General features: G+C 65.6%; 104 protein-coding genes and 4 tRNA genes (2 of these 108 cut by a window edge). 74 read left to right on the top strand and 34 right to left on the bottom strand.

Translation table 11 applies throughout. The features are described 5' to 3' along the window. Together LQ144_RS02255 and LQ144_RS02250 are read right to left on the bottom strand one after the other, a co-directional pair. Positions 1-326 carry the 5' portion of an FAD:protein FMN transferase gene (locus tag LQ144_RS02255; protein WP_230116922.1) on the bottom strand. The gene continues 547 nt to the left of window position 1, outside the view, so the window shows 326 of its 873 coding nt (coding positions 1-326); its start codon is at positions 324-326; its stop codon lies beyond the left edge, outside the window. A gap of 51 nt (positions 327-377) precedes the next feature. Further along, positions 378-851 (bottom strand): FMN-binding protein, encoded by a 474-nt coding sequence (locus LQ144_RS02250; RefSeq protein ID WP_230116921.1) that lies wholly within the window; start codon positions 849-851, stop codon positions 378-380. A gap of 160 nt (positions 852-1,011) precedes the next feature. On the opposite strand from LQ144_RS02250, the gene argS reads away from it, so the two are divergent. From argS to LQ144_RS02200, 10 genes are all read left to right on the top strand, one after another. Then, a complete protein-coding gene (gene argS, locus LQ144_RS02245) occupies positions 1,012-2,661 on the top strand; it encodes an arginine--tRNA ligase (RefSeq protein WP_230116920.1) in 1,650 nt (549 codons plus the stop codon). Positions 2,662-2,666: 5 nt separating this feature from the next. Beyond that, a complete protein-coding gene (lysA, locus tag LQ144_RS02240) occupies positions 2,667-4,142 on the top strand; it encodes a diaminopimelate decarboxylase (protein WP_230116919.1) in 1,476 nt (491 codons plus the stop codon). Beyond that, positions 4,143-5,459, top strand: coding sequence for a homoserine dehydrogenase (locus LQ144_RS02235; protein ID WP_230116918.1), 1,317 nt, complete (start codon positions 4,143-4,145; stop codon positions 5,457-5,459). Then, a complete protein-coding gene (gene thrC, locus LQ144_RS02230) occupies positions 5,460-6,566 on the top strand; it encodes a threonine synthase (RefSeq protein ID WP_230116917.1) in 1,107 nt (368 codons plus the stop codon). A gap of 11 nt (positions 6,567-6,577) precedes the next feature. Further along, on the top strand, positions 6,578-7,543 hold the full coding sequence (gene thrB / locus LQ144_RS02225; protein ID WP_230116916.1) for a homoserine kinase: 966 nt from the start codon (positions 6,578-6,580) through the stop codon (positions 7,541-7,543). Between the two features lie 406 nt (positions 7,544-7,949). Beyond that, a complete protein-coding gene (gene rho / locus LQ144_RS02220; RefSeq protein ID WP_230116915.1) occupies positions 7,950-10,169 on the top strand; it encodes a transcription termination factor Rho in 2,220 nt (739 codons plus the stop codon). 193 nt (positions 10,170-10,362) lie between these two features. Next, the gene (prfA, locus tag LQ144_RS02215) at positions 10,363-11,436 is read left to right on the top strand and encodes a peptide chain release factor 1 (RefSeq protein WP_230116914.1); all 1,074 of its coding nucleotides are present in this window, start codon (positions 10,363-10,365) and stop codon (positions 11,434-11,436) included. 18 nt (positions 11,437-11,454) lie between these two features. Next, positions 11,455-12,354, top strand: coding sequence for a peptide chain release factor N(5)-glutamine methyltransferase (prmC, locus tag LQ144_RS02210; protein WP_230116913.1), 900 nt, complete (start codon positions 11,455-11,457; stop codon positions 12,352-12,354). A 34-nt stretch (positions 12,355-12,388) separates the two neighbouring features. After that, a complete protein-coding gene (locus LQ144_RS02205; RefSeq protein ID WP_230116912.1) occupies positions 12,389-13,234 on the top strand; it encodes an L-threonylcarbamoyladenylate synthase in 846 nt (281 codons plus the stop codon). Continuing rightward, entirely contained in the window at positions 13,231-14,001 is a 771-nt protein-coding gene (locus LQ144_RS02200) for a WecB/TagA/CpsF family glycosyltransferase (protein ID WP_230116911.1), read from the top strand. Before LQ144_RS02205 ends, LQ144_RS02200 begins: the two co-directional genes overlap by 4 nt. A 13-nt stretch (positions 14,002-14,014) precedes the next feature. Here the strand turns inward: LQ144_RS02200 and LQ144_RS02195 are convergent, their stop codons facing one another. Next, positions 14,015-14,911 carry a glycosyltransferase gene (locus tag LQ144_RS02195; RefSeq protein WP_230116910.1) on the bottom strand — a complete coding sequence of 299 codons (897 nt, stop codon included), beginning with the start codon at positions 14,909-14,911 and terminating at the stop codon, positions 14,015-14,017. 329 nt (positions 14,912-15,240) lie between these two features. Here LQ144_RS02195 and LQ144_RS02190 point away from each other — a divergent pair, with 329 nt between their 5' ends. From LQ144_RS02190 to LQ144_RS02135, 12 genes are all read left to right on the top strand, one after another. Beyond that, positions 15,241-16,353 carry an MraY family glycosyltransferase gene (locus LQ144_RS02190; RefSeq protein WP_230116909.1) on the top strand — a complete coding sequence of 371 codons (1,113 nt, stop codon included), beginning with the start codon at positions 15,241-15,243 and terminating at the stop codon, positions 16,351-16,353. Between the two features lie 96 nt (positions 16,354-16,449). Continuing rightward, entirely contained in the window at positions 16,450-16,935 is a 486-nt protein-coding gene (locus LQ144_RS02185; RefSeq protein WP_230116908.1) for a hypothetical protein, read from the top strand. After that, positions 16,928-17,266, top strand: a complete 339-nt coding sequence (locus tag LQ144_RS02180) for an AtpZ/AtpI family protein (protein WP_230116907.1) — start codon at positions 16,928-16,930, stop codon at positions 17,264-17,266. Before LQ144_RS02185 ends, LQ144_RS02180 begins: the two co-directional genes overlap by 8 nt. A gap of 81 nt (positions 17,267-17,347) precedes the next feature. Beyond that, entirely contained in the window at positions 17,348-18,148 is an 801-nt protein-coding gene (atpB, locus tag LQ144_RS02175; protein ID WP_230116906.1) for a F0F1 ATP synthase subunit A, read from the top strand. Positions 18,149-18,227: 79 nt separating this feature from the next. Continuing rightward, positions 18,228-18,446 carry an ATP synthase F0 subunit C gene (atpE, locus tag LQ144_RS02170; protein WP_003804776.1) on the top strand — a complete coding sequence of 73 codons (219 nt, stop codon included), beginning with the start codon at positions 18,228-18,230 and terminating at the stop codon, positions 18,444-18,446. 53 nt (positions 18,447-18,499) lie between these two features. After that, a complete protein-coding gene (locus LQ144_RS02165; RefSeq protein WP_230116905.1) occupies positions 18,500-19,051 on the top strand; it encodes a F0F1 ATP synthase subunit B in 552 nt (183 codons plus the stop codon). Then, entirely contained in the window at positions 19,051-19,878 is an 828-nt protein-coding gene (locus tag LQ144_RS02160) for a F0F1 ATP synthase subunit delta (protein WP_230116904.1), read from the top strand. The genes LQ144_RS02165 and LQ144_RS02160 overlap by 1 nt, the downstream gene beginning before the upstream one ends. 83 nt (positions 19,879-19,961) lie before the next feature. After that, the gene (gene atpA / locus LQ144_RS02155) at positions 19,962-21,599 is read left to right on the top strand and encodes a F0F1 ATP synthase subunit alpha (RefSeq protein ID WP_230117051.1); all 1,638 of its coding nucleotides are present in this window, start codon (positions 19,962-19,964) and stop codon (positions 21,597-21,599) included. A gap of 76 nt (positions 21,600-21,675) precedes the next feature. Further along, complete coding sequence (locus LQ144_RS02150) at positions 21,676-22,569, top strand: F0F1 ATP synthase subunit gamma (RefSeq protein WP_230116903.1); 894 nt, start codon at positions 21,676-21,678, stop codon at positions 22,567-22,569. Positions 22,570-22,650: 81 nt separating this feature from the next. Then, entirely contained in the window at positions 22,651-24,105 is a 1,455-nt protein-coding gene (atpD, locus tag LQ144_RS02145; RefSeq protein WP_209743680.1) for a F0F1 ATP synthase subunit beta, read from the top strand. 1 nt (position 24,106) lies between these two features. Then, positions 24,107-24,391, top strand: coding sequence for a F0F1 ATP synthase subunit epsilon (locus tag LQ144_RS02140; RefSeq protein WP_205653639.1), 285 nt, complete (start codon positions 24,107-24,109; stop codon positions 24,389-24,391). A gap of 10 nt (positions 24,392-24,401) precedes the next feature. Continuing rightward, the gene (locus LQ144_RS02135) at positions 24,402-24,833 is read left to right on the top strand and encodes a DUF2550 domain-containing protein (RefSeq protein WP_230117050.1); all 432 of its coding nucleotides are present in this window, start codon (positions 24,402-24,404) and stop codon (positions 24,831-24,833) included. 119 nt (positions 24,834-24,952) lie between these two features. Here LQ144_RS02135 and LQ144_RS02130 read toward each other — a convergent pair whose 3' ends face one another. Together LQ144_RS02130 and nucS are read right to left on the bottom strand one after the other, a co-directional pair. Continuing rightward, the gene (locus LQ144_RS02130) at positions 24,953-25,156 is read right to left on the bottom strand and encodes a cold-shock protein (RefSeq protein ID WP_011692441.1); all 204 of its coding nucleotides are present in this window, start codon (positions 25,154-25,156) and stop codon (positions 24,953-24,955) included. A 288-nt stretch (positions 25,157-25,444) separates the two neighbouring features. Next, the gene (gene nucS / locus LQ144_RS02125; RefSeq protein ID WP_230116902.1) at positions 25,445-26,140 is read right to left on the bottom strand and encodes an endonuclease NucS; all 696 of its coding nucleotides are present in this window, start codon (positions 26,138-26,140) and stop codon (positions 25,445-25,447) included. 94 nt (positions 26,141-26,234) lie between these two features. Between nucS and LQ144_RS02120 the strand changes: the two genes are divergently transcribed. Together LQ144_RS02120 and LQ144_RS02115 are read left to right on the top strand one after the other, a co-directional pair. Further along, positions 26,235-26,591, top strand: coding sequence for an ATP/GTP-binding protein (locus LQ144_RS02120; protein ID WP_230116901.1), 357 nt, complete (start codon positions 26,235-26,237; stop codon positions 26,589-26,591). Between the two features lie 90 nt (positions 26,592-26,681). Continuing rightward, positions 26,682-27,482: an alpha/beta hydrolase gene (locus tag LQ144_RS02115; protein ID WP_230116900.1), complete on the top strand. Its 801-nt coding sequence runs from the start codon at positions 26,682-26,684 to the stop codon at positions 27,480-27,482. A 37-nt stretch (positions 27,483-27,519) separates the two neighbouring features. Here LQ144_RS02115 and LQ144_RS02110 read toward each other — a convergent pair whose 3' ends face one another. After that, positions 27,520-28,836: an AI-2E family transporter gene (locus tag LQ144_RS02110; protein ID WP_230116899.1), complete on the bottom strand. Its 1,317-nt coding sequence runs from the start codon at positions 28,834-28,836 to the stop codon at positions 27,520-27,522. A gap of 190 nt (positions 28,837-29,026) precedes the next feature. Here LQ144_RS02110 and LQ144_RS02105 point away from each other — a divergent pair, with 190 nt between their 5' ends. From LQ144_RS02105 to LQ144_RS02070, 8 genes are all read left to right on the top strand, one after another. Then, positions 29,027-30,766, top strand: a complete 1,740-nt coding sequence (locus LQ144_RS02105; RefSeq protein ID WP_230116898.1) for a hypothetical protein — start codon at positions 29,027-29,029, stop codon at positions 30,764-30,766. 59 nt (positions 30,767-30,825) lie between these two features. Next, positions 30,826-31,842 (top strand): tetratricopeptide repeat protein, encoded by a 1,017-nt coding sequence (locus LQ144_RS02100; protein WP_230116897.1) that lies wholly within the window; start codon positions 30,826-30,828, stop codon positions 31,840-31,842. 2 nt (positions 31,843-31,844) lie between these two features. After that, positions 31,845-32,945 carry an NADH:flavin oxidoreductase/NADH oxidase gene (locus tag LQ144_RS02095; RefSeq protein ID WP_230117049.1) on the top strand — a complete coding sequence of 367 codons (1,101 nt, stop codon included), beginning with the start codon at positions 31,845-31,847 and terminating at the stop codon, positions 32,943-32,945. A gap of 161 nt (positions 32,946-33,106) precedes the next feature. Next, positions 33,107-33,871: an ABC transporter ATP-binding protein gene (locus LQ144_RS02090; RefSeq protein ID WP_230116896.1), complete on the top strand. Its 765-nt coding sequence runs from the start codon at positions 33,107-33,109 to the stop codon at positions 33,869-33,871. Then, positions 33,853-35,424: a transporter gene (locus LQ144_RS02085; protein ID WP_230116895.1), complete on the top strand. Its 1,572-nt coding sequence runs from the start codon at positions 33,853-33,855 to the stop codon at positions 35,422-35,424. Before LQ144_RS02090 ends, LQ144_RS02085 begins: the two co-directional genes overlap by 19 nt. Before the next feature lie 116 nt (positions 35,425-35,540). Further along, positions 35,541-36,323, top strand: a complete 783-nt coding sequence (nagB, locus tag LQ144_RS02080; protein WP_230116894.1) for a glucosamine-6-phosphate deaminase — start codon at positions 35,541-35,543, stop codon at positions 36,321-36,323. 77 nt (positions 36,324-36,400) lie between these two features. Continuing rightward, on the top strand, positions 36,401-36,742 hold the full coding sequence (locus LQ144_RS02075; protein ID WP_230116893.1) for a DUF3039 domain-containing protein: 342 nt from the start codon (positions 36,401-36,403) through the stop codon (positions 36,740-36,742). Next, positions 36,742-38,520: a DEAD/DEAH box helicase gene (locus tag LQ144_RS02070; protein WP_230116892.1), complete on the top strand. Its 1,779-nt coding sequence runs from the start codon at positions 36,742-36,744 to the stop codon at positions 38,518-38,520. The genes LQ144_RS02075 and LQ144_RS02070 overlap by 1 nt, the downstream gene beginning before the upstream one ends. A gap of 57 nt (positions 38,521-38,577) precedes the next feature. Here LQ144_RS02070 and LQ144_RS02065 read toward each other — a convergent pair whose 3' ends face one another. After that, complete coding sequence (locus LQ144_RS02065) at positions 38,578-39,213, bottom strand: isochorismatase family protein (RefSeq protein ID WP_230116891.1); 636 nt, start codon at positions 39,211-39,213, stop codon at positions 38,578-38,580. Further along, complete coding sequence (locus tag LQ144_RS02060; protein WP_230116890.1) at positions 39,213-40,541, bottom strand: nicotinate phosphoribosyltransferase; 1,329 nt, start codon at positions 40,539-40,541, stop codon at positions 39,213-39,215. The genes LQ144_RS02065 and LQ144_RS02060 overlap by 1 nt, the downstream gene beginning before the upstream one ends. A gap of 37 nt (positions 40,542-40,578) precedes the next feature. On the opposite strand from LQ144_RS02060, the gene clpS reads away from it, so the two are divergent. The 6 genes from clpS (at position 40,579) to rdgB (ending at position 45,024) form a co-directional block, all read left to right on the top strand. Next, entirely contained in the window at positions 40,579-40,959 is a 381-nt protein-coding gene (gene clpS / locus LQ144_RS02055) for an ATP-dependent Clp protease adapter ClpS (RefSeq protein ID WP_230116889.1), read from the top strand. Further along, positions 40,952-41,518, top strand: coding sequence for a DUF2017 domain-containing protein (locus tag LQ144_RS02050; RefSeq protein WP_230116888.1), 567 nt, complete (start codon positions 40,952-40,954; stop codon positions 41,516-41,518). Before clpS ends, LQ144_RS02050 begins: the two co-directional genes overlap by 8 nt. 91 nt (positions 41,519-41,609) lie before the next feature. Continuing rightward, the gene (murI, locus tag LQ144_RS02045; protein WP_230117048.1) at positions 41,610-42,674 is read left to right on the top strand and encodes a glutamate racemase; all 1,065 of its coding nucleotides are present in this window, start codon (positions 41,610-41,612) and stop codon (positions 42,672-42,674) included. Then, positions 42,671-43,468 (top strand): MBL fold metallo-hydrolase, encoded by a 798-nt coding sequence (locus tag LQ144_RS02040; protein ID WP_230116887.1) that lies wholly within the window; start codon positions 42,671-42,673, stop codon positions 43,466-43,468. Before murI ends, LQ144_RS02040 begins: the two co-directional genes overlap by 4 nt. 84 nt (positions 43,469-43,552) lie before the next feature. Beyond that, positions 43,553-44,311 (top strand): ribonuclease PH, encoded by a 759-nt coding sequence (rph, locus tag LQ144_RS02035; RefSeq protein WP_290369696.1) that lies wholly within the window; start codon positions 43,553-43,555, stop codon positions 44,309-44,311. A 74-nt stretch (positions 44,312-44,385) separates the two neighbouring features. Beyond that, a complete protein-coding gene (gene rdgB / locus LQ144_RS02030; RefSeq protein ID WP_230117046.1) occupies positions 44,386-45,024 on the top strand; it encodes an RdgB/HAM1 family non-canonical purine NTP pyrophosphatase in 639 nt (212 codons plus the stop codon). A 94-nt stretch (positions 45,025-45,118) separates the two neighbouring features. Here the strand turns inward: rdgB and LQ144_RS02025 are convergent, their stop codons facing one another. Then, a complete protein-coding gene (locus LQ144_RS02025) occupies positions 45,119-45,886 on the bottom strand; it encodes a VTT domain-containing protein (RefSeq protein WP_230117045.1) in 768 nt (255 codons plus the stop codon). A 68-nt stretch (positions 45,887-45,954) separates the two neighbouring features. Between LQ144_RS02025 and LQ144_RS02020 the strand changes: the two genes are divergently transcribed. Beyond that, positions 45,955-46,998, top strand: a complete 1,044-nt coding sequence (locus tag LQ144_RS02020; RefSeq protein ID WP_230116886.1) for an exonuclease domain-containing protein — start codon at positions 45,955-45,957, stop codon at positions 46,996-46,998. Between the two features lie 9 nt (positions 46,999-47,007). After that, the gene (locus LQ144_RS02015; protein ID WP_230116885.1) at positions 47,008-47,544 is read left to right on the top strand and encodes a DUF4395 domain-containing protein; all 537 of its coding nucleotides are present in this window, start codon (positions 47,008-47,010) and stop codon (positions 47,542-47,544) included. Here LQ144_RS02015 and LQ144_RS02010 read toward each other — a convergent pair. Then, on the bottom strand, positions 47,531-48,700 hold the full coding sequence (locus LQ144_RS02010) for an ADP-ribosylglycohydrolase family protein (RefSeq protein ID WP_230116884.1): 1,170 nt from the start codon (positions 48,698-48,700) through the stop codon (positions 47,531-47,533). The two genes, LQ144_RS02015 and LQ144_RS02010, sit on opposite strands and share 14 nt — an antisense overlap. A gap of 222 nt (positions 48,701-48,922) precedes the next feature. Here LQ144_RS02010 and LQ144_RS02005 point away from each other — a divergent pair, with 222 nt between their 5' ends. The 4 genes from LQ144_RS02005 to LQ144_RS01990 all read left to right on the top strand — a co-directional run bounded on the left by LQ144_RS02005 (position 48,923) and on the right by LQ144_RS01990 (position 55,747). Continuing rightward, the gene (locus LQ144_RS02005; protein ID WP_230116883.1) at positions 48,923-49,846 is read left to right on the top strand and encodes an aquaporin; all 924 of its coding nucleotides are present in this window, start codon (positions 48,923-48,925) and stop codon (positions 49,844-49,846) included. 79 nt (positions 49,847-49,925) lie between these two features. Then, positions 49,926-51,122, top strand: a complete 1,197-nt coding sequence (locus LQ144_RS02000) for an exonuclease SbcCD subunit D (RefSeq protein ID WP_230116882.1) — start codon at positions 49,926-49,928, stop codon at positions 51,120-51,122. Beyond that, entirely contained in the window at positions 51,119-54,148 is a 3,030-nt protein-coding gene (locus tag LQ144_RS01995; RefSeq protein WP_230116881.1) for an AAA family ATPase, read from the top strand. Before LQ144_RS02000 ends, LQ144_RS01995 begins: the two co-directional genes overlap by 4 nt. A gap of 204 nt (positions 54,149-54,352) precedes the next feature. Further along, positions 54,353-55,747 (top strand): MFS transporter, encoded by a 1,395-nt coding sequence (locus LQ144_RS01990; protein WP_230116880.1) that lies wholly within the window; start codon positions 54,353-54,355, stop codon positions 55,745-55,747. A gap of 32 nt (positions 55,748-55,779) precedes the next feature. On the opposite strand, the gene LQ144_RS01985 is transcribed toward LQ144_RS01990, so the two are convergent. Beyond that, the gene (locus tag LQ144_RS01985) at positions 55,780-56,514 is read right to left on the bottom strand and encodes an IclR family transcriptional regulator (RefSeq protein WP_230116879.1); all 735 of its coding nucleotides are present in this window, start codon (positions 56,512-56,514) and stop codon (positions 55,780-55,782) included. A 174-nt stretch (positions 56,515-56,688) separates the two neighbouring features. Between LQ144_RS01985 and LQ144_RS01980 the strand changes: the two genes are divergently transcribed. The 3 genes from LQ144_RS01980 to LQ144_RS01970 all read left to right on the top strand — a co-directional run bounded on the left by LQ144_RS01980 (position 56,689) and on the right by LQ144_RS01970 (position 60,253). Beyond that, positions 56,689-57,219, top strand: a complete 531-nt coding sequence (locus LQ144_RS01980; protein WP_230116878.1) for a flavin reductase family protein — start codon at positions 56,689-56,691, stop codon at positions 57,217-57,219. 53 nt (positions 57,220-57,272) lie between these two features. After that, complete coding sequence (hpaB, locus tag LQ144_RS01975) at positions 57,273-58,727, top strand: 4-hydroxyphenylacetate 3-monooxygenase, oxygenase component (protein ID WP_230116877.1); 1,455 nt, start codon at positions 57,273-57,275, stop codon at positions 58,725-58,727. 194 nt (positions 58,728-58,921) lie between these two features. After that, positions 58,922-60,253, top strand: a complete 1,332-nt coding sequence (locus tag LQ144_RS01970) for an MFS transporter (protein ID WP_230116876.1) — start codon at positions 58,922-58,924, stop codon at positions 60,251-60,253. A gap of 79 nt (positions 60,254-60,332) precedes the next feature. On the opposite strand, the gene LQ144_RS01965 is transcribed toward LQ144_RS01970, so the two are convergent. From LQ144_RS01965 to LQ144_RS01940, 6 genes are all read right to left on the bottom strand, one after another. After that, positions 60,333-61,079 carry a phosphoribosyltransferase family protein gene (locus LQ144_RS01965; RefSeq protein ID WP_230116875.1) on the bottom strand — a complete coding sequence of 249 codons (747 nt, stop codon included), beginning with the start codon at positions 61,077-61,079 and terminating at the stop codon, positions 60,333-60,335. A gap of 141 nt (positions 61,080-61,220) precedes the next feature. Next, on the bottom strand, positions 61,221-62,048 hold the full coding sequence (locus LQ144_RS01960) for an alpha/beta fold hydrolase (RefSeq protein WP_230117044.1): 828 nt from the start codon (positions 62,046-62,048) through the stop codon (positions 61,221-61,223). Positions 62,049-62,052: 4 nt separating this feature from the next. Then, complete coding sequence (locus tag LQ144_RS01955) at positions 62,053-62,382, bottom strand: biotin/lipoyl-containing protein (protein ID WP_011692407.1); 330 nt, start codon at positions 62,380-62,382, stop codon at positions 62,053-62,055. Next, positions 62,375-63,346, bottom strand: coding sequence for an alpha-ketoacid dehydrogenase subunit beta (locus LQ144_RS01950; protein ID WP_230117043.1), 972 nt, complete (start codon positions 63,344-63,346; stop codon positions 62,375-62,377). The genes LQ144_RS01955 and LQ144_RS01950 overlap by 8 nt, the downstream gene beginning before the upstream one ends. 70 nt (positions 63,347-63,416) lie before the next feature. Further along, positions 63,417-64,454 (bottom strand): thiamine pyrophosphate-dependent enzyme, encoded by a 1,038-nt coding sequence (locus LQ144_RS01945; protein ID WP_230116874.1) that lies wholly within the window; start codon positions 64,452-64,454, stop codon positions 63,417-63,419. Positions 64,455-64,645: 191 nt separating this feature from the next. Continuing rightward, a complete protein-coding gene (locus LQ144_RS01940) occupies positions 64,646-66,064 on the bottom strand; it encodes an amino acid permease (protein WP_230116873.1) in 1,419 nt (472 codons plus the stop codon). A gap of 175 nt (positions 66,065-66,239) precedes the next feature. Between LQ144_RS01940 and LQ144_RS01935 the strand changes: the two genes are divergently transcribed. The 6 genes from LQ144_RS01935 to LQ144_RS01910 all read left to right on the top strand — a co-directional run bounded on the left by LQ144_RS01935 (position 66,240) and on the right by LQ144_RS01910 (position 72,617). Next, complete coding sequence (locus tag LQ144_RS01935; RefSeq protein WP_230116872.1) at positions 66,240-66,725, top strand: Lrp/AsnC family transcriptional regulator; 486 nt, start codon at positions 66,240-66,242, stop codon at positions 66,723-66,725. A 143-nt stretch (positions 66,726-66,868) separates the two neighbouring features. Further along, positions 66,869-67,579, top strand: coding sequence for an NUDIX domain-containing protein (locus LQ144_RS01930; protein ID WP_230117042.1), 711 nt, complete (start codon positions 66,869-66,871; stop codon positions 67,577-67,579). Continuing rightward, positions 67,576-68,886, top strand: a complete 1,311-nt coding sequence (gene nadA, locus LQ144_RS01925) for a quinolinate synthase NadA (RefSeq protein ID WP_230116871.1) — start codon at positions 67,576-67,578, stop codon at positions 68,884-68,886. Before LQ144_RS01930 ends, nadA begins: the two co-directional genes overlap by 4 nt. A gap of 18 nt (positions 68,887-68,904) precedes the next feature. Beyond that, the gene (gene nadB, locus LQ144_RS01920) at positions 68,905-70,581 is read left to right on the top strand and encodes an L-aspartate oxidase (RefSeq protein WP_230116870.1); all 1,677 of its coding nucleotides are present in this window, start codon (positions 68,905-68,907) and stop codon (positions 70,579-70,581) included. Next, positions 70,574-71,446: a carboxylating nicotinate-nucleotide diphosphorylase gene (gene nadC / locus LQ144_RS01915; RefSeq protein ID WP_230116869.1), complete on the top strand. Its 873-nt coding sequence runs from the start codon at positions 70,574-70,576 to the stop codon at positions 71,444-71,446. Before nadB ends, nadC begins: the two co-directional genes overlap by 8 nt. A 7-nt stretch (positions 71,447-71,453) precedes the next feature. Further along, complete coding sequence (locus LQ144_RS01910; RefSeq protein WP_230116868.1) at positions 71,454-72,617, top strand: cysteine desulfurase family protein; 1,164 nt, start codon at positions 71,454-71,456, stop codon at positions 72,615-72,617. A 23-nt stretch (positions 72,618-72,640) separates the two neighbouring features. Here LQ144_RS01910 and LQ144_RS01905 read toward each other — a convergent pair whose 3' ends face one another. From LQ144_RS01905 to LQ144_RS01895, 3 genes are read right to left on the bottom strand one after another with little or no spacing between them, the layout of a single operon-like run. Beyond that, positions 72,641-73,150, bottom strand: a complete 510-nt coding sequence (locus LQ144_RS01905; RefSeq protein ID WP_230116867.1) for a GtrA family protein — start codon at positions 73,148-73,150, stop codon at positions 72,641-72,643. A 36-nt stretch (positions 73,151-73,186) separates the two neighbouring features. After that, entirely contained in the window at positions 73,187-74,044 is an 858-nt protein-coding gene (locus LQ144_RS01900) for a fumarylacetoacetate hydrolase family protein (RefSeq protein ID WP_230116866.1), read from the bottom strand. A gap of 18 nt (positions 74,045-74,062) precedes the next feature. Continuing rightward, a complete protein-coding gene (locus LQ144_RS01895; protein WP_230116865.1) occupies positions 74,063-74,725 on the bottom strand; it encodes a DUF1684 domain-containing protein in 663 nt (220 codons plus the stop codon). A 107-nt stretch (positions 74,726-74,832) separates the two neighbouring features. On the opposite strand from LQ144_RS01895, the gene LQ144_RS01890 reads away from it, so the two are divergent. Together LQ144_RS01890 and LQ144_RS01885 are read left to right on the top strand one after the other, a co-directional pair. Further along, positions 74,833-75,624 carry a hypothetical protein gene (locus tag LQ144_RS01890; RefSeq protein ID WP_230116864.1) on the top strand — a complete coding sequence of 264 codons (792 nt, stop codon included), beginning with the start codon at positions 74,833-74,835 and terminating at the stop codon, positions 75,622-75,624. A 74-nt stretch (positions 75,625-75,698) separates the two neighbouring features. After that, entirely contained in the window at positions 75,699-76,505 is an 807-nt protein-coding gene (locus LQ144_RS01885) for a transglutaminase family protein (protein WP_230116863.1), read from the top strand. A gap of 63 nt (positions 76,506-76,568) precedes the next feature. Here LQ144_RS01885 and LQ144_RS01880 read toward each other — a convergent pair whose 3' ends face one another. From LQ144_RS01880 to bcp, 8 genes are all read right to left on the bottom strand, one after another. After that, positions 76,569-77,033, bottom strand: coding sequence for a MarR family transcriptional regulator (locus LQ144_RS01880; protein ID WP_230116862.1), 465 nt, complete (start codon positions 77,031-77,033; stop codon positions 76,569-76,571). Next, entirely contained in the window at positions 77,033-78,181 is a 1,149-nt protein-coding gene (locus tag LQ144_RS01875; RefSeq protein WP_230116861.1) for an LLM class flavin-dependent oxidoreductase, read from the bottom strand. Before LQ144_RS01875 ends, LQ144_RS01880 begins: the two co-directional genes overlap by 1 nt. Positions 78,182-78,367: 186 nt before the next feature. Next, complete coding sequence (locus tag LQ144_RS01870) at positions 78,368-81,589, bottom strand: efflux RND transporter permease subunit (RefSeq protein ID WP_230116860.1); 3,222 nt, start codon at positions 81,587-81,589, stop codon at positions 78,368-78,370. A 69-nt stretch (positions 81,590-81,658) separates the two neighbouring features. Continuing rightward, positions 81,659-83,164: a malate:quinone oxidoreductase gene (locus LQ144_RS01865; RefSeq protein ID WP_230116859.1), complete on the bottom strand. Its 1,506-nt coding sequence runs from the start codon at positions 83,162-83,164 to the stop codon at positions 81,659-81,661. A 79-nt stretch (positions 83,165-83,243) separates the two neighbouring features. Next, positions 83,244-84,905 (bottom strand): ABC transporter substrate-binding protein, encoded by a 1,662-nt coding sequence (locus LQ144_RS01860; RefSeq protein ID WP_230116858.1) that lies wholly within the window; start codon positions 84,903-84,905, stop codon positions 83,244-83,246. Between the two features lie 199 nt (positions 84,906-85,104). Beyond that, entirely contained in the window at positions 85,105-85,779 is a 675-nt protein-coding gene (locus LQ144_RS01855) for a fasciclin domain-containing protein (RefSeq protein ID WP_230116857.1), read from the bottom strand. 279 nt (positions 85,780-86,058) lie between these two features. After that, positions 86,059-86,140: transfer RNA gene (locus tag LQ144_RS01850), tRNA-Leu, on the bottom strand. A gap of 117 nt (positions 86,141-86,257) precedes the next feature. Next, a complete protein-coding gene (gene bcp, locus LQ144_RS01845) occupies positions 86,258-86,737 on the bottom strand; it encodes a thioredoxin-dependent thiol peroxidase (protein ID WP_230116856.1) in 480 nt (159 codons plus the stop codon). A gap of 96 nt (positions 86,738-86,833) precedes the next feature. Here bcp and LQ144_RS01840 point away from each other — a divergent pair, with 96 nt between their 5' ends. Then, positions 86,834-87,316, top strand: a complete 483-nt coding sequence (locus LQ144_RS01840) for a MarR family transcriptional regulator (protein ID WP_230117041.1) — start codon at positions 86,834-86,836, stop codon at positions 87,314-87,316. 13 nt (positions 87,317-87,329) lie between these two features. On the opposite strand, the gene LQ144_RS01835 is transcribed toward LQ144_RS01840, so the two are convergent. From LQ144_RS01835 to LQ144_RS01815, 5 genes are all read right to left on the bottom strand, one after another. Next, positions 87,330-87,488, bottom strand: a complete 159-nt coding sequence (locus LQ144_RS01835; protein ID WP_230116855.1) for a hypothetical protein — start codon at positions 87,486-87,488, stop codon at positions 87,330-87,332. Positions 87,489-87,710: 222 nt separating this feature from the next. Next, positions 87,711-88,049 (bottom strand): hypothetical protein, encoded by a 339-nt coding sequence (locus LQ144_RS01830; protein ID WP_230116854.1) that lies wholly within the window; start codon positions 88,047-88,049, stop codon positions 87,711-87,713. Between the two features lie 186 nt (positions 88,050-88,235). Then, positions 88,236-88,308, bottom strand: a tRNA-Lys gene (locus tag LQ144_RS01825). A gap of 116 nt (positions 88,309-88,424) precedes the next feature. Further along, positions 88,425-89,624, bottom strand: coding sequence for a PQQ-dependent sugar dehydrogenase (locus LQ144_RS01820; protein ID WP_230116853.1), 1,200 nt, complete (start codon positions 89,622-89,624; stop codon positions 88,425-88,427). A 77-nt stretch (positions 89,625-89,701) separates the two neighbouring features. After that, the gene (locus LQ144_RS01815; protein ID WP_230116852.1) at positions 89,702-90,733 is read right to left on the bottom strand and encodes a hypothetical protein; all 1,032 of its coding nucleotides are present in this window, start codon (positions 90,731-90,733) and stop codon (positions 89,702-89,704) included. 154 nt (positions 90,734-90,887) lie between these two features. Between LQ144_RS01815 and LQ144_RS01810 the strand changes: the two genes are divergently transcribed. From LQ144_RS01810 to LQ144_RS01740, 15 genes are all read left to right on the top strand, one after another. Then, positions 90,888-91,808: a LysR family transcriptional regulator gene (locus LQ144_RS01810; RefSeq protein ID WP_230116851.1), complete on the top strand. Its 921-nt coding sequence runs from the start codon at positions 90,888-90,890 to the stop codon at positions 91,806-91,808. A 147-nt stretch (positions 91,809-91,955) separates the two neighbouring features. Then, positions 91,956-93,677, top strand: a complete 1,722-nt coding sequence (ilvD, locus tag LQ144_RS01805) for a dihydroxy-acid dehydratase (protein WP_230116850.1) — start codon at positions 91,956-91,958, stop codon at positions 93,675-93,677. 406 nt (positions 93,678-94,083) lie between these two features. Beyond that, on the top strand, positions 94,084-95,991 hold the full coding sequence (locus tag LQ144_RS01800) for an acetolactate synthase large subunit (protein ID WP_230116849.1): 1,908 nt from the start codon (positions 94,084-94,086) through the stop codon (positions 95,989-95,991). Positions 95,992-95,993: 2 nt separating this feature from the next. Then, the gene (gene ilvN, locus LQ144_RS01795; protein ID WP_230116848.1) at positions 95,994-96,506 is read left to right on the top strand and encodes an acetolactate synthase small subunit; all 513 of its coding nucleotides are present in this window, start codon (positions 95,994-95,996) and stop codon (positions 96,504-96,506) included. 86 nt (positions 96,507-96,592) lie between these two features. Beyond that, positions 96,593-97,618, top strand: a complete 1,026-nt coding sequence (gene ilvC, locus LQ144_RS01790) for a ketol-acid reductoisomerase (RefSeq protein ID WP_230116847.1) — start codon at positions 96,593-96,595, stop codon at positions 97,616-97,618. Between the two features lie 132 nt (positions 97,619-97,750). Beyond that, positions 97,751-99,340, top strand: coding sequence for a phosphoglycerate dehydrogenase (gene serA, locus LQ144_RS01785; RefSeq protein ID WP_230116846.1), 1,590 nt, complete (start codon positions 97,751-97,753; stop codon positions 99,338-99,340). Positions 99,341-99,542: 202 nt separating this feature from the next. Continuing rightward, positions 99,543-102,338: an ABC transporter permease gene (locus tag LQ144_RS01780; protein ID WP_230116845.1), complete on the top strand. Its 2,796-nt coding sequence runs from the start codon at positions 99,543-99,545 to the stop codon at positions 102,336-102,338. Then, positions 102,335-103,090, top strand: a complete 756-nt coding sequence (locus tag LQ144_RS01775) for an ATP-binding cassette domain-containing protein (RefSeq protein WP_230116844.1) — start codon at positions 102,335-102,337, stop codon at positions 103,088-103,090. The genes LQ144_RS01780 and LQ144_RS01775 overlap by 4 nt, the downstream gene beginning before the upstream one ends. Before the next feature lie 35 nt (positions 103,091-103,125). Further along, positions 103,126-104,685, top strand: coding sequence for a methionine--tRNA ligase (gene metG, locus LQ144_RS01770; protein WP_230116843.1), 1,560 nt, complete (start codon positions 103,126-103,128; stop codon positions 104,683-104,685). 133 nt (positions 104,686-104,818) lie between these two features. Next, entirely contained in the window at positions 104,819-105,871 is a 1,053-nt protein-coding gene (locus LQ144_RS01765) for a 3-isopropylmalate dehydrogenase (protein ID WP_230116842.1), read from the top strand. A 101-nt stretch (positions 105,872-105,972) separates the two neighbouring features. Next, positions 105,973-107,085, top strand: coding sequence for a branched-chain amino acid aminotransferase (locus LQ144_RS01760; RefSeq protein ID WP_230116841.1), 1,113 nt, complete (start codon positions 105,973-105,975; stop codon positions 107,083-107,085). Positions 107,086-107,185: 100 nt separating this feature from the next. After that, positions 107,186-107,983, top strand: a complete 798-nt coding sequence (locus LQ144_RS01755) for an MBL fold metallo-hydrolase (RefSeq protein ID WP_230116840.1) — start codon at positions 107,186-107,188, stop codon at positions 107,981-107,983. A 48-nt stretch (positions 107,984-108,031) separates the two neighbouring features. Further along, on the top strand, positions 108,032-108,808 hold the full coding sequence (locus tag LQ144_RS01750; protein WP_230116839.1) for a fumarylacetoacetate hydrolase family protein: 777 nt from the start codon (positions 108,032-108,034) through the stop codon (positions 108,806-108,808). 131 nt (positions 108,809-108,939) lie between these two features. Further along, positions 108,940-110,475, top strand: a complete 1,536-nt coding sequence (gltX, locus tag LQ144_RS01745) for a glutamate--tRNA ligase (protein WP_230116838.1) — start codon at positions 108,940-108,942, stop codon at positions 110,473-110,475. Positions 110,476-110,510: 35 nt separating this feature from the next. Then, on the top strand, positions 110,511-111,236 hold the full coding sequence (locus LQ144_RS01740) for an HAD family hydrolase (RefSeq protein ID WP_230116837.1): 726 nt from the start codon (positions 110,511-110,513) through the stop codon (positions 111,234-111,236). On the opposite strand, the gene LQ144_RS01735 is transcribed toward LQ144_RS01740, so the two are convergent. After that, the gene (locus LQ144_RS01735; protein WP_230116836.1) at positions 111,233-112,726 is read right to left on the bottom strand and encodes a hypothetical protein; all 1,494 of its coding nucleotides are present in this window, start codon (positions 112,724-112,726) and stop codon (positions 111,233-111,235) included. The genes LQ144_RS01740 and LQ144_RS01735 overlap by 4 nt on opposite strands. Before the next feature lie 346 nt (positions 112,727-113,072). Here LQ144_RS01735 and LQ144_RS01730 point away from each other — a divergent pair. The 3 genes from LQ144_RS01730 to LQ144_RS01720 form a co-directional block, all read left to right on the top strand. Further along, a tRNA-Gln gene (locus LQ144_RS01730) sits at positions 113,073-113,144 on the top strand. A 128-nt stretch (positions 113,145-113,272) separates the two neighbouring features. Continuing rightward, positions 113,273-113,348, top strand: a tRNA-Glu gene (locus LQ144_RS01725). Between the two features lie 96 nt (positions 113,349-113,444). Further along, positions 113,445-115,068: the 5' portion of a dynamin family protein gene (locus tag LQ144_RS01720; protein WP_230116835.1), read on the top strand. The gene runs 212 nt beyond the window's last position; the window shows 1,624 of its 1,836 coding nt (coding positions 1-1,624); the start codon lies at positions 113,445-113,447; its stop codon lies off the right edge, out of view.

The following is a 115,068-nucleotide window of genomic DNA, read 5'->3' as shown; positions in this document are numbered from 1 at the left end:
GGCCGGAGGGAATAGCCGGGGCCGTAGCCCAACTGTTCCAAGCTGCCCCCGATGAGCGGCGTCATGGCACCGTTGCTCAGTGCATAGAGGATCCGGTACAGCGACGCCAGGCCCGTGGCTTCAGCCGGAAATGCGTAGCTTCCCGGCCCGGCGGACATTCGGGCTACCTGGGAATCGTCGCGGAACCGGGACCACGTGGAGTCGTAGCGCTCCACCTCGGCGAGCAGGCGGCTGCGAAACCCGGGGCCCAGTGGTGCGGGCGTGGAAATCTCCCAGCTGGTGCCTATTCCTTCAAAGCGGAAATTCTGCCAGCCCGGGTGCGGCATGGGCTCTCCTCAACGTGCGGTCCATGTCCTGCGTCCAAGCCGCGCAGCCGCCTACAGGGCCTGGGCCTTGATCTCTTCGACTGCCTGGTTGAAGCCACCGCTGGTCAGTGACGAACCCGCCACCTTGGACACTTTGATCTCGTCGAGGCTCTTGCCCACCACCTGCTCCGCGATTCCGCTGGCGAACTGACCCTGGAACTTGCGGGTGTTCGGATTGGAGGGGTGCTCGGTGATCTCGACAGCGGACACCGTGCCGTTGGCCAGCGTCAGCTGGACGCCCACGGTCTCCGTGCCGTTCGGTGACCTGTAGCTTCCGTCGGCGCTGTAGGTGCCGTCTTTGTAGCCTCCGCCGGACTCCGCCAATGCGCTGGACGACGATCCGGGCGCTGCGCTCGCCGACGTCGTGGCGGGCTGCGTTTCCTGGGCGGCGGGCTGCTGGGCGGAAGGCGCGCAGCCAGCCACCGTTCCGGCCAGGGAAAGGCCAGCCATGCCGGCGAAGACGCTTTTTCGGACGGAAGGCTTCACGGTGTCTCGTTTCGTTTGTACGGGCACTTGCCGGGTGAACGACGCTCAAATCAGGGTACGGGTTCAATCTGTGAATCTGCTAGGCGGTTGCTGTGCGTGACAGCGCCATCAGCGACGCCGGAATTCCGCCGCAGGGCGGGCCCCCCGGTAGGCTAGGGTTGTGACTCCCGAAGAACTCTCCCTCGCCATATCCGCCTGCCTGAAAGATGCCGTTGCCGCCGGTGAGGTCGCACTTTCCGAAGCGGCCGTCCCCGACGCCGTCCTCGTGGAACGGCCGAAGAACCGGGAGCACGGCGACTGGGCAACGAATATTGCCCTGCAGTTGGCCAAGCAGGCCGGTACCAGGCCGCGGGACTTCGCCACCATCCTCAGCGCCCGCCTGGAAGCGATCCACGGCGTGTCCGCAGTGGAGATTGCCGGCCCTGGCTTCCTGAACATCACCGTCGACGCGGCCGCCGCCGGTGCGCTGGCCAAGGCCATCGTCGAAGCCGGACCTGAGTACGGGACCAACTCGGCGCTCGCAGGCCACACCGTCAACATGGAGTTCGTCTCGGCAAACCCCACCGGGCCACTGCATATCGGCCACACCCGCTGGGCGGCCCTGGGAGACTCCATCGCCCGCGTGCTGCGTGCCTCCGGGGCGGATGTCACCGCCGAGTACTACATCAACGACGCCGGCTCGCAGATGAACGTGTTCGCCAACTCCGTGCTGGCACGCCTCCACGGCAGGGATGTGCCAGAGGGCGGCTATCCGGGCGAGTACATCCGCGACCTCGGCCATGAGGTCCTGACCCGGCACCCCGACATCCGCGAGCTGACCGATGTGGCCGCCCTTCCGGTGATCCGGGCGGCGGCGTACCGGGCACAGCTTAAGGACATCAAAGACACTCTGGCCGAGTTCGGCGTTTCCTTCGATGTTTTCTTCTCCGAACAGGAACTCCACGACGCCGGGGCCATTGAAAGTGCCGTTGCCCGCCTTCGCGAGCAGGGCCACGTGTTCGACGACGGCGGCGCCGTCTGGCTGCGCACCACGGACTTTGGCGACGACAAGGACCGCGTGATGATCCGCGCCAACGGCGAGCCGACGTACTTTGCCGCCGACGCAGCGTACTACCTGTCCAAGAAGGACCGGGGCTACACCGAAAAGATCTACCTGCTGGGTGCCGACCACCACGGCTACATCCACCGGCTCAAGGCCATCGCGGCCGCTGCCGGGGATGACCCCGAAGTTAACATCGAGGTGCTGATCGGCCAGCTCGTCTCGGTAAACGGCGCCAAGCTTTCCAAGCGCGCCGGTAACATCATCGAGCTCAAGGACCTGATCTCCTGGCTCGGTAAGGACGCCGTGCGCTACTCCCTGGCCCGCTTCCCGGCAGACTCCCCGCTGACTCTGGACCCGGAGCTGCTCAAGAAGCACAGCAACGAGAACCCGGTCTTCTACGTGCAGTACGCCCACGCCCGCTCCCGCGGCACCGCACGCAACGCCGTGGCCGCCGGCGTGGACCGCAGCGCTTTCGATGCCTCGCTGCTGGACCACGCCACGGAAAATGAGCTGCTGTCCTACCTCGGCAGCTACCCGTCCATCGTGGCCAAGGCCGCTGAGCTGCGCGAACCCCACCGGGTGGCCCGCCACCTTGAGGTCATCGCCGGGGCCTACCACCGGTGGTACGACGCCTGCCGCGTAGCCCCGCTGGGGGACGAAGCCGTCACCGATCTCAACCGCACGCGCCTGTGGCTCAACGACGCCACGAGCCAGGTGCTGGCCAACGGACTTGACCTGCTTGGCGTTTCCGCGCCGGAACGGATGTGAACTGAATGACCGCCCATGCATTGAACCAGTCCTCGCCGCTCGCCCCGGACTGGCTCGCGGTGCCGTCGGACCTCAACGCCCTGCACCCGTCCATGTGGGCTGCCGGAGTGGAACGGAACGCCGACGGCGAAATCGCCGTCGGCGGCATTCCCGTCAGCAGGCTGAAGGAGCAGTTCGGCACGCCGCTTTTCGTCATGAGCGAGTCCGATTTCCGGGCGAGAGCCCGCGCCTTCAAGGAAGCCTTTGAGGAGGCCTTCGCCGACATCTGCGGGGGAGTGGATGTCTACTACGCGGGCAAGGCCTTCCTCTGCACTGCGGTGGCCAGCTGGGTGGCTGAAGAGGGCCTGCGGCTGGACACCTGTTCCGGCGGCGAGCTCGCTGTAGCCGCCCGCGCCGGCATCGACGGTGCCAACCTTGGCCTGCACGGGAACAACAAGTCCGACGCCGAGATCAACCGCGCGCTGGACATGAAACTGGGCCGGATCGTGGTGGACAGCCTGGACGAGCTGGAGCGCGTGGCAAAAATCGCTTCGGAGCGGGGTGAGGCGGCCAAGGTTATGCTGCGGCTGACGCCGGGCGTCCACGCCCACACCCACGAGTTCATCGCCACTGCCCATGAAGACCAGAAGTTCGGACTCTCCATGGCCGGAGACTCGACAGACCAGGCCGGTCTCTCGGCGGCCGAGGAAGCTGTGGCCGCTGCCACGAGCTATCCCAGCATCGAACTGCTCGGTGTGCATTGCCACATCGGATCGCAGATCTTCGAACCCGACGGCTTTGCCCTTGCTGCGGAGAAACTCCTGGGCTTCCTCGCCGAGATGCAGCAGAAGTACTCGATCCGGCTGCCCGAGCTCGATCTTGGCGGTGGCTACGGCATCGCCTACACGCCGGTGGACACGCCCCGCCCGGCAGCCGAAATCGCGCAGGCGATGGCCGCCGTCGTCCGTTCAAGGTGCGCTGAACTGGGCATTTCCGCCCCGCGTATCTCGATCGAGCCCGGACGGGCCATCGTAGGCAGCAGCACGTTCACGCTGTATGAGGTGGGCACCCGGAAAACAGTCCGCGTGGATGCTCCGGCCTCCAATGACGCCGAATCTGCCGGGAAGGACGTTACGCACCCCCGGCGCTATGTGTCGGTGGACGGCGGCATGAGCGATAACGCCCGTCCGGTGCTCTACGACGCGGATTATTCAGCGATTCTGGCCTCACGGACCTCCGCAGCGGCTGCGCAGCTGTCCCGAGTGGTGGGCAAACATTGCGAGAGCGGCGACATAGTTGTTAGAGATGTATATCTGCCCGAGGACGTGGCAGCCGGTGATCTGCTCGCTGTACCGGGTACCGGCGCCTACTGCTGGGCCCTGTCAAGCAACTACAACTATCTGGCCCGGCCGGGCGTTGTCGCTGTGCGCGATGGATCTGTCCGGCTGATTGTCCGCGGGGAAACCGAAGAAGATCTGCTCAACCGCGACATGGGAGTCTGAATGACCGAATTGCGAACCCTGAAAGTGGCCCTGCTGGGCTGTGGCAACGTAGGGGCCCAGGTCGCGCGGATTCTTATTGACGACGCCGGCGCCCTGGCCCCGCGGACGGGTGCACACCTGGAGCTGGCCGGCATTGCCGTGCGCAACCTCGACGCCGAACGCGATGTGGAACTGCCGCGTGAGCTGTTCACCACGGATGCCGAAACCCTGGTCAAGGACGCCGACCTCGTGATCGAGCTGATGGGCGGCCTCGAGCCCGCCCGCTCGCTGATCCTCACGGCCATCCAAAATGGCGCGAGCGTGGTCACGGGCAACAAGGCCCTGCTGGCCGCGGACGGCCCCACTCTTTACGAAGAAGCGGACAAAGCCGGCGTCGAGCTGTCCTACGAAGCGGCGGTTGCGGGAGCCATCCCCATCCTGCGTCCCATCCGCGACAGCCTGTCCGGTGACCGCATCACCCGGGTCCTGGGAATCGTCAACGGCACCACCAACTTCATCCTCGACCAGATGGACTCCACAGGCGCACAGTTCGCCGACGCCCTGGCAGAGGCACAGCGGCTCGGTTACGCCGAGGCGGACCCGACGGCCGACGTCGAAGGCCTGGATGCTGCGGCCAAGGCTGCGATCCTGGCGTCCCTGTCCTTCCACACGCGCTTTGACCTGGCGAACGTCCACTGCGAGGGAATCACGCGCGTCAGCGCCGCTGACATCGCCGCGGCCAAAGAGGCCGGATTCGTCATCAAGCTGCTGGCCATCGCCGAGAAGCTGACCGACACTGACGGCAACGACGGCGTGTCCGTTCGGGTCCACCCGACCCTTCTTCCGCGGGAGCACCCGCTGGCTGCTGTCCGCGGAGCCTTCAACGCCGTCTTCATTGAGGCCGAGAATGCCGGGGAACTGATGTTCTACGGCCAGGGCGCCGGCGGAACCCCGACGGCGTCTGCCGTGCTGGGTGACCTCGTCTCGGCAGCGCGCCGCATCGTCCTGGGGGGCCCTGGACGCATCGAGTCCACCACCGGGCACGTCCCGGCACTGCCCATTGACGCCGTGTACACCAGCTACTACATCGGCCTGGACGTTGCGGACCAGCCCGGCGTGCTGGCGAAGATTGCCCAGCTGTTCGCCGAGCACGGCGTTTCCATCGAAATCATGCGCCAGACCATTCACCGCGATGCCGACTCGAACGTCGAATCCGCGGAACTGCGGATCGTGACGCACCGCGCAACCGAAGCTGCACTGGCAGCGACCGTCCAGGCCGTCAAGGGCCTGGACGTCATCAATTCCGTTACATCCGTACTGCGGGTAGAAGGAGTCTAAGTGGCTCACCAATGGCGCGGTGTCATCCGCGAATATGCTGATCGTTTGCCCGTCACCGAATCCACCAAGGTCATCACCCTCGGTGAGGGCGGCACGCCGCTGGTCCACGCCCAGAAGCTGTCAGAACTGACCGGCTCGGAGGTGTACCTCAAGGTGGAAGGCATGAACCCCACCGGTTCCTTCAAGGACCGCGGCATGACGATGGCCATGACTGCCGCCGTGGCGTCAGGTGCCAAAGCCGTGGTCTGCGCCTCGACCGGAAACACCTCCGCCTCCGCCGCAGCGTACGCCACGGCCGCCGGCCTGAAATGCGCCGTGCTGGTTCCCGAAGGCAAGATCTCCATGGGCAAGCTGAGCCAGGCAATCGCCCACGGCGCCACCCTGCTGCAGGTCGACGGCAACTTCGACAACTGCCTGGACATTGCCCGCAAGCTGGGTGAGTCCTACCCCGTTTTCCTGGTGAACTCCGTCAACCCGGCCCGCATCCAGGGCCAGAAGACGGGTGCCTTCGAAATCGTTGACGCCCTCGGCGATGCCCCGGACATCCACGTGCTGCCCGTCGGCAACGCCGGCAACATCACCGCGTACTGGAAGGGCTACAAGGAGTACTCCGCGCCGTTCGAGTCAGAGACAGCCGGCACTCTTCCCGCCGTTTCCACCAGGACCCCGCAGATGTGGGGCTTCCAGGCTGCCGGTGCCGCGCCCTTCGTGGCCGGGCACCCCATCACCGAGCCGGACACCATCGCCACGGCCATCCGGATCGGGAACCCGGCGTCGTGGGACGGCGCCATCGCGGCCCGCGACGAGTCCGGCGGTTTCATCGACTCGGTGACCGACGAAGAGATCCTCGCGGCGCACCGCTGGCTGTCCGCCCGCGAAGGAGTCTTCGTGGAGCCCGGCTCGGCCGCCGGCGTAGCGGGCCTGATCAAGAAGCACGCTGCCGGCGAGGTTCCCTCCGGCAAGACCATTGTGATCACGGTCACCGGCCACGGCCTGAAAGACCCCCAGTGGGCCCTGCGGACCGAAGACGGCAGCGACGTGCAGCCCGTCAAGGTTTCCAACGACGTCGTGACGGTCGCCGCCGAACTGGGACTGGAAGACAACTAGCCTTGGAAACCATGCTGCCGCAAACGGCCCAGCTGCCGGCCATCCAGGCCGGGCAGCAGGTCACGGTCCGGGTGCCCGCCACGAGCGCCAACCTCGGGCCCGGCTATGACAGCCTCGGACTGGCACTGACTCTGCACGACACCTTGACCGTTGAAAGCCTGGATACCGGGGAACTGGTCTTCGAGCTCAGCGGTGAAGGCGCAGACTCCCTGCCGCGGGATGCCAGCCATTTGGTGGTCAGGGCCATGGAGGCCGCGTTCGGCCGCCGTGGCTACCGGCACACCGGCCTCAGGATCGTCGCCGAAAACGTGAACCCCCACGGCCGCGGCCTGGGTTCTTCAGCCTCTGCCGTGGTGGCCGCAGTCACGGCTGCGAACGCCTTGCTTCCGGCGGGGGAGCAGCAGGACCGCGACTGGATCCTGCAGCTGACCAGCGAGATCGAAGGGCATCCGGACAACGTCGCCCCGGCCATATTCGGCGGACTGGCACTGTCCTGGCAGGACAGTGACCAGTACAGCAGTACGTGCGCCACCGTGGATGCGGCTGTCATCCCGATTGTGGCTGTGCCGGACTTCGAGCTGTCCACTGAGGCCGCGCGGGCGCTGCTGCCGGCATCGGTGGGGCACCATGCCGCTGCCATGAACTCCGGCCGGGCCGCCCTCCTGATCCATGCGCTGACCCACAAGCCGGAGTTCCTGCTTGCGGGCACCGAGGACTACCTCCACCAGAGCTACCGTGCCGAGGCCATGCGGCCCAGCGCTGCTCTGATCAAAGCGCTGCGCGCCGCGGGGCATGCCGCCGTGGTGTCCGGCGCCGGGCCCACCGTTCTGGTGCTGGCAAACGGCGAAGCGGAGGCGGCAACAGTCCTGGACTTTATCGGGGCTTTCACCTCGGCAAACACTCCGGACATCAACTGGCGTGTGATGAAGCTGGCAGTGGACGTCGAAGGTGCTAAAGTGGGAGTGCACCGGCGGTAAACCCGCATTCAGTCACCGCAGTTTTTGCAGTCAGACAGCGACTCTGTAGTCGAGAGGCCCTGCAGCCAATAGACCGTGCAGACTAAAGACCCCGATTTTGGCCCAGTTGCCTTTCGTGGTCCGGACCTGCTCAGATCTGCTGCTGCTCTGATCTCGTAATGCGCAGTATTTTCCGGTGCCGTCTCCTTGGCCTGACCCAGGACTTTACAGAATCATTTCTGTACCTGAACTGTCAGTCCGTCGCCCCGCCTAATTTCGGAGCGTTGAAGGCGATCAGTATCCGGCCCTGCTGGCCGAAATCCATCCGGCAAGGCCGAAATCGCGGCTGCAGATCTGAACTGCAGCCCAGATCAAATCATCGCGTCCAGCTCCCAGTCTGGACGCCGTCGAGGGGGAAGGATCCTTCGTGACCGAAACCACTGAGCTGTCGCCAGCTGTGGACACAACATCTTCTGCTTCCGGATCGTTGACGGAAGCACCCGCCAAGAGCAGTGGCCTCGCCGGCCTCAAGCTCGCCCAGCTGCAGGCGCTTGCCAGCCAGCTTGGAATTTCAGGCGGTTCCCGCATGCGCAAGGGAGACCTGGTCTCGGCCATTTCCGCGCATCGTGCGGGTTCTTCAGCCAGCAAGGCTCCGGCCCGGGCTGCGGAGAAGGCCACCGACAACAGCGCGGCTGTTGCAGGCGCTTCGGCTCCCGCTGCCCCGGCAGAAGCGGCCGAAGCCCCGGCACAGGAAGGAACCCGTGCCCGCGGCCGTGGCCGCAGCCGCCGCGCCGTGAGCGACGGAGTGGTATCCACCCCTGCAGCAGAGCCAGCCGCCGAGCCCGCGGCCGCCGTCGAGGTCCCTGCCGCCCAGGCAGTTGCCGAAACGTCCGAGCCGGCCGCCGGTGAAGGCGTCGGCGAACGCCGCCAGCCGCGTACCCGCAACCGCCGCCGCGGCGAGGCAGCCGCGGGGACGCCGCAAGCCGACACCGCCGAGGCACCGTCCGAGGCCGCTGCGCCTGAAGCCCGTGGTGCTGAGGCCCGCGTCGCCGAAACCCGTGCTGCTGAAACGCGTGGCGGTGAAACCCGCGTCGCCGAAACCCGTGCTGCTGAAACCCGTGGCGGTGAAGCGCGCGGTGCCGAGGCCCGTGAGCAGGGAAGCGAGACCGCCGATGGTGGGCAGCGCACTGACCGCCGGGAAGGCCGCACCCGCGGTGGCCGCGACTCAGCGGAAACTGCTGGCGCCCGCGATACCCGCCGCGACGACAACCGCCGTGACGACAGCCGCGATGGTGATGACGCCGATGGTGGCAGCCGGCGCAACCGCCGTAACCGCCGCGACCGCAATGACCGCACCGAACGGTCAGACAGCCGCGACAGCAGGGACAGCAACTCCCGTAACGACCGCTTCCGCGACCGCAACGACCGCCGTCGAGGACGCGCCCAGGGTCCGGACGTCGACGACGTCGAGGTCACCGACGACGATGTCCTGCTGCCGGTAGCCGGCATCCTGGATGTCCTCGAGAACTACGCCTTCATCCGCACCTCCGGTTACCTGCCGGGCCCGAACGATGTCTACGTATCCCTCGCACAGGTCAAGAAGTACAACCTGCGCAAGGGCGACGCCGTCGTCGGTGCCATCCGTGCACCCCGCGATGGTGAGGACCGCAGCCAGCAGTCCGCCCGCCAGAAGTTCAACGCCCTGGTCCGCGTCACGTCGGTCAACGGCAAGACTTCCGAGGAACTCAAGGACCGCGTCGAGTTCGCCAAGCTGGTTCCGCTGTACCCCTCCGAGCGACTGCGCCTCGAGACGGACCCCAAGAAGATCGGGCCCCGCGTCATCGACCTGGTTGCCCCGATCGGCAAGGGCCAGCGCGGCCTGATCGTCTCGCCGCCGAAGGCCGGCAAGACGCTCATCCTGCAGTCCATCGCCAACGCCATCACCACCAACAATCCTGAGGTCCACCTCATGATGGTGCTCGTTGACGAACGTCCCGAAGAAGTCACGGACATGCAGCGCACCGTCAAGGGTGAGGTCATCGCCTCCACCTTCGACCGCCCCGCGGATGACCACACGACTGTTGCCGAGCTTTCCATCGAACGCGCCAAGCGCCTCGTGGAAATGGGCATGGACGTTGTGGTGCTCCTCGACTCCATGACCCGTCTGGGCCGCGCCTACAACCTGGCAGCACCGGCTTCGGGCCGTATCCTGTCCGGTGGTGTCGACTCCGCAGCGCTGTACCCGCCGAAGCGTTTCTTCGGTGCAGCCCGCAACATCGAAAACGGCGGCTCGCTGACCATCCTGGCTACCGCGCTCGTCGAGACCGGCTCCAAGATGGACGAGGTCATCTTCGAAGAGTTCAAGGGCACCGGCAACATGGAACTGCGCCTGTCCCGCCAACTGGCGGACAAGCGCATCTTCCCGGCCGTGGACGTCAACGCGTCCGGTACCCGCCGCGAAGAGAACCTGCTTTCTCCCGAGGAAGTCAAGATCATGTGGAAGCTGCGCCGCGTCCTTTCCGGACTCGAAACGCAGCAGAGCCTTGAGCTGCTGACCAACAAGATCCGGGAGACCCAGAGCAACGTCGAGTTCCTCATGCAGGTTCAGAAGACGACCCTTGGTGCAAAGTCGGATAACGACAAGTAGCTGCGCGTAACCGCCCGAAAATTGGCGGCCCTTCCCGGGCCGCCAATTTCCCGGGCGGTTGTTGCGTTAACCGGTTCCTCCGCTTCAAAAGCAACGCGGGGTCACATCGAGCCCAATAAGGCCGTTGAAACGGGCGGTAAGTGACCCCGCCTTGCAGTTACTAGACTTGTGAGAGTCGAAAGAGGTTTTGAAAATGTTTGAGTCCGTACAGGGCCTGCTTGATGAGCATGATGCTATCCAGGCGCAGCTGGGGGATCCTGCTGTCTATGCTGACCAGCGGCTGGCTCGCAAGTTGGGGCGGCGGTCTGCGCAGCTGAACGGCATTGTGGAGGCGTACCACAAGTGGCATGCGATTCAGGATGATCTCGCTGCTGCGAAGGAAATGGCTTCGGAGGATCCCGAGTTTGCTGCTGAGGTTCCCGAACTGGAGGCCGGACTGGAGAAGGCGGCCGCGAATCTTCGCCGGCTGCTCATTCCCCGCGACCCGGACGATGCCCGCAACGTGATCCTTGAGGTCAAGGGCGGTGAAGGCGGCGACGAAGCCGCACTCTTCGCCGGTGACCTCCTGCGTATGTACACCCGCTACGCGGAATCGCGCGGCTGGAAGACTGAACTCATTTCTGCCACGGAATCCGACCTCGGCGGCTACAAGGACGTCCAGATGGCCGTCAAGGGCAGCTCGAACGATCCCGCCGAAGGCGTTTATGCGCGGCTGAAGTTCGAGGGCGGCGTGCACCGTGTGCAGCGCGTCCCCGTGACTGAGTCGCAGGGCCGTATCCACACTTCGGCCGCGGGTGTGCTGGTGCTTCCCGAGGTGGACGAGCCGGAAGAGCTCGAAATCAACCAGAATGACCTCAAGATCGACGTCTACCGGTCCTCCGGTCCCGGCGGCCAGTCCGTCAACACCACCGACTCCGCGGTCCGCATCACGCACCTTCCCACCGGAATCGTGGTGGCCATGCAGAACGAGAAGTCGCAGCTGCAGAACCGCGAAGCCGGCATGCGCGTACTCCGCGCCCGTATCCTCGCGCACCAGCAGGAGCAGATCGACGCCGAGAACTCGGCCCAGCGGAAGTCGCAGATCCGCACCATGGACCGTTCCGAGCGGATCCGGACCTACAACTACCCGGAAAACCGGATCGCGGACCACCGCACCGGCTACAAGGCGTACAACCTGGACCAGGTCATGAACGGCGACCTCGAACCGGTCATCCAGTCGGCCATCGAGATGGACGAGCAGGCACGCCTGGACGCCATCGGCGACTAGCCGGAACCACTGAACCACATGACGTCCGAGCACCAGACGGCCAAAACGGTCCAATCCCTTGCCGATGCCGTCCGCGAGGCCACGGCGCTGCTTGCCGATGCGGGAGTGCCCAGCCCGCGGGTCGACGCCGAACTGCTGGCGGACCATCTGCTCGGCGTCGGCCTGGGCCGGCTGCGGGCCATGATGCTGGGCGATGCCCCGGCGCCGGCGGGCTATGCGGAATTGGTTGCCGAACGGGCCCGCCGCATTCCGCTGCAGCACATCACCGGTGTGGCGCATTTCCGCTACCTTCAACTCGCGGTGGGCCCCGGCGTCTTCATTCCCCGCCCGGAAACAGAGTCCGTGGTCCAGTTGGTGATCGACCGGCTCCGGGCGCTGGAACGGGCAGGCGTGTTCCGCCCTAAAGTGGTGGATCTGGGCACCGGCTCCGGGGCCATCGCGGGGTCCGTGGCGCATGAGGTGCCGGAGGCCGAGGTCCATGCGGTCGAGTACAGCGAATTCGCGCATGCCTGGGCGCAGAAGAACCTCCAGCCCCTTGGTGTCCGCCTCGTTCGGGGCGACCTGCGGGACGCGCTGCCGGAACTCAACGGAACGTTCGACGTCGTGGTGTCCAATCCGCCGTACATCCCCGCAGAGGCAATCCCCAACGAACCCGAGGTGGCGCTGCACGACCCGCCCGAAGCCCTTTACGGCGGAGGAGCGGACGGCATGGAACTTCCGACGGCGGCAGCAGCTTCCGCTGCCCGGCTGCTGGTCCCCGGGGGCTTCTTCGTGATGGAACACGCCGAGGTGCAGGCCGCCTGGATCGTGGCGATGCTGAACAGAGCGGGCAGGTGGACGGACGTCACCACGCATCTGGACCTCAACGGCAAGGAGCGGGCAACCAGCGCCCTTCTTGCCGCGCCGCGTGCACAGTAAACAGCCCCACTCCGAGTAATGAAAGAATAGGGCAGTGACCACTACGTATAACTGCATGGCCGATGATGAGCGCACCGCAGGACTGGCACACGCACGGCGTGCCATCCTCGAGAAGAAATGCGTGGTCCTCCCTACGGACACGGTCTACGGGATCGCCGCGGATGCTTTTTCGCCGCAGGCTGTCACCATGCTGCTGGTTTCGAAGGGCCGCGGCCGGAGCATGCCTCCTCCTGTGCTCATTCCGCGGCTGAATGCCCTGGACGGTTTGGCCACGGACGTTTTTCCGGAGGCACGGCAGCTTGCCGAGGCGTTCTGGCCTGGGGGACTGACCCTGATCCTGCACGCCCAGCCCTCGCTCGACTGGGACCTGGGGGACACAAAAGGAACTGTCGCCCTCCGGATCCCGGCCGATGAAGTGGCACAGGAACTGCTGACCTTGACCGGTCCGCTGGCCGTCTCGTCCGCCAACAGGACGGGGCAGGCGCCGGCACAGACCGCTTTCGAAGCCCGTTCCCAGCTCGCTGAATCGGTGGAGGTCTACCTGGAAGGCGGCTTCCGCCCCGTCGAGGGAACTGACGCCATGCCGTCCACCATCGTGGACGCCACGTCGCTGCCGCTGCGCGTGGTCCGCGAGGGAGCGGTGAGCCTGGAGCGGCTGCGGGAGGTGGTTCCCGTCTTGCTGGACATTGACGGCAACGCCGGGGAGCCGGAGGAATCTGCTGAACCTGCGGCCACCACGGAGCCGGAGAAGCTTCCGGAGCCGGAGGCTGCTGGCGTCCCTGACGCGGCTGCGGATGAGCTTTCGGAATCCGGAGAACAAGAGCCCGGCGAAAAGACACCCAGCGGGCCAGCGGGCGAAAAAGCGCCCGACGCCGAATGACCCTGCAACGGCAGACCATTCCAGTTCTCGGGGTGGACGCCACACCGCTGGACGTCGCCGGACTTACCGGAGTGCTCAACAGGTTCGTGGCGGACGGGACCACGCGGACCGTCGTCGGGCATAACCTTCACAGCGTGACGCTGTTCCATGCCGAACCCGAATTCCGGAAGTTTTATGAGAACAGCGACGTCGTTCTCATCGACGGCGCTCCCGTCCTGTGGCTGTGGGGGAGAGGCAGGAAACCCTCCGGACCCGTCATGGACTACCGGCTCGGGTCAACTGACTGGATTCCGGCCCTTGGACAGGTCAGCGGGCTGGAACGCATCGCAGTCATCGGGGCGGGCCCCGTTGCCAACGCCCGCGCGGTGGCGAAGCTGCAAAGCATCGTCCCCGGAGCAAGCGTCTCCGGCATGCCCGGCGAAGGCTGGAACGACGACGTTGAGGAAACTGCCTCAGCCTGGCTGGCGGAACAGCGCCCGCAGCTCGTGCTTATTGGCCTGGGCATGCCACTCCAGGAAAGGGTGCTGCGGCGCCGCCTCGGCTCGCTGCCGCCCGCGGTCTACTGCGCCGTGGGCGGTGCCATCGAGCAGATCGCAGGAATCCAGAAGCTGGCGCCGCGCTGGCTCGGCCGGCTTGGCCTGGAGTGGGCGTGGCGTCTTCTGCTGCACCCCCGGCGTGTCGCCTACCGCGTTTTCGGCGAGCCGTGGGTGCTGCTGGGGCTGTTGGTCCGGCGCCGCCTGCAACGCCGGCCGGCCCAGGACGGCTAAACCGTCAGCACGGCTAGAACTTCTGGTCCTTGAGCGGGGCGAACCCTTTGCCCCGCAGGCCCGTCGAAAACGCCCGGAACCAGTCGGCCAGTCCACGGAAGTCACCGCGGCGCAGGAAATAGCCCAGGTATCCGCCAACGTCGGCAGTCAGGGACTTGATGCGGAAGTAGCGACGGATCAGATAGCCGCGGTTGCGGTAGTAGTAGTAGCGCTTGAACGCCGAGTCCGGAACAATCACGTGCCACCGGGCGCCGAAAACGTGCTTGGTTTCGGAGAACGCGTGGGGGTGGGTGATGGCCGCCGTCGTCACGGTGCCGAAACGGATGCCGGCCTTGCGCAGCCGAATGGTGAAGTCCACCTCGTCGCCCCGGATGAAGAGGCGCATGTCCGGCAGACCCACCTTGAAGAAAACATCCGAGCGGATCAGGGCGCCATTGAAGAAGTGCCCGTCCTGTGGCAGGAACCCCACTTTCTCCAACGCGGCGCGGTCGTGGGTAACTTTGCCGTCCAGCCGGAAGAAGAAGGACAGCCGGTCAGGGTGGCCGGGCGCCACCACGAGCGGGACCACCGCGTCAAGCTCCCGGGACTCGGCCTCGCGGATCAGCGTGGCGAGGCATTCGGCGTCCGCCGGCTCGGCGTCATCGTCCATCATCCAGACCCAGTCCGCACCGCTGGCCACGGCCTTGAGGACGGCCAGGGAGAACCCGCCGGCCCCGCCAAGATTGGCTTCCGAACGGACATAGTCCACGTTGCCGTGCTGCTCAGCCACATCCCGGGCCGGCACAGTACCGCTGTCAACCAGGCAAATGGAGGCTACGGCAGCCGTCTGGCTGTTGATGGCCTTCAACAAGACGGCCAGCTCGCGGGGACGGTCAAACGTCACGGCGGCAACTGCGACCGACACTGACATTGCGGGTTCCTTTCAGCACTGCCGTCGGCAAGTTCCCCGCCGGCGATAGGCCGTGTGACGCGAAGCCATGTACCCGTTGGCGTTAGTATCTTGACTAGAGTCCACTGTAATACAGCCCTGTCAGGCACTATGCACTGCCTGTCTGTGCGCATGGCGCGACGGAGAAGTTTCATTTATTGCACGTCAGATCCACAGCTAACGAACCCCCATGGTCCCCCGAACCGAACCCCCGATCTGCGCCGGCATGATGCGCGGGCCGGTGACTGCCCGGGCGCCGGTTGGTCACCCCGACGCTTTTCGCACTGCGTTCGCGGGGAGGGGGCCACGCCATGATCATGTACCTGCTCATGATGCTGACTGCGGCGATGGTTTCTTACGGAGCCACCTGGGGTGCCCGCCTCATCGGCAACCGGCTTGAACTGTTCACGCCCATCCGCAGCCGGGACATGCATTCCAGCCCGGTGTCGCGGCTCGGCGGACTGGGGATCTTCGCGGGAGTGCTCGTCGCACTCGTAGTCGCCAGCCAGTCGTTCTTCGTCAAGGACATCTTTCGCCACAACGGGGCGCCGTGGGGTGTCCTCGCCGGTGCTGCCGTCATCGTGCTTGTCGGCATGGCCGACGACCTCCTCGACCTGCGCTGGTGGATCAAGCTGATCGGGCAGAGCATAGCCGCCCTGGTGGTGGCCATCTGGGGTGTCCGGATGACCATCATTCCGTTTATCCCGGAACCCATACGCTTCGACTCGGACATCATCAACGTGCTCCTCACAGCGGGTCTCATCGTTACCACGATGAACGCCTTCAACTTCATTGACGGCCTGGACGGCCTGGCCGCCGGCGTGGCGATCATCGGCGGGGCTGCCTTCTTCCTCACCGCCTACTGGGTCCACCGCAACGCTCCGCTGACGGACTTCTCCGACCTCGCCACTCTGCTGACGGCGATCCTTGTGGGCAGTTGCGCAGGCTTCCTGCCACACAACTGGTTCCCGTCGAAGATCTTCATGGGTGACTCGGGAGCCATGCTGATTGGCCTGCTCATGGCCTCGGCAGGTGTCGTCTCCACTGGCCAGATCACGTCCGGGCTTTATGACCGTGTGAACGGTATTCCCACAATCATCCCGATCCTGCTGCCTTTCGCAGTGCTTTTCCTTCCCCTGCTGGATCTTTGCCTTGCCGTGGTGCGGCGCACGGCCGTGGGGCGCTCGCCCTGGTCCGCCGACCGCGGACACCTGCACCACAAATTGATGGATATCGGATACTCGCACCGCACCGCGGTGATGCTGATGTACATGTGGACCGCCGTTCTGTCCTTCGGCGGCCTTGCCTTCGCCGTGTACCCCTGGCAGATTGTCCTTGCCGTGGACCTGGTAGCGACCTTGGCCATGGGGCTCATCACGGCATGGCCGTATTTGAGCCGCCGTGGCACCAATGCCCAGGGGTAGACCGCTGCTTTTCCGAATATTTCTATCTCGTGTAGAATTCAGGGGCAGGTCTTCCCTGCACAGAATCCACCCCTTGGGCCTGACGATTGGGATCGAATGACCTCCGACGCCGAGTCCGGACCTCCGTCCGGCAACGGAACCGTTGGTGTATCCGGCCCCACACGGTCCCTCTGGCTCGGCCTGCTGGCACTCAGCTCGGCCGCTGCCGGAGCATCGCTGATCCTGACGGGCACTGTGGCCCTCATTTTCAACGGCTGGGTCGGCGTATTTTCGAGTTCCTTCGGCGGTCTGCTGGTGATGGCATTTTTTGCCATCAGCCTGCTGATCGGGCACTTTGTGGGCCGGAATAACCCCTCAGGTGCCATAGGCCTGTTCGTAGCGACGTATTTCGTCAAAGTCATTGGCTTTGCGGTGGTTCTTTTCGCTCTCGGCGCGCCCGAATGGCTTCACGGACGCTGGTTCCTCATCGGGGCAGTCGTCGCCGTGGTCGTGTGGCAAGCCGCCGAAATCTATGGTTTCAGCAGGGCCCGGCTGCAGATCTATAACGACCCCCAGCCCGATAGGGGCACTCCTGATGTCTAGGCGAAACCACACCGACAAAAATGCGTCCGGTGACCCTCGCAAAAGGACCGGAGCTCCTGGCGTGTCAGCCGAAAATGGTGACGGTGGTTACAACGCTGGAATCGCCGTATTTAGCTACATTGTTGGCGGAATCATCGTCTGGAGTTTGATAGGGTGGGGTCTGGATTATCTGTGGGGAACCCGCTGGATTGTGCTCGTAGGCGCTCTGCTTGGAGCTGCGGGAGGGTTCTATCTGTCCCATATGCATGGCCTCACCAGTTCGAGAAATCCAGCTGGTGGGAGCGGTGCAGCCAGCGGCCCGTCTGAGGATGGGAACAGTAATGCCAAATAATTTCACGAGGGGGAGGGCGAACATGAATCACGCCGGAACCCGACCAACGCCCAACGATGGACACTGCAGAGAGGAAACGCGTTGATCGCGCTTGCGCTCCCGGCCCAAAATTCAGGAGAGTTCACTCCTCCCGGAATTGAAGAAATGCACCTGCCGGCAATCCTGCCGTGGGGTGCGGCAGACGGATTCTCCAAGCAGATGCTGCTGGTAATCCTGTCCGTCGTCATTATCGCTACATTCTTTCTGCTAGCTGCGCGGAAGCAGCAGCTGGTTCCTGGCAAGCTGCAGTTCGCGGGTGAGATGGCCTATGGCTTCGTCCGCAACAGCATCGCCAAGGACATCATCGGCGGCAAAGACTTCATGAAGTACGTCCCGCTGCTGTTCAGCCTCTTCTTCTTCATCCTGGTGAACAACATCTACGGCGCGATCCCCGTGATCCAGCTCCCGAGCTTCTCCCATGTTGGCGGCGCGTACGTGCTGGCCGTCATCGTGTACATCACCTGGATCGCCATCGGTGTCAAGAAGAACGGCCTGAGGTACTTCAAGCTCGCCACCGTGCCGTCCGGAGTGCCGGTGTACATCCTTCCGATCGTTATCCCGATCGAGATCATCTCCAACTTCCTGGTCCGTCCGGTTACGCACAGCCTCCGTCTGTTTGCCACCATGCTGGCCGGCCACCTGATCGTCATGATCGCCGGTTCAGGAATCGAATACCTCGTCATGCAGGAGAACGTTCTGCTCAAGGGCACCTCTGTTCTCGTCCTTGCCGGCGCGATCGCCATGTACATGCTCGAAGCGCTCATCATGGCGCTGCAGGCCTATGTCTTCACCTTGCTGACGGCGATCTACATTGAAGGCGCACTCCACGCCGACAGCCACTAGGCACCCATAAACTTCCCCTCACGGGGATGAAGCAACCCAAACAACCTGCCACAGAGATGGCATCTTGAAAGGAAGAAAAATGGAAGGCTCCATCAACGGCTCCCTCAACCTCATCGGCTACGGCCTCTCCGCCATCGGCGGTGGTATCGGTGTGGGTCTCGTGTTCGCTGCTTACATCAACGGTGTGGCACGTCAGCCGGAAGCACAGCGCGTTCTGCAGCCGATCGCATTCCTCGGCCTTGCGCTGACTGAAGCCCTCGCCATCCTGGGCCTGGTCTTCGCTTTCGTTCTCAAGTAAACCTTCAGAACCAAGCGAACATTCAGAACCGAGTAGATAAGGACGGGTGAAAAATGAATCAGCTGATCATCTCAGCCGCCACCGCCGAGGCGGCTAACCCGCTCGTTCCCAATGTCTGGGAAATGGGCGTCGTCCTCGCCGGCTTTGCTGTCCTCTTTTTCATCGTGGTCAAGTTTGTTGTCCCGATGTTCGAGAAGACGTTCGCAGAGCGTGCCGAGGCCATCGAGGGCGGCATCGCCAAGGCTGAAAAGGCCCAGGCCGAGGCTTCCGCAGCACTCGAAGAGTACAAGCAGCAGCTCACCGACGCACGTGCAGAGGCCAACCGCATTCGCGAGGAAGCCCGTGCCGAAGGCGCCCTGATCCTTGCGGAGCTGAAGGAGAAGGCTGCGGCTGAGTCGGCGCGTATCACTGCGCAGGCACACGTACAGATCGAATCCGAGCGTCAGGCGGCCGTTGTGTCGTTGCGCTCAGAGGTGGGCACCCTTGCCACCACGCTGGCTGGCCGCATCGTTGGCGAGTCCCTTAGCGACGACGAGCGCGCGGCACGTGTCGTTGACCGCTTCCTGGCTGATCTGGAGAACCAGAACGCAGGTGTAGCAAAGTAATGGCAGGTGTATCGAGCGAATCGCTGACCAAGGCGCTGACCGAACTGGAAGCCAAGCTTCCGTTTGCATCGCTGCAGTTGGCAAAGGAACTCTTCGGAATCCTGGGAACGGTGGACAGCTCGGCTGGCTTGCGCCGCGCCCTGACTGACCCGTCCCGCAGCGGTGAGGAAAAGCCGGCGCTGATCAGGCAACTGTTCAGGGGCAAAGTCTCCGCTGAAGCTGTGGAGATCGCGGCCGGACTGGCCAGCTCACGCTGGGCATCGGCGCGAGACATCGGCGATGCACTCGAGACGCTTGCCGCAACGGTGGTCATCGCCGTTGCAGAAAACAAGTCGGCCGTTTCTGCCTCCGGCATCACCGGGCTGGAAGAACTTGAGAATGACCTTTTCTCATTCAACCAGGCCGTGGCTTCCAGCCACGAGGTGCAACGTGCTCTGTCTGAACCGCAGGCCAGCGCCGCAGCAAAGATCGCACTGGCCCAGAGAGTGGTTCCTGGCGCAAGCGAGGAAGCAAAGGTCCTCATCGGCCAGGCAGTGTCGCAGCCCCGCGGCATCAAGGCAACCAGGCTCGTCGGCCGTTTCGCCGAGCTTGCAGCCAAGCGCCAGCAGCGCTGGATTGCAACGGTCAGCGTCTCGCGTCCCCTTTCGGAGACGCAGACCAGCCGCCTGCATGCTGGGCTGAACTCCCTTTACGGGCGCGAGCTCCAGATCAACACGAAGGTTGATCCTTCGCTGATCGGCGGGATCCGCGTACAGGTGGGCGATGAAGTGCTCGACGCTTCTGTTCTCACCCGCCTGGGCGAGCTGCACCGCCAACTGGCCGGCTAGCCGGACAAGCACAACTTAACTGATAGAAACCCCGGTCATCGTGAGCAACGATGATCACGAAAACAGGAGAGCAGGGACTGCAGATGGCCGAATTGACCATCAACGCCGACGACGTCCGTAATGCGTTGAACGAGTTCGCGGCGTCCTACGAACCCGGAAACGCAGAGCGCGTAGAGGTCGGCCGTGTAACAACCGCAGGTGACGGCATCGCCCGTGTTGAGGGCCTTCCCTCGGTCATGGCGAACGAGCTGCTTCGCTTCGAAGACGGCACCCTGGGCCTCGCCCAGAACCTCGACGTCCGCGAGATCGGCGTCATTATCCTCGGTGACTTCACCGGGATCGAAGAAGGCCAGGAAGTCCACCGCACCGGACAGGTTCTGTCCGTGCCGGTTGGCGACGCCTTCCTTGGCCGCGTTGTCGACCCGCTGGGCGTTCCCATCGACGACCTCGGCGAGATCAAGGCCGAGACTACCCGTGCCCTGGAACTCCAGGCACCCGGCGTGACCCAGCGCAAGTCTGTGCACGAGCCGATGCAGACCGGCCTGAAGGCCATCGACGCCATGATCCCGATCGGCCGTGGCCAGCGCCAGCTGATCATCGGTGACCGCCAGACCGGCAAGTCCGCCATTGCCATCGACACCATCATTAACCAGAAGGCCAACTGGGCTTCCGGTGACGTGAAGAAGCAGGTTCGCTGCGTATACGTGGCAATCGGCCAGAAGGCTTCCACCATCGCGGCCATCCGCCAGACGCTCGAGGACAACGGCGCGCTGGAATACACCACGATCGTTGCCTCCCCGGCGTCCGACCCGGCCGGCTTCAAGTACCTGGCTCCCTACGCCGGTTCGGCCATCGGCCAGCACTGGATGTACGGCGGCAAGCACGTCCTCATCGTGTTCGATGATCTCTCCAAGCAGGCTGAGGCCTACCGTGCAGTATCGCTGCTGCTCCGTCGCCCGCCGGGACGCGAAGCCTACCCGGGCGACGTTTTCTACTTGCACTCCCGCCTCCTGGAGCGTTGTGCCAAGCTCTCCGACGAGCTCGGCGCCGGCTCGATGACCGGCCTGCCGCTCATCGAAACCAAAGCGAACGACGTCTCGGCGTACATCCCGACCAACGTGATCTCCATTACCGATGGCCAGATCTTCCTGCAGTCGGACCTCTTCAACGCCAACCAGCGTCCTGCTGTTGACGTTGGTGTCTCGGTGTCACGCGTTGGCGGTGCCGCACAGGTCAAGTCCATGAAGAAGGTCTCCGGTACTTTGAAGCTGGACCTGGCCCAGTACCGCGACATGCAGGCGTTCGCGATGTTTGCGTCCGACCTCGACGCCGCATCCCGCCAGCAGCTGACCCGCGGTGCGCGCCTGATGGAACTGCTCAAGCAGGGCCAGTACTCGCCGTTCCCGGTTGAGGACCAGGTCGTGTCCATCTGGGCGGGAACCCAGGGCCACCTGGACGACGTTCCGGTTGAGGACATCAGCCGCTTCGAGTCCGAGTTCCTGGAGCACCTGAAGCACAAGTCCTCCATCCTCACCACGCTGGCTCAGACCAACGTTCTGGATGATGACACCGCCGCGGCGCTGAAGAACGCGATCGTCGACTTCAAGAAGGGCTTCTTCGGCGAAGGCGACAACCATCTGGTAGGCGCTGGCCACGAGGAGCATGAAGCCATCTCCGAGGGCCAGGTCGACCAGGAAAAAATCGTCAGGCAGAAGCGCTAGTTTCGCTGGCAGGGACTGCCGGAACCCTTCAAGGTTCCGGCAGTCCCGGCCATCGGGATCTTAGGAAAGGATAAGTATGGGAGCCCAGATTCGGGTCTACCGCCAGAAGATTGCCTCGACGACGTCGATGCGCAAGATCTTCAAGGCGATGGAACTGATCGCTACCTCGCGCATCGGCAAGGCCCGCGCACGCGTAGCAGCTTCACTGCCTTACGCGAACGCGATCACCCGCGCCGTTTCTGCCGTTGCAAGCCAGAGCGAAATCGATCACCCTCTGACCACCGAGCCGGAGAACATCCGCCGGGCCGCAGTCCTGGTCATCACTTCGGACCGTGGACTGGCAGGTTCGTATTCGGCGAGCGTACTCAAGCAGGCCGAAGGCCTGAACGAGCTGCTCCGCGCCGACGGCAAGGAAGTCACGACCTACCTGGTCGGCCGCAAGGCACAGGCGTACTTCGACTTCCGGGGCCGCCCCTATGGACGGGTCTGGACCGGTGGCACTGATGCTCCAGAGTTTGAGACCGCCCGGGAAATCGGTACGGCGCTGCTGGAGGATTTCGCGACCGACTTCGAAGAGGGCGGCGTGGACGAGATCCACGTTGTCTACACCCGGTTCAAGTCCATGGTCACCCAGGAGCCGACGGTCATTCGTCTTCTTCCGCTCGAAGTCGTCGAAGAGCATCCTGTCTCCGAATCGGAGCTGCTGCCCTTGTATGAGTTCGAGCCGGAGTCGGAGCAGGTCCTCAATGCTCTGCTGCCGAGGTACATCGAATCACGGATTTTTGCGGCCATGTTGCAGGCAGCAGCTTCCGAGCTCGCAGCCCGTCAGCGGGCGATGAAGTCTGCCGGTGACAACGCCACGGACCTCATCAAGAAGTACACGCGTCTGCGCAACACCGCCCGCCAGGCCGAAATTACGCAGGAGCTTTCCGAAATTGTGGCTGGCGCCGACGCCTTGAATGCGTCTTAGCCAGCACGGTTCCGGATCCAGCTGTACCTGCACCAAAGATAAACTTAACCCCCACGCCATCTACTGAGTGAAGTGAGAGAGATGACTGCCACCGCTACCGAACACGTAGCCGCAACGTCCGGTGCCACCGGTCGTATTGCCCGTGTTATTGGCCCGGTTGTCGACGTCGAATTCCCGGCTGACGCAATCCCCTCGATTTACAACGCACTCACCACGGAGATTACTCTCAACGGTGAGACCAAGACCATCACGTTCGAGGTCGCCCTGCACCTGGGCGACAACCTCATTCGCGCCATCTCCCTGCAGGCTACCGACGGACTCGTCCGCGGCACCAACGTAGTGGACACCGGCTCGCCCATCACCGTGCCCGTCGGCGACGGCGTGAAGGGCCACATCTTCAACGTCCTCGGCAAGCCGCTGGATGTTGACGAGTCCGAGATCCAGGCTTCGGACCACTGGGCCATCCACCGCAAGGCCCCGGCCTTTGCAACCCTTGAAGGCTCCACCGAAATGCTGGAAACCGGCATCAAGGTGATCGACCTCCTCACCCCGTACATCAAGGGTGGAAAGATCGGCCTGTTCGGTGGCGCCGGTGTTGGCAAGACCGTGCTGATCCAGGAAATGATCACCCGTGTTGCCCGCAACTTCGGTGGCACCTCGGTCTTCGCCGGCGTCGGCGAGCGTACGCGTGAAGGTAACGACCTCTGGGTTGAAATGGAAGAGGCCGGCGTTCTGAAGGATACCGCCCTTGTCTTCGGCCAGATGGACGAGCCGCCGGGAACGCGTCTTCGCGTGGCGCTGTCGGCACTGACCATGGCGGAGTACTTCCGCGATGTGCAGAACCAGGACGTGCTGCTCTTCATCGACAACATCTTCCGCTTCACGCAAGCAGGTTCTGAGGTCTCCACCCTCCTCGGCCGCATGCCTTCCGCTGTGGGTTACCAGCCGAACCTGGCCGACGAGATGGGTCTCCTCCAGGAGCGCATCACGTCCACCAAGGGCCACTCCATCACCTCGATGCAGGCCATCTACGTTCCCGCAGATGACTACACCGACCCGGCGCCGGCCACCACCTTCGCACACCTCGACGCGACCACGGAACTTTCCCGTGAAATCGCCTCCCGTGGTCTGTACCCGGCAGTGGATCCGCTGACGTCGACCTCCCGAATCCTGGACCCCCAGTACATCGGCAAGGATCACTACAACACGGCTGTCCGCGTGAAGCAGATCCTGCAGAAGAACAAGGAACTCCAGGACATCATCGCCATTCTCGGCGTTGACGAACTCTCTGAGGAAGACAAGATCGTCGTGTCGCGTGCACGCCGCATCCAGCAGTTCCTGTCGCAGAACACCTACACCGCCAAGCAGTTCACCGGCGTCGAAGGTTCCACCGTTTCCATCAAGGACACCGTTGAGGGCTTCACCGCCATCTGCGACGGCGAACTCGACCACATCGCAGAGCAGGCGTTCTTCAACGTCGGCGGCCTGGATGACGTTGAGCGCCAGTGGGCCAAGATCCAGGAACAGACCAAGTAATATGGCTGAGCTTGAGGTTGAGATTGTCGCAGCGGACCACTTCGTGTGGTCCGGAGCGGCCAAGATGGTCAAGGCCCGCACCAGCGATGGTGAAATCGGAATCCTGCCCGGCCACTCGCCCCTGCTGGCGATTCTGGCCGAAGGTGAAATGGCTATTGAGCCGGTTTCCGGTGACCGCATCGCTGTAGTTGTTGACGGCGGATTCTTCTCCGTCGACAACAACCGCGTGGTTATTGTTGCTGACAACGCCCAGCTGGGTGACGCGGCCACTGCGGGGATCCGCTAGCACGACCTTGATGGACGTTACTGGTTTTCCGTTCATCGCCTTAGCAACCGCCTTTGCGTTGCTGATTTTCACGCTGTGCCTTTTCGGGGTGCGCCGCTTCAACCTGCGGCGCGCCCTGGGCACGGTTGACGCCTCCATTTGCACGGCTGGAAAGAGCTGGCAGATGGGGGTTTGTCGTTATCAGGACAATGAGCTGGAGTGGTTCAAGCTGCTCTCGCTGAGCGTCCGTCCCCGTCACCGCTTCACCCGCAGTTCCCTGGAACTGCTGGGGCGGCGCCAGCCCACCGAGGCCGAGCTGGTCAAGGTGCCGCCCGACGTCGTGATCGTGGAGCTGAAGTACGAGGGGCACGATGTTTTCCTGGCCATGAAGTTTGACGCCTATACCGGCCTTTCTTCCTGGCTTGAAGCCGGCCCGGTCATTGGCGTTGGAACGTGGCGCTGACTGCTGCCCTCCGAATCTTTCAGATCCTGAAATATTTGTGACACAAAAAATGATCCCCGGCACGAATGCCGAGGATCATTCTTTTCAAGGCGATTCCCCGCAGGGAATAGAAACCTCGATTAGACCAGTGTTACACCGGTAGCCTGGGGGCCCTTTGCGCCCTGACCGATCTCGAACTGAACGCGCTGGTTCTCGTCGAGGGTCTTGAAGCCACCCGTCTGGATCTCAGAGTAGTGAACGAAGACATCGCCATCGGAGTCGTCCGGGGTGATGAAGCCGAAGCCCTTTTCAGCGTTGAACCACTTGACGGTTCCCTGTGCCATTTATTTCTCCTCATTGTGGAACTAATTTAAGGCCAGCACACTTCGTACTGGTCTTGGTCACTCCGCGAGAAGAATCCTGGCAGCAGCCCCGGTCAGACCGGAAATGCGTTGCAGGAGCTTCGCGCTCGCAACATGTCTTGCGAGCATGAAAAAACACCTACACAAAGACTGATCTAAGAATTTCATGACAGTACGGTCTGGTCAACGGGAAAAACGCAGAATCGGACAAAATTTGGGCAAATCCCAAGTAAACGCCTGATCACCGAGGCGACACCTGTCCGGCGGACCTCAGAAGAGCCGGGATTCGATGTCATCCACGCCGCGCATGGCGTCGTAATCCAGCGTGATGCAGTCGATGCCGCGGTCCTTCGCTAGCACCCGGGCCTGCGGCTTGATCTGCTGCGCGGCGAAAATCCCCCGGACAGGTGCCAGCAGCGGGTCACGGTTCAGCAGTTCAAGGTACCGGGTCAGCTGCTCGACGCCATCGATGTCGCCGCGGCGCTTGAGCTCGATGGCCACTGTGCCACCGTCTGAGTCCCGTGCCAGGATGTCCACCGGACCGATTGCCGTGAAGTACTCCCGGCGGATGAGCGAGAAACCCGTGCCGAGTGTTTCGATCTGCTCGGCCAGCAGCCGCTGCAGGTCTGCCTCGACCCCGTCCTTGATGAGCCCGGGGTCCTGGCCCAGCTCATGGGACGTGTCGTGGAGCTGTTCATGGATGTTGATGATCAGCCTGTCGTCCGTCTTGGCGGACTGGACGGTCCACTGTTCAACGACCCCCACCTCGACGTCTGTTTCGTCGGGTGACGAGACGCGCAGCGTGGCGGGAGGGCTCATCCAGTTCAGCGGCTTGTAGGAGCCGCCGTCGGAATGGACCAGCACAGAGCCGTCGGCCTTCACCAGGAGGAGCCTCGTGGCGAGGGGCAGATGGGCTTTGAGCCGGCCAACATAATCAACAGAACAACGGGCTATGACAAGACGCACGCCGTACACACTACCGCGTTGGCAGGACCACCGGGCACCGCGGGCGGGCGGTTCCGGGGCAAGGGAGTAGCGGCGCCTGGGGCAGAATAGAAGCATGCCGCGTTCGAACCGACCCCGCCGTACCTCAGCAGGGCGTTCCTCGTCCGGAAAGCCCGCGGCGGGAGGCAAACGCGGTTCGGGGCCAGTCCCCGAGCTTGACCTCGAGCGGGCCAGGGCAGGCATTGCCCGGCGGGAAAGCGCCCCGGACGGCGAGTGGGTCGTCCGCACGATGACGGCCCGCAATGCCGAGAAAGCCTACATCTGCCCGGGCTGCTCCACCGCCGTGCAGGCGGGGGTGGCCCATCTGGTGGTGTGGGCCGACGACCACCTGTTCGGTGCCGAGGCGGGCCTGTCCGAGCGCCGTCACTGGCACACCAACTGCTGGACGTCGCGCAACTTCCGTTACCGCTGACCGGACGGCAGCGGCCGGAAGCGGCAGCAGGCTGCGGCCGGGGAGCCGGCAGGGGCATAGTGGCCCCCGGCGGAAGCTAAGCTGATACGCATGACTTTTGACCCGTCGTCGTACGTTTTCAGCCAGCCGTCGGAAGCGGCGGCGATCCGCGCCTCAACGGTGCTGCCCGCCCGCCGCGAAAACATCGAAATCCATACCGAGGACGGCCGGACGCTCGTGGGCGAGCTTGCGGTGCCGGAGTCGGGGGAGATCACAGCGACCCTGATCACGCTGCATCCTTTGCCCACGCATGGCGGTTTCATGGACTCCCACGTCTACCGGAAGGCCTCGTACCGGCTGCCTGCGCTGGCCGGCGTAGCAGTGCTGCGCTTCAACACCCGGGGGACGTCGTCGCTGCGGGGCACCAGCGAGGGCGCGTTCGAAGAAGGCATCGGGGAACGCTATGACGTGGAGGCGGCGGTACGGTTCGCCGTCGAGAGGGGACTCCCAAACCGCTGGCTCGTGGGTTGGTCGTTCGGAACCGAACTTGCGCTCATGTACGGCGCCGTTGAGCCGGTGGCCTCGCAGGTGGAAGGTGCAGTGCTCCTGTCGCCCCCGCTGCACCGGGCCACCGACGTGCACCTGAAGCAGTGGGCGGCTTCGGGCAAGCCACTCACCGTACTCGTGCCCGAGCACGACGACTACCTCCGGCCGGCCGCCGCCGCTGAGCGGTTCGGCGTTGTGCCCCAGGCGCGGGTAGTGGGGGTCGACGGCGCCAAGCACCTTTGGGTGGGGGAGAAGCATGCCGCGCGGGTGCTGAATGAGATCGTTGACGACGTGACGCACGACGGTTCCGGCGCCGCCGGACTTCCCCAGGAATGGAACGGACCGGTGGCGACGGCCACCGCTTAGGCGGTGACGCCGGGCTGACAGCCTGAGGCTTATCCGGCTAGTGCTTGTCCTGGCGGACGATGTAGATCTCTTTGAGGAGGAGAAGGATGGCGGCCGCCGTCGGGATGGCGATCAGCGCCCCCAGCACGCCGAGGATGCTGCCGCCGGCAATCACGGAGATCACGGCCACCGCACCGGGCACGGCGACGGCTTTCTGCATGATGCGGGGCGATATGAAGTAGGCCTCAAACTGCAGGTAGGCGAAGTAGCAGATGGCGTACGCGACCGCCGACTGCCAGCCCAGGGTGAGGGTAATCAGTGTGACCACTACGCCCGCGATCATTCCGCCCACCAGCGGGATGAATGCCAGCAGCGCCACCACGAATGCGAGCAGCACGGCGAATGGAACGCCGATGATGGACATCACGATGAAGGCGAACGTGGCGTTCAGGAGCGCAACCACGGCCTGGCCGATTACGTAGTTACCCACGGAACGGGTGATCTCTTCCGACAGGGCCTCAACCCTGGCCCGACGGGACCGCGGAGCGAGCCGGTACCCCCACTTCTTCATTGCAGGCAGGGCGGCGAGGAAGTACAGGCTAAGCACCAGCACGATCAGCGTCCCGAAGAGGCCATTCGCCACGGTGGAGCCGAAACCCACAACGCCGCCGAAAATGCCGCCCATGGCCTCAGGATTCTTGACGAACTTATCCAGCTCCTCGTTGATGCGGTCGCGCACTCCGAACTGGTTGTCGACGGTGCGGAAGAAGTCGGAATCGACGAAGTCCCGGACCCAGACTGGCGCCTGCTTAACGAGCTCTGTCACCTGCTCGACGATGGTGGGGATGAGGGTGGCAAAGAACCCTACGACCGCCAGAACCAGGACAGAGACTGCCAGCACGATGCCTGCGGGCCGGGGGATTTTGTGCGTCTCCAGCCAGCGCACCACCGGATCAAGTCCTAATGCTATAAAGAGGGCTGCCACGATCCAGAGCAGGAGCTGGGTGGTGTTCGAACCGATCCAGTACACCAGGAGGGCAAGCCCGACGCCCACGGTGCCCATGAACCCCATGTACAGGGGGTGCTGTGCCGAGATCCGGGGACCGGGAGCGCCGAATCGGGCGGTGTCCCCGGTGCCGGGCGTCTCAGCCTCGATGCTGTCCAGGTGCTCCGGAGGCATTTCGAACCGGAGTCTTGGCTGCGCGCCCGGAATGGGCTGGCGCAGCCGTTTCAGCACCGCTCCAAGAGCGGCCGGGCGGGCCCTTGTCCGGTGTGCCTTCTGGGGCTCGGCCGGCGCGCCGGGAGCGCCCTGGGGGGAGTCGGCGTTGGGCAGGTCTTCCGGGCCGCGCATGGACGGATCCGTGTGTTCAGTCACTGCTTTTAATGCCTTTTCCGTCTGTGGCGCCGCGGCTGCGGGCCGGGTGTGATGATCATCGCAAACACTATCAGCAGCCTTGCGAATACCCGGATGGGCACTGTTGCATGGGATCGCAGGAGGCGTCTTCGGAGGCCTGAACTGACTGATTGGTAACAAAACGGTTACTATTGAAAGTAAACCCCCGCTGATGATAGGTATTCCTTTGCGTTTCAAGACTGCAGTCGCACTCGTGCTGCTCGGCCTCCTGACACTGCTGGCCGGAATCGGGCAGAAGACGGTGTGGGCCCCCGCCGAGACCGTGACGGCCACCGTTCCCTCGGATGCGAAAGCCGCGCCGCTGACCGTTATAGACCAGAAGCTCCGAACCCTCGAAGGGGGAACGGTGACCATCAAGGTCAAGGGCGAGGGCAATTTCCTCCTGGCCGCGGGCCGGCCCGATGACGTGGATGCCTGGGTAGGCAAGACGGCACACAACACGGTCACCGGTCTGTCCGACGACAAGAAGTCGCTCCAGGTGGAACGCACTGACGGTGAGGCTACCGCGCCGTCGCCTGCCGGATCGGATCTGTGGGTTTCGACCGAAAACGCGAGCGGCGAGCTGGACTACACCTGGTCGGCACCGGCCGACGGCGACTGGTCCCTTCTGCTGGCCAGCGACGGCACGAAGCCCGCGCCGTCGTCGATCTCGATGACCTTTCCCAATGACACCTCCACTCCGTGGGCAGTTCCGCTCATGGTGATCGGGGTACTCCTCATGCTCGGCGGCGTTGCGCTGCTGGTGCTCAAGCCCAAGGGCACGGCTCCGGGGCAGGGCGGTTCCGCCGCCGGCGTGGGCAGCCTCTTCCCCAGGCGCACCAAGGCCAAGGCAGAGACAAAGACCGGAACCGGTTCCTCGGCGCGGCTCAGCATTGTCGTCGCAGCGTCGACCGCGGCACTCATCGCCGGTACCGGCGCGGCCGCACAGGCCAGCAAGACGCCTGAGCCTGCCGCCACCCCGGAGGCATCCTCCACGGCTTCGGCCTCCGCGAACACCGCCGCCGGCGACGCCCCGGTGCTCCTCGACGCCCAGTTCCGCCGCATCCTGGAGCAGGTGGCCAGTGCCACGGATGCCGGCGATGCCGCCAAGGACGCCAAGAAACTCGCCACCCGGGTGTCCGGGACCGAGCTCGAGGTGCGGACAAAGAACTACAAAATCCGTTCCCGAGTGGCGTCCTACGATGCGCGTATGCCCGTCCGCGCCACGAAACTCCTGACCACCGTCGTCACGAGCAAGCGCGCCTGGCCTCGTTCGGTTCTCGCCGTCACCCAGGGCGAGGGCAATGTGGTGCCGCAGCTGCTGACCCTGGTGCAGAAGTCCCCGCGCGAGAACTACAAACTCGTGGGCACCAGCCCGCTCCAGCCCGGCACGACCTTCCCTTCGATTGCCCGCAACGGCACCGAGACGCTGGCACCGGGCGATAAGTCGGGGCTGCTCTACAGCGGCCAAGAGGCCCTGGCCGGCCTTGCTGACCGCCTGTCCAAGTCGAATTCCACCTTCAAGGACAAGCTCGTCGAAGGGGAGTCTTCGCCGTACATCGGGGACACGCTGTCCTATCAGGCGGATGTCGTGAAGTCGGGCGTGAACGGCAAATTCGCCTTCACCCACAAGGTCGTTCCCGGCAGCACCGTGGTGTTCCGCACCTCGGACGGCGGTGCACTCGTTCTCGGCCGCCTCACGTTCAACTTCGACGGCACGCCCAAGGCCGAAGGCGACAAGCTGTCCATCGGCAATGACGCGGCCGTCCTCGCCGGCGGCAAAGAGACCACCACCGGCATGGTGCTGAACTTTGCGGAATCCATGGCCGTCTATGTGCCGCCGACAGGCTCGAAGGACCCGATGAAGCTTGTGGCCGCCACGCGCGGGCTCGTGGGAGCCAGCTTCAAGTAGGCGCGTTGGCCTGCGGCAACGTTGCCTCCCGCGGCGGCGGAGTGGCTAGAGTGGGAGCTATGAGTTCGCCAGCATCCCGCCCTGTCCCTCCAGCCGCCGCCAGCCAGCTCAACCTACGCGGCGCCGTCGATCTTTCCGCCCTCAAGCAGCGCCAGGTGCCGCCAGCCCCGCCGGCGGGAGGCCCTGCCGCCGGGAACGGCCCGGCAGGCGCCCCACCAGCCGGAGTCGCTGCAGGCCCCGACGCCGGCCCCGAGGCGCCCGCGCTCCGGGTCACGGTCACCGAAGGAAACTTTCAGGACCTCGTTGAGCTGTCGGCCCAGGTGCCCGTGGTGTTCGCCCTCTGGGCAGCGTATTCGCCGGAATCAGCCGGGGTGCTTGAGGATCTGGAACGGATTGTTGAGAGCTACGCAGGCCGGCTCGTGCTCGGCGCTGCAGACATCGATGCCTTTCCCCAGCTGGCCCAGGCCTTCCAGGTTCAGGCCGTGCCCACGGCGGTGGCTGTGCTCAAGGGACAGCCCGTACCGCTTTTCCAGGGCGGGGCCGACGAGCAGCAGATCCGCGCGGTGCTGGACGAATTGCTCAAGGTTGCCGCCGCCAACGGCGTTTCGGGCAACGTGGGCGGAGCGGCCCCCGGGGATCAGGAACCCGCCCCCCTGCCCCCTTTGCACCAGGCGGCCTTCGACGCCATCGAGGCAGGGGACTACGCCGCTGCCGCCACCGCCTACCGGCAGGCCCTCGCGGCGATGCCTGCCGACGCAGAAGCCAAAGCCGGTCTGGCGCAGGTTGAGCTCATGGACCGGCTGCAGCAGCTCTCCGGCCCGGACGGCGAAGCCCTCCGGCAGGTCGCGGCGGACGAGCCGGACAACCTCGCGGCCCAGCTCGGGGTTGCCGACCTGGACATTGCCGGCGGACATGTGGAGGACGCCCTGAACCGTGTCGTGGGCTTCATCGGCAGGAATTTCGGTCCCGAGCGCGAGACCGCCCGCGTCCGCCTGCTGGAGCTGTTCGACGTCGTCGGAACAACAGACGGCCGCGTGGCGAAGGCGCGCCAGGCGCTGGCCCGGGTGCTGTTCTAGTGGTGGTTCCGGCGCTGTTCAGGCCGCTGTCCTTGCGCTCCCTCGAGCTGCAGCACCGCGGCTGGGTCTCGCCCATGTGCCAGTACAGCTGCGACCCCGAGGCTGCCCCGGGTGTTCCCAATGACTGGCACCTCATGCATCTTGGTTCGTTTGCGGCCGGAGGGGCGGCCTTGATCCTCACCGAAGCAGCAGCCGTCAACCCTGCCGGGCGGATCAGCCCGCGCGACGCCGGACTCTACAACGAAGACCAGGCGGCCGGCTGGGAGCGGATCGTCAGCTTCGTGCACCGCCACGGCGTGGCTGACACCAAAATCGGCGCCCAACTCGCCCACGCTGGCAGGAAGGCCTCCACCTACTGGCCGTTTTCAGGGGAGAAGGGTTCCGTTCCGGCGGCCGACGGCGGCTGGGACACCGTTGGGCCGGGCACCGCCGCGTTTGACGGCTACGCAGCGCCGGCGGCCATGACGGAGGATGACATCCGCGGCGTCATCGCCGACTTTGCGGCTGCCGCCACCCGGGCCGTCGAAGCAGGCTTCGACACCATCGAGCTCCATGGCGCCCACGGCTACCTGCTGCACCAGTTTCAGAGCCCGCTGGTGAACGACCGCGCCGACGCCTGGGGCGGGGATGCCGCCGGCAGGAACAGGCTGACGCTGGACGTCGTCGACGCTGTGCGAGCGGTGATCCCCGAGTCCATGCCGCTGATGCTGAGGATCTCAGCCACGGACTGGGCCGAAGGCGGGATCGGCATTGAGGACTCGGTGCTGCTCGCGGCGCAGGCTGCCGAACATGGTGTTGACCTCATCGACGTCTCGAGCGGCGGCGCGGTGGCGCACCAGGAGATCCAGCCCGGGCCCGGGTACCAGACCGGCTTCGCCGCGCGCATCCGCCGCGAAACGGGCATCGCCACGGGCACGGTGGGGCTGTTGACTTCACCCGGGCAGGCTGAGCACGTAGTTGCCACCGGCCAGGCCGACGGTGTGTTCATTGCAAGGGCGGCGCTTCGGGACCCGCACTGGTGGCTCCGCGCCGCCTTCGAACTGGGCCATGACCTGCGGTGGGCGCCGCAGTACGAGCGCGCAGTGCCGCGGCGCACGTTCTGAGTGCGAGCTGGGCGACGGTGAACCCTCATCAGTCGGTGAACCTCATCGGCCGGTGAACGTCATGGGCGGGCAGCCCTCCTCCTTGCGGAGGATCCGCCGGGGCATGGCCTTACTACCTGAGGGGGATCCCGCTGCGGACCGCGCCCCGATAGGGTGAATTCATGAGTGTTCCCCCTACAGCCCTGTCGATCAGGGGACTGGCCAAGCGCTTCGGCAGCAAGATCGCCGTGGACGGCATCAGCCTGGACGTTCCCGCCGGTTCCTTCTTCGGAATCGTCGGCCCCAACGGTGCAGGCAAGACCACCACGCTGTCCATGGCCACTGGCCTGCTCCGGCCCGATTTCGGCACGGCTGTGGTCCACGGCGTCGACGTGTGGGCGCGGCCGCTGGAGGCCAAGAGGCTGATGGGCGTCCTGCCTGACGGCGTCCGGCTCTTCGACAGGCTCAGCGGCGAACAGCTCGTCACCTACGCCGGACTGCTCCGCGGCATGGACAAGGATGTTGTTGCTGCCCGGGTGGGGGAGTTGCTGGCCGCGCTGGACCTGAGCGGGGACGCCGGAACGCTGGTGGTGGACTATTCAGCCGGCATGACCAAGAAGATAGCCCTGGCTTCCGCCCTGATCCATGCACCGAAAGTGCTGGTCCTGGATGAGCCGTTCGAATCAGTGGACCCTGTGTCCGCCGCAAACATCCGCGACATCCTGGACCGATATGTTGCCACCGGCGGCACCGTGATCGTGTCCAGCCATGTCATGGACCTCGTCCAGCGGATGTGCGACCACGTTGCCGTCGTCGCCGGCGGCCGGCTACTGGCCGCAGGGACGGTAGCGGACGTCCGTGGCGGAGTGAGCCTTGAAGAGCGCTTCGTCCAGCTGGTGGGCGGAAGAGTGCAGACAGAGGGGCTCGAGTGGTTGCGCACCTTCTGAGGCTCAAGCTGGCGCTCCTGCGGAACGGACTGCGGCGGAGCCCCTGGCAGCTCGTTGGCCTTGCAATCGGCGGACTGTACGCCCTGGGAATCGTGGGCACGTGTGTTGCAGCGCTGCTCTTCCTGCGCCAGGAAGATCCCCTCCTTGCACAGACCGTCGTGGTGCTGGGCGGCGCGGCGGCCCTGCTCGGCTGGGCGATCATTCCGTTGATTGCATCTGCGGCCGACATGACGCTCGATCCGGCCCGTTTTACAACTTCCGCCATCCCGATGCCCCAGCTGCTGGCAGGGCTTGCCTTGGGCGGCCTGATTGGCATTCCCGGACTCGCCACAGCGCTGGCGGCACTGGCCACGGTGGGCACCTGGTCGCGGGGCATCCTGCCGGCCGCAGGAGCGCTTATTGGTGCAGTCCTCGGCGTGCTGACCTGCGTTGTGCTGTCCAAGGTGGTCACTACGGCCACAGCCAGTCTGGCGGCCACGCGGCGGTTCAAGGATGTCAGCGGATTGGCGTTCATGGTTCCGCTCGTTCTGATGGGTCCCATCGTGGCGGGCATAGCGCAGGGAGCGGCAGGTTCCGGCGCGTTCCTGACCGACCTTGCGCGGACCCTGTCCTGGACGCCGCTGGGCGCGGCCTGGTCGTTGGGCGGCGAGCTGGAGGCGGGACACCCCGGAGCGGCCGCGCTGAAGCTCCTGATCGCCGCGGCCACGCTCGCCGGCCTTGCCTGGTGCTGGAAGTTCCTGCTCGAGCGTGCCCTCGTGACCCCGCCCTACGCCGGAAGCACCCGAAGGACGGGTGGCCGGCTGGGACTGTTCGGGCTGTTTCCCGCCACGCCCACGGGCGCCATCGCTGCCCGCTCGCTGACTTACTGGTTCCGGGATCCGCGGTACTCCGGTTCCCTGGTGGTCGTTCCGCTCCTGCCCGTGGTTCTGGCGTTCCAAGGGAGCCAGACGGGCAACTTTGGCGTCATCACGATCGCGGGTCCGCTCACCGCTTTCCTCCTGGCGTGGTCCATCTCCTCCGACGTGTCCTACGACAACACGGCATTCGCGCTGCATCTCGCAGCCGGAGTGCGCGGCGTGCAGGACCGTCTCGGGCGTGCATTGGCCTGCCTGGCCTTTGCCTTGCCAGCCGTGATGGTCCTCGCGACTGTGCCGTTCTTCCTCACCGGGGACTGGGAATGGCTGCCGGCCATCCTGGGGCTGTCGCTCGGCGTCCTGTTCACCGGGCTTGGCCTCGCCTCCGTGGTTTCCGCGCGCTATACGGTCGCCGTCCCCCTACCCGGCGACAGCCCGTTCAAGAAACCGCCCGGTAATGTCGCCCAGACCCTGGCCGTCCAATTCGGCGGCATGGGCGTCCTGCTGGTGCTGACCCTGCCCGAAGCGGCCCTGGTCATCGCCCAAATGGTGACCGGTGATCCGGCCTTTGGCTGGGCCAACTTAGCCCTCGGGCCGATGCTCGGGATTGCGCTGTTTGTGGCGGGGGTGCGCATCGGCGGCCGCTGGTTCGATGCCCGCGGCCCGGAACTGCTGGCTCAGCTGACGGTCAACCGGTGAATGGCCCTGCCGGGGCGGCGCCGGCCGTGGTTGACTAGGCAGAAAGATGGCTTGCAGATAGTCGGCCACGCAGGACAGCACGGGGCGGTTACCACAGCGAAAGGCGGCGGAGCAGCATGGAGGTCGTGATCCTTCCGGGCAGCAGGCAAATCGCCTCCCTTGTGTCGGATGCCATTCAGGCCCTCCTGCATCGGAAGCCCGATGCAGTGCTGGGCTTGGCCACGGGATCGTCACCCCTTCCGGTGTATGACGAGTTGGCGTTGCGCCACGAGCGGGGCGTGCTGGATTTCAGCAGGGCGCACGGTTTTCTGCTGGACGAGTACGTTGGGCTGGAACCCGGCCATCCGGAGTCCTACCGTGAGGTCATCCGCCGGGACTTCACCGGACGCGTCAACATCGCCCCCGAAAACGTCCACGGCCCGGACGGAAGCGCGAAGGACCTCCCCGCGGCCTGCCAGGCCTACGAGGCCGCCATCCGGGACCGCGGCGGGGTGGACCTGCAGCTGCTGGGCATCGGGACCGACGGGCATATTGGCTTCAACGAGCCAGGCTCATCGCTCGCTTCCCGGACGCGCATCAAGACGCTCATCGAGCAGACACGCCGGGACAACGCCCGCTTCTTCCCCAGCCTCGCCGAGGTTCCCCATCACGTGGTGACCCAGGGGCTGGGGACCATCCTGGACTCGCGCCACGCGGTGCTGGTGGCCACGGGCGCGCAAAAAGCGCAGGCGGTCCATGACCTCGTGGAAGGGCCGCTGGCCGCGATCTGTCCTGCTTCTGCGCTTCAGTTGCACCCCCACGCTTCCATTCTCGTGGACGAGGCCGCGGCGTCGTCGCTGAAACTCGCCGACTACTACCGCCACTCCTACGACCACAAACCGACTTGGCAGGGCCTGTAGCGCGGGTTGCCGCCGGCCCCTGGCGGGCCCCGGCAGGCCGCCGCTGCGTCCTTCGCCGGCCGCCGGGAGCGGCTAAGATGGATGCCATGACTAGCATGACGGATCCTTTCGAAAACGACCCCATGCGTGAGCTTTCCGGAGCCGGATCGTCCACGGCCACCATCGAGCGCGAGGAACTGCGCCAGGAAGTGGAGCCCGGCGACCGTGAGCGCTTTTCGCACTACGTGCGCAAGGAAAAGATCATGGAATCCGCGCTGACCGGCGAGCCTGTCATCGCCCTGTGCGGCAAGGTCTGGACCCCGGGCCGCGATCCCCAGAAGTTCCCTGTGTGCCCGATGTGCAAAGAGGTCTACGACGGCCTGCGGCCTGAAAACGACGGCGGCAAGGGGTCCGGCGGGGACTCAGGCAACAACAAGTAGTGACGGAGACACTCTTCGGCGGCCCCACGCTGCCTCCGGCTTATCCGGAACGTGCAGCCTGGGGAACCGCCCAGAAGCTCCGTGCCTGGCAGCAGGAAGCCCTGGACCGCTATTTCAGCACGGGTCCGCGGGACTTCCTGGCCGTCGCGACGCCCGGCGCAGGCAAGACCACTTTTGCGCTCCGTGTGGCGTCCATGCTCATCGAATCCGGTGCCGTCAACCGGGTCACCATCGTTGCCCCGACTGACCACCTCAAGAGGCAGTGGGCTGACGCCGCGGCACGGGTGGGCATCGCCATCGATCCGAACTTCAAGAATTCCGACGGCCAGCACGGCCGCGGCTTCGTCGGGGTCGCTGTCACCTACGCGCAGGTTGCCAGCAAGCCCTTGCTGCACCGTGCCAAGACCGAGGCCGCCCGCACGCTGGTGATCCTGGACGAGATCCACCACGGCGGGGAGGCCCTGTCCTGGGGTGACGGCCTCCGCGAGGCATTCGACCCCGCCGTCCGGCGCCTGTCCCTGACAGGTACGCCGTTCCGCTCCGACACATCGCCCATCCCGTTCGTGGAGTACGCGGAGGACCGGGACGGCATCCGGCGTTCCAAGGCGGACTACACCTACGGCTACGGCAATGCGCTGCGTGACCACGTGGTGCGGCCCGTCATGTTCATGGCTTATTCGGGTCAGATGCGGTGGCGCACCAGTGGAGGCGAGGAGATGGCCGCCTCCCTGGGCGAGTCGGCTGTCACCAAAGACATCACATCGCAGGCCTGGCGGACTGCCCTGAACCCGGCAGGGGAGTGGATTCCCGCAGTGCTGGCCGGCGCCGACAAACGCCTCAGCGAGGTCCGCCGGTCCGTCCCGGATGCGGGCGGCCTGGTGATCGCAACGGACCACGAGGATGCCAGGGCGTACGCAGGCCAGCTCAAGAAGATCACCGGCGAATCGCCCACGGTGATCCTTTCGGATGATGCCAAGGCGTCCAGCAAGATCGAAGAATTCACGGAGGGCGACAAACGCTGGATGGTGGCCGTCCGCATGGTGTCCGAAGGCGTGGACGTTCCGCGCCTTTCCGTGGGTGTGTATGCCACGTCGACTTCCACGCCGCTGTTCTTCGCCCAGGCCGTGGGCCGTTTTGTGCGTGCCCGGAAGAGGGGCGAGACTGCCTCCGTCTTCCTGCCATCCGTGCCGCAGCTGATGGCGCTGGCCAACAGCATGGAGGCCGAACGGGACCACGCGCTGGACCGGCCGGAGAAAGAGGACGGCGACGGCCTGTTCAATCCGGAAGATTCCCTGATGGACGAGGCCAACCGCGAGGACAAAGCCTCGGACAGCCTGACCAAGGGTAAATTCGAGGCCCTGGATTCCCAAGCATCCTTCGACCGTGTGCTGTTCGACGGCGGCGAGTTCGGTACCGGCGGTGACATCGGCTCCGAAGACGAGCTGGACTTCCTCGGTATCCCGGGCCTGCTGGATGCTGAACAGGTGGGCACGCTGCTGCGCCAGCGTCAGCACGAGCAGCAGAGCAGGAAGAAACGGCAGGCCCCCTCCGCTGCTCCGGCGGCGCCGCTGGTGCCGGACCACCGGATGCTGATGGATCTCCGGAACGAGCTCGCCAAAAACGTGGCGGCGTGGTCCGCGCGGACGGGAACGCCCCATGGTGTGGTCCACACGAAGCTGAGGACGGTCTGCGGCGGCCCGCCTGTGGCGCAGGCGAATGAAGAACAGCTCCAGTCCAGGCTCAAGAAGCTTCAGGACTGGTTCGTCGGCCGCAAGTAGCCGGTAGCGCAAAGAGCCAAGAAAGCGGGGTCCGCACCAGCGGGCGCCGCCTTTCTGCTATTCGAGGTCCACGCCTCCCAGTTCCATCTCGGCGTAGGTGTCGTCCAGGTCCCCGGCAATGCCCGCCGTGAGCCGCTTGATCACGGTAACTGAATAGCCGGCCTGCACCGCGTCCAGGGATGTCGCCATGACGCAGTGGTCGGTGGCGAGCCCCACCACCACAACGTCCTCCACGTCGTGGCTCTGGAGCCAGTCGTCCAGGCCGATCGAGTCTTCCTCGGCGGCGTAGTCGGAATCTCCGGGCGACGGCATGGCACCGGGCTTCCTGTCCCCGGTGGGCACGGCGTCCTCGGGGGCGAGCAGGCCTTCAAATCCGGAGTAGGCGGCCGTGTGCAGGCCTTTGTGGAAGTAGGCCTGAATGTGTTCGGTGTCGAGATCGGGATGCAGTTCGGCGCCCTGGGAACCCGCGACACAGTGGGGTGGCCAGCTGTCCTTGAAATCCGGAGCGTCCGAGAAGTGGGCGCCTGGATCGATGTGCCAGTCCTGCGTCGCTACGACGTGGTCGAACTGCCCGTGATGCGTTTCGACGTACTCGCTGATCGCCCCCGCCACCGCGGCACCGCCCTGGACCGGCAGCGCGCCGCCCTCGCAGAAGTCGTTCTGGACGTCGACAATGATCAGTGCACGTGACATCAGTTCTCCTCATAGATGGTGGGGATGGCCGGTTCACCGCGCTGCAGGCGGTGGACGACCGCCGGCAGCTCGGCCATTGAATCGGCGTGGCGCTGACGGGCGCGAAGGACGCCTTCGTGGCCGGTCCAGCCCGGCAGCAGTTCCCCGTTCTTGATGAACTGCTGCAGGAGGGGGCGGTCGTTGCCGTCGTCAACCGGGCGGTGGCCCACTCCGACGATTTCCTGGGTGGCGGTACCGTGATCGTTGAGCTTGCGGAGGGCGTATTTGCGCCCGCCCTTGCTCGTTTTGTTCTTGGCCGCCTTGGCCACGGGAATGAACTCGCCCGTGCTGTCCGTGCGGCTGACGAGCTTGTAGACCATGCTGGCGGTGGGCGCCCCGGAACCGGTGACCAGGGACGTGCCCACGCCGTACGCGTCCACCGGCGCGGACTGGAGCGCGGCAATGGCGAACTCGTCGAGGTCGGACGTGACCATGATGCGGGTGTTCTCGTTGCCCAGTTCATCCAGCAAGAGGCGGACCCACTGCGCCTGCTCCACCAGGTCACCCGAGTCCAGCCTGACGGCGCCCAACTTGTCCCCGGCGATGTCCACCGCCGTACGGACGGCCGTTTCGACGTCGTATGTGTCCACGAGCAGCGAGGTGCCGGCGCCCAGCGAGGCCACCTGCGCCTCAAACGCCTCGCGTTCGGTGTCGTGAAGGAGGGTGAACGAATGCGCGGCGGTCCCCACGGTCTTGATGCCGTAGCGCAAACCCGCTTCAAGGTTGGAGGTGCTGTCGAACCCGGCGATGACAGCGGCGCGGGCGGCGGCAGAGGCTGATTCCTCCTGGGTCCGCCGGGAGCCCATCTCGATGCATGGTCGGTTCCCGGCAGCGGTGATCATCCTGGATGCCGCGGAGGCGATGGCGCTGTCGTGGTTCAGCACGGACAGGATGTAGGTCTCCAGGATGCAGGCTTCCGCGAACGTCGATTCGACGATCAGGATGGGGGAGTTCGGGAAGTACGCCTCGCCTTCCGCGTAGCCCCAGATGTCCCCGGTGAACCGGAAATCGGCGAGGTAGTCCAGGGTCTCCTTGTTGACCACGCCGGTGCGGCCCAGGAAGTCCAGTTCGGATTCGCCAAAGCGGAAGGCCGCGATGCCCTCCAGCAACCGGCCCGTGCCGCCCACGATCCCGTACCGCCGGCCGTCCGGGAGCCTGCGCGCGAAGGCTTCGAAGACTGATTTGCGGTGTGCGGCGCCGGAATGGAGCGCGGCCTGCAGCATAGTCAGCTCGTAGTGATCAGTGAACAGGGACGTGCGTGGCTGGTTCCAGCCGGCGTAGGTACTCACAAAATCACTCTAGTGCGCATCCCCATAGAATGGACAGATGACCCTAAGCGTTGCGCTCGGCCCTGACACCCAGGAGAGCACCCAGACCGGAACAGCGGTGTCCACCGACGCGCTGACCGCCCCGGACATCCCCTGGAACCTCGTGATCTGGAATGATCCCGTCAATCTCATGAGCTACGTCAGCTATGTTTTCCAGAGCTATTTCGGCTATTCGGAGACCAAAGCCAACAAGCTCATGATGGAGGTTCACAGGAAGGGCCGGTCCATTGTTGCCCACGGCAGCAAGGAACAGGTGGAACAGCACGCAGTCGCCATGCACGGCTACGGCCTGTGGGCAACGGTTGAGAAGGCCACCGGCGGAAACAGCGGGGGCGGCAAGAACAGCGGCCCGGGCAAGGGCAAGGGAAAACGTGGCTAAGGCTTTCAAATACGGACTTAAGGGCATCACCGGATTCCTGGAGCCGGCCGAGCGGGAACTGCTGCGCAGCCTTTTCGAGGACGTCATCTCGATGCTCCAGCCCGAAGACCGCGGCAAGCAGGACCCGCTTACCGCCATGATCGGGCTCGACATGGACGCCCGCGAACCGTCTGACCGCGCACTCCGGCGGCTCCTGCCAAACGTGATGAAGAACGACGGCGCCGCGTCCCTGGAGTTCCGCCAGCTCACCGAACGCTCCCTGCGCGAAAGCAAGATCGGCGCGCTGCGCGCCGCCGCGCTGGACCTGGACAAGGACGAACTGCTGCTGACCGACACCGACGCGAGGCACTGGTCCATGGCACTGAACGACATCCGGTTGGTGCTCGCCGAACGCCTGGACATTCAGGACGAGGCCGACGCCGACCACGTCCACCAGATGCAGGACTGGTCCCAGGCGGAGGACGTGGAAAGCTACCTTGCCCTCGTCTACAACTTCACCACGTGGCTGCAGGAGTCCCTGGTCCAGGCCATGCTGCAGTCCATGGAGCCCCGGCCCTAGCCTGCCCGTCCCGTCCGCCGGCCACGCGGGCAGGGGTGCGCCCGCGCTGCGCGGATGTGACAAATTTGACATGAGGCGGACACCACAAGTGATGGCCGCACCCACCGGGAAGACCTATCCTCGAATAATCATGACTTCAGCATCGAGCACGGATCCGGCAGCAGGAGCTGCGGCGGACTCCGCAACGACCATCGGCGCCAACCTAGGATCGCTGCCGATCGGAGTCTTTGATTCCGGCGTCGGCGGACTGACGGTGGCGCGGTCCATCATCGACCAGCTGCCCAACGAATCGATCCTTTACGTTGGGGACACCGCCCACGGGCCGTACGGTCCGCTTCCCATTGCCGAGGTGCGCGCCAACGCCCTGGGCGTCATGGACGAGCTGGTGGATTCCGGGGTCAAGCTGCTGACCATCGCCTGCAACTCGGCGTCGGCCGCCGTCCTGCGGGACGCCCGCGAACGCTATACCGCCCGCTACGGGATCCCGGTGATCGAAGTGATCCAGCCCGCCGTCCGACGCGCGGTGGCGGCCACCCGCACCGGCCGCGTCGGGGTGATCGGCACCTCCGCCACGGTAGGCTCGCGGGCCTATGAGGACACGTTCGCCGCCGCGCCGGACCTCGTGATCACCTCGGTGGCTTGCCCCGCCTTCGTCAGCTACGTGGAGGCGGGCATCACCACCGGCCCTGACCTGCTGGCCGTGGCGGGGGAGTACCTTGCGCCGCTGAAAGCTGCGGGAGTGGACACGGTGGTGCTGGGCTGCACGCACTATCCGCTGCTGACCGGAGTCATCTCCTACGTCATGGGCGAGGATGTCACCCTCGTTTCAAGTGCCGAGGAAACAGCCAAGGATGTCTACCGTGCGCTCGCGAGCCGTGGACTGGAGCGCACCGCCGCTGCCCCGCCGGAGCACAACTTCATCGCCACAGGCGACGCCCGCCAGTTCGAGGCCCTCGCCCGCAGGTTCCTCGGGCCCGAGGTGCTCAGCGTCCGGCACGTCGACCACGTCGCGGCGCAGTACCCGACCGGAAGCCTCGCCCGGATCACGCCGGAAATGATCGCGGCGGCCCAGAGCGCCGCGTCGCGTCCGCGCATCTCCAATTTCGTCGGGCAGGGTGCCGGCGGCAGCGCCCCCGCCGGAGGTCCCGCCCTGTGAAGCTCACCATCGTCGGCTGCACCGGATCTTTTCCGGGCCCCGGTTCGCCCGCGTCCTGCTACCTTTTGACCGCGAATGACGGCGAACGCACGTGGAAGGTCGTCATGGACCTTGGCAGCGGGGCGCTGGGTGCCATCCAGCGCTATACGGATCTCGAGGACATCGACGCCATCTTCCTGACGCACCTGCATCCGGACCATTGCATGGACTTGTGCGGCCTCCACGTGGCCGTGCGCTGGAAGCCCGGCGGCTGGGACCGCGGAAGGATCCCGGTGTGGGGCCCAGCCGCGACGGCCGACAGGATGGCTACGGCCTACGGCCTGGAACTGGATCCGGGCATGCACGAGGAATTCGACTTCACCAACTGGATCGAGCGCCAGTCGGTCACCGTGGGGCCTTTCACGGTGACGCCGTTCGCGGTGAACCACCCGGTTGAGGAAGCCTACGCGCTGCGCGTGGAGGTGGCAGAGACGGACAAGAGCGGGACCGCCGTGACCCGGGTGCTGACCTACTCCGGCGATACGGATTCATGCCGCGGGCTGGAAGAAGCGGCCAAGGACGCCGACCTGTTCCTGTGCGAGGCCGCCTTCGAGGAAGGCCGCGACGACGGCATCAAGGACGTCCACCTGACCGGAAAACGCGCAGGCGAGGCTGCCACGGTGGCGGGCGCCCGCCGCCTCCTGCTGACCCACATTCCGGTGTGGACGTCGCAGACGAAGGTCATGGCTGAGGCACGTCCGGTCTTTGCCGGAGACGTCGCCGTCGCGGTGGCCGGCGTGCACTACACCGTCTGACGCGGCGGCCACCTCGGCCGGGCATCGCGGTGGAGGCTGTCCGGGCGCGCCAGCCGGCGGTGGATAAATCGATAAGCTATTGGCATGACTTCCGAAGCAACCACCATCCCCGTCATCCGTGCCGACGGCCGCACCCCGGACCAGCTCCGGCCCATCAGCATCACCCGCGGCTGGTCCAAGCAGGCAGAGGGATCCGCCCTGATCGAGTTTGGCAACACCCGGGTACTGTGCACAGCCTCCCTGACCGAGGGCGTGCCGCGCTGGCTCAAGGGCGAAGGCCGTGGCTGGGTGACCGCCGAGTACGCCATGCTTCCCCGCGCCACGAACACCCGTTCCGACCGTGAGTCGGTCAAGGGCAAGATCGGCGGCCGGACCCACGAAATCTCACGCCTCATCGGCCGGTCCCTGCGCTCGATCATCGATACCAAGGCCCTCGGTGAAATCACGATCGTGCTGGACTGCGATGTCCTGCAGGCCGACGGCGGGACGCGGACTGCCGCTATCACCGGCGCCTACGTGGCACTGGCCGAAGCGATCCGCTTTGCCCGCGAAAACAAAATGATCGCACGAAATGCCCAGCCGCTGATCGACACCATCGCCGCTGTGTCGGTGGGCATCATTGACGGCGTCCCCATGCTGGACCTTCCCTACATCGAGGATGTCCGGGCCGAGACCGACATGAACGTCGTGGTGACCGGATCCGGCAAGTTCGTTGAGGTTCAGGGTACGGCCGAGGGCGCCCCGTTCGACCGTGATGAACTTAACAAGCTGCTGGACCTGGCGCTCCTGGGGACGGAGCAGCTCGCCGCCATCCAGCGCGAGACCCTGGCTGAAGCTCCGTGACTGAACCCGGCTCCGTGAGTGGACACAGTGCCGGAGAGGAAAGCAGCCCGGGGAACGGGGGAGCCCCCGGACCGGTGACGCCCCGGCTCGTGCTGGCCACCCACAACAAGGGAAAGCTGCGGGAACTGCGTGAGCTGCTGCGTGGGCAGGTTCCCGGACTCGACGTCGACACGCAGGTGGTGGACGCGTCCGCCGTCGGAGGCCCCGACGTCGCGGAGACCGGGGTGACCTTTACGGAAAACTCGCTGCTCAAGGCGCGCGCGGTGGCCGAGGCGACCGGACTCATTGCGATCGCCGACGACTCCGGACTCGCTGTCGACGTGCTGGGCGGCGCCCCCGGAATATTCTCCGCTCGCTGGGCCGGCCGGCACGGGGACGATGCCGCCAACCTTCGGCTGCTGCTGGCGCAGCTCGCGGACGTCCCGGACGCCCACCGTGGTGCTGCCTTCGTGTGCGCGGCGGCCCTCGCCGTGCCGGCGTCGGCATCCGCTGACGGAGGGCGCGAGGTGGTGGAATACGGCCAGTTGGCGGGGACCCTGCTGCGGGAGCCGCGTGGTGAAGGCGGCTTTGGTTACGACCCCGTGCTCCAGCCCCTGGGCTTCGACCGAAGCTGCGCCGAGCTGAGCCCGGACGAAAAGAACGCCATCAGCCACCGGGGGCAGGCATTCCGTGCCCTGCTGCCGGCGATCGTCAAGGCCCTGGCCGACGGGTAACCTGCCGGGCCGGCAGGCTGTTCAATCACAGAAGGCGCCCCACATGGTGGGGCGCCTTCTGTTGTGTGTGGTTGTCCGTTGAGGGAACGGCGAGCTACGGCGTCTTGCGTTCCTCTTCGGGCTCGTGCTCCTCGATGAACTCCTCCACCGGGTCCGTGCCGTACTTGGCGGCCTGTCGCTTGGCCACAATTCCGCGGAGCACCTCGATGCCGATCGGAACCACCGAGACCAGGACAATCACAACAAAAATGATGTCCAGGTTGTCGCGCACCCACGGCACTTTGTCGCCGAGAAGGTAGCCGAGGAGCGTCACGCCGCCGCCCCAGAGGGCCGCGCCGATGACGTTATAGAGGAAGAACTTGCGCTTATCCATCTGTGCCACGCCGACAATCACGGGAACAAACGTCCGGATGATCGGAACGAAGCGGGCGAGGATCAGTGCCTTGCCGCCGTGCTTTTCGAAGAAATTGTGGGCGCTTTCAACGTTTTCCCGCTTGAAGAGCCGTGAATCAGGCCGGTTGAAGAGGGCCGGGCCCGCCTTTGAGCCGATGAGGTAGCCGGCCTGGTTGCCCACGATGGCGGACACGATGATCAGCACGGCGAAGAGCCAGATGTTGAACTTGATGGTGTCCGTGGCCACGAGCAAACCGGCCGTGAACAGCATGGAATCACCCGGCAGGAAGAATCCGATCAGCAGGCCGGTTTCGGCGAAGATGATGCCGCAAACCAGGAGCACCACCCATGGCGCAAGGGCCGGGTCGGCGAGGAATACCTGGGGATTGAGCCAGTCGGGCAGGAGCGAGGAGAGGTGCGGCTGGACCGGACCGGCACCTCCCAATGTGGATACGGCAAAGTTGCTGATCGCATTAAAGTTCACCTTCCAAGGGTACTTGACAGCCCCGTGGGTCCGGCGGCGCTAAAGTGGTCCCCGTGGGTTTGGACTTTACGGCGATCGACTTCGAGACTGCCAACGGCTTCCGCGGTTCGCCGTGCGCCGTTGGCCTCAGCAAGGTCCGGGGCGGTGTCATCGTTGAGGAGGCCTCGTGGCTCATGCGGCCGCCGGAAAACCATGACGCGTTCGATTACCACAACGTGCGGATCCACGGCATCAGGCCCGAGCAGGTGGCACACCAGCCCCGCTTTGGGGAGCTCTTCCCGGAGATCGGCGCCTTCATCGGCGACGACGTCCTGGCCGCTCACAATGCCGCGTTCGATCTGGGGGTGATCCGCTCAGGTCTGGAGGTCTCGGGCCTTCCCGGTCCCGCGTACGACTATGTCTGCACCGTCATGCTGTCCCGGCGCTGCTATTCGCTCGTTTCCAATTCCCTGCCGTTCGCTGCCGAAGAGGCAGGCGTGCCCCTGGTCAACCACCACGACGCGGCCGAGGATGCCAGGGCCTGCGCCGGAATCCTCATCGATATTGCTGCGCGCAACCGGGCAAACAGCGTTGCAGAGCTTTATCTGTCACTCGGCCTGTCGATACCCCAGCAGCAGGCCTTTGATCCGACCCGGGACGCCCTCTCCAAGGCAACCCTCACGGCGCTTGCTGCCCTCAACGGAACCGCTCAGGGCCGACCCTTCCGGAGCGGCTGGCCAGACGAAGGAGAGAACCCGGCGCCGAATCCGGACGCAGAGCCCGGAAACCCGCTCTACGGCCAGACGGTGGTGTTCACCGGCCAGCTGGGCATTCCGCGGCCGGAGGCCAAGACCCGGTCCGCCGAGATGGGCGCGCGACCGGAAAGCAGGGTCACCGCCAGGACCAGCGTCCTGGTGGTCGGAGACGGCTTCGATGCCCGCGACCTTCGGTCCGGCCGGCTGACCGGAAAGGCCAAGCGGGTGCTTGAGCTGCACGACCGCGGGCAGCCGATCGAGGTCCTCTCGGAGGGCGAGTTCCTGCAGATGGTCGGCGGGGCTCCCGGCGCACATATTCATCTGGCGCAACAAAGCTTCCCCGCAGCGACCCTGTCCTCCTAGCCTTGCTGCATGAGCAGACAAGGCGACACATCTTCGTCCGCAGCTACCGCACCCGCCGGCGTGGACTGGCGCGCGGTGTTTGCTTTCCCCAACCCGGTGAACGAATACGCTGCCCGCATCACGGCCAGCTTCGTGGTGCTGCTGTCCGCGGCCACGCTCCTCACCGGCATGGGGTGGGGCCTCGCCTTCATCGCTGCGGGGTTCTGGCTCCGCGTGCTGTTCGGCCCCAGGATCTCGCCGCTGGCCCTGCTCTCGGTCAAGGTGCTCGCGCCGCGTTTAGGACGGGCCAAGCTGGTCCCGGGACCTCCCAAGCGCTTCGCGCAGGGGATCGGCGCGGCCGTATCCACTGCTGCGGCTGTACTGTTCCTCGCTGACGTGGCGCCGGCGGCCTGGGTTCTGCTTGCCGTGCTGATCGTCGCTGCGTCTTTGGAGGCCTTCGCTGGATATTGCCTTGGCTGCACGATTTTCGGCTTCCTGCAGCGTCGCGGCATGATCCCTGATGACGTCTGCGAGGCCTGCAACAACATCTCCCTCAGGCAGTTGTAACTGCCACCAACTGCTCGGCCATGCCGCGGATCACCTCTGGCCCTTCCACCGCTGCCAGCCAGTCTTCCGGCAAGCACTGCTCGCCGTAGTATGCGCCCAGGATATTGCCGGCGATAGAGCCCGTGGAATCGCTGTCCCCGCTGTGATTGATGGCAAGTGCGATGGCGGCCTTGAAGTGCTCCGCGGGCCGGTCCCGGTGTCCAGGCGCCGTGGCGAGCACCGCGTAAAGCGCGACGGCGAGCGCCTCCTCCGCCACCCAGCCCTCACCCAGTTCACGGACCAGGTCCTCGGGGCCCAGCAATGCGCCCGTTTCCGTACCGGGTCCCGAAGCAGGTCCCGAAGGAGGTCCCGAGGCAGGTCCCGCTGGCTCACCGGGACCCGTACCCGAGGCGGCTGCCCCGCTGGCCAAGCGAATCGCGGTGCTGATGCGCTCAAGGAGCTCCGGCGCAGCTTCCGCATCAGAGCGGACATGATCCGCGGCCGCCTGGGCGGCTTCCAGCAGATCCTGGCCCTGGAGCAGCGAGTGGATCAGGAGGCTGAAAACCCCGGCGCTCTGGCGTGCTGAGGGATGCCCGTGCGTGAGAGAAGCGGCGTTCGCGCTCAGTTTGTAGACCGAGTCGGCCGGGATGTGCGGGATCAGTCCGAACGGGGCTGACCGCATCACGGTGCCGCAGCCCTTCGAATCCGGGTTGACCGGACGGTACACCGTCCCCATCTCGCCTGTAGCAAGACCACTCAGGCAAGCATTGCCGGGAGCCCGGCGGTGCTGGAGCACCGGCTGCCCGTCAATCCAGCGCGGCTGCGGGCGCGGAGCCGCTTCCGGGGCGGAAACGCCCTGCGTGTTGAGCCAGCGCAGGTAGGCGAGCCACACGCAGGCGTTGGCATCGGCGCCCACACCCGAATTCGCCCATTCCAGTGCCTCGACGAGCCCGTCCACTGTGTAAAGCGTCATCTGCGTGTCGTCCGAAAAGTGACTCCCGCCGTCGAGCGCTGCGAAGTCCCGCAGGCCGTCCGCGCCAAAACGGCTGCGGATGGCTGTGATCGAATCAAATTCAATTGCGTAGCCGAGGGAATCTCCGAGTGCGCCGCCCAAAAGGCAGCCGTGGATACGGGATTTCGGGGACGGCAGGGCCGCGGTGCCGGGATTATTGCTCATGCAGGTAAATTTACCTGCCTGAACCTGTCTTTTTCCCCGTGCGCTGCGTCGCAGCCTCTCGCAATCTCGGCCCCGTCACAAGGCGCCTGTGGAGGAAGTATGCCCGTCTAATGGGCGCTAAGCTCGAATTCAGCAACCGTCCAGACTCTGTTGGCAGACTGCAGAGGCTGACCCGGCTGATGCCGGTGTCTCCGGCTCACCGAAACAAAGGATTCTCCGAACATGACCACCCCTGTGTCCGTATCCACCACCGACGCCGAGTTGCACCCCGCCGGTGACGCCGGCTACCGGCCCGGACTGGTTTCCCGGCTTGCTGCCGAAGCGTTCGGAACCCTGTTCCTCGTCATCGCCGGCCTGGGCGTGCCGCTTTTCACCATCCCGCAGTCCAGCCCGTTGCCGGCCGCGCTCGCAGCCGGCCTGGCCGTGACGGCGGCGATGCTGGCATTCGCGTACATTTCGGGGGGACACTTCAACCCTGCCATCACCCTGGGCAACCTGGTGGCCGGCAGAATCCGGATGGTCCACGCAGCCGCCTACATCGGCGCTCAGCTGGTGGGGGCAGCCCTCGGTGCGCTCACCCTCTTCGGCATCCTGCGGACTGTCCCCACCATCCAGGACACCAGGGCCGCGTTCGATACCGTCACCGCCGGATTCGGCGAGCACTCCGTCATCCAGACACCCATGGCGGGAGTCCTGCTGGCCGAAGTAGTGGGCGCAGCCCTCCTGGTCGCAGTCTTCCTCGGCACCACCGCCCGCCGCAACATCCACGCGGCGGCTGCACCGTTCGCCGTCGGCCTGTCCCTGGCCGTGCTGCTGCAGCTCGGACAGGCTGTGGGCAACGCACCATTCAACCCCGCCCGTGCCACCGCGTCTGCCCTGTTCTCCAACAGCTGGTCGTTGGGGCAGCTGTGGCTGTTCTGGGTGGCACCGCTGGTGGGCGCGGCAATCGCAGGCCTTGTATTCCGCGGCTTCTCGGACAACGCTGCCAGCAGGCGTTCGGCCGGCAACGGTACCGGCAGCCTCGTTGCCGCGGCAGGAACCGGTGACGACGACGTCGACGAGGAGGTCCTGGACAGCGATGACCTGCCCGGAACCCCGGCCGACGGCGAGGCGCGCGACTTCTTCGACGGCACTCGCGACAAGTAACCGTCCTCTTGGTACGTCTCCGGACGCGCCCAAGCGGACGGTCAGCAATACTGTCAGTGCCTACGGATAGCTTATGAACATGCGGTTATTGCACACTTCCGACTGGCATTTGGGCCGGTCTTTCCACGGCGTTGGCATGCTGGACGCCCAGCGCGACTTCATCGACCAGCTGGTCGCCAGGGTCGAGGAATTGTCCGTCAACGTTGTCCTCATCGCCGGCGACGTCTACGACCGCGCACTGCCTGGAGTGGATGTCGTCGGGCTGCTTGACGACGCCCTGGTGCGGCTCACCGCGGCCGGTTCCCGGGTGGTGCTGACCAGCGGCAACCATGACTCCGCCATCCGGCTGGGGTTTGCCTCCCGGCTGCTGGAGCGCGGCGGGGTGCATCTGCGCACCCGGCTCGCGGACCTCGACACGCCGCTGATGGTGCCCCTGGAGGATGGGCCTCCCGGGGACGGTTCGGAGGACGAGGTCAGCCCCGCGCTGGCAATCTATGGCATCCCGTGGCTGGAGCCGCGCCTCGTGGCCGACCAGCTCGGCGTGGAAACGGCCACTCACTTCGATATCACGCGTGCCGCCACGGAGCGAGTCCGGGCGGACCTGGCTCGGCGCAGCCAGTCGCGGACCGTCCACTCGGTGGTGCTGGCCCACACGTTTGCGAGCGGCGGGCTCAGCTCGGACAGTGAGCGTGACCTCAGCATCGGGGGAGTCGGCGCTGTACCGCTGGACCTTTTCGACGGTTTCAGTTTCACGGCCCTGGGCCATCTCCATCGCCGGCAGAAGCTGTCGCCGGAAGTGCGCTACTCGGGTTCACCGCTGGCCTATTCCTTTTCAGAGGCAACACATCAAAAGGGCGGCTGGCTCATCGACATCGATGAGTCCGGCGTCACGGCGGTCCAGGAGATCAACTGGGACGCGCCGAGGAAACTCGCCGTCCTCCGGGGAACCATCACCGAGCTCCTCGAGTCCGCCCACCATGCCTGGGCGGAGGACGCCTACTGCCAGGTGACCCTCACGGATGCCCAGCGTCCGGCCCAGGCTATGGAGCGGCTGCGGGCGAGGTACCCGGACACCCTCGTGCTGGGCTTTGATCCGGAAGGGGCACCGGCGTCCGCCAAGATCAGCTACAGCAGCAGGCTTGCCGAGGCTGAGGATGACCTTTCGATTTGCTGCGGATTTCTGGAGCACGTCCGCGGCCGTGAACCTGACGAAACCGAGCGGAGCGTCCTGGCCGACGCTTTGGAGACCGTGCGCCTGCAAGGAGTGTCGCTGTGAGGATCCACCGCCTGGAAATCTGCGCCTTCGGGCCCTTCGCCGGCACCGAAGAAATCGACTTTGACCGGCTCAGCGCGCATGGGCTTTTTCTCCTCAACGGGGCCACGGGCGCCGGCAAGACGAGCGTGCTGGACGCCATCTGCTACGCCCTGTACGGTTCCGTCCCCGGCGCACGGCAGGACGGCAAAAGGCTGCGCAGTGACCACGCCGACGCTGCGACAGAACCCCGGGTGAGTTGTGAATTCAGCGCCCGCGGCAGGCGCTTTGAAGTGTCCCGCACACCGGCCTGGGACAAGCCGAGCGCCCGGGGCCGAAACGGCTTCACCGTACAGCAGGCCAAGACACTCCTGCGGGAGCGCGTCGGCGGGGAGTGGATCGAGAAGTCCGGCCGGAACGACGAAGCCGGAGCCGAGATTACCGCCATTCTGGGAATGGACCGGGAGCAGTTCACCCGGGTGGTCATGCTCCCGCAGGGCGACTTCGCGGCCTTCCTGCGTTCCAAAGCCTCAGACCGGCTGGACCTTCTCCAGAAACTCTTCGGAACCGAACGGTTCGAAGCCGTCGAGCGCGAACTGGCCGGCAGGGCAGCTGAAGCCGCCACAGAGGTCGCCGGACACAACAGCAAACTGGCCCTGTTGGTGACGAGGGCCCAGGCCGAGGCCCAGACGCTGGGGCTGGACCTGACCGGGGCACCCGAGCCCGGTAGTCACCGTGAACTCCTCGGCTGGCTCGAAGACGCCGCTTCGCTCAAGGCCTCGGAGCTGGCCGCGGAAGCCAAGTCCTGCGAGGCTGTCTGCAGCGAGCATGCTGTACGGCTGGACGCGGAAATAGCCCGCGAACGCCGCCAGCTGAAGCTCGCCGCCGCGCTGCGCCGAAGAACAGAAGCCAATGCGGCGGTCCCCGTGCTCGAACGTGATGCTGCCCGGCTGGCACTGCACCGCAAGGCCGAGAACCTTGGCGGACAGCTCCAGGCGGTGACCGCTGCAGAGCCCGCACTGGCCCGGGCAGCCGATTCAATGGCACGTGCCGCAGCAAACCTTCGGGCCGCGGTTCTGACGGATGCCGAGCTGGCGCACACCGGCTCGGCCTCCGTTGACGTGACCGCCGAGCTGGACCGGCTGCGCGCACTGCTGGCCGTGGTGAACGAACGGCTCGCGGACGAGGACAAGCTTTCCGGGCTTGCGGCAAGAAGCGCGGGCCTGGTCGTCGGGCGTCAGAAACTGCTGGACACCAGCAAGGACCACTCTGAGGCCCTGCTTTCACTCCGCTCGGAAATGACCCGGCTCCGCGCGGGACTTCAGCCGTTGGAACAGTTGGCGGGCGAGGCCGTGCTCCGCACCAAGGAATCCGTGGCGGCCCAAGAGCTTGTTGACGTCGTCCGGCGCTATGGGACAGCTGCCTTGCAATGTGCAGGGGCAGCTGAACGGCACCTCAAGGGCAGGGACGCCTACCAGGAGTCTCGGCAACGGTGGCTTGACCTCCGGGAACAGCGCCTGGCCAACGCGGCGGCGGAACTGGCGGCGCGGCTGGAAGCCGGAGAACCTTGCCCGGTCTGTGGCGGTACGGAGCATCCGGCGCCCGTGCCCACCGCCGGGTCGGCACTTGGCCTTGCCGAGGAAGAAGAACAGGCCAGGGACATCTGCGATGCCGCAGAGGAGGCTCTCGCAGCGCTGGACGCGGAGCTGTCTGCTGCCCGGCAACAGCTCGCTGTGCTGGCAGGCCAGGGCGGAGACACTGATCCGGCCGAGGCCCAGGAAGCGGCGAGGGTTGCCAGCGAAGCAGCCGACGAGGCCGAGGCCGCCGAAGAGCAGCTGGCCGAAAGCCGGGCACGGCAGGAGCAATTGGAAGACCGCATCGCTGCCACTGAGCAGGGGCGGACCGAATGTCTGTCGCGCATCGCCCAGACCGAATCCACGCTGACCGAACTGGAACAACAGACAACTGCCCTGGAATCTGCGCTTGCCGCGTTGCGGGCGGGTTACCCCAGCCTCGGCCAGCGTTGCAGCGGCGTCAGGAAGACCATTGAGGTGCTGGAGGGGGCGGCCTCCGCCCGCACAGCCCTCGACCTGGCATCGGCCCGTCTGGACGAGGCGCGGAGCCAGCTGGACCTCGCGCTGCCGGACGCAGGCTTCGACTCCGCCGCCGAAGCGCACACCGCATTGCTTGCCGCGGGGGATGCCGCGCGCCTGGAGTCGGCGGTGCGGGCGGGGCAGGACGAACAAGCCCGGCTGGAAGAGCTGTTCGCCGGTGAGGAGCTCGTCCTGGCGGAACAGGAGCAAGCCGCCGGCGTCACTGCGGATGCAGGCGAAGTGGACCGTCTGAGGGCCGAAGCCGAAAGGGCCGCGCAGAAGTCGCGGGACGTGGCGCTCGCTGCCGGCCTGGCATCGCAGAAGTCCACCGCCCTGGGACGCCTCCGCCTCGAATACAAGGAGGTGGCGGAGTCTGGCCGGAAACCGCGGGAACGGGCGGAAATGCTGTCGGCCCTGTCTGACGCGGCCAGGGGTGCCGGAGACAACAGCTACCGCATGAGCCTCAACAGCTATGTCCTGGCGGCACGGCTTGAACAGGTGGCCATCGCCGCCTCGGAGAGGCTCGTCGCCATGAGCGATGGCCGGTACACGCTGCAGCACACGGATGCCAAAGCCGCGAGGGGCGCGAAGTCGGGGCTTGGCCTCGAAGTCGTGGACGAGTGGACCGGCCTGCGACGCGACACGTCCACCCTCTCGGGCGGCGAGTCCTTCATGGCTTCGCTGTCGCTCGCCCTGGGCCTAGCGGATGTTGTGCAGCAGGAGGCCGGGGGCGTGGACATTGAGACATTGTTCGTGGACGAGGGCTTCGGAAGCCTCGATGAGCAGGCCCTGGAGCAGGTGATGGACGCCCTCGAAGGCCTGCGCGACGGCGGCCGCGTAGTGGGACTCGTCAGCCACGTGGCGGAGATGAAGCAGCGGATAGGCACTCAACTCCAGGTGGTGAAGGGGCGCAACGGCTCCACCCTGCACATTTCTGAGGCCGCGCTGGCAGGCTGATCCACCGGACGGCATTCAGTGCCGCCCCGCAACGCCGGGCCTGAGTGAGCTGGGCCTGAGTGTGCCGGGCGCCTGAGTGTGCCGGGCGCCTGAGTGTGCCGGGCCTGAGTGTGCCGGACCCCAGTGTCCAGTACACTCGGATAGTTACCGGGTTGCGCGCATCGGGAGGAGGGACGATGCGCAGTACTGAACGAGCCCGGATACATGACAACTTCCACGGCGCCTCGGCGTCCGGCCACTGAACTCCCATCTGCCGCTGCGGCCACGCCTGCCGATTCGCGGCCTCCCCGCTCCGGCGGCCGGTTCGCCCGGCTCCCACGACTGGCCGGCAAGGGGTTTATTCCCCTCGGGCTGTTTGCGCGGCTCCCGCTCGCCATGCTGACCGTCGGAACACTGACGCTGGTCACCTCCGTCAGCGGATCCTACGCAATCGGCGGAACGTCGGCCGGGGCTGTCGGCATCGGGTCTGCCCTCGGCGCCCCTGTCCTGGGCGCCCTCGCGGACCGCCGTGGACAACGTCCGGTGCTGCTGGTGTCTGCCATTCTGAACGCCGCCGCCGTGCTCACTCTGGTTGCACTGGCTTATGCCCTCCCCGGTGCAGACAGAGTCAGTGCCGACTCTTTCGGCTTTGCCTGGCCGGTCTTCGCGGCGGCCTTCATCGCTGGCGTCAGCTGTCCCCAGGTAGGTCCGCTCGCCCGCGTGAGGTGGATGGCCCTGACGTCCGGCGGAAGCCGGAAGGACAGCGGCACGGATCTGGACACGGCACTGTCCTACGAAAGCACAGCCGATGAACTCACGTTTGTCCTTGGCCCTGCACTTGTGGGCGTGCTGGCGAGCCTGGTGGCGCCCTGGCTACCGCTGGCTCTTGCAGCGGTCCTCACCATCACGCTCGTGCCGGCATTCGCCGTGCACCGGACGCACCTGTCCGTTCCCCGCAACGGCCGCCCCGGCAAGGCCGTTCAACCCGCGTCCAACGTGGCAGGCACCCCGCGCCGCGGACGGTTGGCCCGCGTGGCCGCCGTCGCGCTCCCTGTGCTGGCGATGGTCTGCATGGGCACCTTTTTTGGCTCCACGCAGACCGCCCTCACTTCCTTCTCGGCGTCATTCGCAACATCCGAGGTTGCCGGGTTGCTGTACTCGGTGATGGGACTGAGCTCGGCCGCGGCCGCGATTTCCGTGGCTTACTGGCCGGTCCGGTTCACGGTAGCGGCCCGCTGGCTGGCCTCCGCTGCCCTCATGGCCGGACTGTCGACGCTGCTGCTCCTGCCGGATAGCGGCTGGGCCATGGTCCTCGTGCTGCTGGCCCTCGGCCTTCCGGTGGGGCCGGTCATGGTGACCGTTTTTGCGATCGGCGGGATCGCTGCGCCCGCCGGACGGCTCGGAACGGTGATGACGGCGCTGGCCAGCGGCATCGTGGCCGGCACGGCCGTGGGATCAACGATTGCAGGTCAGCTGGCGCAGGGCCCGGGTTACGCTGCGGCTTTCCTCGTTCCGATTGCCGCCGCAGCGGCGCTGTTCGTGCTCGGCGCGGCTGCCGCCGTCGTCGTCCGCCAAAACCAGCGGAACCAGCGCAAGGCTGCCGCGACGCCTGTTCGCTGACCCCACCGCTGTGTCCGACAGCGGCGGGCGTGTCAGGCGAGCTGCGCTTCAATCCGTGCGGCGCCGGCGGTCAGCGCCGCGGCGACGTCGGACGGGTCCTGCGACGAGCGGATATAGACGACGGCGACGGCCGCGGGCCGTCCGCCCGGCACCCGGATGGGGGCGGCCAGCGAGGAAACCCCCGCAATGACCTCGTCATGGCTTGCGGCGTAGCCCCGTTTCCGCGCCTCGGCGGCCTCGGCGCGGTACGGAACGGTTGGCGCCAGCTGAACCCAGTCATGCTCCGTCAGCGCCGACTGGATGGCGATACCGGGGGCGCCGCTGCTGATGGGGTGGCGGGATCCCGGGTGCTGGACCACCGTGGCGGCCGAATGCCGGGGCTCCACCGTGACCAGGGTGACGCACTCCTGATGGTCCCAGACGGCAATGAACGCCGTCATGTTCAGGGCATTGGCAAGCTGGGTCAGCTCGGGGAGGGCGGCCGTCTGGAGGTTGCGGGAAACGCCCCTTGCCAGCACGGCCAGGCCTGGCCCCGGCTGCACCCGGCCGGCGTCGTCGCGCACCAGCAGCGAGTGGTCCTCGAGCGTCCGGAGGATCCGGTACGCGACCGAACGGTGGACGCCCATGGCGTCCGCAAGCTCGGCGATCGTGAGGGGGTTCTCGGCTTCGGCCAGGATTTCCAGGGCCCGGATGCCCCGTGAGAGCGTCTGCGATGGGGAAACCTGGGCAGGCGCAACCTGTGCACCGGCACTGGCGATTGGATTCATGCTGTCCATCCTAGGCGGGAGACCGGTGCGGCTTGTTCCGCAGCCTTGTGCTGCACGTCACGTTCGGCTAGCGTTCCATATAGGAATTATGCGTTCAACTATAGAATACCCGGCGCTGGTGTACCAGTAGCGCCGGTGCTCGAACACAAGTCTCCGCGACCTAAGGAATCGACGATGATTGCCAAGCCGGAAGCGGCGCCGGAAGTCCCCGGCCGGACGTCCGTTCCGCGGGCCCATCGTTTTCGCGGCAGTCTCGGAAGGTTTGCCACCGGCGTTGCCATCGTCACGTTCGACGGCGTGACCAAGCGCCACGGCATCACCGTGAACTCCTTCACCTCGGTGTCCATGGAGCCGCCGCTGGTGCTGGTCAGCATTGCCCGCACCACCAAGGCGCACGACGAGCTCGCCGGCCGGCCGTTCACCGTCAACATCCTGGGCGCGGAACAGCGCCAACTGGCCATGCACTTCGCCGGACGCCCAGGCCCTGAGCCGCTGTGGGTGGAGAGCGAAACGGCACCGCGCCTGTCCAATGTGCTCGCTTACTTTGAGTGCAAACCCTGGGCAGCTTACGACGGCGGCGACCACACCCTCTATCTCGGCGAGGTAGTGGACTTCAACTATCGAAACGGTGACGCCCTGGCCTTCGCCAACAGCGCATTCACCACCATCCCGGAAAGCCAGCTGGGCATGGAAGACCTTCTCTGACGCGCATCATCCACCCGACCACCTGCAGTTCGACGACGACTGGAGACAGAACAATGGGAATCCGAACCGGCCAGCAGTACCTGGAGAGACTCAGCGCGATGACACCGCACATCGTCATTGACGGCGAAGTGGTCAGCGAGAAGGTTGCGGAGCATCCTGCCTTCCGCAATGTGGCGAGGTCCTACGCGAAGCTGTTCGACATGCAGCACGGCCAGCAGTACCAGGAAGCGCTCACCTACACGTCGCCCACCACGGGTGACCTCGTGAACGCCTCCTTCCTGGTTCCGAGAACCGCCGAGGACCTGAGGCGCCGGCGGCGGGCGATCTCCACCTGGGCGGAAGCGTCGAACGGTTTCCTGGGGCGGACCGGGGACTACATGAACTCCGCCCTCACGGCATTGGCCACGGCCGGGAAATGGTTCTCCCAGGCTGACCCCAGGTTTGCCGAGAATATCCGCAACTACTACGAGTGGGCGCGCGAGAATGACGTCCTCGCGACTCATACGCTGATCCCGCCGCAGGTCAACCGTTCCGTGTCCGGCTCCGAACAGCTCGGCGGCCAGCTTTCCGCGCACATTGTGGAGGAGCGCGAGGACGGTATCGTGATCAGGGGTGCCCGCATGCTGGCCACCATCGCGCCCATCGCCGACGAGCTGCTCGTCTTTCCCTCCACGGTGCTGCGCGGCACCCCGGAGGACGCGCCCTACTCCTATGCCTTCGCCATTCCCAACGATGCCCCCGGTCTGCGGTACCTGTGCCGCACCTCGCTTTACAACGGCGGCAGCACTCACGACGAGCCGCTCGCGTCCCGCTACGAGGAGATGGATGCCGTGGCCATTTTCGACGACGTCTTCGTCCCGAGCGAACGCATCTTCATGCTCGGAAACCCCCAGCTCTGCAACGCGTTCTACACCGAGACCGGGGCAGGCGCCCTCATGACCCACCAGGTCGTGACGCGAACCATCGCCAAGAGCGAGTTCTTCCTTGGCCTCGCGTCCGAGCTGGCCGATTCCATCGGCATCGACGGCTTCCAGCACATCCAGGAGGACATCGCCGAACTGATCATCGACGTCGAAATCGGCAAGGCCCTGGTGCGCGCCTCCGAAGCGGACGCGGAGCTTAACGGCGCCGGCGTCATGCTGCCGAAGTGGAGCACGCTCAACGCCGCGCGGAACTGGTACCCGAAGATCGCCCAGCGCTTCCCGCAGATCATCCGGAAGTTTTCGGCCTCCGGGCTCATGGCGCTGCCCGGGGAAGCGGACGTGAACAGCGAGGCGAGGGCAGACATCGACCTGTACCTGCAGGGGAAGACACTCACCGGCCCCGAGCGCGTCCGCCTGTTCAAGCTGGCCTTTGACGCCTCGATCTCCGGTTTCTCGGGGCGCCAGTCCCTCTACGAGTACTTCTTCTTCGGGGATCCGGTCCGGATGGCCGGCGCCCTCGTCAACACCTACGACCGCGAGCCTGTCAGGGCCAGGCTCCGCGAATTCCTGAACCGCACCGACTGATCCGCCGGTGGATCGGCAGCCCCGCTTTCGCCGTTCCATCGGGCGGCGAAAGTGCGATCGAAAGTTTTAGGTGTGTTTTGCCACACATCCATAGTATTCTTCCTACTAACTGACCGTTCGATCGGTAAATCGCCCGGCATCCATCCCCGGCATCCATTCCCGGCAGTATCCCTGCCCCCAGCCACGGAGTTTCAATGACTGCAGCTTCCACCGTCGATTCAGAGGCGGGTCCCAGCAGCAAACGCGAGGAACGCAAAGTCCTCGCCGGGACGCTGGTCGGAACCACCATCGAGTGGTACGACTTCTTCATCTTCGCGCAGCTGACAGCGACGTTGCTGTCCCCGCTGTTCCTCACCCCGCTCCAGGCCTCCAATCCGGGCCTCGCACAGATTCTCTCCTTCGCCCTGATCGGCATCAGCTTCCTGTTCCGGCCGCTGGGCGCGGTCGTCGCAGGCCACCTCGGCGACAGGCTGGGCCGCAAAGCCATGCTTGTGTTCACCTTGGTGATGATGGGTGCCGCTACGGCCCTGATCGGCATGCTGCCCACCTACAACGACATCGGCGTCTGGGCCCCCATCCTGCTGATCACCCTCCGTGTCATCCAGGGCTTCTCGGCCGGCGGTGAATGGGGCGGCGCTGCCCTGATGGCCGTGGAGCACGCGCCGATGAGCAAGCGCGGGCTCTTCGGCGCCTACCCGCAGATCGGCGTCCCGGTCGGCATGATCCTCGCTACCGGCCTGCTGTACTTCCTCAACACCGGCATGTCCAAGGAAGACTTCGGCTCGTGGGGCTGGCGAGTGCCCTTCTTGTTGTCCATCGTGCTGATCGTTGTGGGTTACTTGATCCGGCGAGCCGTCGGGGAGAGCCCGGTCTTCAAGGAAATGGCCGCCCGCAAGGCGGAAAGCAAGGCGCCGCTGGGGCAGCTTATCCGGCACCATAAGAAGTCGGTGCTCTACTCCACCATGATCTTCATCGGCAACAACGCGGCCGGCTACCTGCTGATCGCCTTCTTCATCTCCTACGCCACCAAGTCGCTGAAGATGCCGGTTCCGCAGATCCTGCTGGCCACCACGCTGGCTTCCTTTGGCTGGCTGATCTTTACGCTCGTTGGCGGCTGGCTCTCCGACAGGATCGGCCGAGTGAAGACCTTCCTCATCGGCTACGGCATTGTCTTCGCCTGGATGATCCCGATGTTCGCGCTTATCGACACCAAGGACATCCTGCTCTACGGTGTGGCCCTCTTCGTCCTGACGGTCGGGCTCGGCCTGTCCTACGGCCCCATGTCCGCCATGTACGCGGAGATGTTCCCGGCCAATGTCCGCTACTCGGGGATCTCCATCGGCTACGCGTTTGGGGCCATCCTCGGCGGCGCGTTCGCCGCGACGATTGCAGAGTCGCTGCTTCAAAGCACCAAATGGACGGGGTCCATTGGCATCTACATCATGGTCCTCTGCGTGATTTCCGCAGCGGGTGTGCTGCTGGCCAAGGAAACCAAGGGCCGTCCGCTGGGCGTCAGCCGGCACTGACGGGCTTTTCCTAAACAGTCAGTTCGCATATGCGGGCCCGGGCTGGCGGTCCGGGCCTGCACTTGATTCGGTTGTCCGCTCAGGCGTTCGCGCCCTGCAGCAGGCTAATGGCGTCGTCGTCGGTCAACTGTTCAAAATGCCGGTAGAAACTTCCCACTGCCCGGAACTTTCCCGGGAGGTGGAGGCACAGGACGTCGCAGACCCGCGACAGGGACTTTTCGGCCTCGATTGAACCCACCGGCGCGGCCGCGACCACACGAGAGGCGCCGGCCGCGCGGACTGCCTCGACCGCCGCCCGCATGGTGGCTCCGGTGGCGAGGCCGTCATCGACCAGCAGGACCGTCTTGCCGCGGAGTTCCAGCTTGGCACCGGGGTAGGCGTCGACGCGGCGGAGCAACTCATCGCGTTCACGGCTCTCAACCCTGTCCAGCCATTCCTGCCGGACGCCGTTCTCCAGGACACGCTCCACGAGGGGCCTGTTGAGAAGCCGGACAATCCTGGCAGCTTCGGCCGCTCCGGCGTCAGCTCCGCTGCCGGCCGCTCCAGCCCCTGGTTCCAACGGCCCGGAATCGGCACCGCCGCCGGCCGCGACGGCGGCCGTGAACGCCAAGGCGCCGAAGGCAGTCTCATCGTGGCCGGGGATGCCGAGCTTGCGGACCAGGACAGCGCCGTACGGAAGGCGGAGGACTTTGGCTGCTGCGGCGGCCACGGGAATGCCGCCGCGCGCGAGCCCGAGCAGCACGGTGTCCGGTTGCCCGCGGAACTGCGGGAGTGCGGCGGCCAGCCGCTCGCCAGCTTCCTCCCGGTCTTCAAAAACCATGCCCATGGATTCCTCTTACGGTGTCTCCGCCCTCGATTCCAGCCTACCGCCCGGTTGACGGCCCAAGGAGGTCAAAAAGAGGGGAGGTTAGGAGACATAAAGCTGCCGCACGCCGGCCGTCCGTTCCGGGACAGCCAGCCGGCACAGCTAGCTGCCGAGGAATCCGATGGCTGCCTGTTTGAAGACTCTGCTGGTCACGGCATTGGTATGGTTCCGGCCCGGCAGCACGAGCTGCTCGGCCATGGAACCCACTTTGGCGGCCAGTTCCGCAAGCTGCGGCATGGAAGCGGCGCGGTCGTCATTTTCGCCGGCCACCAGCAGCATGGGCATGTGCGGCACGGCCTCAGCGGGGTCATAGGGTTCACCCTTGATGGCCTCCACCAAAGACAGCAGCGCGAAGATGTTGTTGCTCGGCAGTGCCTGGGCCATTTTGAGGAGCCCGGCCGTGGACCCGTCGCCGATGGGTGTACCGTCCGCCAGGTAATGCTGGGCTGCAACGAGGTCGAATTCCGCCAGCGGGTCAGCCATATTAGGTCCGCCAAGGACCAGCCGGTGCACGATCTCCGGCTGCGTGGCGCCGAATTCCCAGGCGAGCCGGGAACCGAGCGAGTAGCCGATCAGGTCGAGGCCGCTGGCAGGGTCACCTGCCTGCACAGGCCGAACACCGGCGTCGAACGCAATCTGCAGGAGATCCGCGCGGATCCGGCTCGGCGAGTAGGAGTCCATGTCTTCCGGGGCGCCGCTGCGGCCGTGACCGGGCAGGTCCACCGTGATGACACGCCGGCCGGCGTCCAGGAGGGCGGCGAGCCAGCCGCTGTCCTCCCAGTTCAGCTTGCTGGAGGACGAGAAGCCGTGGATCAGCAGGATGGGGCGGAGGCCGGCGTCGGTCTTGGGCTCATGCACAGCGACATACAACTGGGGATCGGTGCCCTCCACGGTGTGGGAGTGCTGTTCGCCGGTGTGTCTGCCGCTCATCATGTCAGTCCTCATCAAGTACGGCGCTCAGGCGGACCCGGCGCTTCGGTGCCTCTTCCTTCGGGACCGTGCCCACGATGCCGGCGGTGTTGTCCGGCACCTCAAACACAATCAGGGGCTCGCCGACATTGATCCTGTCGCCGGGCCCGCCGTGGATACGCACCACTTTACCTGCCTGCGGGCTGGGCAATTCAACTGCTGATTTGGTGGTTTCCACCTCGACGAGCGGCTGGTTGCGCTCCACCTGGTCGCCGGGGGAGACCAGCCATTCCAGGACGGTTGCTTCGATCAGGCCTTCGCCCAGATCCGGCAGCGGGAAGGAAATTTCAGCCACGTCGGTACTCCAATACTCGCTGGATGCCGAAAAGAATCCGGTCAATGTTGGGAATGTATTCGTCTTCGAGGTCCCCGGATGGGTACGGAACGTCGAATCCGGTGACCCGCTCCACGGGGGCCTTGAGGGTGTCGAAGCAACCCTGGGTGATCAGTTGGGCCACTTCGGCCCCCAGGCCGGAGGTCAGCGGCGCTTCATGGACGACGACGGCGCGCCGCGTCTTCCGCACGGATGCCACCAGGGCGTCGGCGTCGATCGGTTTGAGCCAGCGCAGGTCCAGGACCTCAATGTCGATCCCGTCCTCGGCAGCGAGCTCGGCGACCTGCAGGCAGCGGGCCACCATGGCACCCCAGGCCACGAGAGTCAGGTGACGGCCTTCCCGCTGAACCTTGGCACCTTCGGGGGAGCCGCCGTCGGCTGCATCGACGTCGCCTTTCTGCCAATAGCGGGATTTGGGTTCCATGAAGATCACCGGATCCGGCCGCGTGGCGGCGTACTTGAGCAGGTGGTACGCCTCGTGCGGGTTCGACGGCGAGACCACCTTGAGGCCCGGGACGTGCGCGAAGAGCGCCTCGAGGCTTTCGCCGTGGTGTTCCGGGGCGCGAATGCCGCCGAAACTCGGGACCCTCAGCGTGATGGGCATCGGCAGGGTGCCCCGGCTGCGGTAGTTCATCCGCGCGATTTGGCAGACGATCTGGTTGATGGCAGGGTAGGCGAAGCCGTCGAACTGGACCTCGGGGATGGGGTGGAAGCCGGCCATCGCGAGACCCACTGACATACCCAGGATGCCTGATTCGGCCAGCGGGGTGTCGAAAACCCGGTTTTCACCATGCTTTGACTGCAGCCCGTCCGTGATGCGGAAGACCCCGCCCAGCCGGCCGCAGTCCTCGCCGAAAATCACCGCCTTGGGGTTCTCGGCGAGGACCTCGTCGAGGGCGCGGTTCAGCGCCTGCTGCATGGACATCACGACTGTTACGTTGCCGGCAGCTGATTCAGTCTGTCGGAATCCGGCGGTTTCGCCTTCGAGAATCGAGTTAGACATGTTCTGACTCCTCGCGCCAGCTGGCGGCCTGGGACTGCAGTACGGGGGTGGTTTCCTGGAAGACCAGGTCAAACATTTCACTGCCCGGCCGCGGACCGAGCGCTTCGAGGCCTGCGCGGATGTCTTCAGCTTGGGTGGCCGCGGAGGCCTGCGCCTGGGCGAAGAACGGTTCGTCCGCCAGGCCTTCGGAAAGCAGCCGCTCCCGGAAGCGGCGCAGCGGGTCCTCGCCGGCGCCGTCGCGCTCCTCGTCGAGCGAGCGGTAGCGTCCGGGATTGTCCGACGTGGAGTGCGGGCCGCGGCGGTAGGTCATCGCCTCGATGACCACCGGGCCGTTGCCGGCGCGGCAGTGTGCAAACGCGTGCCGGGTAGCGTCAAGGACGGCAACGACGTCGTTTCCGTCCACCTGAAGGGCCGGCATGCCGTAGCCGGCGGCCCGGCCGGCAACGCAGCCGCCCGCAACCTGGCGTTCGGTGGGCACGGAAATGGCCCAGCCGTTGTTTTGGATGAAGAACACCACGGGGGCCTTCATCACGGCCGCAAAGTTCATCGCCTCATGGACGTCACCCTGCGACGAGGCGCCGTCACCGAAGTACGTCAATGCGACGCCGTCGCTGCCGTCCAGTGTCTGGCCGTGGGCCCAGCCAACAGCATGAAGTACGGAGCCGGCCACCACGGCCTGGATGGGGGCAAGGCGGGATTTCATCGGATCGTAGAGCCCGCCGTGCCAAGTTGCCTTGTGGGTGGACATGTACTCCACCATGTTGACGCCCATGGCGCGGGCGACCCCCATCTCGCGGTAGGTGGGGAAAACAAAGTCCCGGGAGGTGTCCACGGCGTACCCGCTGCCCACCTGGGCGGCTTCCTGGCCGAGTTCGGGCGCATAGCCGGGGATGATGCCCTGCCGCTGCCATGCGACAGCCGAGATATCGAGGTGGCGGACTGCGGTCATGAGCGAGTACAGCTCGCGCAGCTGGTCGGGAGTGGGCGGGGCAGCGGCGGTGCTGTCATCCGGCAGAGGCAGGGTGTCCATAGCTGTGACCCTAGTCACCCCGGACTGGCCCGGCAATCAGCGCGCCAGGCGCTGACCAGAGTGTCAATACTGCACAGCAGGATGCCGGCCTGGCTGCACAAACTGTGCAGCCAGGCCGGCATCTATAGGCCCGGCATCCACCGGCCCGGTATCCACGTGGCGGCCCCGCTCGGAACGGTGCGTGTTGCTGCTTACTTGGGGAGATTGGCGGTCGACGCGTCGCGGGAGGGGTCCGACTCCGTTTCAGACTTCGCAGCGAACCGCGCTCCCAACCGGCAGGCGGCAGCGATGGCGCCGATCAGGAGAATCGTGCTGATCAGCTGGATCCGGCTGCTCTCGGCGCTGAAGCCCACGGCGAAGATCAGGCCCAGGAGCACGAGTCCGAATATCGTCAGGCCCGGAAAGCCCTTCATCCGCAGGGGCAGAGGCGTGCCGTCGCGGTCGGCCCGCCGGCGCAGGATCAGCTGGGACACCAGGGCCGTGCCCCACACGACGAGGCACGTGGACCCCACCAGCTGGAACAGTGCCGGCAGGATCCGTTCCGGGAACAGCAGCTCAAGCACGGTGGCAATGAAGCCGAACGCCACCGAGACGCCCACGGCAACCATCGGCACCTTGGCGCCGCTAAGCCCCGACAGGAAGCGGGGTGCCTCGCCGCGCAGGGATAGCGAGTACACCATGCGGGAGGCGCCGTACAGGTTGGCGTTGAGTGCTGAAAGAAGGGCGACGACGGCTACCAGGGTTATCGCTGTCCCGGCGCCGGGGATCCGGGCAGCGTCCAGAACGCCGGCAAACGGCGATGCGAGTGCTTCAGAGGTGGCCGGAAGTACTGCTGCAATAACGAACACGGAGCCGATGTAGAAGACGAGGATGCGCCACACCACGGTCCTGATGGCCGTGGTGACGCTGCGCTCCGGATTCTCTGTCTCGGCCGCGGCAACGCTGACGATTTCCGTTCCGCCAAAGGCGAAAATCACCACGAACAGGGCCGTCGCGATGCCGCCGAGGCCGGCCGGAGCGAAGTCGGAGGTGATGTTGACCAGGCCGGGGGAGGCTACATCGGGCAGGATTCCGGAGAGCAGCGCGCCCCCGATGGCCAGGAACAGCACAATGGCCGCGACCTTGAGGATGGCGAACCAGAACTCGAACTCGCCGAAGTTCTTGACCCCCGCCAGGTTGATGGCCGTAAACGCCACCATGAACGCGAGCGCCAGGGCCCAGACCGGAATGACGGGCCAGACGGAGAACAGCAGCCCGGCGGCCCCGAGTGCTTCCGCGGCAATGACCACCACCAACTGCAGCCACCAGAGCCAGCCCACCGTGGCCCCGGCGGTCTTGCCCAGGGCTTTCTCCGCGTAGACGGAGAAGGCCCCGCTGTTCGGGTTGGCAGCAGCCATTTCGCCGAGCGCCCACATGACCAGGATGATCAGGGTGCCCGCCACGAGATAGGAGATCAGGACGGCCGGGCCGGCGGCCTTGATGCCGGCCCCTGAGCCAAGGAAGAGCCCGGCGCCGATGGCGCTGCCCAGGCCCATCATGGTCAGCTGCCGGGGTTTCATGCTGTGGCCGAGGTGTACTGCCGGACGCTCTGCCGTGGACTTCATCGTCATGCCTGCGTACCTTCTTGGGGTCGTTTGGATAAAGGGGTCCTCGTGGGACCTTTTGAATTTACCGCCTCACGGGAGGCCTCGCAGTCTTGGCGCGTGAGACCATGGGTGCAGTTTGTGCAGTGAGTTGAATCAAATGCGGCGCTTTGCGCTGTCGGATGCCCCGAACGGAGACGACATGGCGAACGTGGATGCACTGGACGCCAAAATTGTGCGATTCTTCACCGATGCGCCCCGGGCTTCCGTGCTGGAGGCGTCGCGGATGCTCAGGATCGCCCGGGCCACTGTCCAGTCGAGACTGGACCGGATGGCGGCAAATGGTGTGATCGGATCGTGGGTTCCGCACCCGGACCCTTCCCATTTCGGGTTTCCCGTGGTTGCCTTCTGCTCGCTGACCATCAACCAGGACCTGGGCCACGATGCCGTGGTGGAGGCGCTCGCCGGGATCCCGGAGCTGATCGAAATCCATACCGTCTCCGGCAGTTCTGACCTGATGGCCCGCATTGCCGCGCGCTCGAACCCGGACCTGCAGCGCGTGATCGATGCCATGATCGCCACAAAGACCGTGCTCCGGTCCTCCTCGGTGATTGTCCTCAACACGCATTTCCAGGGCAGGACGCTTCCATTGCTGGAGGCCGTCGCCTCCGGAAGCGGAAATAGCTGACGGCCGAACAGCCACCGGCGCCGGCCGAAACATTTTGTCTGGAGTCGGGCGGGCCGTAGAATCAGTTTTAGTCATTATGACTATAACTAACCGGGACGGTCAGCAGGACCCCCGGGAACGCAGCGAAGCGGGTGAAGAATACCGTGTACACCACCGCAGCCAATGTGGCCGAGCGCCAGACCGCTCCGCCGTCGCTGGCCATTTCCACGGTGATCTTCGCACTCCGCCCCAGCGAGGCCTCCGGACGTCCCACCCTTTGGCTCCCGCTGGTGCGGCGCATCCGCGAACCGTTCAAGGGCCTCTGGGCACTTCCAGGCGGCCCGCTCACGCACGCCGATTCCCTGCAGGACGCAGCCTCACGGAATCTCCGCGAAACCACCGGCCTGACGCCCAGCTACCTCGAGCAGCTCTACGCCTTCGGCGGTCTCCACCGCTCGCCGACCCAGCGCGTGGTGTCGATTGTCTACTGGGCCCTCGTCCAGCCCACCGAGGCCGCGCTGGCCGACGAATCCGAAAATGTCAGGTGGTTCCGGGCAGACAAGCTGGGGGACCTCGCCTTCGACCACAACGCGATTGTCGATTACGCGCTCTGGCGGCTGCGGAACAAGCTGGCCTACGGCTCGATCGCCTACCACTTCCTTGGCGGGTACTTCACCCTCGCCCAGGTCCGGGAGGTCTACGAAGCCGTCCTGGACACCCGGCTGGACCCGGCCAACTTCCGCCGCCAGATCAAAGGGACGCCGGAGATCGAAGAAACCGGTGAATATCTCCAGGGCGGCAAACACCGCCCGCCACGCCTCTACCGATTTACCGGCCGTCCAGGCCTTGACCCAGATAACAGGAGTACCCCATGAGCAGCGTCAACACAGCCGTCCAGCTGATCACGCGTCAACAGGCCGAGAAAGGCGCCGCAGCGGCCGCCGGCAGCACCTGCAGCCCGGCACTTGCCAAGGGCCCCTGGGACTATGACCTCGCGGAAGCCCTGGCCGGAACCCCCGCCTACGGTCCCGGAGCCTCCAGCGCCGATGTCGCCCCACCGTCCACCCCCCGGCAGGGCCAGCTCCCAGAGGAATACAAGCTCGCGGGCGATGCCGAACTCGACGCCCGCATCCGCGCAGCCAAGGCCACCCTCGGCGACCGCGCCGTGATCCTGGGGCATTTCTACCAGCGAGACGAAGTGGTGCAGTACGCCGATTTCGTTGGCGATTCCTTCCAGCTGGCCAACGCCGCTCTCACGAGGCCCGACGCCGAGGCCATCGTTTTCTGCGGTGTGCACTTTATGGCCGAGACTGCCGACACGCTGTCGAAGCCTGAACAGGCGGTCATCCTGCCCAACCTCGCCGCCGGCTGTTCCATGGCGGACATGGCGGACGCCGATTCCGTGGAGGAGTGCTGGGAGCAGCTGGAGGAGATCTTCGGCACCGAGCCCGACGCCGCGGGCCGGGTTCCGGTCATCCCCGTCACCTACATGAACTCGTCCGCCGCGCTCAAAGCCTTCTGCGGCAAGCACGGCGGCATCGTCTGCACCTCATCCAACGCCAAAACGGTCCTCGAATGGGCCTTCGAGCGCGGCCAGCGGGTCCTGTTCTTTCCGGACCAGCACTTGGGCCGCAACACCGCCAAGGCCCTCGGAGTGCCGGTGGAACAGATGCCCATGTGGAATCCGCGCAAAGAGCTCGGCGGCAACGACGAACAGGCCCTGCTGGACTCCCGTGTGATCCTCTGGCACGGGTTCTGCTCGGTGCACAAGCGTTTCAACGTGGCCCAGATCGAAAAGGCCCGCGTTGACTTCCCCGGCGTTCAGGTGATCGTGCACCCGGAATGCCCCATGGAAGTGGTGGACGCCGCCGACTCGGCCGGCTCCACGGACTTCATCCAGAAGGCCATCGCCGCAGCGGAGGAGCCCACGGTGTTCGCCATCGGCACCGAGATCAATATGGTGAACCGCCTGGCGGCCCAGTACCCGCAGCACACGATCTTCTGCCTCGACCCGGTGATCTGCCCTTGCTCCACCATGTACCGCATCCACCCGGGCTACCTGGCCTGGGTGCTGGAGGAGCTCGTCGAAGGCCGAGTGGTCAACCGCATCACCGTGGATGACGCGGTGCAGGAAAATGCCAGAATCGCCCTCGAGCGCATGCTGGCCGCCAAACCCCAATGACACCGAGGTGAGCCAAGCATGACTAAGCCCAGCGCAACAGCGGCATCGGGCCGCCACCGGCTGATCGTCGTCGGCAGCGGCATCGCCGGCCTCTACGCCTCGCTGCTTGCGGCAGACGCGGGAGTCGACGTCGTGCTGCTGACCAAGGGCGCGCTCGCGGACAGCAACACGTACTACGCCCAGGGCGGCATTTCGGCCGTTCTCGATGAACCGTCACCGGGGGACACCGTGGCGGCACACATCGCCGACACGCTGAAGGCTGGCGCCGGCCACTGCAACCCGAACGCTGTGCGGGTGCTCTGCACCGAGGCGCGCAGGGATATCGCCGGCCTGGAACGCTTCGGCGTGCGCTTTGACATGGACGACGACGGCGATCCCGCCTTGGGCCTCGAAGCCGCACACTCTGCGCCGCGCATCCTGCATGCGGGCGGTGACGCCACAGGTGCCGGGATAGCCAACGCACTGATCTGCGCTGTGCTGGCGGCCCAGGCCACCGGAAGGATCCGCCTGCTGGGCCATGCCCGCACCACTGCCCTGGTCCAGTCCGGCCGGCGGGTGACGGGCGTGGAGTACCTGCACGACGGGCAACTGAAGACCGTCAGGGGCGACGCCGTGCTGCTCGCAACCGGCGGCGCCGGACAGCTCTTCGCCCAGACCACCAACCCCTCCGTTGCCACCGCGGACGGACTGGCCCTGGCGTGGCGCGCCGGAGCCGCCGTGGCCGATCTCGAGTTCTTTCAGTTCCATCCCACCTGCATGGTCCGCACCGCCCAGGCGGCGGAGTCGGAAGGCAACCAGGACCCGCTGCTGATCTCCGAGGCTGTCAGGGGCGAGGGCGCCATCCTCGTGGACGCCGACGGCAGCCGCTTCATGCCGGCGTACCACGTCGATGCAGAGCTGGCTCCCCGGGACGTCGTCTCCCGCACTGTCGCCCTGCACCTTGCAGCGCTCGGGGACCCGAACGGCCACGTGTACCTCGACGCCCGCGTGATCGAGGACGCCCGGGGAGCAGGCTTCCTGGAGAAGCGCTTCCCGACGATCTCGAAGCGCACGCGGGAAGCGGGCATTGACTGGACGCGGGAACTGGTCCCCGTGGCGCCCGCCGCGCACTACTGGATGGGCGGCGTGTCCACCGACCTGCACGGCCGGACCACCGTCCCGGGACTCTACGCGGCCGGCGAAGTTGCATGCACCGGGGTCCAGGGCGCCAACAGGCTGGCCAGCAACTCGCTCCTCGAAGGGCTGGTCTTCGGACGGCGGGCTGTCGAAGCGTTCCTGGGCGGCGACGTCGAATCGGACCCAGGCCGGCCCACCAACTCTTCCCCTGAGTCGCACGCGTGGGAGTTCGAAGCTACGCCGGACCCGGGGCCGTTCTCGCGTGGTGCCCTGCGGCGGCTGATGACGGCGAACGCCGGGGTGTTGCGCACCGGTGGGCAGCTGCGGGAGGCGGGTGCCGCCCTTGCGGCGTGGGCCGCCGTCGTGCGTCCTGAAAAGGTGACCGAAGCGGAGGATCCCCGCGAGCATGAGGACGCCAACCTGCTGCTTGCCGCCCAGTTACTGGTCCTTGCCGCGCGGGAACGGCGCACCTCGCTGGGGGCGCACTACCGCGATGACAGCATGCCTGATGAAGCCCCGGCGGAAGATATTGACAACCGATACAGAATGACCCCGAAAGCGAGCCTCGTCCATGACTAGCCTGACCCTCCCAGCAACACCTGTCCGGGAGATCCTGGCGCGGGCCTTCTCGGAAGACGCACCCAACGGCGATATCACCTCGCAGCTGCTGATTCCGGCGGAAGCCCGCGCAACCGCCGTGCTGAATGCCCGCGTTCCGGGCGTCTTCAGCGGCGGAACCGTGTTCCGCGACGCGATGCTGCTCATCGACCCCGACACTGAGGTGGAACTGCTCGTAGCGGACGGCCAGGCGTTCGACGCCGGGACCCACCTTGCACGGGTCAGCGGACTTGCGCGCAGCGTGCTGCTTGCGGAGCGAGTGGGGCTGAACCTCGCCCAGCGGATGAGTGCCATCGCTACCCGGACGGCCGAGTTCGTCAGGCTGGTGGACGGCACGAAGGCGCGGATCACCGATACCCGCAAGACCACCCCGGGCCTGCGGGTCCTCGAACGTTACGCGGTGCGGTGCGGCGGCGGGGCGAACCACCGCTACAGCCTCTCAGACGCCGTCCTTGCCAAGGACAACCATCTGGCCGTGATGACCGGCGGCGATCCGGAAAAGCTCACCAGCCTCCTGGCGGCCGCCAAAGCCCAGCTGGGCCACACCACGCATTTCGAGGTGGAGGTGGACAGCGCAGAACAGATCGAATCTGTCCTGGCCGCGGGCGTGGACACCATCATGCTGGACAACTTTTCCCTTGAGGACCTGCGGGCCGGCGTGCAGCAGGTAGGGGGCCGCGCCGTGGTGGAAGCAAGCGGCAACGTCAACCTTGGAACCGTCGCCGATATTGCGGCGGCCGGGGTGGACGTCATCTCCGTTGGTGCCCTGACCCACAGCGTCACTGCGCTGGATCTCGGCCTGGACGTTGAGCTGACAGTCAGCTGATCCGGCCATGATCTTCCTCGACGCAGCAGCCACCACGCCCGTCCGGCGTGAAGCGCTGGACGCCATGTGGCCTTTCCTAACCGGCGAGTTCGGCAATCCGTCGAGCCACCATTCGCTGGGTGACGCCGCCACGCGGGCCCTCGACGAGGCCCGCAAGGCAGTGGCGACGGTGCTGGGCTGCCGGCCCGGGGAAGTGACTTTCACCTCTGGCGGCACGGAGGCGGACAACCTGGCGGTCAAAGGGATAGCCCTGGCCCGGCAGGCCGCGGACCCGGCCCTGAACCGGGTGGTGATCAGCGCCGTCGAGCATCCTGCCGTTGAGGAATCCGCACGGTACCTGGAGCGCTTCCACGGCTTCAGCGTCGACGTGGTGCCCGTGGACCGTTATGGAATGGTGAGTCCTGAAGCGCTGGCTGCCGTCCTTCGGCCCGAAACTGCCCTTATCAGCGTCATGTACGCCAACAACGAGGTGGGCACGGTTCAGCCCGTGGCCGCCCTCGCGGCGTTGGCCCGGGAGCGCGGGATTCCGTTCCACACGGACGCGGTACAGGCTGCAGGGTGGCTGCCCGTGGACGTGAAGACCCTCGGCGTGGACGCCCTGACCATTTCGGGGCACAAACTCGGTGCACCGAAAGGCTGCGGGGTCCTTTTCGTGCGGGGCCGGACCCGGACCGAGCCCCTGGTCCACGGTGGCGGCCAGGAACGCGGACGGCGATCCGGCACGGAAAACGTGGCCGGGGCTGTTGGCCTGGCCACCGCGCTCACCCTGGCCCACGCCGAACAGGGGGCGCTCGCGGAACGGGTGGCCCTGCTCCGGGACGCGTTCATCGCTGCGGTGCTGGACGGTGTTCCCGGCGCTGTGCTGACAGGTCATCCTGTGGAGAGGTTGCCGTCTGTGGCATCCTTTTGCTTCCCGGGAACCAGCGGCGAATCCGTGCTCCTGGAGCTGGAGCGCCAGGGTGTGCTGTGCTCCAGCGGCTCGGCCTGCGCTGCGGGATCCGACGCACCGTCTCCCGTGTTGCTCGCCCTCGGCGTCGGAGCCGAGGTTGCCCAGACTGCGGTCCGGTTCAGCTTTGCGTCCTCCGTGACCCAAGCGGATCTTGAGGCTGCCGCCGTCGCGGTGCGGACCGCCGTCGGAAGCGTCCGCACCCTGGGCCGCGTTCCCCAGTAAGTAACAGCTGACGCCGTGCATGGCTAGCGGTGGCGGGCGCGGCGGAAGATCCAGTGCCTGAGCATGGTGAACCTGACGGCGGTGGACAGGAAACCGGAAAGCGTGGTGGTCCACAATTCATCGGCCACCGTGGCGTCAGGCCGGAGCCAGTGGAGAACGCCGAGGCTGCCACCGGTGATAACCAGGGCCACGACGATCAGGACCAGGCCGTTGAGGTGGTCGTGGGCCTTCCTGCGCTGGTCCGTGATTTTGAACGTCAGCCTGCGGTTGAGCGCCGTGTTCATGACTGACGTGATGATCAGCGCGGCGGCGTTGGCGGGCTGCGGACCGATCCACGGCCGGAGCAGCGCGTACAGGGCAAGGGACGTCGCAGTGCATACGATGCCCACGCCCGTGAAACGGATGAGCTGGCGGATGACGGGGTACCGCAGAATTCCCCGGTAGTGCCTGGTGGCCGGGAACTGCCGTGCCGATTCCGTCCGCCGGGTCGGTCGCGTCTGCGGCTCGGCAACGGGCGGAGCGGACGATTCCATCGCTCCAGCCTGCCACATCAGCTCGAGCCTGCCACATCAGGCGGGCGAATGCGCCGCTCTGACCGGGTTGGTAAGTTCGCCGATGCCGCCGACCCTGCACGTGACGGCGTCGCCCGGCTCCAGGCGGGCGGTAGCTGCCGGGAAACCGGTGAGGACCAGGTCGCCGGGATGCAGGGTCATGAATGAACTCAGGTAGACCAGAATTTCATCCACCTTCCAGCCGAGGTCCGCGGTGCTTGCCGGTGTCAGTTCCGCGCCGTTGTGGACAATGCCGATGGGCAGGTCCGCGTCATCGAGCCCTGTCACGATCCAGGGGCCGGCCGGCGTGAAGGTGTCCTGGCTCTTCGCGCTCAGCCAGAGGTCGTCAGACTTCTGCAGGTCCCGGGCAGTGACATCGTTGCCGATCGTGAATCCCAGGATGGCGGTCCGGGCGTTTTCGAGCGTCAGGCCTTTGGCCGTGCGGCCGACGACGACCGTCAGTTCCGCTTCCGGCTCCACCAGCCCGACGCCGGCGGTCAGCTCAATTGCGTCGCCGGGGCCGATGACGCTGGTGGCGGCCTTGTGGAAAGCCTGGGCGGGCAGGTCCCGGCCGGCCCTGCCGGTGTTGTGGGCCATGCCCAGCACGTTGGCTGGCACGCTGGGGGCCAGGAACTCGAACTCCTCCTGCGGCACGGTGGCCCCCGGCTCCCAGTTCGTCCGCGGAGTGCTGCTCGCGTTGGCGAGCGAGCCCGTGAAGGGGGTATCGATGACCGTCCACTGCCTGCCGGCGTCGCTGGCGAAGTCGGCGGCAGCGTTGGCAACGAAGAACTGCTCGCCGGCGGAGTGGGCCGGGCTGTCGGTCGCAGTGGAGAGCGGGCGGACGCGTGCAATCCGCCGCGTGGGAGCTGGAGTCATCCAGCCATCGTAGTGAACCTAGTACAGTTCGCCCACCGGGATGTCGACCGCCAGGCGGTTCGAGGGGCCGGCGAGCGGGCAGGCCCAGGCCTCGTTGTAGGCGCACGACGGGTTGTAGGCGAAGTTGAAGTCCAGCACGAAGGGCGCATCAGGGCCTGAACCGCGCACGCCGTGGAAGGCGCCCTTGATCGTGTCCAGAAGGTACCTGCCTGCGCCGTAGCTGCCGCCGGGCTGGCCTGCCGTGGCATCGCGGAAGGGAACGAATATGCCCCCGCCGTAGCCAATGAGCTTCCAGACCGCCAGCTGTCCCATCTCCGGGAGGTCGAACGTTCCCAGCCTGACGAATCTAACCAGACCGTCGGTGCCGGTCTCGACGTTCATTTCCCGGCCGGCGCCCTCCTTGGTCAGGGGCACGTGGAAACGGTATATGGGATCGTAGTCGGCTGTCTTGAGGCCGCCGAAACTCGCCTTGGCCTCCGCTGTGAGGGCAGACGCGGGGTGCGTGCCGAACATCCGGTCCCGCTCCTGCCGCCAGTACGCATGCGCTTCCGCAGGGTTGTCCGACGCGATTCTGCGGACAGTGTCGTATAAGGCAAACGTGCGCAGCCGCCAGTCAGCGATGTCGACGGCGGACATGCCCGCCAGGGTCTTCTCTGCCGCGTCCAGCTCGTGTTCCGCCATGCCCCCCAGCCTAGTCCTCTTTACGGACCCGGAAAGCCCGGGGTCAGCCTGCGAAACACGGGGATCGAAGACCCCGGGCGGAGCCCTGCCGCGGCTAGGCTGGAGGCATGACAGGGATGACAGTCTCCCGCGGGAACCGCGTGGCCGCCGTCGCGGTGCTTGCTGCGGCGCTGCTGGCAGGTTGCAGCTCCGCAGGCAAAGGCGCACCGGTCTGGACCGTGGAGCCCGGCGGCGGCAGCGCGGCTCCCGGAGCAACGCCGGGAACAGCCACTTCCTCTGCCACCGCTTCGGGCGGCCCGTCAGCGAAACCCGGGGCGACGGCGTCGGCGTGGAAGGTCTTCACCGACCCCGCCAAGAAGATCAGCTTCGAACTTCCCCAAGAATGGATCGCCCAGTCGGTGGAGGCGGACAAGGGAACGCTGCCCGGCGCGGTGAAGGTTGAGGTCAAGGACGCGGCGGGGACCTATCTCGCCACGCTCCGGACCGGACTGCCGGATGCCGCTCCGGCCACGTGCGCCCCGGCCGCCCGGAAGTCCTACGTTGTTGTCAGCAGCGTCCCGGTGGAGCTGCCCCACAGCGGGGGAGAGGGCACGATTTCCCCGCATGTGGTGTTCAGGGTGCTTCAGGGCTACCGGTTCTTCGGCTCGTACGGGATCACCAACCTGGTGGGTGGAGCCGACTCCAAGACCTGCCAGCTGCAGAACGTGGTCCGCGGACTGGAAGGCAAGGGCAACTACTCCTTCAGCGATGTGGGCTCGCTGAAGTCGTTCGCACCGGACGAGACGGTGGCGCCGGCCAAGGCCTTCGACACCCTGGACCAGGCTGCCGACTACGTGAACGGGGGCTCGGAATTCGCCAATGTCCAGCGGATGCTAATGTCTCTGGAGATCAAGAACTAGTCCGCTGCCTCCGGCACACCCACCGGGTTCGCAGCCGCGACTGACGTCCGCTGTCCTCACACCCCCGGAGAAACATGGAACGCACTGTGGCTGCCCGACTGGTCTTCAAGACCGTGGCCGATACCAAAGTGGCGCTGGCCATTTCCGTTGCCAGGAATCCGGGCTACAGCTCCCTCGACGAGACTCTTTCGGTGACAGCCGGGGACGGGCCCGTTCCCCTGACGGAGCTGTCGGACCACCACGGCGGCAGGTTCCACTACATGGAGTTTGCCGATCCCACGGAAGTAACCGTGGAATACTCGGCCACGGTCGTGGGGTTCGCCGAGCCGGAAGAGGCCTCCCTCATGGAGCTCATCCGCTACGTCCGCCCCAGCCGCTACGCGGAATCGGACCGGCTCCTCCCCACGTCCTATGCCGAGTTCGGCGGTCTTCAGGGAGAAGAGCTCCTCCACGCCGTGCGCAACTGGGTATTCAGTGAACTCCGGTACGTCAGCGGCTCGTCCCGCGGAACCGACGGTGCCGTGGAAACCCTCCTGAACCGCCGCGGAGTGTGCAGGGACTATGCCCATCTGGCCATCTCGCTGCTCCGCGCCAAGAATGTTCCCGCGCGGCTTGCCGCGGTGTACGCCCCGGGTCTTTCCCCGATGGATTTCCACGCCGTGGCGGAGGCGCACATCAACGGCGCCTGGCAGGTGATCGATCCCACCGGCCTTGCGCCCAGGGAAGCGATGCTGCGCATCACCGCCGGCCGAGATTCCTCAGACACGGCCTTCCTCTCCACCGTGGGCGGCAGCCTGGCGCTGCGGGAGATGCGGGTCACCGCTGTGGTGAACGGCGAACTGCCGGTCGACGACCCGGACAAGCTCGCCGTCATCCGCTAGGGACTGTACGGCCCACCGGGAAGTACAGCGCCCGCGGCCCGCTGGCACCTGCCGGCGGCGGCCCTAGCGCGGCAACGAGGTGCGCAGCTTCTCGGTCAGCCTCAGCAGTTCCCGCTGCTCCGCAGCCGTCAGCGCCGGCGAGACCAGCTCAGCGATTTCCCGGACGTGCTCGCGGCCGATCTGCTTTTGCAACTGCGCCCCCTGGTCCGTGAGTTTCACCAGGACACCGCGGCCGTCGCTGGGAGCCGGCATCCGCTCCACCAGGCCGCGCTTTTCCAGCCGCTCAACCAGCCGGCTGAGGCTCGACTGGCTCAGCAGCACGTTGTCGTTGAGCTCGTTCAGGCGAAGCCACCCGGAGGGGCACCGCGACAGCGTGAACAGGACGTCGTATTCATTCACGGCCAAGTCCTTGAACGCAGGCCCGGACTGCAGCCGGCGCATCACGGCAACCTGGGCACGGAACAGGGATTCCCAGGTCTCGGCAGCCAGCCTGACCGGCGAGGCGGCCGGGGCAGTCCGGGCGGGCATCACGCCTCCAGCGCGGAGGACGCGGAGGAAGCTGCAGCCTGGCCGGCTTCGGAGTGCGAGGCCGCGTCCTGGGCTGCCATCCGTGCAGCGACCCGTCCGGCATGCGTGGGCGGATCCGGAACATGGGCCGGCGTCAGGGCGGCGTACTCCTTGCGCAGCACGGGCAGGACTTCTTCGCCGAACAGGTCGAGCTGCTCGAGGACCGTCTTGAGCGGCAGGCCGGCGTGGTCGATCAGGAACAGCTGGCGCTGGTAGTCGCCGAAGAACTCACGGAAGGTGAGGGTCTTCTCGATGACTTCCTGCGGGCTGCCCACGGTCAGCGGGGTCTGCGAGGTGAAGTCCTCAAGGGACGGGCCGTGGCCGTAGACCGGGGCGTTGTCGAAGTACGGCCGGAACTCCTTGACGGCGTCCTGCGAGTTCTTCCGCATGAAGAACTGGCCGCCGAGGCCTACGATCGCCTGGTCCGCCTTGCCGTGCCCGTAGTGCTCGTAGCGTTCGCGGTACAGGCCGATCAGTTGCTGGTAGTGCTCCTTGGGCCAGAAGATGTTGTTAGCGAAGAAGCCGTCTCCGTAGTAGGCCGCCACCTCCGCGATCTGGGGCGTGCGGATGGAGCCGTGCCACACAAAGGGGGCTACGCCGTCGAGCGGGCGCGGCGTCGAGGTGAAGTTCTGCAGCGGCGTGCGGAACTTGCCTGACCAGTTGACGGTGTCCTCGTCCCAGAGCCGGCGCAGCAGGCTGTAGTTCTCGATCGCGAGTTCGACGCCGTCCTGGATGTTCTTGCCGAACCAGGGGTAGACAGGCGCGGTGTTGCCCCGTCCCAGCACCAGGTCCACGCGGCCGTCGGCGAGGTGCTGCAGCATCGCGAAGTCCTCGGCGATCTTGACCGGATCGTTCGTGGTGATCAGCGTCGTGGCCGTGGAGAGCGTGATGCGCTCGGTCTGCGCGGCGATGTACGCCAGCGTGGTGGTGGGTGAGGAGGAGAAAAACGGCCGGTTGTGGTGCTCGCCGATGGCGTAGACGTCCATACCGATTTCTTCGACCTTCCGGGCGATCGCCACCGACGCCTTGATGCGCTCATTCTCGGTGGGGGTACGGCCCGTGGTGGGGTCCTGGGTGATGTCGCTGACGCTGAATACGCCGATCTGCATGATGTGCCTTCCGTTGTCCGAACTGTCCTGGCTTACTTCAACTGTAACCGATTTACATGCATTTGCATCTATCGCTTGATGTAACGTTCAGCACGGCAAGTTATTCCCGGCAGGTCCCGGGCAACAGTGAAGCCGCCCTGATCGCTCAGGACGGCTTCACGGTTTACGGTTTGGACGGGCCGGTTCTTACTCTTCCAGGGCTCCGGGTGCTGCCCGCCGTCCGCTGACCTTCGGGATCATGCCCGTCGTCCAGTCGGCAAACTCGGCGTCGACGTCGTCCGCCGCGACGAAGCCGGGGCGCTGCTTCAGCTCGCGCAGGAGCGCCTTCTTCTCCCGGCGCCCCTCCACCAGCCGGTACAGCACCGGAACCAGCACCAGGGTCAGCGCCGTCGAGGAGACCAGGCCGCCGATCACCACAATGGCCAGCGGCTGCGAGATGAACCCGCCGCCGCCCGTGATGCCGAGGGCCATGGGGGTCAGCGCAAACACGGTGGCCAGCGCAGTCATGAGGATGGGGCGGAGACGCTGCCGGGCACCGTGGGTGATGGCATCGGCGACGTTCATGCCCGGGTTGCCCGCCCGTGGTTTCCGGTACTGGTTGATCAGGTCGATCAGCACAATCGCGTTGGTCACCACAATCCCCACCAGCATCAGCATGCCGATCAGCGACGGCAGCCCCAGCGGAACCTTGGAGATGAGGAGCAGGGCAACGGCGCCCGTGGCCGCAAAGGGAACGGAGACGAGGAGAATCAGCGGCTGGATGAGGGACTTGAACGCGGCCACCATGATCACGTAGACAATGGCGATGGCTGCGAGCAGGGCGAGCCCGAGCTGGCGGAAGGAGTCGGCCTGCTGGGTGGTGGCGCCGCCGATTTCGGCGGTGACGCCGGCCGGAAGGCCCACGGACTTGAGCCGGTTCTGGACTTCGGCGCTCACCGCACCAAGGTTGGCGCCCGACGGCGTGACCGAGACTTGCGCTGTCCGCTGGCCGTTGCTTGAGGTGATGGAGACCGGCACGTCCACCGCGTTGACGGCGGCGATGCTGCTCAGCGGCACGGGGCCTCGGGCGGTCGGAAGCGGGATGGCACGGATGGCAGCGATGCTGGTAAAACGTGTGCCTTCGCCGATGCGGACCGGGAAGTCGTCGGCTTCGATGCGCACGGTGCCCGCCGGGACGGGGCTGATGGTCGACGCCAGGACGCCGGCCACCTGATCTTCGTTCAGGCCCGCAGCCACCGCCTTGGCCCGGTCCACATTGACCTGGACCACGGGCTGGCTGGCGGCCAGATTGGTGGTGACCTCGTTACTGCCGGGAACACCGTCCATTGCCCGGACCAAGGAGTCGCTGGCTTTTTTGAGGTCCGCCGAGGTGGCGGCCCGAAGGGTGATGTCCACGGTGGACGACGTACCGAAGCCGCCCTGCTGGGAGCCCACGGAGATCTTGCCGGATCCGCTGACCTTTGCCAGTTCGGTGCGGACCGTCTCCTGAAGCTGTGCCTGGTTGGCCTTCTCTGCCGTGACGACGGTAAACGTGGAGTTGGAGGCTCCCGACGAAGTCAGTGCGGTAAAGCCGGCCTGCGCATTGCCGGACGTCACCTGGACGTCCTTAATGCCGTCGATGCCGAGCAGTACGTCCTCCAGTTTCTGCGCCGCCGTGCTGGTGTCCTGGAGGCTGGTGCCGGCGGGAAGCTCCTGCTTCACCGTCATGCTGTTCTCGCCGGAGCGTCCCAGCAGGTCCGTGGCCAGCAGGGGAGTCATGGCCGCGGTTCCGCCCAGTACCAGGACGGCGGCGATCAGCGTCAGCACCGGGTGTCTCTGCGTTGTGGTCAGGATGGGCAGGTACCCGCGCTGCAGGAGGCTGCGCTGTTCCGCCTCGTGGGCCCGGGCCTCAATGTCGCGGGGGGACTGCGGTGCTGCCCCGGCGGTCCGAGCGTCCGCCGGCGACCTAAGGAACCAGTATGCGAGGACCGGAACGATCGTCAGCGAAACCAGCAGCGAGGACAGGAGGGCAATGGTGACCGTCAGCGCGAAGGGACGGAACAGCTCGCCGGCAAGGTCACCCACAAAAGCGATGGGCAGGAAGACGGCCACCGTGGTGAGCGTCGATGCGGTGATCGCCCCCGCCACCTCGCGGATGGACGTCAGAATGGCCGTGAGCTTGGGTTCGCCGTAGCTGAGGTGGCGTTTGATGTTTTCGATCACCACAATCGAGTCATCCACCACGCGGCCGATGGCGATGGTGAGCGCGCCGAGGGTGAGGATGTTCAGCGAATAGCCGGTGCCCGAGAGTCCGATGAAAGTGATCAGGAGCGACAGCGGGATGGACACGGCCGTGACGAGCGTGGACCGGACCGACATGAGGAACCCAAGGATGACTGCCACGGCGAAGCCCAGTCCCAGCAGGCCCTCCGTGGTGAGGTCCTTGATGGACTTCTCGATGAACGGCGCCTGGTCGAACACCGGCGTGAACTTGGCGTTCGAGCCGAGCTCGGCCTCCAGTTGGGGCAGGGCGTCCTTGACTGCGTGGGAGATCGCCACGGTGTCGCCCTCGGGCTTCTTCGTGACGGAGACGGCGAGAGTTTCCTTGCCGTTGGTCCGGGTGATGGAGGTCCGGACGTCATCCTTGATGCTGACGTCCGCCACGGTACCGATCGTGGCACCGTCCTTCGCGCCGCTGAGCGGCAGCGCCTTGACGGCGGCGACGGAGTCCACCGGGCTGCCGATCTGCAGCGACAGGCTCTGGCCCTTGTCCTCGATCGTTCCGGCCGGGACGAGGTCCCCGTTGTTGGTCAGTGCGTTGCGGATCGACTGGACCGTCGCGCCGTTGGATGCCATGCTGGCCGTCCTCGGCAGGATCAGGATGTGCTGGCTTGCTCCGCCGGTCACATCGGCGCCGCGGACGCCGTCGAGCTTTTGCAGTCGCGGGACGGTCAGCCGCTGGAGATCGGTATTCAGCTCACTCAGGGGCTTGTTGGAGGAGACGGCCAGGAAAACAATAGGGAAGTCGCTCAGGCTGCCCGCGATGGCCTGCGGCTGGACGTCCTCTGGAAGCGTGCGCTTGGCATTGGAAATGGCACGGTCGATCTGGTTCCGGGCGCGGTCCAGGTTGGATCCGTAGGTGAACACCATGCTGATCTGCGAAACGCCGTTCCGTGAAGTCGACGACGTCGATTCCAGGCCCTCGACGCTGTTCAGCGCCGTTTCGAGCGGACGGCTGACCTGCTTGTCCACAACCTCCGGCGAGGCTCCGGGCATCGACGTGATCACCGTGATCCGCGGGAACTCGATGGACGGAATGAGTTCCTGCTTCAGCGAGGACATGGTGATCACGCCGAACACCGCCGCGAAAATGGTGATCAGCGCAATCAGCGCGCGGTTCCCGAGGGAAAGACTGGCCAGCCGGAACATTGCTTGGTCTCCTGAAGGGGTTGACGGACTGTTGCCTGTGGTGGAGCCTGCCGCAACCCGGCCAGGGTCTTAGCGATTGACTGCGGGTGTCGCTTCCAACTGGAGGGCCTTGGCCGTGGCCTTTTCGAGCTCCGTTGCCAGCTCCGGGTTGTCGTTGAGCTTGACGCCGTAGCCCGGCATCATTTCCTTCAGCTTGGACTGCCAACCCTTGAAGTTCTTGGGGAAGGACTTCTGCAGGAGCTCAATCATGATCGGCACGGCGGTGGAGGCGCCCGGCGATGCGCCGAGCAGAGCGCCGATGGAACCGTCACGGGCAGCAATCACCTCGGTGCCGAACTGGAGGACGCCGCCCTTCTTCGGATCCTTCTTGATGATCTGCACACGCTGGCCGGCGGTAATAAGTTCCCAGTCGCCGTCCTTGGCTTCGGGGTAGTACTCGCGGAGGGCCTCAACCTTGGCCCCATGGCGCTTGGCCACTTCCTTCACCAGGTAGGCCGTGAGGTCCATGTTGTCCTTGGCCACGGCGAGCATCGGGATGATGTTGCCGGGGCGGATGGACAGCGGGAGGTCAAGCCAGGTGCTGTTCTTCAGGAAGTTCGTGGAGAAGCCGGCGTACGGGCCGAACAGGAGTGAGCGTTTGCCGCCGACATAGCGGGTGTCAAGGTGCGGAACGGACATGGGCGGGGCTCCGACGGATGCCTGGCCGTACACCTTCGCGTTGTGCTGGGAGGCGAGGGACTCGTCAGTGCAGCGGAAGAACTGGCCGGACACGGGGAACCCGCCGTAGCCCTTGCTTTCCGGGATGCCGGAGGCCTGCAGCAGGTGGAGCGCCCCGCCGCCCGCCCCGACAAACACGAACTTGGCGTGGATGTTGCCGCGCTCCCCGGACGCGGGGTGCTTGAGCGAAAGGTCCCAACCGCCGTCGGCCGCTTTTTTGATGTCGGAGACATCGTGGCCGTAATTGATCTCAACGCCGTTGTTGCCCAGGTAGGTGGTCAGCTCCCGGGTCAGCGCACCGAAGTCGACGTCGGTGCCCTCCGCGGCGCGCGTCGCCGCAATGCGCTGCTGGGGATCCCTGCCCTCGACGATGAGCGGAGCCCATTTGCCGATCTGGGCGAAGTCCTCGGAGTACTCCATGCTGCGGAACAGCGGGTGCTGCTTGAGCGCGTCGTAGCGGGCCTTGAGGAAGCTGGAGTTGTCCTCGCCGATCACGAAGCTCATGTGCGGGACCGTGTTGATGAACCCCTTGGGGGATCCGATCAGCGAGTTCGTCACAAGGTGGGACCAGAACTGGCGGGACAGCTGGAACTGCTCGTTGATGTGCAGCGCCTTGGAGGGGTCGACCGAGCCGTCTTTGGCTGCGGGCGAGTAATTAAGCTCACACAGGGCGGCATGTCCGGTGCCGGCGTTGTTCCAGGGTCCCGAGCTTTCGAGGCCGGCTTCGTCGAGGCGCTCGAACAGGGAAATGGTCCAGTTGGGTTCTAGCTGCTTGATGAAGGCACCCAGCGTGGCGCTCATGACGCCGCCGCCAATCAGGACGACGTCGGCATGTTGGGTCTTGGAAATGAAGGTCACAATCAGTCTCCGATAGCAGCGGCTCTGGCTGTCACAGAATATCCCCGCACCGCCCACTAACTGAAATTGGCCCCGTCCGTCAAGGCCTCAGTTGGACCTTGGTGAAAACTTCATTTAATACCGGCGACGCGGGGTAGCTGATGACGCGGTCCGAGAGCGCCAGCGCCGAAATGGGGAACGCGATCGGGACTGCAGGCACGGTCTCGGCGATCTGGGCGTTGATCGTCTGGTACTGCTCCGTCCGCTCCTTGCCGTCAGGCAGGCCGCGGGCGCGGTTGATCTTGGAGAAGACCTGCGGGTCCTGGTATCCGAACTCGCCGTTCTTCTCGCCGAACAGCGGGCCCAGGAAGTTGTCCGCATCGGAGTAGGAGCCGTTCCAGCCGAGCAGGTGGAGGGCGTGGTCTCCCGGGGACTGGACCTTCTGAAGGTATCCGTCAGTCCAGTCAACGGGAACCGGCCGGACGTTGAGGCCCACTTCCGTGAGCTGACGGCTGATCTCGGCATAGATCTTCTCCGGAGTGGGAAGGTAGGGCCGGGTGACGTTCATGGGGTAATAGAACTTGAGCGGCTGGCCCTTATAACCTGCCTCGGCCAGCAGCTCTTTGGCCTTAGCCGGGTCATGGCCGAGGGCCGGCGCGTTGTTGTTGAAGCCGCTGAGCTTCGGCGGGACGAACTGGGAAGCCTGCGCCGTGTTGTCGATGAAGAACCGCCGGATGAGGGTGTCCTTGTCGATTGCCAGTTCAATGGCCTGCCGGACTTTGAGGTCCTGAAGCACGGCCACTTCCTGGTTCATGCCGAGGTACATCACCGAGAAGGGGTCACGCTGGATGATTTGCTTTCCGCGTTTGACGAGCTGGTCGAAGTTTCCAACCGTCACGGCATCGTAGCCGTCGATCTTGCCGTCGAGCAGTGCCTGGAGCCGCGTCTGCGGATGGTCGTAGGTGATGAAATGAATGGTGGCGATCTGCCCGCGGTCGCCCCAGTAGTGCTTGTTGCTCACGAGCGTGACACTCGTGCTGTCCCAGGCGGAGAAACGGTATGGTCCCGTGCCCACCGGACGGGTGGCGTAGGCCGATATTGCCTGGCTGCCGCGCTTCTGGCTGAGGACGTCGGCCCGTCCCGAGGCGAGGGCCCTGGGGGAGGAGATGGCGAAGGCGGGCAGCGTCAACGCCTGGAGGAAACCGGTGAACCGCTCCGTAAGATCGATCCTGATCACCAGCGGTGACAGTGCCTTGCAGGCCTTAAAGACGGACAGGCTTGCTTGATCCGAATGTTCCTTGAAGACGCCCTTGAAGGTGCTGCCCGCTGCCTGCCTCCGGAGTGCTTCGGGGAACTTGAACCAGCGCTCGAAGTTGGTGCAGACCGCTTCGGCGTTGAACGGCGAGCCGTCATGGAACTGTACGCCGGGGCGGAGCTTGAACGTATAGGAGCGGCCGTCCGCGGATGCCGTCCATTCGGTGGCGAGCAGCGGCGTCGGCTCGCCCGTGGTCTGGTTGACGCCCACGAGCCCTTCAAGGACCTGCCGGGTGACGCGCTGGGATTCGACGTCGTTGGCAAGGGCGGGGTCAAGGCCCAGGGGCTGTGAGGCAGTGCCGAACTTGAACGTCGCGGTGGGGTTGCTCACCGACGGCGTGGGGGTGGCGGCCGAGGAGGACGGCGGCGGGGCGGCTTCACCGGTGCAGGAGGTGAGCGTCAAGCCCAGGAGAACGGCACCGGCCTTAATGGCCGTGCGTCGCGTCATACTGCTGGGCACTCGATGATCACCTCTGGGCTGCTTGGCTGCACGTGGGCGGCTGCGGTCTGCTGGCCCCGCCTCCCAGTCTAATTGACGGGCGGAGCGCCCCGGACGCGCAAAAACCGTGGCCCGCACCTCCAGGTGCGGGCCGCGGCTTCCCCGTCCCGGCGGAGTCCCAGTCTCCACCGTCGTGAGACTTGGGCGGCTACTTGGGCATCAGCACCGAGTCCACCAGGTAAACAGTGGCGTTCGCCGTCTGGACACCACCGCAGATCACGTTGGCACCGTCAACCCTGAGCGCATCCTTGCTTCCGGTGACGGTTACTGATCCGCCTTGGACCGTCTTGTGCGTGCCGACGATCTTGTCCGGGGTGATCTGGCCGGCAACCACGTGGTACGTGAGGATCTTGCTCAGCAGGGCATCGTCCTTCTTGAGCGTCTCGATGGTGGCGGCGTCGATCTTTGCGAAGGCGTCGTCCACCGGCGCGAAGACAGTGAACTCGCTGCCGTTGAGGGTGTCCACCAGGTTCACCTTCGGGTTCAGCTTGCCGGAAACAGCGGCGGTGAGCGTCTTCAGGAGCGGGTTGTTTGAGGCAGCGACTGCAACCGGGTCAAGGGCCATGCCCGAAACGGAGCCTGCACCGCTGGGAACCTTCGCAGCATAAGCGGAGCAGCCGGGACCCACCAGGTTGGCTGCCGGGTCCATTGCTGCCGAGGAGCTCTCCGAAGGGGAGGGCGCCATGCTGGAGGCGGACGGTTCTGCCGCCGCTGAAGAAGAGCTTGGGGCCGTCGTCGCCGAACCGCCACAGGCGGTGAGGCTAAGCAGGGCTGCGGCTGCAACACCTGCGACGGTGAAAGTTGTGCGCTTGAATGACTGCATTTCGATTCTCCTTGGTTGTGCCGATCATTGCCCGCGGGGAAGGCTTTTCACCCCGCACCTGGCCCTATTCCGACTGTGGGCACCGACCCTTGGTTGGTGTCTCACTGGGTATTCGGCCGGTGCCGGGCGGTGGATGGGTAAACCTGGACAATCTTTTTGGGGCGGCCCGCTGGCGCCGCGGATGCGTCGGCCAAAGTGCCCTTTAAACACCGGAATCCCGGACCGCCTGGTCCGGGATTCCTGTGATGTTTAGCTTCTGGAATTCGTGTTCCAGTTTTGTGCGCAAGGGGGGACTTGAACCCCCACGCCCGAAGGCACAGGAACCTAAATCCTGCGTGTCTGCCAATTTCACCACTCGCGCGCGGCTCCGCCTTCCGCCTTCTGTGCAACAGAAAACGTACGACGGCGATTGCCAGCCTCCATTGTACCGTCAGCAGGCCGGGCCTTCAGTCAGCTTTACAGCCGGCAGCGTGTCCCGTCAGCTGTCTGTCGCCACCTTCAGGTCCCGGCGCAGCTTGGCGACGTGGCCGGTGGCCCGGACGTTGTACTGGGCGAGTGCCACCTTGCCGTCCGGATCCACCACGACGGTCGAGCGGATGAGGCCCTCGTATGTCCGCCCGTAGTTCTTCTTTTCTCCCCACGCTGCGTAGGCCTCGGCAACGGCGTGGCTGTTGTCGGACAGTAAGGGAAAGGTCAGGCCTTCGCTTTCAGCGAACGCGGCCAGCTTGCTGGATGGGTCGGGGGATATCCCCAGGACCTCATAACCGGAAGCCTGAAGGGAGGCCAGGCTGTCACGGAAGTCGCAGGCCTGCTTGGTGCATCCGGGGGTGGCAGCAGCGGGATAGAAGTAGACGATGGTGTTTCGGCCGCGGTAATCGCTCAGGCTGACGTCCGCTCCTTCGGAATCCTTCAGTGTGAAGTCCGGTGCGACGTCGCCGGGGTTGAGTCGTTCAGCCACAGTATTCTCCTTGTTTGCATGCGGGACATTTCAGCTTAGTAAGCCTGCTGCGCCGGGACGAATCCACACTTGGCTATACTTGTTGGTATGCCTGATATGGATCGCTGGCCCACTGGGCGCCTCTTGTCCACGGCGGCACGTCTCGTTGAACACTCCTGGAACGAAAAACTGGGGGCCATTGGCCTGACCCACGCCGGCGTCATTGCTATTGAGGTGCTCTACAACAACGGACCCATGACACAGGCGCAACTGGCGCAGCTGGTCCGTGTTCAGGCCCAGACCATGGGCAAGACGCTCAGCCGGCTGGAGTCACACGGTCACATTGTGCGCCAACGCAGCACCTCTGACCGCCGGAGCCACGTTGTCTCCCTCACGGACCGCGGGACCGAAGCCGTGACTGCCGCGGCGGACATGGAACGGTCAGTGCTTGCCGCAGCGTCCATCGATCCGGACGTCCTCCGCCAGGAGCTCCAGGCCGTTGTCCGGGAACTGGCCACCCGTTTCGCCTCGCCGGCAACCACCGCCATCGTGGCAAGTGTCGACTCCGGTCTCAAGGTTGAGGCCAGCTCCTTCGACTGAAAGAGCCTCTGAATCAGAGTCCGGGCAGTGTGGGCTGATCGTCTGTCAGGGATGAGGCGTCGTCCGGAACGGTGAGATCAATCATGCTCATGACGGGCTCTTCGCCCATGGCGATGAGCAGCTCATTGATTGATATCTGCCCGGTCAGCTCCCCGGCACGTTCCGCACTCATACCTAGAAGATATTCGAACCCGACCCCGGGCCGCGAGCGTGACACGCGCCTGCCCCGGATCCGCCGGGCCTGAGTCACCATGTAGTCGGCGAGCCTGGGCTCGCCTACGAAAGCGGTGAACCGCACCACCGAAGCCTGGACTCTACGTTTCAAGTCCAACTTTCGGGGTGCGGTTCACGATCCGGCCCCTCCGTTGGGTACGGCTGGAAGTTGCCGATACTGCTACTGGCTGCAGAACTTGCTGTAGGTGCTGCCGGCCTTCTCATATTCGGTCTTTAGCCCGTTAAGCTTTTCAGCGTCCGGGTTCTCCTTCACGGATTCGTCCGCGTAGTCCAGGATCGCCTGAAGCGCCGGCTGCAGGTCATCAGAGGACACGGCCTCGATCGGCCGGATCTGGTTGGCGAGGCGGATCATTCCGGTCTTGCCTGTGCTGGCCGCGGGGTTCGACACAACGGTCTTGACCCGGTCGCAGGTTTCCGCAGTGGACAATTTCGGTGCGCTGCAGGCCGAAGCGGAGAGGAGGAGCCCGGCGGCGAGCGCGGCAGTGATGAGTTTCTTCATGTTTCCCTCTGTAGTTGATCGTCGATCGATTGTAAGCAGGGACGGCGGTGCGCGGTCTCATTGGGACCCGGTTATGAACTGCTGCCAGGGCCGGAGCCGGAGCGACGCACCGTCGGTACACTTTTCGGGCAAAACGAAACCCCGCCTTCACGGCGCGCGGCCTGTGAAGACGGGGTTTCTCGTCTGTGCACCCCCCGGGACTTGAACCCGGAACCCATTGATTAAGAGTCAATTGCTCTGCCAATTGAGCTAGAGGTGCAGCTGCTGTTTCGTTCAATCGTGGGCTTTGCTTCCCGCGTTGTTCTCCGCAACGACATGAAACTCTACACGAACTTTTCGCCAGTGTGAAATCAGCGCGGATGAAGGTGCCGGAGCTTAGCCCGGCAGGCTCAAAATCAGCGCGAAATCAGGGTTTTCGTTGTTGCTGAGCGCCCACAGGTCCCCGTTCGGAGCGAGCGAGACGTTCCGTATGCGGCCATACTGCTGTGTGAAATAGCCCACAGGCTTGCCGGCATTTTCACCAATGAGCGGCACCGACCAGATCCGCTGCCCGCGGAGTGCTCCCAAATAGGCTGTAGTACCAGCGATCTCCAGTCCGCTGGGCGAAGACTCGGCGGTGGATGGCCACACGACTTTTGCGTCGATGAACTCCTGGCGATGGGGTGCCCCGGTGACCACGGGCCATCCGTAGTTTCCGCCTGCCTGGATCAAATTCAGTTCGTCATTGACATCCGGACCGAACTCGCTGGCCCAGAGACGCCCGTCAGCGTCCCATGCCAGGCCCTGAACATTCCGGTGACCGAGACTGTAAACGGGGTTGCCGGGGAACGGATTGCCCGGTGCCGGCTCGCCGTCCCTGGTCAGCCTGAGGATCTTCCCGCCCAGGGCATTCCGGTCCTGGGGTTGTTCGCGGCGCTGTGAGTCGCCCGTACCCACGTAGAGGAAGCCGTCGGGGCCGAAGCGGATCCGGCCACCGTTGTGGGTGGACGCCTTGGGGATGCCGGAGAAGATGACTTCCGGAGCGCCCATCCTCAGGCCGCTGCCCGTGCCGGCCCCTTCCGGTTCGATCCGAAGGCGGGCGATCCTGTTGTCTTCGGCCGCGGTGAAGTACAGGTAGATGAAGCGGTCGGCGGCATAGTCCGGGGACAGTGCCAGCCCCAGGAGCCCGCCTTCGCCGCCGGGGACCACTCCCGGAACCTTGCCGACGGTGGTGATTCTGCCATCTCTGACGGATTTGAGGAGGGCGGAATCCCGCTCCGAGATGACTGCTGTTCCGTCCGGCAGGAATACCGTTGACCAAGGCAGCTGCAGGCCATCTATTTTGGTGCTGACCTGCGGCTCGCCCGAGCCTGTTGCGCCGTTTTTCCCGGGACTGGCGGCCGTGCTACCGCCCGGACCGGGCACGGTACCGGCGGCCGTGCCCGTAGAGGGGCCGGTTGACGTGCCGCCGCTGCCGTCCGGGGCGCTGCCGCCGTTCCCGGTGCAGCCAGCAAGCATGAGCGCCAAGGCCACAGCGGCAGCGATACCTGTGACCGGCTGCAGGCAAGATGCGACTGCGGTGCTGGCCAATGCCATGCGCGCCCCGCCTGTGATCATGACTTTGCCGCCTGTCCCGGACGGGGGATCAGCCCACCACTCTTAGTTGCCGGCTTTCAGCGCCGGGTCCGGCGCGGAGCGCGGAAACCGGCAGCCTCGGCATGGGCAGGCGAGAGGAACCACACCTCCGCACTCGCCTCGTTGTAACCGGAGCTGTCCTCGTCGTAATAGGTCATCGATCCGGTATCGGCCTTCACTGTGAAGCCCTCGGGACCGCTTCCGTCCGCTGAAGGTGCGGCCGAACCCTCGCCATAGGGTTGACCGGGTGCGCCCGCGGCACCCTCATGGGTGGGCGCTGCAGCCGCGACCGACGTGTCAGGGGCCTCAGCAGCCTCGGTCTGGTGCGGTTCGTTGGCCATGGCCCCCGCGCCAGCAGCCCGGGGGCTCATGGTTTCGGCACCGTGGCTCGCTGCGGCCTCGGTGGCGGCTGACGACTGGATTCTCTGCTGGGTTTCTGCCTCGGCATCCAGGGCCTCGGCGGCGGCCGACTCCGCTCCGGGCAGGGTGGCGGCGTGCTGTTCGGTGTACTCAGGGTGATGCGCGGGGGTGCCCGGAGCCGATGATGCGGACTCCGCGGCGCGCTGGGGCGTTGCCGCGGCTGATCCGGCTTCGGACCACTGGGTGTCCCATTCGGCTTTGTCTTCGTCATCGTCCCAGTCATCGACGTCGCCGCCGGAGGGCACGTGAGCGCCGGCCGGCGGGCGTGAAGCGGCGGCGTCCCAGGACTCAATGTCGGGTTCCACGTCCTCCGGGTCGGCCTGGGCTGCGGGGGAAGAGTCAGGCCGGACGGGTGGTGCGCCGGCTGGGGAGGGCGCTTCGGTGCGGGCGGCTTCTCCGGCGCCTGCTGTGTTGGCGAAACCAGTCGCCCCGGCCGGAGCAGGAGCCGCGGCCGCAGCGGGAGCCGCGGCTGAAGCGCTGCTGCCGGAAGCGCCCGCCATGGAAGCGCTGGCCCTTGAATTGGAGGACGTTACCTGGTCGGTCCCGGCCGCATCCCGGCCTCCTGCAGTCTTGCCCGAGTTGCGGTTCAGCAGCCACCACACGATGGCAATGATCAATACGATGACGATGACCCAGATAAGCCACTCCATAGCAAAGCCCTTCTGTCCACGAGGCGAGGTTGCCGTTGCTTGACGGTACGTCGCTGTCAATACGGCTGTCTAGGTTTGTCAATGCCTGGCTGCGCTGTGCGCAGACCGATAAGCAGCGTTCAGGAGTCCGCGGGGCGTGACGTAGCCTCGCTTCATGGACTTCAAGCGTCTCCGGATACTCAGGGAACTGGCGGACCGCGGCTCGGTGGGTGCCACCGCCGAGGCGCTGGGCGTCACGCCCTCAGCCGTTTCGCAGCAGCTCAAGACGCTTCAGGACGAGCTCGGAGTGGTGCTGATGGAGAAGTCGGGCCGTGGCGTGAGGCTCACCGAAGCCGGCGCCGCGATGGCGCGGGCGGCGGCAGAGGTCGCCGTCGCGATGGCCAGGGCGGAGGCAACGGTGGACACGTACCGCCGGGGCTGGCAGACGCAGGTCAAGGCCGCCTTCTTCCCCAGCGCAGCGGAGATGCTCCTGCCGGGGCTCCTGCACCGAGTGAAGGAAATCGACGGACTCCGCTTTGAAGCCCACTTGGAGGATCCCGGCGTGGCGGGATTCGCTGGCCTGGCGGCGGACTATGACATCGTTCTTGCCCACAGCGTGGACGGGCCGGAGGTGTTTGCGCGGCGGGGCCTGGTGGTGGTGCCGTTACTGAACGAACCGTTGGATGTGGCCATTCCGTCCGGGCACGTGCTGGCTTCGAAGCCCAGTCTGACGGCGCAGGACGTGGTGGGGTTTCCCTGGATGGGGGTTCCGGAGGGGTTCCCGTTTGATACCGTCCTGCAGCAGATCGAGGCACAGGCGGGCACCACGGCAGTTCGCGCCCAGCTCTTTGCCGATCTTCGGGTCCTGGAGGCGCTCGTGAGCTCGGGTCATGGGCTATCGCTGCTCCCGCGCTATACCTCGCTGGGAAATCAAGGCAGGGGATTCGTTCTCCGTCCCCTGACCGGAGTGACGGCGCGCCGCAGCATCGTGGCCCTTGCCCGGCCCGAGGTGGCAGCAAGGACCACTATCCAGAGTGTCCTCGGCATGCTCAAGGCGGAAGCCAAGGCCCTCGCGGATGGCCTCGAAAAGGTGTGACCGCCGCCACGCGCCTCTCGCCCGGAGCCCCGCGAAGTCCATTATTTGAGACGCGAGTCCACTATCTGATCGAAATATTCCGGAAATCCCGCTTAACCGGCCATTCCAGGTCGTTGGCGCGGTTGCCGGAGTCATAGACTTTGACCCATGAGTGAGGACACCCAGATCGCAACCGACAACAAGCCTGACATCAAGCCCCGGAGCCGGGTCGTCACCGATGGCATTCACGCGGCTCCGGCACGTGGCATGTTCCGGGCCGTGGGGATGGGCGATGACGACTTCGCCAAGCCGCAGATCGGTGTCGCGAGTTCGTGGAACGAGATCACTCCCTGCAACCTTTCCTTGAACAGGCTGGCCCAGGGCGCCAAGGAGGGCGTCCACGCCGGCGGCGGCTTCCCGATGCAGTTCGGCACGATCTCCGTTTCCGACGGCATTTCCATGGGCCACGAGGGCATGCACTTCTCCCTGGTCTCCCGCGAGGTCATTGCTGACTCCGTGGAAACGGTGATGCAGGCCGAGCGGATCGACGGCTCTGTTCTGCTGGCCGGCTGTGACAAGTCGCTGCCCGGCATGCTCATGGCGGCCGCGCGCCTGGACCTGGCCAGCGTCTTCCTGTACGCCGGCTCCATCATGCCGGGCTGGGTCAAGCTCGAGGACGGCTCCGAAAAGGAAGTCACCCTCATCGACGCCTTTGAGGCCGTCGGCGCCTGCGCTGCCGGCAAGATGAGCATGGAAGACCTGACCCGCATCGAAAAGGCCATCTGCCCGGGCGAAGGCGCCTGCGGCGGCATGTACACGGCCAACACCATGGCCTGCATCGGCGAAGCCCTGGGCATGTCCCTGCCGGGTTCCGCGGCGCCGCCCTCGGCAGACCGCCGCCGCGATGAGTTTGCCCGCAAGTCCGGCGAGGCAGTGGTGAACCTGCTGCGCCTGGGCATTACCGCCCGGGACATCATGACCAAGAAGGCGTTCGAGAACGCCATCGCCGTGACCATGGCCTTCGGCGGCTCCACCAACGCCGTGCTGCACCTGCTGGCCATCGCCCGCGAAGCCGAGGTCGAGCTGACCCTGGATGACTTCAACCGCATCGGCGACAAGATCCCGCACCTGGGTGACCTGAAGCCGTTCGGCCGCTACGTCATGACCGACGTCGACAAGATCGGCGGCGTGCCGGTCATCATGCGCGCACTGCTGGACGCCGGCCTGCTGCACGGCGACTGCCTCACCGTCACCGGCAAGACCGTGGCGGAGAACCTGGCTGCCATCAACCCGCCGGACCTGGACGGCAAGATCCTCCGTGCGCTGGACAACCCGATCCACAAGACCGGTGGAATCACCATCCTGCACGGTTCCATGGCACCTGAGGGTGCCGTGGTGAAGAGCGCCGGCTTCGACGCCGACGTCTTCGAAGGCACCGCGCGGGTATTCGAGCGCGAGCAGGGTGCTCTTGACGCGCTGGACAAGGGCCTGATCAAGGCGGGCGACGTCGTGGTGATCCGCTACGAAGGACCGAAGGGCGGCCCCGGCATGCGCGAAATGCTCGCCATCACCGGAGCCATCAAGGGTGCGGGCCTCGGCAAGGACGTCCTGCTCCTGACCGACGGCCGCTTCTCCGGCGGCACCACGGGCCTGTGCATCGGCCACGTTGCCCCTGAAGCGGTCGACGGCGGTCCGATCGCCTTCGTCAAGGACGGTGACCGTATCCGTGTGGACATCGCTGCCCGGAGCTTCGATCTTCTGGTCGACGACGCCGAACTCGAGTCCCGCAAGATCGGCTGGGAACCGCTTCCGGCCAAGTTCACCAAGGGCGTCCTGGCCAAGTACGCCAAGCTGGTGCACAGCGCCTCCACCGGAGCATACTGCGGGTGACACAAAGTTGAGCCCGTCGCCGTTAGGGCGGCAGGGCTTAATAAGAAGCTCCGTTAGGTCCCTGGCGATGGGCGTTCGCGCCGTTCGCCGGGGGTAGGAGCGAGAAGTGACCGGACCGGGATGTTCGGTTGATGGACAATGAAGTCCAAATGGTGAGACGGCGGTCAGCTTCGTTGACACGCATCCCACCAGAGGGAAAACTGAACGCATGATCGCATTCGTTACCGTCGGCGCCGTCGTCGTACTTACCAAGCGCGTGGCTCCATAGCCCGACTGGTAACGAACTGTCACGCGCAACCCCTCGAAGAGCCGCCAGGCTGAGGGGTTTTTTTATTTTCCAGCGTGACAGCAGTTTCAGCTTTCATGTAGCACCGCCCCAATTCAAGATTCACTAAGGAAGAGTCCGATGAGCAAAGGATCGCCGATCAGCCCCTCGCTGATGGCTACTAAGTCCGCTGGAGCCCCCAAGGCTCCGGAACGCGCCGACCGGACGGCTGAAACCGCCGTCGGCGTCGACACTGCTGCAACCGCCTCTCCGGTCCTCGGGCCGAACAACGTTGTACCCCCAACGGTGATGACCGGCTCGCAAGCTATTGTCCGCTCGCTCGAAGAACTCGGCGTCGACGATATTTTCGGTTTACCCGGTGGCGCGATCCTGCCCACCTATGACCCTCTGATGGCCTCCAAAATGAACCACGTTCTGGTCCGTCACGAACAGGGAGCCGGCCACGCCGCGCAAGGCTATGCCATGGTCACCGGGCGGGTGGGCGTCTGCATCGCCACCTCGGGCCCCGGTGCCACCAACCTCGTAACCGCCATCATGGATGCCCACATGGACTCCGTCCCGCTCGTGGCCATCACCGGCCAGGTGTCCAGCGGAGTCATCGGGACCGATGCCTTCCAGGAGGCGGACATTGTCGGCATCACCATGCCGATCACCAAGCATTCGTTCCTGGTCACGGACCCCAACGACATCCCCCATGTCATGGCTGAGGCCTTCCACCTCGCCTCGACGGGCCGGCCGGGACCTGTCCTTGTAGACGTTGCCAAGGACGCCCAGCAGGGCCAGATGACATTCTCCTGGCCGCCGAAAATCGATCTCCCGGGCTACCGTCCCGTGGTCCGCGGGCACAACAAGCAGGTCCGCGAGGCGGCCAAACTGATCGCGGCAGCCAGCAAGCCTGTGCTGTACGTCGGCGGCGGCGTGGTCAAGGCCCACGCCTCGGCCGAACTGATGGAGCTGGCGGAGCTGACCGGTGCCCCCGTGGTCACCACGCTCATGGCACGCGGCGCCTTCCCGGACTCGCACCCGCAGCATGTCGGCATGCCCGGCATGCACGGAACTGTGTCCGCCGTGACGGCCCTGCAGCAGTCGGACCTCCTGATCACCCTCGGCGCCCGTTTCGATGACCGGGTTACCGGCATCCTGAAGTCGTTCGCGCCCAACGCCAAGGTGATCCACGCAGACATCGATCCCGCCGAGATTTCCAAGAACCGCACGGCCGACGTCCCGATTGTGGGCTCCGTCAAGGAGATCATCCCGGAGCTCACCGAAGCGGTGCGGACCCTGTTCGGGACCGCGGGCACGCCGGACCTCGCGAACTGGTGGACGTTCCTTAACAACCTGAAGGACACGTACCCGCTGGGGTGGACCGAGCCCGAGGACGGTCTCAGCGCCCCGCAGCGCGTCATCGAACGCATCGGCGCGCTGACGGGCCCTGAGGGAATCTACGTTGCGGGCGTGGGCCAGCACCAGATGTGGGCCGCGCAGTTCATCAAGTACGAGCGCCCGCACGCCTGGCTGAACTCGGGCGGCGCCGGCACCATGGGCTACGCGGTTCCCGCAGCCATGGGCGCCAAGGTGGGGGAGCCGGACCGTGTGGTCTGGGCCATCGACGGCGACGGCTGCTTCCAGATGACCAACCAGGAACTGGCCACCTGCGCCATCAACAAGATCCCCATCAAGGTCGCCGTGATCAACAACTCCTCGCTGGGCATGGTCCGGCAGTGGCAGACGCTTTTCTATGAGGGCCGCTACTCCAACACGGACCTCAACACTGGCCACGACACCGTCCGGATCCCGGACTTCGTCAAGCTGGGCGAGGCCTACGGCTGTGCGTCCTTCCGCTGCGAACGCGACGAGGACATCGACGCCACGATCCAGAAGGCCCTGGCAATCAACGACCGCCCCGTGGTTATTGATTTCGTTGTCAGTCCTAACTCCATGGTGTGGCCGATGGTGCCCGCCGGCGTCAGCAATGACCAGATCCAGGTTGCCCGCAACATGACCCCGGAATGGGAAGAGGAGGACTGAACATGCCCCGCCACACACTGTCTGTTCTGGTCGAAGACAAGCCCGGTGTGCTGACCCGCGTCGCGAGCCTCTTCGCGCGCCGGGCCTTCAACATCAATTCCCTGGCCGTCGGCCCGACGGAAGTCCCGGGCATGTCCCGGATGACCGTTGTCGTCGACGCCGACGGTGACCTGATCGAACAGGTCACCAAGCAGTTGAACAAGCTGGTCAACGTGATCAAGATTGTTGAACTCACCTCAGAATCTTCCGTACAGCGTGACCACATCCTGGTCAAGGTACGTGCGGATGCCGCAACACGCCTGCAGGTGACCCAGGCTGCAGACCTGTTCCGTGCTTCAGTGGTCGACGTCTCCACAGACTCCGTGGTCATTGAAGCAACCGGCCACCCAGAAAAACTCACGGCACTCCTTTCAGTGCTCGAGCCCTTCGGTATCCGCGAAATCGTGCAGTCCGGCACCTTGGCCGTTGGACGGGGATCCCGCTCCATGAGTGACAGGGCGTTGCGCAGCGCTTAAGGCACAGCCTTCCTGCAGCGCATGCCTAGGCATTACCGCACCACAGACCACCATCTATAAAGAATCCACTCAAAGGAGACACCCCAGTGACTGAAATGTTCTACGACGACGACGCCGACCTGTCGATCATCCAGGGTCGCAAGGTTGCCATTGTCGGCTATGGCTCTCAGGGCCACGCCCACGCGCTGAACCTGCGCGATTCCGGCGTCGAGGTTGTCATCGCGCTCAAGGAAGGCTCGAAGTCGATCGCCAAGGCCGAGGAAGCAGGCTTCACGGTCAAGAATGTTGCCGACGCCGCCGAATGGGCCGACGTCATCATGATCCTGGCACCGGACCAGCACCAGCGCTCGATCTACAACGACTCCATCAAGGACAAGCTGACCGCGGGCAAGGCCCTGGCTTTCGCACACGGCTTCAACATCCGCTTCGGCTACATCGAGGCTCCGGAGGGCGTCGACGTCATCCTGATCGCCCCGAAGGCTCCCGGCCACACGGTGCGCCGCGAGTTCGAAGCCGGCCGTGGCATCCCGGACATCATCGCCGTGGAGCAGGACGCCACCGGTTCCGCCTGGGAGCTGGCCAAGTCCTACGCCAAGGCCATTGGCGGCACCCGCGCCGGTGTCATCAAGACCACCTTCACCGAAGAGACCGAAACGGACCTCTTCGGCGAGCAGTCCGTCCTGTGCGGCGGCGTGTCCCAGCTGGTCCAGTACGGCTTCGAGACCCTGACCGAGGCCGGCTACCAGCCGCAGATCGCCTACTTCGAGGTGCTTCACGAGCTGAAGCTCATCGTTGACCTCATGTGGGAAGGCGGCATTGCCAAGCAGCGTTGGAGCGTCTCCGACACCGCAGAGTACGGCGACTACGTCTCCGGCCCGCGCGTCATCACCCCCGAGGTGAAGGAAAACATGAAGGCTGTTCTCGCCGACATCCAGAACGGTGCCTTCGCCAAGCGCTTCATTGACGACCAGGACAATGGCGGCGCCGAATTCAAGGAACTGCGTGCAAAGGCAGAGCAGCACCCGATCGAGGGTGTGGGCCGCGAACTTCGCTCCCTGTTCTCCTGGCAGCAGCAGGACGAGGACTACGTCGAAGGCTCTGCAGCCCGCTAGGGCTGAGGCTTACGCTTAGGAGCCCTTCAGAACGCGACAGTGAGGCCGGGTTCACACTTAACAATGTGAGCCCGGCCTTTCCGTCAGCCTAGACTTAATTCATCCCCCGGACTGCAACGCAGAGGATCAGCCGTGTCAAAACCCGTAGTACTGCTCGCCGAAGAACTTTCGCCCGCCACAATCGAGGCCCTTGGCCCGGACTTTGAAATCCGCCAGACCGACGGCGCCGACCGCTCCCAGCTGCTCTCTGCCATTGCGGACGTCGACGCCATCCTGGTGCGGTCCGCCACGAAGGTGGACGCCGAAGCCATCGCAGCGGCGAAGAACCTGAAGGTCATCGCCCGCGCCGGCGTCGGGCTGGACAACGTTGACATCAAGGCGGCCACGCAGGCCGGCGTCATGGTGGTCAACGCCCCGACGTCCAACATCGTCTCCGCCGCCGAACTCACGGTCGGCCACATCCTGAGCCTGGCGCGCCACATTCCGCAGGCCAGCGCCGCCCTCAAGGACGGTGAGTGGAAGCGCTCCAAGTACACGGGCATCGAACTCTTCGAGAAGAAGATCGGCATCATTGGCCTGGGCCGGATCGGCGCCCTGGTGGCCGCACGGCTCCAGGGCTTCGACACGGAAATCCTCGCGTACGATCCGTACATCACCTCCGCCCGCGCTGCCCAGCTCGGCGTGAAGCTTGTCACCCTGGATGAGCTGCTTGCGCAGTCGGACTTCGTGACGATCCACATGCCCAAGACCCCCGAAACGGTCGGCATGCTCGGCGCTGACGCCTTCACCAAGATGAAGCCTACGGCCTATGTCATCAACGTGGCCCGTGGCGGACTCGTTGACGAGGAAGCCCTCTACGCGGCACTGCAGGACGGCCAGATCGCCGGCGCGGCAGTGGACGTCTTCGTCCAGGAGCCCAGCACAGACCTGCCCTTCTTCAAGCTGGACAATGTTGTGGTCACCCCGCACCTGGGTGCCTCCACGGACGAAGCCCAGGAGAAGGCCGGCGTTTCCGTGGCCAGGTCAGTACGACTCGCCCTCGCCGGTGAGCTCGTGCCGGATGCGGTCAACGTTGCCGGCGGCGTGATCGCCCCCGACGTCCGCCCGGGCATCCCACTGATCGAGAAGCTGGGCCGCATTTTCACAGCCCTTACCCACGCCTCCCTGACCCAGATCGACGTTGAGGTTGCCGGTGAGATCGCCTCCCTCGACGTCAAGGTCCTGGAGCTCGCTGCCCTCAAGGGCATCTTCGCTGACGTTGTCACCGAGCAGGTGTCCTACGTCAACGCGCCCGTCATCGCTGAACAGCGCGGCATCAACACCCGCCTCATCACGACTCCCGATGCCGAGGACTACCGCAACGTCCTGACCCTGCGCGGAGCCTTGAGCGACGGCAGCCAGATCTCCGTTGCCGGCACCCTGACCGGCCCGAAGCAGGTGCAGAAGCTCGTTGGCGTCAACGGCTACGACGTCGAAATCCCCATCAGCGAACACCTCGTGGTGGTGTCCTACGCTGACAGGCCCGGCGTCATCGGTACGATCGGCCACATCCTGGGTATGAACAACATCAACATCGGCGGCATGCAGGTGGCACGCCAGGCAGAGGGCGGCCAGGTGCTGGCGCTGCTCACCATCGACAGCTCCGTCCCGCAGCAGGTGCTGGACGCCATCAAGGCCGGCATCGGTGCGGAAATGGTGCGCGAAGTGGATCTCGAGGACTAGGGATCCCGCCCCGGGGTGAACTCTGCGCGGCAGGGAGGACACCCCGGCTAAATATGATTGGCCGGTCTGCGTACAATGGCTACGTCCGAATTAAGGATCTTGCCGGCAGACCGGCCAATACTTTTTGCACGCCCGCAAGGGAAACCTCCACCTCCAAAGGTGATCGAGTCGTGCGCACGCAATCCAGGTTTCAGGGAGCCCAATGAACGCCGTCCAGAGGTTCATCAGAAGCAAAGTGCTGCTGCTGACCGCTGCCATTTTGATCGCCGCCATGTGCCTGTCCGTCCTCGTCCAGAACCAGTCGCAGGCAGCGCTGAACCGGACCGTGGACGAAAACTCGCGCGGGCTCTATGACATCCTGGTCCAGGCCAAGGCGGGTTCCGGGGGTGCACTGATGCAGCCGGAGATCGCCAACGGCCAGGGCGGCATCAGCTTCGGCCAGCTGCAGGGCATCAGGGACCTCTCGGGCACCTCGGTCGCAGCCCCCATCAGCCTGGTCTCCCGCGTCACCCAGAACCTGGAAGCCCCGCGGCTTGAGGCCATGGACTACCTCGGCTTCAACGCCGGGCTGGTGGGCACGGCTACGGCAAGCCAGCCGGGCGGCACAGATCCCAGCAAGTGGCCGGCCGCACAGTCGGTCCTCAGCGATACTCCCAAGAAGTACCGCCTGACGGCCAGCGCCACCAGTTCCGACGGCGCTTCCGAGCAGACTCTCTTCAAGTCCACCGCGGAAGGAACCCTCGGCAAGGCCCGACTCGTCGAAGAACAGGCGGCCGGCGGCAAAAGCATCCGCATTGCCGGACCCGAGGGTGAGACGGGCATCAAGTTCCCGGCACCCGCGGGCGGATCCGAGCACAACCTCTTCAACCTCTCCGTAGCCCTGCCCATGGCGCCGGAGGTCACCGAGTCTGTGGTCGCCGTCGACCCCGTTTCGGAGCGCGCACTGCTGGGAACCGCCGGCGACTTCCTTGCCCCGCTGGAGAAGGCACCGCCGGCCGACGCCCGCAACGCGGGCGCGATCGGACGCCACTTCGAAAGCCTCTTCACCACCGGCATCGGCATGAAGGAACTCGAGGAGGGGCCCGATTTCCTGGGCGTGAAGCTCAAGTACTGGGCGCCGCTGATGACCCAGTACCAGCAGGCCAAACTGAACGGCCAGCTGACCGAGGATTCCCAAGCCATACCCCTGATTGTCCGCTCGGGCACGTCCGTTGACCTGAAATACTCGGTGAAGATCGAGGAAATCGATGACTCCGGGAACGTGGTCAAGGAGGTCGGGACGGTGGACCGGTCCCTGGACAAGGATTACCTTCCGTTCGTCTCCAAATCGCCCTTTGCCCTCGCCTGGCCGGGATCCACCGATTACTCCAAGCTGCTGGGGAACTCGTCGAACTTCAGCCGCGGCCTCTACACCCCTGCCACCTGGAGCACGAACTTCGCGTCAGCTCCCAAGTACACGGATGGCTCCACCGCGGGCAACGGTGCTGTCGACAAGACCGCAACGCCGGGCGAGTGGGTCACCGTCAACCGTCTTCCGGAGAAGACAGCGGCCGGGGAACCTGTGGACCAGACCCAGCGCAATCCGGTCGATGAGCGCTCCTACCGGGACAACCTCGAAACGGGGAAGAAGCTCGCCGCACCCCTGGCCATGGTCTACGGGACGTTCGACCCCGCCGCCGTCAAAGAAGCGGCTGGGGATGTGAACAGGCTTCCGCTGGGCGGCTACGACCCCACTCCGCTGACGCTGACCAAGGACGCCCAGGGCAAGGATGTCCAGGACACCACGCTCAAGCCGTCACTCAGTGCCACCGGGCTGGTCAGCCAGTCGGCCGGCGCCATCACGGACTTCTACGGTCTCGCGGCCGCACGCGGGTTCGAGAAGAACACCTCGGTCGTCGACGCCGTGCGCGTCCGGGCCAGCGCGCCTGGAAGCTGGAAGCAGGCCCAGCCGGAGGTTGAAAAGCTCGCCAACGAGATCCGGGACATGGGCCTTGAGGCCACCATCGTGGCCGGCTCTGCGCGCGAGGACGCCAACATCTTCGTCCCCGGCTACTCCAAGGACGACGCCGGCAAGGAATCTGCGCTGGGCACCGTCCAGCAATCATGGGTCAGGCAGGATGCTGCCGACGCCGTGTCCGGCTCGCTGACCGCCACCAACCTCACGCTTCTCTTCCTCACCCTCTGCGGCGCTGCGCTGCTGACAGGCGCCTCCACCGTCAGCTACGTCCGGCAGCGCCGCCGCGAGGCCGGCACCCTGCGCGCCATGGGCTGGACCCAGCGGCGGATCCGCTCGTGGGTGCTGGAGGAATTTGCCGTCGGCGCCGGGCTTCTGGCCGTCGCGGGTATCGTCCTGAGCCTGCTGAGCTGGAACCTCGCCACGGTGATTGTCTCGGCGTCGGTGCTGTTCCTGTATGCGGCCGCGGCCTTCTTTGCAGCCCAGCAGCTCCGCCACCGCGAGGAGATCGACCAGGAACCCCAGCACGACGAGCGGCTCATCGCCGTCGACTCGCCCCTGACGTTCGCAAACCGGCAGCTGAGCACCAACCGCTTCAATGCCATCTCGCTTGCCGTGGCCGTCGGAGTGTTCGGTGCAGCAGTGGGCGGCCTGATCGCCCTGCTGATCGACATCCCGCGTGCCGCCGGCGCCAGCGCACTGAGCGGCCTGGCTGCTGCCAGCGTCGCCCTGCCAAGCATCGTCCTGGGCCTCTCCGGAGTTGCGGTGGGACTCCTGCTGACGCTCGTCACCGGCCGCTTTGAACTGCAGGCCAAGCGCCAGTACCTGGGCACCCTTGAGGCCATGGGCTGGAACCCCGACATGCTGGGCCAGGTCCGTTTCTTCGAAAATGCCCTGGTGGGCGCGGTGGCTGTGCCATTGGGCGTGCTGGGCGCCCTGGGCGTGGGGCTGCTCCTGGCCCCCTATGCCGCGCTCTGGGCCGCCGTGGCCGGGCTCGTGGCCGTACTTTGCTGGATTCCGATTGCAACGAAAGTAGTCCAATGACCAACGACCTTAACCTTCGCCGGGCGCGCGGGAACGACGACGGCGAGGGCTCGCTCCAGACGCGCGCCAACACCCTCGTCAAGGCCGCCGATCACGGTACCCCGCTCGAGCTGAGCAATATCACCATCCGCTACGGCGGCGGAAAAGGCGGAGCCGACGCCGTCAGCGTGGTGGAGGGCTTCGACCTGACGCTCCACGCAGGTGAGATGCACTGTGTCGCCGGCCGAAGCGGCTCCGGCAAGACCAGCATCCTGACCGTGGGCGCGGGACTCACCCTGCCGACGTCGGGCCGGGTGCTGTGGGAGGGGCAGTCGCTCGAAAGCATGGGCGATGACGAGATCGCTGACCGCCGGCGTGCCCTGATCGGCTACGTCGACCAGGGCGGGGCGCTGATCGACGGCATGAGTGCCCTTGAAAATGTCCTGCTGCCCGCAGTCCCGGACGGTGAAGTGGATAAGCGCCGCGACATGGCCAAGGACCTCTTGGATCTTGTGGGACTTGGCCGCCGGATGAGGCACCGCCCAGCCCAGCTCTCCGGCGGTGAGCGCCAGCGCGTCGCCATTGCCCGGGCCCTGATTCTGGGAACACGCGTCCTGGTAGTGGATGAGCCCACAGCCAGCCTGGACCGCGCGTCCGCCAACCGCATCATCAGCATCCTTAAGGACACGACGTCCGACGGGATTGCCGTCCTCGTTGCTTCACATGACCACGAACTGGTCCGGCTGAGCGATACGCTGACCGAACTGATCTAGATTCATCCCTCCGCACTAAAGGTAACGTTCCGCCCGTGACTTCCCCAGACAAGCGCCCGTTCTACATCACCACGGCCATCACCTACCCCAACGGTGTGCCGCACATCGGCCACGCGTATGAGTACATTGCCACCGATGCAATGGCCCGTTTTAAGCGGCTCGATGGCTACGACGTGATGTTCCTGACGGGCACTGACGAGCACGGTCTGAAAATCGCCCAGGCCGCGGAGAAGGAAGGTGTCACGCCGAAGGAGCTCGTGGACCGGAACGCGGAAATCTACAAGGCGGCGCACGCTGCCCTGGGGATCTCCTACGACCGCTTCATCCGCACCACGGACACCGACCACTACACCGCTTCGCAGGCCATCTGGAAGAAGATGGAAGCCAACGGCGACATCTACCTCTCCAAGTACGAGGGCTGGTACTCCGTCCGCGACGAGGCCTACTACGTGGAAGACGACACCGTGGTGAAGGAGGACGGCGACCGGTACACCAAGGAGACCGACACCCCTGTCACTTGGACGGCCGAGGAGAGCTACTTCTTCCGCCTCTCCAACTACCAGGACAAGCTGCTGGCGCTCTACGAGGCGCAGCCGGAGTTCGGCGCCCCGCAGTCCCGTTTCAACGAGGTCATCAGCTTCGTCAAGCGCGGCCTCGAAGACCTCTCCATCAGCCGCACCACCTTTGACTGGGGCGTTCCGGTACCCGGCAACGACAAGCACGTCATGTACGTATGGGTGGACGCCCTGACGAACTACCTGACCGGCGCCGGATACCCGGATGTGGAATCGGCGTCCTTCAGGAAATTCTGGCCTGCCGACGTCCACGTGATCGGCAAGGACATCTCGCGCTTCCACGCCATCTACTGGCCTGCTTTTCTGATGAGTGCCGGCCTGGAACTGCCGCGGCGCGTGATGATCCACGGCTTCCTGCACAACAATGGAGTGAAGATGTCGAAGTCGCTGGGCAACGTGGTGGCCCCGGCCGACTTCGTAGCCCAGTACGGCCTGGACCAGGTCCGGTTCTTCTTCCTCCGTGAAGTGCCTTTCGGCGCAGATGGCAGCTACAACCACGAGGCGATCGTGGGGCGGATGAACTCGGACCTCGCCAACAACTTCGGAAACCTGGCGCAGCGGTCGCTGTCCATGGTGGCGAAGAACTGCGAAGGCCGGGTGCCGGTCCCCGGAGCCTTCACCGCCGAGGACCAGGCCATCCTGGCCCAGGCGAACGGCCTGCTTGAGCAGGCGCGCGCCGCCTTCGACAAGCAGGAATTCAGCCGTGCCCTTGAAGCGATCTGGGGTGTGCTGGGCGACACCAACGCGTACTTCGCCGAGCAGGCCCCCTGGGTCCTGCGGAAGTCCGACGTCGAACGCATGCGGACTGTGCTGTACGTGACCCTTGAGGTGCTTCGCATCGTCGCGATCCTGGCGCAGCCGGTCATGCCGGGGGCGTCGGCGGCCCTTCTGGGCACGTTGGGGCAGCCGGAGGGCGACGCCCGGCAGTTCGCTGCCATCCCGACGCCGATTGTCGCCGGCACCGAACTGCCCGCGCCGGCACCGGTCTTCCCCAAGTACGAAGAGCCCGCCGAAGCGTAGCCCCCTGCCGGACGCTCCCTCACCCTTCACCGGAAGGGCGGGGGAGCGTTCGCCTTTAATCCCCCCGTCGCGGCGCTGCTCGAATAATGAGACGGTTTGACCAGAATGTGGATGGCTTGGCTACCCTGAAAACATGAGCGCATCAACGATCAATCTCGCTGTCATCCCCGGTGACGGCATTGGCCCCGAGGTCATCGCCGAAGCCATCAAGGTCCTCGAAAAAGTGGTCGCCGCCGAAGGCGTCACCCTCGAGCAGACCCACTACAAGCTCGGTGCGCAGCACTGGCTGGAGACCGGCGAGACACTTCCGGAGTCCGTGCTCGAGGACCTGCGGACCCGCGACGCCATCCTGTTCGGCGCGGTCGGCGCCGCCCCCGGGGACACCCGGATCCCCTCCGGCATCATCGAGCGCGAGATGCTCCTCAAGCTGCGGTTCAGCCTTGACCACTTCGTCAACCTGCGTCCCTCCAGGCTCTACGGCGGCGTGGGCAGCCCGCTGTCCGCCCCTGGAGCCATTGATTTCATCGTGGTCCGGGAAGGCACCGAAGGCCCCTATGTGGGCAACGGTGGCACCCTGCGTGCCGGCACCCGCCATGAGGTGGCCACGGAAGTCTCGCTGAACACCGCGCATGGCGTGGAGCGAGTGGTGCGCGATGCGTTCCGGCGCGCCAGCGAGCGCCCGCGCAAGAAGCTGACCCTGGTCCACAAGCACAACGTCCTGGTGTACGCCGGGCACCTCTGGAAGCGCACGGTGGAAGCCGTCGCCGAGGAATTCCCCGAAGTCAGCCACGACTATCTGCACATCGACGCCGCCACGATCTTCATGGTCACCGACCCCTCACGCTTCGACGTGATCGTCACGGACAACCTCTTCGGCGACATCATCACGGACCTCGCTGCGGCCATCACCGGCGGCATCGGACTGGCAGCATCCGGTAACATCAACATGGACCGGACGGCCCCGTCCATGTTTGAACCGGTTCACGGATCCGCTCCGGACATTGCCGGGCAGCAGAAGGCGGACCCCACGGCCGCCATCCTGTCGGCGGCGCTGCTGCTGGACCATTTGGGCTTCTCCGACGCGGCACGCAAGATCGAGACCGCGGTGGTGGCCGACGTCGAAAGCCGCAACGGCGAAGCGCGGACCACCAGCGCCATTGGCGACGCCATTGCCGCTGCCGTTTAGCCCCGTCCAGCAGGCGTAAGCTTGACCTGAATCACCAAAATGCTGCCGTGGTCCGATGCTGAACCACGTTCACATGCCAGGCAGCCGACAGTGGAGGAACCATGACTCAGACTGCCCATGGCGTCGAATTCACCCAGCAGCCGTCGGCCACCCCGAAGTCTGCTGAAGAGCGTGCAGCCATCCTGGCGAACCCGGGTTTCGGCAACTACTTCACCGACCACACCGCGATCGTTGACTACAGCGTCGATGAAAACGGACAGGGCGGCTGGCGCGATGCCCGGATTGAGGCCTACGGGCCCATCATGCTTGACCCCTCGGCAGCCGTCCTGCACTACGGGCAGGAGATCTTCGAAGGGCTCAAGGCCTACCGGCACGCCGACGGCACCATCTGGACCTTCCGGCCCGAGGCCAACGCCGCGCGCATGAACCAGTCCGCCCGCCGCCTGGCCCTGCCGGAGATTCCGGCCGAGTACTTCCTGGGTGCCATCCGTGAACTCGTGGCCGCGGACAAGGAATGGGTCCCGGCCGGCGACGGCGAGGCCCTTTACCTGCGTCCATTCATGATCGCCACCGAGGCATTCCTGGGCGTCCGCGCCGCCCGCGAGGTGTCCTTCCGGGTCATCGCGTCGCCGGCAGGCAACTACTTCGGCGGCGAGCTGAAGCCCGTTTCCATCTGGATCTCGCGACAGTACGCCCGCGCAGGCCGCGGCGGTACCGGCGCCGCGAAGTGTGGCGGCAACTACGCGGCGTCGCTGATCGCGCAGCAGGAAGCTGAGGCCCACGGCTGCAAGCAGGTGCTGTTCCTCGACCAGTTCAACGACAACGCGGTAGAGGAACTGGGCGGCATGAACGTGTTCTTCGTGATGAAGGACGGCTCGCTGGTCACGCCCGCCCTGACCGGAACCATTCTTGAGGGCGTCACGCGGATGTCCGTCATGCAGGTGGCCAAGGACATGGGCCGCGAAGTCGCAGAGCGCAAGATCACGCTGGATGAATGGCGTGACGGCGTGGCCTCCGGTGACATCACCGAGGTCTTCGCCTGCGGCACCGCCGCCGTCATCACACCCATCGGCGTCCTTAAGGACGACACGGAGTTCATCGGTTCGGAGGACGCCAAGGCTGGCGAAACCACCATGGCCATCCGCGAGCAGCTGCTCGGCATCCAGACGGGCAAGGTCGCCGACACCCACGGCTGGCTGACCCGGCTCGCCTGACGCTTTTGTACGTACGACGGCGGGTGGCCGGGGTGGTGCCGTTGCGGCACTGAACCGGCCGCCCGCCGTCGGCGTTTCCCGGAAATGCAAGAATGGGACTGTGAATCCGGACATCACGCCAGCCCTCAAAGCCAGCAGCCCGCTGACCAGGTTCCACCTGGCCCCGAACCCCGGGCCCATGAGCCTGGACGGCACCAATTCGTACCTTATTAGTGCAGGGGGCCATCCAGGGACCGCTGTGGTGGACCCTGGCCCGCTCGACGAGGCGCACCTCCATGCGCTGGCCGCTGCTGGTTCCGTGGAACTGATCCTGATCACCCACCGCCATGCGGACCACACCGCCGGGGCGGCGCGCCTCCACGAACTGACGGGTGCGCCCGTCCGCGCGGCCGACCCGGCGCACTGCATCGGGGCCGCGCCGCTCCGGCCCGGTGAGACCATCGCAGTTGCCGGAACCGAAGTCCGGGTGGTCGCCACCCCGGGCCACACCTCCGATTCGGTCTGCTTCCACCTGCCCCTCGACGGGCCGGCCGGTTCCGTGCTCACCGGCGACACGATCCTGGGCCGCGGGACTACCGTTCTGGACCACCCGGACGGCCGTCTGGATGACTACCTGTCTTCCCTCGACCGGCTGGAACTGCTGGGGCCAGCCACCGTGCTGCCTGCGCATGGTCCGGTCCTTCCGGCACTCGACGCCGTGGTCCGGGACTACCGCAGCCACCGCCTGGACCGGCTCAGCCAGATCCGGGCGGCCCTCGCCGGCTTGGGAGGGAAGGCCGGAGTCGCGGAGGTCACGGATGTTGTCTATGCCGACGTCGATCCGGCAGTGCGGCGCGCGGCCGAGAATTCGGTGGCTGCCCAGCTGGAGTATCTGCGCACCCTGCACGACCGGACCTGACGGCGGGACGCGACGGGGGAGCCGAACCAAGACTGTAGGCTTGGAACCATGCGTATTGCCCGGTTTGTAGTCGATTCTGATCCCCTCTACGGCGTTGTTGAAGGCCAGTCCGGCAGTGAGGAAATTACTGTCATCAACGGCGACCCGTTCTTCAACGGCGTGGAACGCACGCACGTCCGCCACAAGCTGGAGGACGTCCGCCTGCTCGCACCCATCATTCCCCGCAGCAAGGTCATCGGCGTGGGCAGGAATTTCGTGGAGCACGCCCGCGAGCTCGGCAACGAAGTGCCGCAGCAGCCCCTGCTGTTCCTCAAGCCCAACACCTCGGTGGTAGGCCCGAACGATCCCATCGTGCTGCCGGAGTTCTCCGATGAAGTCTCCTACGAGGCCGAGCTCTGCGTCGTCATCGGCCGGATCTGCAAGGACGTTCCGGAAGAACGCGCGGACGACGTCATCTTCGGGTACACCTGCGGCAATGACCTCACCGCCCGGGACGTTCAGAAGACCGACCTGCAGTGGGCCCGCGCCAAGGGGTTCGACACCTCCGCGCCGCTGGGGCCCTGGATCGAAACCGAACTGGACCCCGAGGACCTGTCCATCAAGGGGTGGCTCAACGGCGAACTCCGCCAGGACGGCAGCACCAGCCAGATGATCCGCGGCGTCCGGGAACTTGTTTCCATCGTCTCGAGCGCGTTTACCCTCCTCCCCGGCGACGTCATCATGACCGGCACCCCGGCCGGCGTCGACCTCGTGCAGGCCGGTGACCGGTACGAGGTGGAAATCGAGGGCATCGGCAGGCTGTCCAACCCGATAGTCCGCCGCTAACTGCTTTTCGCTCCGATTTCGGACGGCCGCACCGTGGATCCACGGTGCGGCCGTCCGTTTTCGTAGCGGATGTGCGCACCGGAGCCTGCGTCGAAATCCGTGATCGGGCAGGCGGTAAAGTTGGAGTCACTATGACTACTCCTTCTGCGCCCAACGCCGTCCCCGGCTCTGCCCCCCTCGAAGTCACGCGTGAAGTCACTGCCGACACCCCCGTCCGCGTCCGGTTCTGCCCGTCACCCACCGGCACCCCGCACGTCGGCCTGATCCGCACGGCCCTCTTTAACTGGGCCCACGCCCGGCACACCAAGGGCACATTCGTGTTCCGCATCGAGGACACGGACGCCGCGCGCGACTCGGAGGAGAGCTACCAGCAGCTGCTGGAGGCCCTGAAGTGGCTCGGCATCTCCTGGGAAGAAGGCGTGGAAGTCGGGGGTCCGCACGAGCCCTACCGCCAGTCGCAGCGTCTGGACCTCTACAAGGACGTCGTGGCCAAGCTGATCGACGCCGGATACGCCTACGAGTGCTACTCCTCGCCGGAGGAGGTCGAAGCCCGCCACCGGGCAGCCGGCCGCGATCCCAAGCTGGGCTATGACAACTTCGACCGTGAGCTCTCCGAGGAGCAGCTGGCGGCGTTCCAGGCCGAGGGCCGCAAGCCCGTGCTCCGCGTCCGGATGCCGGATGAGGACGTCACCTTCACCGACATGGTCCGTGGCGAGATCACCTTCAAGGCCGGCAGCATTCCGGACTATGTCATTGTCCGCGCCGACGGTTCCCCGCTGTACACGCTGGTCAACCCGGTCGACGACGCCCTGATGGGCATCACGCACGTCCTCCGCGGTGAGGACCTGCTGTCCTCCACGCCCCGTCAGGTGGTGCTGATCCGCGCGCTCATGGACATCGGCGTCGCCAGCTACATGCCGGTCTTCGGCCACCTTCCGTACGTCATGGGAGAGGGCAACAAGAAGCTCTCCAAGCGCGATCCGCAGTCCAACCTGTTCCTGCTCCGGGACCGTGGCTTCATCCCCGAAGGCCTGCTGAACTACCTCTCGCTGCTGGGCTGGAGCCTGTCCGCCGACGAGGACATCTTCACGGTGGAGCAGCTGATCGAGCACTTCGACGTCAACGACGTACTCGCCAACCCGGCCCGCTTCGACATCAAGAAGGCCGAAGCCATCAACGGCACGCATATCCGCATGCTCGACCCGGAGGACTTCCGCGGACGCCTGGTCCCGTACCTCAGGGCCTCTGGATTCGTCGGGGAGAGCCTGAGTGAACGGCAGGAGGAGATCCTCGCCGAGGCTGCCCCGCTGATCCAGGAGCGCATCTCCCTGCTGGGTGAAGCTCCGGAAATGCTCGCCTTCCTGTTCAAGAAGGACGACGCGATCGACGTCGCGGACGACGCCCGCAAGGGACTGCCCCAGAACCTCCAGGAGGTTCTCGACGCTGCCGTGGCGGCGCTCGAGCCCATCGACGACTGGAACGCTGAGAACATCCAGACCGCCTTGAAGCAGGCCCTCGTGGAGGACCTTGGCATCAAGCCGAGGCTGGCATTCGGGCCAGTGCGCACGGCCATCTCCGGGCGCAGAATCTCACCGCCGCTGTTCGAGTCCATGGTGATCCTGGGCAAGGAATCGTCGCTGGCGCGGCTGCGCGCCTTCCGCGGCTGATGTCCCGGCCGGCGGCCGTGGAAGCGACCGAATCCATGCAGCGAGCCGTCCTGGACCGCCGGTTCGGCGCGGTGGGAGGCGTTCTTTTCGACATCGACGACACCCTGGTTGACCTGGGCTTCGCCATGACCACCGCGCTGCGCGATGTCAGCGAACATCTCCTGCCCGGCCTGGACCAGGCCGGGTGGGAGAAGTTCGGCAGGATCTTCACCCACGAAACCACGCACTACTACGACCGCTACCTGGCCGGCGAACTGACCTTCAATGAGCAGCGGCTGCTCCGGGGCCGGGCGGCGCTGGGCCATTTCGGCGTCGACCTGGGCGAAGGTGAGGAATCCCGCAACTGGCTCAGTTCCTATTCGCGCCTGCAGCCCAGCTACGTCAGGGCGTTCGAGGACGTCGTACCCCTCCTGGATGCGCTGGACGCTGCCGGCATACCCTACGGGGCGGTGAGCAACAACGTGCATGACTACCAGCGCGTCAAGCTCGACAGTGCCGGGCTTGAACGGATCCGCGTTCTGGTGGGCACAGATACCGTGGGGGTGCCCAAGCCGGATCCGGCAATCTACCTGGAGGGCGTGCGGCTTCTGGACAGCTCCGCGGACAGCACGCTGTATGTCGGGGACAACCGCCTGCTCGACGCTGAAGGATCGACGGCGGCAGGACTGCTGGGCGTGTGGCTGAACCGCACCGGGGAGGCCGCCCCGGGCTTTCAGGGGCACGAGGTCGGCACCCTGCTGGAGCTGCTGGCCAGGGACTAAGGGCTCTCCTGCAACGGCAGGCTGTTTCGCGCCGGGTTTCGGAACGCCCGGTTTCGGAGCGCCTGGATTCGCAGTCCCCGGTTCCTCAGGATGAGGTAGGCAGCGACCGAGCCGAGGCTAAGGACTCCCACCAGCGCCACGGCCATCGCGGCATCGGACTGGCCAACATGGTTCGACGGCGAAACCGCGGCGATGGCCGAGTGGAGCGTGCCCGTGCCTTCGGCGATCCGGGCGTTGCCATCGGCGAGCTTGGCCGCTCCGCTGGCAAGCCGGGTGGAGCCGGCTGCAAGCCTGGTGTTGCCGTCCGAGAGCTTCGAGGCCCCGGCAGCGAGTGCCCTGGACCCGCTGAGCAACCCCTGGCTGCCGGGATTTGCGGGGTCGCCTTTGATGCCGGCGTTGAGCGCCGAGGTTCCCGCGGCGAGCCGCGAGCTTCCCTGCGTGATCCTGGCGGTGGCTTTGAGCAACCCCGGATGGGCAGGGTCTCCCGGCACACCGTCCATCCCGACTCGGAGCTTGGCCGTTCCTTCCGCGAGGAGACGGGTGCCCATCACGACGCCGGGGTTGTTCGGATCCGTGCTGTTCAGCCTGCCTGCCAGCGTGCTGAACCCAGCGGTCAGCTTTCCCGTTCCGGCGTGAAGCTGCCCTGCCCCCGCATCCAGACGTGCCGCGCCGGCGTTGAGCTGTTCCGCGCCTGCCTGCAGCTGCGAGGCTCCGGCGTCCAGCTTCTGTGCCCCCGCCCGGATCTTGGCGATCTTGTCCTTGACCACAGACAACGGAACCAGCCCCTGGACGGGATCCGACGCCGCGGACTCCAGCAGCTCCAAGGCCTGTGCCAGCGCCGCCGTTCCGGTACCTGCCGCGGGATCGTTGTTCGCACCCCGGTAGCCCTTGAGTTGCACGGTGCCGGCCTCCAACTTGTCCGTGCCGGCAGCAAGTTCACCGGTTCCCGCCGCCAGCTGCCCTGCACCGCCGTCAAGCCTGGTGGCGCCGTCGGCCAGGTTATTCGGGGCATTCCCCGCCGGGGTCTGCGTCAGGGCTGCGGACAACTGCACGGATCCGGCCGCAAGCTTGTGGGCACCGTCATCCACCTTGTAGACGCCAGGGGCGAGCTTGTTGTTGACATCCGTTTCGATCTTGACGGCACCTGCGGCGAGCTGGCCGGCACCGGTTTCGAGCCTGTTGGCCCCCGGCGCCAGTTTGCCGCTGATGCCGGTGTAGATCTTTTCCGCGCCCTCAGAAAGTTTGACGGACCCTGCATTGGCCTGTCCGGCACCGCCGGAAAGCCTGCCAGCACCCGCTTTCAGCTGCTCCGCGCCGGCTGACGCCCTTTCTGCCCCGTCCTGCAACCTGGCCGAACCGTCTGCGACGCGTCCCGTCACGACGGTGTAGAACCCCAGCAGCGCCATGAGCAGAAGCGCCAGGATGGCGACGGCAAGCTGTTGGGCCCGGGTTCGGGTTTTGCTGGGCATGGTGGCACGGCTCTGTGGCACGGATAATTCCTCTCGACGGGTTTCCGGCGGCGGCTTTGCTGCCGGGCACTCCCGGGGCTGTGATGCAGCTAACAATCAAAAAAGGCTGCAACTCGGCCAGCATGGGGGCGGGGGAGGGGCTGTTACTCGGCGGTAACTTACCGAGCGTAAACTTATTTTCCCCGGCTTGGCAAGGATTTTCCTGCCACGGAGGTCCCGGTGCCACCGAAACGGGCCGCTTAGCGCCGTTCTTGGAGGGTCCGTCCGCTCGATTTGTGCCGGGCAAAACTCTCGGGTAAAGTAATTACTCGTGCTGAGGCGCTCGGAGCGCAGGATTGGTCCTGCTGAACCGGCCCGAAAGTTCCATTGGGATATGGTGTAATTGGCAACACTACGGTTTCTGGTACCGTCATTCTAGGTTCGAGTCCTGGTATCCCAGCTCTGAAAAATCCGCGGTGTTCCGCAGATTTTCGGGAGTTTCAAAGAGAATCGTCAATTTGAAACACAAGCCGAGTGTATGAAAGAATCACTTGGCTGGCCGGCAGAAATGCTGGTTGGAAAGTACGCGGCCCCATCGTATAGCGGCCTAGTACGCTGCCCTCTCACGGCGGTAACGCGGGTTCGAATCCCGCTGGGGTCACCAATGATCAGGCTTCGGGCAGCAGCCCGGGGCCTGATCTGTTTAACCGGCCCCATGTGCCTGGCGGATCGATTTGACTGGCCGGCCAGCGCTCCGGCCATGCCTGACCCGCAAAATTCCCCAAACTGGCATGATGATGCTGTGACCTCCTTCACCGAGCCTCCGCGGCCTGACAGGCCGCCCCAGAGCCAGAAGCCAGTAGAGCAGTCAGCTGGCGCGGTCGCGCTCCTGGAGTCCGTTCACAGCGACCTGGCTTCAGTATCGCTGCCGCTGAGGCTTCCCGGCGTGGAGCAGGCAAGGTTGGAGATCCGCAATTCGGTAGCCCAACTCGATGACTACATCCTCCCGCGGTACCGGAGCCTCGACGCTCCGCTGCTGGCCGTCGTCGGAGGTTCTACCGGTGCGGGCAAATCTACCCTCGTGAACGCGCTCGTTGGCCACCCCGTCACGCGTGCCGGAGCCATCCGCCCCACTACACGCCAGCCCATACTCCTGCACCACCCCGGAGATGCTGCCTGGTTTGAGGACCAGCGCGTTTTGCCAAGCCTTAGCCGCATCCGGGGCTCGGTGGTCTCCACCCAGGTGCCTGCCAATCAGGCCGGTCCCACGCCGGACGCAGCCTCGATCTCGTCGCTGGTCCTGGTGGGAGACCCCGCCGTGCCGCAGGGAATTGCGCTCCTGGACGCGCCGGACATCGATTCCATCTCAGATGACAACCGTAAGCTGGCCAACCAGTTGCTGGCGGCGGCCGACCTCTGGATTTTTGTGACCACCGCCAACCGCTATGCAGATGCAGTCCCTTGGAAGCTGCTGCTCAACGCAGCGTCGCGGGACATCATGGTCGCCGTGGTCCTCGACCGGGTCCCCCCGGCGGCCGAGGCCGAGGTCAGCCAAGACCTGCTCGCCATGCTTGCCCGGGAGGGGCTCGGCGAAGCCGGACTGTTCGTCATTCCGGAAGTTTCCCTGGACCGGTTCGGCATGCTGCCCGCGGCCGCCGTTGAACCGCTCAAGACGTGGCTTGGAAATCTCGCCGCCGACGCCGCCGGGCGGGCAGAGATTGCCCGACGCACGCTCAACGGAACCGTCCAGGCCCTGGGCCAGCGCGTCCACCGCGTGGCTGAGGCCTCGGGGGAACAGAGCCGCGCCGCGGAGATTCTCCGCGACGACGCCCGGGCCGCCTACAAGGACGCTGTGACCCGGATCCTCAACGCCACGAAGGACGGCGCGCTCCTGCGCGGTGAGGTGCTGGCCCGCTGGCAGGACTTCGTGGGCACGGGAGAGTTCTTCCGGAGCCTGGAGCAGAACATCGGACGGTTCCGGGACCGCATGGGGGCATTTTTCCGCGGTGAACCAGCTCCGGCCATCAAGGTGGAAACCGCCATCGAAACGGGGCTGCAGGCAGTCATCGTCGATGAAGCCGCCAACGCGGCGGAGGACACGGACCAGCGCTGGCGCTCGGATCCTGCGGGGCGACAGTTGCTGGGCACGGACGACCTCTCCGGAACCAGCCCCGGGTTTGCAGCCGAGGTGGCCGCGGAAATCCGGGCCTGGCAGGAGAGTCTGATGGAACTGATCCGGACCGAGGGCCAGGGCAAGCGGACGCAGGCCAGGTGGCTGTCGTTCGGCATCAACGGCCTCGGCGCCGCGCTGATGATTGTGGTCTTTTCCATGACTGCAGGCCTGACCGGACTTGAGATCGGCGTGGCGGGCGGGACCGCCGTCG

Origin of the sequence: Arthrobacter sp. Bi83, from assembly GCF_918698095.1 — a bacterium.
Taxonomy (GTDB): domain Bacteria; phylum Actinomycetota; class Actinomycetes; order Actinomycetales; family Micrococcaceae; genus Arthrobacter.
Note: the sequence above shows the minus strand (reverse complement) of the source record. Positions and strands in the feature narration are given on the sequence as shown.

Excerpts from the sequence above, each read along its gene's own strand:
- LQ144_RS01860 (WP_230116858.1), bottom strand. The coding sequence starts at position 84,905 with ATGACGCGACGCACGGCCATTAAGGCCGGTGCCGTTCTCCTGGGCTTG.
- LQ144_RS02005 (WP_230116883.1), top strand. The coding sequence starts at position 48,923 with ATGACCACCCCTGTGTCCGTATCCACCACCGACGCCGAGTTGCACCCC.
- LQ144_RS02235 (WP_230116918.1), top strand. The coding sequence starts at position 4,143 with ATGACCGAATTGCGAACCCTGAAAGTGGCCCTGCTGGGCTGTGGCAAC.
- LQ144_RS02195 (WP_230116910.1), bottom strand. The coding sequence starts at position 14,911 with ATGTCAGTGTCGGTCGCAGTTGCCGCCGTGACGTTTGACCGTCCCCGC.
- nagB (WP_230116894.1), top strand. The coding sequence starts at position 35,541 with ATGGAGGTCGTGATCCTTCCGGGCAGCAGGCAAATCGCCTCCCTTGTG.
- LQ144_RS02150 (WP_230116903.1), top strand. The coding sequence starts at position 21,676 with ATGGGAGCCCAGATTCGGGTCTACCGCCAGAAGATTGCCTCGACGACG.
- thrB (WP_230116916.1), top strand. The coding sequence starts at position 6,578 with ATGCTGCCGCAAACGGCCCAGCTGCCGGCCATCCAGGCCGGGCAGCAG.
- atpA (WP_230117051.1), top strand. The coding sequence starts at position 19,962 with ATGGCCGAATTGACCATCAACGCCGACGACGTCCGTAATGCGTTGAAC.
- nadA (WP_230116871.1), top strand. The coding sequence starts at position 67,576 with ATGAGCAGCGTCAACACAGCCGTCCAGCTGATCACGCGTCAACAGGCC.
- LQ144_RS02185 (WP_230116908.1), top strand. The coding sequence starts at position 16,450 with ATGACCTCCGACGCCGAGTCCGGACCTCCGTCCGGCAACGGAACCGTT.
- LQ144_RS01855 (WP_230116857.1), bottom strand. The coding sequence starts at position 85,779 with ATGCAGTCATTCAAGCGCACAACTTTCACCGTCGCAGGTGTTGCAGCC.
- LQ144_RS01835 (WP_230116855.1), bottom strand. The coding sequence starts at position 87,488 with ATGAGTGCGGAACGTGCCGGGGAGCTGACCGGGCAGATATCAATCAAT.
- LQ144_RS01775 (WP_230116844.1), top strand. The coding sequence starts at position 102,335 with ATGACCAACGACCTTAACCTTCGCCGGGCGCGCGGGAACGACGACGGC.
- LQ144_RS01965 (WP_230116875.1), bottom strand. The coding sequence starts at position 61,079 with ATGGGCATGGTTTTTGAAGACCGGGAGGAAGCTGGCGAGCGGCTGGCC.
- LQ144_RS01985 (WP_230116879.1), bottom strand. The coding sequence starts at position 56,514 with ATGAATCCAATCGCCAGTGCCGGTGCACAGGTTGCGCCTGCCCAGGTT.
- LQ144_RS01885 (WP_230116863.1), top strand. The coding sequence starts at position 75,699 with ATGGAACGCACTGTGGCTGCCCGACTGGTCTTCAAGACCGTGGCCGAT.
- murI (WP_230117048.1), top strand. The coding sequence starts at position 41,610 with ATGGCCGCACCCACCGGGAAGACCTATCCTCGAATAATCATGACTTCA.
- LQ144_RS01870 (WP_230116860.1), bottom strand. The coding sequence starts at position 81,589 with ATGTTCCGGCTGGCCAGTCTTTCCCTCGGGAACCGCGCGCTGATTGCG.
- nadB (WP_230116870.1), top strand. The coding sequence starts at position 68,905 with ATGACTAAGCCCAGCGCAACAGCGGCATCGGGCCGCCACCGGCTGATC.
- LQ144_RS01820 (WP_230116853.1), bottom strand. The coding sequence starts at position 89,624 with ATGGCATTGGCCAGCACCGCAGTCGCATCTTGCCTGCAGCCGGTCACA.
- LQ144_RS01830 (WP_230116854.1), bottom strand. The coding sequence starts at position 88,049 with ATGAAGAAACTCATCACTGCCGCGCTCGCCGCCGGGCTCCTCCTCTCC.
- LQ144_RS02105 (WP_230116898.1), top strand. The coding sequence starts at position 29,027 with ATGATAGGTATTCCTTTGCGTTTCAAGACTGCAGTCGCACTCGTGCTG.
- atpD (WP_209743680.1), top strand. The coding sequence starts at position 22,651 with ATGACTGCCACCGCTACCGAACACGTAGCCGCAACGTCCGGTGCCACC.
- LQ144_RS02160 (WP_230116904.1), top strand. The coding sequence starts at position 19,051 with ATGGCAGGTGTATCGAGCGAATCGCTGACCAAGGCGCTGACCGAACTG.
- LQ144_RS02090 (WP_230116896.1), top strand. The coding sequence starts at position 33,107 with ATGAGTGTTCCCCCTACAGCCCTGTCGATCAGGGGACTGGCCAAGCGC.
- LQ144_RS02165 (WP_230116905.1), top strand. The coding sequence starts at position 18,500 with ATGAATCAGCTGATCATCTCAGCCGCCACCGCCGAGGCGGCTAACCCG.
- ilvN (WP_230116848.1), top strand. The coding sequence starts at position 95,994 with ATGCCCCGCCACACACTGTCTGTTCTGGTCGAAGACAAGCCCGGTGTG.
- LQ144_RS02200 (WP_230116911.1), top strand. The coding sequence starts at position 13,231 with ATGACCCTGCAACGGCAGACCATTCCAGTTCTCGGGGTGGACGCCACA.
- LQ144_RS02115 (WP_230116900.1), top strand. The coding sequence starts at position 26,682 with ATGACTTTTGACCCGTCGTCGTACGTTTTCAGCCAGCCGTCGGAAGCG.
- LQ144_RS01945 (WP_230116874.1), bottom strand. The coding sequence starts at position 64,454 with ATGGACACCCTGCCTCTGCCGGATGACAGCACCGCCGCTGCCCCGCCC.
- LQ144_RS01810 (WP_230116851.1), top strand. The coding sequence starts at position 90,888 with ATGGACTTCAAGCGTCTCCGGATACTCAGGGAACTGGCGGACCGCGGC.
- LQ144_RS02190 (WP_230116909.1), top strand. The coding sequence starts at position 15,241 with ATGATCATGTACCTGCTCATGATGCTGACTGCGGCGATGGTTTCTTAC.
- LQ144_RS01940 (WP_230116873.1), bottom strand. The coding sequence starts at position 66,064 with ATGACGATGAAGTCCACGGCAGAGCGTCCGGCAGTACACCTCGGCCAC.
- atpE (WP_003804776.1), top strand. The coding sequence starts at position 18,228 with ATGGAAGGCTCCATCAACGGCTCCCTCAACCTCATCGGCTACGGCCTC.
- rph (WP_290369696.1), top strand. The coding sequence starts at position 43,553 with ATGACTTCCGAAGCAACCACCATCCCCGTCATCCGTGCCGACGGCCGC.
- LQ144_RS02075 (WP_230116893.1), top strand. The coding sequence starts at position 36,401 with ATGGATGCCATGACTAGCATGACGGATCCTTTCGAAAACGACCCCATG.
- LQ144_RS01900 (WP_230116866.1), bottom strand. The coding sequence starts at position 74,044 with ATGACTCCAGCTCCCACGCGGCGGATTGCACGCGTCCGCCCGCTCTCC.
- prfA (WP_230116914.1), top strand. The coding sequence starts at position 10,363 with ATGTTTGAGTCCGTACAGGGCCTGCTTGATGAGCATGATGCTATCCAG.
- LQ144_RS02000 (WP_230116882.1), top strand. The coding sequence starts at position 49,926 with ATGCGGTTATTGCACACTTCCGACTGGCATTTGGGCCGGTCTTTCCAC.
- LQ144_RS02135 (WP_230117050.1), top strand. The coding sequence starts at position 24,402 with ATGGACGTTACTGGTTTTCCGTTCATCGCCTTAGCAACCGCCTTTGCG.
- LQ144_RS02140 (WP_205653639.1), top strand. The coding sequence starts at position 24,107 with ATGGCTGAGCTTGAGGTTGAGATTGTCGCAGCGGACCACTTCGTGTGG.
- prmC (WP_230116913.1), top strand. The coding sequence starts at position 11,455 with ATGACGTCCGAGCACCAGACGGCCAAAACGGTCCAATCCCTTGCCGAT.
- gltX (WP_230116838.1), top strand. The coding sequence starts at position 108,940 with ATGACTACTCCTTCTGCGCCCAACGCCGTCCCCGGCTCTGCCCCCCTC.
- LQ144_RS01780 (WP_230116845.1), top strand. The coding sequence starts at position 99,543 with ATGAACGCCGTCCAGAGGTTCATCAGAAGCAAAGTGCTGCTGCTGACC.
- LQ144_RS01970 (WP_230116876.1), top strand. The coding sequence starts at position 58,922 with ATGACTGCAGCTTCCACCGTCGATTCAGAGGCGGGTCCCAGCAGCAAA.
- LQ144_RS01950 (WP_230117043.1), bottom strand. The coding sequence starts at position 63,346 with ATGTCCATGCAGCAGGCGCTGAACCGCGCCCTCGACGAGGTCCTCGCC.
- LQ144_RS02180 (WP_230116907.1), top strand. The coding sequence starts at position 16,928 with ATGTCTAGGCGAAACCACACCGACAAAAATGCGTCCGGTGACCCTCGC.
- LQ144_RS01905 (WP_230116867.1), bottom strand. The coding sequence starts at position 73,150 with ATGGAATCGTCCGCTCCGCCCGTTGCCGAGCCGCAGACGCGACCGACC.
- LQ144_RS01840 (WP_230117041.1), top strand. The coding sequence starts at position 86,834 with ATGGATCGCTGGCCCACTGGGCGCCTCTTGTCCACGGCGGCACGTCTC.
- lysA (WP_230116919.1), top strand. The coding sequence starts at position 2,667 with ATGACCGCCCATGCATTGAACCAGTCCTCGCCGCTCGCCCCGGACTGG.
- LQ144_RS01880 (WP_230116862.1), bottom strand. The coding sequence starts at position 77,033 with ATGCCCGCCCGGACTGCCCCGGCCGCCTCGCCGGTCAGGCTGGCTGCC.
- LQ144_RS01740 (WP_230116837.1), top strand. The coding sequence starts at position 110,511 with ATGCAGCGAGCCGTCCTGGACCGCCGGTTCGGCGCGGTGGGAGGCGTT.
- LQ144_RS02120 (WP_230116901.1), top strand. The coding sequence starts at position 26,235 with ATGCCGCGTTCGAACCGACCCCGCCGTACCTCAGCAGGGCGTTCCTCG.
- ilvD (WP_230116850.1), top strand. The coding sequence starts at position 91,956 with ATGAGTGAGGACACCCAGATCGCAACCGACAACAAGCCTGACATCAAG.
- LQ144_RS02010 (WP_230116884.1), bottom strand. The coding sequence starts at position 48,700 with ATGAGCAATAATCCCGGCACCGCGGCCCTGCCGTCCCCGAAATCCCGT.
- LQ144_RS01875 (WP_230116861.1), bottom strand. The coding sequence starts at position 78,181 with ATGCAGATCGGCGTATTCAGCGTCAGCGACATCACCCAGGACCCCACC.
- LQ144_RS02065 (WP_230116891.1), bottom strand. The coding sequence starts at position 39,213 with ATGTCACGTGCACTGATCATTGTCGACGTCCAGAACGACTTCTGCGAG.
- LQ144_RS01750 (WP_230116839.1), top strand. The coding sequence starts at position 108,032 with ATGCGTATTGCCCGGTTTGTAGTCGATTCTGATCCCCTCTACGGCGTT.
- LQ144_RS01765 (WP_230116842.1), top strand. The coding sequence starts at position 104,819 with ATGAGCGCATCAACGATCAATCTCGCTGTCATCCCCGGTGACGGCATT.
- LQ144_RS02100 (WP_230116897.1), top strand. The coding sequence starts at position 30,826 with ATGAGTTCGCCAGCATCCCGCCCTGTCCCTCCAGCCGCCGCCAGCCAG.
- LQ144_RS01990 (WP_230116880.1), top strand. The coding sequence starts at position 54,353 with ATGACAACTTCCACGGCGCCTCGGCGTCCGGCCACTGAACTCCCATCT.
- LQ144_RS01910 (WP_230116868.1), top strand. The coding sequence starts at position 71,454 with ATGATCTTCCTCGACGCAGCAGCCACCACGCCCGTCCGGCGTGAAGCG.
- LQ144_RS01960 (WP_230117044.1), bottom strand. The coding sequence starts at position 62,048 with ATGAGCGGCAGACACACCGGCGAACAGCACTCCCACACCGTGGAGGGC.
- LQ144_RS01935 (WP_230116872.1), top strand. The coding sequence starts at position 66,240 with ATGGCGAACGTGGATGCACTGGACGCCAAAATTGTGCGATTCTTCACC.
- LQ144_RS02015 (WP_230116885.1), top strand. The coding sequence starts at position 47,008 with ATGAGCAGACAAGGCGACACATCTTCGTCCGCAGCTACCGCACCCGCC.
- clpS (WP_230116889.1), top strand. The coding sequence starts at position 40,579 with ATGACCCTAAGCGTTGCGCTCGGCCCTGACACCCAGGAGAGCACCCAG.
- LQ144_RS01895 (WP_230116865.1), bottom strand. The coding sequence starts at position 74,725 with ATGGCGGAACACGAGCTGGACGCGGCAGAGAAGACCCTGGCGGGCATG.
- LQ144_RS01890 (WP_230116864.1), top strand. The coding sequence starts at position 74,833 with ATGACAGGGATGACAGTCTCCCGCGGGAACCGCGTGGCCGCCGTCGCG.
- LQ144_RS01980 (WP_230116878.1), top strand. The coding sequence starts at position 56,689 with ATGATTGCCAAGCCGGAAGCGGCGCCGGAAGTCCCCGGCCGGACGTCC.
- hpaB (WP_230116877.1), top strand. The coding sequence starts at position 57,273 with ATGGGAATCCGAACCGGCCAGCAGTACCTGGAGAGACTCAGCGCGATG.
- nadC (WP_230116869.1), top strand. The coding sequence starts at position 70,574 with ATGACTAGCCTGACCCTCCCAGCAACACCTGTCCGGGAGATCCTGGCG.
- LQ144_RS01760 (WP_230116841.1), top strand. The coding sequence starts at position 105,973 with ATGACTCAGACTGCCCATGGCGTCGAATTCACCCAGCAGCCGTCGGCC.
- LQ144_RS02130 (WP_011692441.1), bottom strand. The coding sequence starts at position 25,156 with ATGGCACAGGGAACCGTCAAGTGGTTCAACGCTGAAAAGGGCTTCGGC.
- LQ144_RS01815 (WP_230116852.1), bottom strand. The coding sequence starts at position 90,733 with ATGGAGTGGCTTATCTGGGTCATCGTCATCGTATTGATCATTGCCATC.
- LQ144_RS01800 (WP_230116849.1), top strand. The coding sequence starts at position 94,084 with ATGAGCAAAGGATCGCCGATCAGCCCCTCGCTGATGGCTACTAAGTCC.